The sequence below is a fragment of the Nocardia brasiliensis ATCC 700358 genome (genome assembly GCF_000250675.2).
Taxonomy (GTDB): Bacteria; Actinomycetota; Actinomycetes; order Mycobacteriales; family Mycobacteriaceae; genus Nocardia; species Nocardia brasiliensis_B.
The window spans coordinates 3,098,707-3,212,312 of sequence record NC_018681.1 but is presented as its reverse complement, the minus strand read 5'-3'; the positions used below and the strand labels follow the sequence as shown (position 1 = coordinate 3,212,312).

106 protein-coding genes and 1 pseudogene (2 of these 107 only partly in view) are annotated in these 113,606 nt (G+C 69.4%); 49 read left to right on the top strand and 58 right to left on the bottom strand.

Annotated features, from left to right (window positions below):
- Nucleotides 1-92, top strand: the final stretch of a protein-coding gene (locus O3I_RS14555; RefSeq protein ID WP_014983691.1) for a GntR family transcriptional regulator. It extends 586 nt beyond the left edge of the window; 92 of the gene's 678 nt are visible here — the last part of the coding sequence; its start codon lies off the left edge, out of view; its stop codon occupies nucleotides 90-92.
- 28 nt (nucleotides 93-120) lie between these two features.
- Here the strand turns inward: O3I_RS14555 and O3I_RS14550 are convergent, their stop codons facing one another.
- Complete coding sequence (locus O3I_RS14550; protein ID WP_041562613.1) at nucleotides 121-1,998, bottom strand: cutinase family protein; 1,878 nt, start codon at nucleotides 1,996-1,998, stop codon at nucleotides 121-123.
- Between the two features lie 116 nt (nucleotides 1,999-2,114).
- On the bottom strand, nucleotides 2,115-2,300 hold the full coding sequence (locus O3I_RS14545; protein ID WP_014983689.1) for a hypothetical protein: 186 nt from the start codon (nucleotides 2,298-2,300) through the stop codon (nucleotides 2,115-2,117).
- Nucleotides 2,301-2,661: 361 nt separating this feature from the next.
- Here O3I_RS14545 and O3I_RS14540 point away from each other — a divergent pair, with 361 nt between their 5' ends.
- The gene (locus O3I_RS14540) at nucleotides 2,662-3,810 is read left to right on the top strand and encodes a lactonase family protein (protein WP_014983688.1); all 1,149 of its coding nucleotides are present in this window, start codon (nucleotides 2,662-2,664) and stop codon (nucleotides 3,808-3,810) included.
- A 71-nt stretch (nucleotides 3,811-3,881) separates the two neighbouring features.
- Complete coding sequence (argS, locus tag O3I_RS14535; protein ID WP_014983687.1) at nucleotides 3,882-5,648, top strand: arginine--tRNA ligase; 1,767 nt, start codon at nucleotides 3,882-3,884, stop codon at nucleotides 5,646-5,648.
- 83 nt (nucleotides 5,649-5,731) lie between these two features.
- On the opposite strand, the gene O3I_RS14530 is transcribed toward argS, so the two are convergent.
- Complete coding sequence (locus O3I_RS14530; protein ID WP_041563792.1) at nucleotides 5,732-7,240, bottom strand: M1 family metallopeptidase; 1,509 nt, start codon at nucleotides 7,238-7,240, stop codon at nucleotides 5,732-5,734.
- Between the two features lie 352 nt (nucleotides 7,241-7,592).
- On the opposite strand from O3I_RS14530, the gene O3I_RS14525 reads away from it, so the two are divergent.
- On the top strand, nucleotides 7,593-8,627 hold the full coding sequence (locus O3I_RS14525; RefSeq protein WP_014983685.1) for a fused (3R)-hydroxyacyl-ACP dehydratase subunits HadA/HadB: 1,035 nt from the start codon (nucleotides 7,593-7,595) through the stop codon (nucleotides 8,625-8,627).
- A gap of 3 nt (nucleotides 8,628-8,630) precedes the next feature.
- On the opposite strand, the gene O3I_RS14520 is transcribed toward O3I_RS14525, so the two are convergent.
- Nucleotides 8,631-9,401: an AraC family transcriptional regulator gene (locus tag O3I_RS14520; RefSeq protein ID WP_041562612.1), complete on the bottom strand. Its 771-nt coding sequence runs from the start codon at nucleotides 9,399-9,401 to the stop codon at nucleotides 8,631-8,633.
- 41 nt (nucleotides 9,402-9,442) lie between these two features.
- Between O3I_RS14520 and O3I_RS14515 the strand changes: the two genes are divergently transcribed.
- Nucleotides 9,443-9,835, top strand: a complete 393-nt coding sequence (locus O3I_RS14515) for a hypothetical protein (protein ID WP_014983683.1) — start codon at nucleotides 9,443-9,445, stop codon at nucleotides 9,833-9,835.
- Here the strand turns inward: O3I_RS14515 and O3I_RS14510 are convergent.
- The 7 genes from O3I_RS14510 to O3I_RS14480 all read right to left on the bottom strand — a co-directional run bounded on the left by O3I_RS14510 (nucleotide 9,832) and on the right by O3I_RS14480 (nucleotide 15,713).
- Entirely contained in the window at nucleotides 9,832-11,220 is a 1,389-nt protein-coding gene (locus O3I_RS14510) for an AMP-binding protein (RefSeq protein WP_014983682.1), read from the bottom strand. The genes O3I_RS14515 and O3I_RS14510 overlap by 4 nt on opposite strands.
- Entirely contained in the window at nucleotides 11,213-11,815 is a 603-nt protein-coding gene (locus O3I_RS14505; RefSeq protein ID WP_014983681.1) for an energy-coupling factor transporter transmembrane component T family protein, read from the bottom strand. The genes O3I_RS14510 and O3I_RS14505 overlap by 8 nt, the downstream gene beginning before the upstream one ends.
- Nucleotides 11,812-12,492 (bottom strand): energy-coupling factor ABC transporter ATP-binding protein, encoded by a 681-nt coding sequence (locus tag O3I_RS14500; protein ID WP_014983680.1) that lies wholly within the window; start codon nucleotides 12,490-12,492, stop codon nucleotides 11,812-11,814. Before O3I_RS14500 ends, O3I_RS14505 begins: the two co-directional genes overlap by 4 nt.
- Nucleotides 12,489-13,616 carry a thiolase family protein gene (locus tag O3I_RS14495; protein ID WP_014983679.1) on the bottom strand — a complete coding sequence of 376 codons (1,128 nt, stop codon included), beginning with the start codon at nucleotides 13,614-13,616 and terminating at the stop codon, nucleotides 12,489-12,491. The genes O3I_RS14500 and O3I_RS14495 overlap by 4 nt, the downstream gene beginning before the upstream one ends.
- The gene (locus tag O3I_RS14490; RefSeq protein WP_014983678.1) at nucleotides 13,613-14,734 is read right to left on the bottom strand and encodes a class I adenylate-forming enzyme family protein; all 1,122 of its coding nucleotides are present in this window, start codon (nucleotides 14,732-14,734) and stop codon (nucleotides 13,613-13,615) included. Before O3I_RS14490 ends, O3I_RS14495 begins: the two co-directional genes overlap by 4 nt.
- Entirely contained in the window at nucleotides 14,727-15,311 is a 585-nt protein-coding gene (locus O3I_RS14485; protein ID WP_171904520.1) for a biotin transporter BioY, read from the bottom strand. Before O3I_RS14485 ends, O3I_RS14490 begins: the two co-directional genes overlap by 8 nt.
- A gap of 132 nt (nucleotides 15,312-15,443) precedes the next feature.
- Nucleotides 15,444-15,713 carry a DUF2277 domain-containing protein gene (locus tag O3I_RS14480; protein WP_014983676.1) on the bottom strand — a complete coding sequence of 90 codons (270 nt, stop codon included), beginning with the start codon at nucleotides 15,711-15,713 and terminating at the stop codon, nucleotides 15,444-15,446.
- An 89-nt stretch (nucleotides 15,714-15,802) separates the two neighbouring features.
- Between O3I_RS14480 and O3I_RS14475 the strand changes: the two genes are divergently transcribed.
- The gene (locus O3I_RS14475) at nucleotides 15,803-17,686 is read left to right on the top strand and encodes an ABC transporter ATP-binding protein/permease (RefSeq protein ID WP_014983675.1); all 1,884 of its coding nucleotides are present in this window, start codon (nucleotides 15,803-15,805) and stop codon (nucleotides 17,684-17,686) included.
- Nucleotides 17,687-17,707: 21 nt separating this feature from the next.
- Here O3I_RS14475 and O3I_RS14470 read toward each other — a convergent pair whose 3' ends face one another.
- Nucleotides 17,708-18,901: an MFS transporter gene (locus tag O3I_RS14470; RefSeq protein WP_014983674.1), complete on the bottom strand. Its 1,194-nt coding sequence runs from the start codon at nucleotides 18,899-18,901 to the stop codon at nucleotides 17,708-17,710.
- A 157-nt stretch (nucleotides 18,902-19,058) separates the two neighbouring features.
- Between O3I_RS14470 and O3I_RS14465 the strand changes: the two genes are divergently transcribed.
- The gene (locus O3I_RS14465; protein ID WP_014983673.1) at nucleotides 19,059-19,646 is read left to right on the top strand and encodes a helix-turn-helix domain-containing protein; all 588 of its coding nucleotides are present in this window, start codon (nucleotides 19,059-19,061) and stop codon (nucleotides 19,644-19,646) included.
- On the opposite strand, the gene O3I_RS44820 is transcribed toward O3I_RS14465, so the two are convergent.
- Nucleotides 19,643-20,527 (bottom strand): LysR family transcriptional regulator, encoded by an 885-nt coding sequence (locus O3I_RS44820; RefSeq protein ID WP_014983672.1) that lies wholly within the window; start codon nucleotides 20,525-20,527, stop codon nucleotides 19,643-19,645. The two genes, O3I_RS14465 and O3I_RS44820, sit on opposite strands and share 4 nt — an antisense overlap.
- A gap of 130 nt (nucleotides 20,528-20,657) precedes the next feature.
- Between O3I_RS44820 and O3I_RS14455 the strand changes: the two genes are divergently transcribed.
- The 15 genes and pseudogenes from O3I_RS14455 to O3I_RS14385 all read left to right on the top strand — a co-directional run bounded on the left by O3I_RS14455 (nucleotide 20,658) and on the right by O3I_RS14385 (nucleotide 40,048).
- Nucleotides 20,658-22,385, top strand: a complete 1,728-nt coding sequence (locus tag O3I_RS14455) for an acetolactate synthase catalytic subunit (RefSeq protein ID WP_014983671.1) — start codon at nucleotides 20,658-20,660, stop codon at nucleotides 22,383-22,385.
- A gap of 36 nt (nucleotides 22,386-22,421) precedes the next feature.
- A complete protein-coding gene (gene hemA / locus O3I_RS14450; protein WP_014983670.1) occupies nucleotides 22,422-23,684 on the top strand; it encodes a 5-aminolevulinate synthase in 1,263 nt (420 codons plus the stop codon).
- Nucleotides 23,681-24,916 (top strand): MFS transporter, encoded by a 1,236-nt coding sequence (locus tag O3I_RS14445; protein WP_014983669.1) that lies wholly within the window; start codon nucleotides 23,681-23,683, stop codon nucleotides 24,914-24,916. The genes hemA and O3I_RS14445 overlap by 4 nt, the downstream gene beginning before the upstream one ends.
- On the top strand, nucleotides 24,913-26,202 hold the full coding sequence (locus O3I_RS14440; RefSeq protein ID WP_014983668.1) for an aspartate aminotransferase family protein: 1,290 nt from the start codon (nucleotides 24,913-24,915) through the stop codon (nucleotides 26,200-26,202). The genes O3I_RS14445 and O3I_RS14440 overlap by 4 nt, the downstream gene beginning before the upstream one ends.
- A gap of 359 nt (nucleotides 26,203-26,561) precedes the next feature.
- Nucleotides 26,562-26,837 (top strand): annotated as a pseudogene (locus O3I_RS14435) (aldehyde dehydrogenase family protein); the annotation flags it as partial.
- 326 nt (nucleotides 26,838-27,163) lie between these two features.
- Nucleotides 27,164-28,570, top strand: a complete 1,407-nt coding sequence (locus O3I_RS14430) for a family 2B encapsulin nanocompartment shell protein (protein WP_041562611.1) — start codon at nucleotides 27,164-27,166, stop codon at nucleotides 28,568-28,570.
- Nucleotides 28,571-28,648: 78 nt separating this feature from the next.
- On the top strand, nucleotides 28,649-29,674 hold the full coding sequence (locus O3I_RS14425; protein WP_014983665.1) for a polyprenyl synthetase family protein: 1,026 nt from the start codon (nucleotides 28,649-28,651) through the stop codon (nucleotides 29,672-29,674).
- A gap of 11 nt (nucleotides 29,675-29,685) precedes the next feature.
- Entirely contained in the window at nucleotides 29,686-31,953 is a 2,268-nt protein-coding gene (locus tag O3I_RS14420; protein WP_014983664.1) for a terpene synthase family protein, read from the top strand.
- Nucleotides 31,950-32,921, top strand: coding sequence for a 4-hydroxy-3-methylbut-2-enyl diphosphate reductase (gene ispH / locus O3I_RS14415; RefSeq protein ID WP_014983663.1), 972 nt, complete (start codon nucleotides 31,950-31,952; stop codon nucleotides 32,919-32,921). The genes O3I_RS14420 and ispH overlap by 4 nt, the downstream gene beginning before the upstream one ends.
- Before the next feature lie 5 nt (nucleotides 32,922-32,926).
- Nucleotides 32,927-34,051 (top strand): flavodoxin-dependent (E)-4-hydroxy-3-methylbut-2-enyl-diphosphate synthase, encoded by a 1,125-nt coding sequence (gene ispG, locus O3I_RS14410; protein WP_014983662.1) that lies wholly within the window; start codon nucleotides 32,927-32,929, stop codon nucleotides 34,049-34,051.
- Nucleotides 34,048-35,118, top strand: a complete 1,071-nt coding sequence (locus tag O3I_RS14405) for a polyprenyl synthetase family protein (RefSeq protein WP_014983661.1) — start codon at nucleotides 34,048-34,050, stop codon at nucleotides 35,116-35,118. Before ispG ends, O3I_RS14405 begins: the two co-directional genes overlap by 4 nt.
- 62 nt (nucleotides 35,119-35,180) lie before the next feature.
- Nucleotides 35,181-35,942 carry a DUF4239 domain-containing protein gene (locus O3I_RS14400; protein WP_014983660.1) on the top strand — a complete coding sequence of 254 codons (762 nt, stop codon included), beginning with the start codon at nucleotides 35,181-35,183 and terminating at the stop codon, nucleotides 35,940-35,942.
- A 36-nt stretch (nucleotides 35,943-35,978) separates the two neighbouring features.
- Entirely contained in the window at nucleotides 35,979-36,869 is an 891-nt protein-coding gene (locus tag O3I_RS14395; RefSeq protein ID WP_141692309.1) for a hypothetical protein, read from the top strand.
- A 922-nt stretch (nucleotides 36,870-37,791) separates the two neighbouring features.
- Nucleotides 37,792-38,439 carry a hypothetical protein gene (locus O3I_RS14390; protein ID WP_141692308.1) on the top strand — a complete coding sequence of 216 codons (648 nt, stop codon included), beginning with the start codon at nucleotides 37,792-37,794 and terminating at the stop codon, nucleotides 38,437-38,439.
- Nucleotides 38,440-38,674: 235 nt separating this feature from the next.
- A complete protein-coding gene (locus O3I_RS14385; protein WP_014983657.1) occupies nucleotides 38,675-40,048 on the top strand; it encodes a serine hydrolase domain-containing protein in 1,374 nt (457 codons plus the stop codon).
- Nucleotides 40,049-40,802: 754 nt separating this feature from the next.
- On the opposite strand, the gene O3I_RS14380 is transcribed toward O3I_RS14385, so the two are convergent.
- On the bottom strand, nucleotides 40,803-41,924 hold the full coding sequence (locus O3I_RS14380) for an alpha/beta hydrolase family protein (protein ID WP_141692307.1): 1,122 nt from the start codon (nucleotides 41,922-41,924) through the stop codon (nucleotides 40,803-40,805).
- 72 nt (nucleotides 41,925-41,996) lie between these two features.
- Complete coding sequence (locus tag O3I_RS42625; RefSeq protein ID WP_014983655.1) at nucleotides 41,997-43,325, bottom strand: glycosyltransferase 87 family protein; 1,329 nt, start codon at nucleotides 43,323-43,325, stop codon at nucleotides 41,997-41,999.
- A 247-nt stretch (nucleotides 43,326-43,572) separates the two neighbouring features.
- Between O3I_RS42625 and O3I_RS14370 the strand changes: the two genes are divergently transcribed.
- From O3I_RS14370 to O3I_RS14360, 3 genes are read left to right on the top strand one after another with little or no spacing between them, the layout of a single operon-like run.
- On the top strand, nucleotides 43,573-44,973 hold the full coding sequence (locus tag O3I_RS14370; RefSeq protein WP_141692306.1) for a cytochrome P450: 1,401 nt from the start codon (nucleotides 43,573-43,575) through the stop codon (nucleotides 44,971-44,973).
- Nucleotides 44,970-46,217, top strand: coding sequence for an ATP-binding protein (locus O3I_RS14365; protein ID WP_014983653.1), 1,248 nt, complete (start codon nucleotides 44,970-44,972; stop codon nucleotides 46,215-46,217). Before O3I_RS14370 ends, O3I_RS14365 begins: the two co-directional genes overlap by 4 nt.
- A complete protein-coding gene (locus O3I_RS14360; protein ID WP_014983652.1) occupies nucleotides 46,207-47,280 on the top strand; it encodes a hypothetical protein in 1,074 nt (357 codons plus the stop codon). The genes O3I_RS14365 and O3I_RS14360 overlap by 11 nt, the downstream gene beginning before the upstream one ends.
- 3 nt (nucleotides 47,281-47,283) lie before the next feature.
- Here the strand turns inward: O3I_RS14360 and O3I_RS14355 are convergent, their stop codons facing one another.
- From O3I_RS14355 to O3I_RS14325, 7 genes are all read right to left on the bottom strand, one after another.
- Complete coding sequence (locus O3I_RS14355) at nucleotides 47,284-47,826, bottom strand: hypothetical protein (protein ID WP_014983651.1); 543 nt, start codon at nucleotides 47,824-47,826, stop codon at nucleotides 47,284-47,286.
- On the bottom strand, nucleotides 47,823-48,992 hold the full coding sequence (locus O3I_RS14350) for a hypothetical protein (protein ID WP_014983650.1): 1,170 nt from the start codon (nucleotides 48,990-48,992) through the stop codon (nucleotides 47,823-47,825). Before O3I_RS14350 ends, O3I_RS14355 begins: the two co-directional genes overlap by 4 nt.
- 50 nt (nucleotides 48,993-49,042) lie before the next feature.
- Nucleotides 49,043-49,477: a FixH family protein gene (locus O3I_RS14345; protein WP_014983649.1), complete on the bottom strand. Its 435-nt coding sequence runs from the start codon at nucleotides 49,475-49,477 to the stop codon at nucleotides 49,043-49,045.
- The gene (locus tag O3I_RS14340; RefSeq protein ID WP_141692305.1) at nucleotides 49,474-51,120 is read right to left on the bottom strand and encodes a hypothetical protein; all 1,647 of its coding nucleotides are present in this window, start codon (nucleotides 51,118-51,120) and stop codon (nucleotides 49,474-49,476) included. The genes O3I_RS14345 and O3I_RS14340 overlap by 4 nt, the downstream gene beginning before the upstream one ends.
- Before the next feature lie 171 nt (nucleotides 51,121-51,291).
- Nucleotides 51,292-51,819 (bottom strand): DUF779 domain-containing protein, encoded by a 528-nt coding sequence (locus O3I_RS14335; RefSeq protein ID WP_014983647.1) that lies wholly within the window; start codon nucleotides 51,817-51,819, stop codon nucleotides 51,292-51,294.
- Entirely contained in the window at nucleotides 51,819-53,342 is a 1,524-nt protein-coding gene (adh, locus tag O3I_RS14330) for an aldehyde dehydrogenase (protein ID WP_014983646.1), read from the bottom strand. The genes O3I_RS14335 and adh overlap by 1 nt, the downstream gene beginning before the upstream one ends.
- Nucleotides 53,343-53,436: 94 nt before the next feature.
- Complete coding sequence (locus O3I_RS14325; protein ID WP_237748303.1) at nucleotides 53,437-54,690, bottom strand: helix-turn-helix domain-containing protein; 1,254 nt, start codon at nucleotides 54,688-54,690, stop codon at nucleotides 53,437-53,439.
- Nucleotides 54,691-54,801: 111 nt separating this feature from the next.
- On the opposite strand from O3I_RS14325, the gene O3I_RS14320 reads away from it, so the two are divergent.
- A complete protein-coding gene (locus O3I_RS14320; protein WP_014983644.1) occupies nucleotides 54,802-55,554 on the top strand; it encodes an SDR family NAD(P)-dependent oxidoreductase in 753 nt (250 codons plus the stop codon).
- 12 nt (nucleotides 55,555-55,566) lie between these two features.
- On the opposite strand, the gene O3I_RS14315 is transcribed toward O3I_RS14320, so the two are convergent.
- The 7 genes from O3I_RS14315 to O3I_RS14285 all read right to left on the bottom strand — a co-directional run bounded on the left by O3I_RS14315 (nucleotide 55,567) and on the right by O3I_RS14285 (nucleotide 62,795).
- Nucleotides 55,567-56,511, bottom strand: coding sequence for a hypothetical protein (locus O3I_RS14315; RefSeq protein ID WP_014983643.1), 945 nt, complete (start codon nucleotides 56,509-56,511; stop codon nucleotides 55,567-55,569).
- Nucleotides 56,511-57,731, bottom strand: a complete 1,221-nt coding sequence (locus tag O3I_RS14310) for a hypothetical protein (protein WP_014983642.1) — start codon at nucleotides 57,729-57,731, stop codon at nucleotides 56,511-56,513. Before O3I_RS14310 ends, O3I_RS14315 begins: the two co-directional genes overlap by 1 nt.
- Nucleotides 57,731-58,396 carry a hypothetical protein gene (locus O3I_RS14305; RefSeq protein ID WP_014983641.1) on the bottom strand — a complete coding sequence of 222 codons (666 nt, stop codon included), beginning with the start codon at nucleotides 58,394-58,396 and terminating at the stop codon, nucleotides 57,731-57,733. Before O3I_RS14305 ends, O3I_RS14310 begins: the two co-directional genes overlap by 1 nt.
- Nucleotides 58,393-59,598 (bottom strand): ATP-grasp domain-containing protein, encoded by a 1,206-nt coding sequence (locus tag O3I_RS44485; protein WP_014983640.1) that lies wholly within the window; start codon nucleotides 59,596-59,598, stop codon nucleotides 58,393-58,395. Before O3I_RS44485 ends, O3I_RS14305 begins: the two co-directional genes overlap by 4 nt.
- Entirely contained in the window at nucleotides 59,595-60,557 is a 963-nt protein-coding gene (locus tag O3I_RS44480; protein ID WP_014983639.1) for a glycosyltransferase, read from the bottom strand. Before O3I_RS44480 ends, O3I_RS44485 begins: the two co-directional genes overlap by 4 nt.
- Complete coding sequence (locus tag O3I_RS14290; RefSeq protein ID WP_014983638.1) at nucleotides 60,557-61,510, bottom strand: NAD-dependent epimerase/dehydratase family protein; 954 nt, start codon at nucleotides 61,508-61,510, stop codon at nucleotides 60,557-60,559. The genes O3I_RS44480 and O3I_RS14290 overlap by 1 nt, the downstream gene beginning before the upstream one ends.
- A gap of 205 nt (nucleotides 61,511-61,715) precedes the next feature.
- Nucleotides 61,716-62,795 carry an alpha/beta hydrolase gene (locus O3I_RS14285; RefSeq protein WP_014983637.1) on the bottom strand — a complete coding sequence of 360 codons (1,080 nt, stop codon included), beginning with the start codon at nucleotides 62,793-62,795 and terminating at the stop codon, nucleotides 61,716-61,718.
- A 91-nt stretch (nucleotides 62,796-62,886) separates the two neighbouring features.
- Here O3I_RS14285 and O3I_RS14280 point away from each other — a divergent pair, with 91 nt between their 5' ends.
- From O3I_RS14280 to O3I_RS14270, 3 genes are read left to right on the top strand one after another with little or no spacing between them, the layout of a single operon-like run.
- Nucleotides 62,887-63,741 (top strand): tryptophan 2,3-dioxygenase, encoded by an 855-nt coding sequence (locus tag O3I_RS14280; protein WP_014983636.1) that lies wholly within the window; start codon nucleotides 62,887-62,889, stop codon nucleotides 63,739-63,741.
- A 3-nt stretch (nucleotides 63,742-63,744) separates the two neighbouring features.
- The gene (locus O3I_RS14275) at nucleotides 63,745-64,974 is read left to right on the top strand and encodes a kynureninase (RefSeq protein ID WP_014983635.1); all 1,230 of its coding nucleotides are present in this window, start codon (nucleotides 63,745-63,747) and stop codon (nucleotides 64,972-64,974) included.
- Nucleotides 64,955-65,812 (top strand): PaaX family transcriptional regulator, encoded by an 858-nt coding sequence (locus O3I_RS14270; protein WP_014983634.1) that lies wholly within the window; start codon nucleotides 64,955-64,957, stop codon nucleotides 65,810-65,812. Before O3I_RS14275 ends, O3I_RS14270 begins: the two co-directional genes overlap by 20 nt.
- A gap of 96 nt (nucleotides 65,813-65,908) precedes the next feature.
- Here O3I_RS14270 and O3I_RS14265 read toward each other — a convergent pair whose 3' ends face one another.
- Nucleotides 65,909-67,285: an FAD-binding oxidoreductase gene (locus tag O3I_RS14265; protein ID WP_014983633.1), complete on the bottom strand. Its 1,377-nt coding sequence runs from the start codon at nucleotides 67,283-67,285 to the stop codon at nucleotides 65,909-65,911.
- Between the two features lie 88 nt (nucleotides 67,286-67,373).
- Between O3I_RS14265 and O3I_RS14260 the strand changes: the two genes are divergently transcribed.
- Nucleotides 67,374-68,471 carry a helix-turn-helix domain-containing protein gene (locus tag O3I_RS14260; RefSeq protein ID WP_014983632.1) on the top strand — a complete coding sequence of 366 codons (1,098 nt, stop codon included), beginning with the start codon at nucleotides 67,374-67,376 and terminating at the stop codon, nucleotides 68,469-68,471.
- Nucleotides 68,472-68,475: 4 nt separating this feature from the next.
- Here the strand turns inward: O3I_RS14260 and O3I_RS14255 are convergent, their stop codons facing one another.
- Nucleotides 68,476-69,183 (bottom strand): GntR family transcriptional regulator, encoded by a 708-nt coding sequence (locus O3I_RS14255; protein ID WP_014983631.1) that lies wholly within the window; start codon nucleotides 69,181-69,183, stop codon nucleotides 68,476-68,478.
- Between the two features lie 151 nt (nucleotides 69,184-69,334).
- Between O3I_RS14255 and O3I_RS14250 the strand changes: the two genes are divergently transcribed.
- From O3I_RS14250 to O3I_RS14230, 5 genes are all read left to right on the top strand, one after another.
- Nucleotides 69,335-70,612, top strand: coding sequence for an MFS transporter (locus O3I_RS14250; RefSeq protein ID WP_014983630.1), 1,278 nt, complete (start codon nucleotides 69,335-69,337; stop codon nucleotides 70,610-70,612).
- Nucleotides 70,613-70,622: 10 nt separating this feature from the next.
- Nucleotides 70,623-71,279, top strand: coding sequence for a 5-oxoprolinase subunit B family protein (locus O3I_RS14245; RefSeq protein ID WP_014983629.1), 657 nt, complete (start codon nucleotides 70,623-70,625; stop codon nucleotides 71,277-71,279).
- On the top strand, nucleotides 71,276-72,160 hold the full coding sequence (locus O3I_RS14240; protein ID WP_014983628.1) for a biotin-dependent carboxyltransferase family protein: 885 nt from the start codon (nucleotides 71,276-71,278) through the stop codon (nucleotides 72,158-72,160). Before O3I_RS14245 ends, O3I_RS14240 begins: the two co-directional genes overlap by 4 nt.
- A 235-nt stretch (nucleotides 72,161-72,395) precedes the next feature.
- Entirely contained in the window at nucleotides 72,396-73,712 is a 1,317-nt protein-coding gene (locus tag O3I_RS14235; protein WP_014983627.1) for a lipase family protein, read from the top strand.
- Between the two features lie 181 nt (nucleotides 73,713-73,893).
- On the top strand, nucleotides 73,894-74,787 hold the full coding sequence (locus tag O3I_RS14230; protein WP_041563781.1) for an SAM-dependent methyltransferase: 894 nt from the start codon (nucleotides 73,894-73,896) through the stop codon (nucleotides 74,785-74,787).
- 30 nt (nucleotides 74,788-74,817) lie between these two features.
- Here the strand turns inward: O3I_RS14230 and O3I_RS14225 are convergent, their stop codons facing one another.
- Complete coding sequence (locus O3I_RS14225; protein WP_014983625.1) at nucleotides 74,818-75,465, bottom strand: maleylpyruvate isomerase family mycothiol-dependent enzyme; 648 nt, start codon at nucleotides 75,463-75,465, stop codon at nucleotides 74,818-74,820.
- Nucleotides 75,466-75,533: 68 nt separating this feature from the next.
- On the opposite strand from O3I_RS14225, the gene O3I_RS14220 reads away from it, so the two are divergent.
- On the top strand, nucleotides 75,534-76,454 hold the full coding sequence (locus tag O3I_RS14220) for a MerR family transcriptional regulator (RefSeq protein ID WP_014983624.1): 921 nt from the start codon (nucleotides 75,534-75,536) through the stop codon (nucleotides 76,452-76,454).
- Nucleotides 76,455-76,492: 38 nt separating this feature from the next.
- On the opposite strand, the gene O3I_RS14215 is transcribed toward O3I_RS14220, so the two are convergent.
- From O3I_RS14215 to O3I_RS14180, 8 genes are all read right to left on the bottom strand, one after another.
- Nucleotides 76,493-78,094, bottom strand: coding sequence for a hypothetical protein (locus O3I_RS14215; RefSeq protein ID WP_014983623.1), 1,602 nt, complete (start codon nucleotides 78,092-78,094; stop codon nucleotides 76,493-76,495).
- A 256-nt stretch (nucleotides 78,095-78,350) separates the two neighbouring features.
- Nucleotides 78,351-79,592: an acetyl-CoA acetyltransferase gene (locus O3I_RS14210; RefSeq protein WP_014983622.1), complete on the bottom strand. Its 1,242-nt coding sequence runs from the start codon at nucleotides 79,590-79,592 to the stop codon at nucleotides 78,351-78,353.
- Between the two features lie 44 nt (nucleotides 79,593-79,636).
- Nucleotides 79,637-81,376, bottom strand: a complete 1,740-nt coding sequence (locus O3I_RS14205; protein ID WP_014983621.1) for a class I adenylate-forming enzyme family protein — start codon at nucleotides 81,374-81,376, stop codon at nucleotides 79,637-79,639.
- Between the two features lie 10 nt (nucleotides 81,377-81,386).
- Nucleotides 81,387-82,583, bottom strand: a complete 1,197-nt coding sequence (locus tag O3I_RS14200) for a thiolase family protein (protein WP_014983620.1) — start codon at nucleotides 82,581-82,583, stop codon at nucleotides 81,387-81,389.
- Nucleotides 82,576-83,568 (bottom strand): LLM class F420-dependent oxidoreductase, encoded by a 993-nt coding sequence (locus tag O3I_RS14195; protein ID WP_014983619.1) that lies wholly within the window; start codon nucleotides 83,566-83,568, stop codon nucleotides 82,576-82,578. Before O3I_RS14195 ends, O3I_RS14200 begins: the two co-directional genes overlap by 8 nt.
- Before the next feature lie 20 nt (nucleotides 83,569-83,588).
- Nucleotides 83,589-85,049, bottom strand: coding sequence for a carotenoid oxygenase family protein (locus O3I_RS14190; RefSeq protein WP_014983618.1), 1,461 nt, complete (start codon nucleotides 85,047-85,049; stop codon nucleotides 83,589-83,591).
- Between the two features lie 78 nt (nucleotides 85,050-85,127).
- Complete coding sequence (locus O3I_RS14185; RefSeq protein ID WP_051066603.1) at nucleotides 85,128-86,075, bottom strand: winged helix-turn-helix transcriptional regulator; 948 nt, start codon at nucleotides 86,073-86,075, stop codon at nucleotides 85,128-85,130.
- Between the two features lie 61 nt (nucleotides 86,076-86,136).
- The gene (locus tag O3I_RS14180; RefSeq protein ID WP_014983616.1) at nucleotides 86,137-86,925 is read right to left on the bottom strand and encodes a glutamate racemase; all 789 of its coding nucleotides are present in this window, start codon (nucleotides 86,923-86,925) and stop codon (nucleotides 86,137-86,139) included.
- A 96-nt stretch (nucleotides 86,926-87,021) separates the two neighbouring features.
- On the opposite strand from O3I_RS14180, the gene O3I_RS14175 reads away from it, so the two are divergent.
- The 7 genes from O3I_RS14175 (at nucleotide 87,022) to O3I_RS14145 (ending at nucleotide 95,357) form a co-directional block, all read left to right on the top strand.
- The gene (locus O3I_RS14175; protein WP_041562608.1) at nucleotides 87,022-87,687 is read left to right on the top strand and encodes a class I SAM-dependent methyltransferase; all 666 of its coding nucleotides are present in this window, start codon (nucleotides 87,022-87,024) and stop codon (nucleotides 87,685-87,687) included.
- 305 nt (nucleotides 87,688-87,992) lie between these two features.
- Entirely contained in the window at nucleotides 87,993-88,634 is a 642-nt protein-coding gene (locus tag O3I_RS14170; RefSeq protein ID WP_014983614.1) for a hypothetical protein, read from the top strand.
- Between the two features lie 237 nt (nucleotides 88,635-88,871).
- Nucleotides 88,872-90,266 (top strand): hypothetical protein, encoded by a 1,395-nt coding sequence (locus O3I_RS14165; protein WP_063632322.1) that lies wholly within the window; start codon nucleotides 88,872-88,874, stop codon nucleotides 90,264-90,266.
- Nucleotides 90,267-90,306: 40 nt separating this feature from the next.
- Nucleotides 90,307-93,162: an ATP-binding protein gene (locus tag O3I_RS14160; RefSeq protein ID WP_141692303.1), complete on the top strand. Its 2,856-nt coding sequence runs from the start codon at nucleotides 90,307-90,309 to the stop codon at nucleotides 93,160-93,162.
- Between the two features lie 75 nt (nucleotides 93,163-93,237).
- Nucleotides 93,238-93,633: a nuclear transport factor 2 family protein gene (locus O3I_RS14155; RefSeq protein ID WP_014983611.1), complete on the top strand. Its 396-nt coding sequence runs from the start codon at nucleotides 93,238-93,240 to the stop codon at nucleotides 93,631-93,633.
- Complete coding sequence (locus O3I_RS14150; RefSeq protein WP_014983610.1) at nucleotides 93,630-94,076, top strand: SRPBCC family protein; 447 nt, start codon at nucleotides 93,630-93,632, stop codon at nucleotides 94,074-94,076. The genes O3I_RS14155 and O3I_RS14150 overlap by 4 nt, the downstream gene beginning before the upstream one ends.
- Nucleotides 94,077-94,181: 105 nt before the next feature.
- The gene (locus O3I_RS14145) at nucleotides 94,182-95,357 is read left to right on the top strand and encodes a cytochrome P450 (protein WP_167829139.1); all 1,176 of its coding nucleotides are present in this window, start codon (nucleotides 94,182-94,184) and stop codon (nucleotides 95,355-95,357) included.
- 51 nt (nucleotides 95,358-95,408) lie between these two features.
- On the opposite strand, the gene O3I_RS14140 is transcribed toward O3I_RS14145, so the two are convergent.
- Genes O3I_RS14140 through O3I_RS14130 form a run of 3 tightly spaced genes read right to left on the bottom strand, consistent with a single transcriptional unit; the run spans nucleotide 95,409 to nucleotide 99,311 of the window.
- Nucleotides 95,409-96,230, bottom strand: a complete 822-nt coding sequence (locus tag O3I_RS14140) for a YceI family protein (RefSeq protein WP_014983608.1) — start codon at nucleotides 96,228-96,230, stop codon at nucleotides 95,409-95,411.
- On the bottom strand, nucleotides 96,227-98,806 hold the full coding sequence (locus O3I_RS14135) for an MFS transporter (protein WP_014983607.1): 2,580 nt from the start codon (nucleotides 98,804-98,806) through the stop codon (nucleotides 96,227-96,229). The genes O3I_RS14140 and O3I_RS14135 overlap by 4 nt, the downstream gene beginning before the upstream one ends.
- A gap of 7 nt (nucleotides 98,807-98,813) precedes the next feature.
- Entirely contained in the window at nucleotides 98,814-99,311 is a 498-nt protein-coding gene (locus O3I_RS14130; protein ID WP_014983606.1) for a MarR family winged helix-turn-helix transcriptional regulator, read from the bottom strand.
- A 262-nt stretch (nucleotides 99,312-99,573) separates the two neighbouring features.
- On the opposite strand from O3I_RS14130, the gene O3I_RS14125 reads away from it, so the two are divergent.
- From O3I_RS14125 to O3I_RS14115, 3 genes are read left to right on the top strand one after another with little or no spacing between them, the layout of a single operon-like run.
- Nucleotides 99,574-100,863 (top strand): fused response regulator/phosphatase, encoded by a 1,290-nt coding sequence (locus O3I_RS14125; protein WP_081593983.1) that lies wholly within the window; start codon nucleotides 99,574-99,576, stop codon nucleotides 100,861-100,863.
- Nucleotides 100,860-102,452 carry a sensor histidine kinase gene (locus O3I_RS14120; RefSeq protein WP_041562607.1) on the top strand — a complete coding sequence of 531 codons (1,593 nt, stop codon included), beginning with the start codon at nucleotides 100,860-100,862 and terminating at the stop codon, nucleotides 102,450-102,452. The genes O3I_RS14125 and O3I_RS14120 overlap by 4 nt, the downstream gene beginning before the upstream one ends.
- Nucleotides 102,449-102,892, top strand: a complete 444-nt coding sequence (locus O3I_RS14115; RefSeq protein WP_014983603.1) for a response regulator — start codon at nucleotides 102,449-102,451, stop codon at nucleotides 102,890-102,892. The genes O3I_RS14120 and O3I_RS14115 overlap by 4 nt, the downstream gene beginning before the upstream one ends.
- Before the next feature lie 66 nt (nucleotides 102,893-102,958).
- Here the strand turns inward: O3I_RS14115 and O3I_RS14110 are convergent, their stop codons facing one another.
- From O3I_RS14110 to O3I_RS14065, 10 genes are all read right to left on the bottom strand, one after another.
- Nucleotides 102,959-103,306 (bottom strand): STAS domain-containing protein, encoded by a 348-nt coding sequence (locus O3I_RS14110; protein ID WP_014983602.1) that lies wholly within the window; start codon nucleotides 103,304-103,306, stop codon nucleotides 102,959-102,961.
- A 228-nt stretch (nucleotides 103,307-103,534) separates the two neighbouring features.
- Nucleotides 103,535-104,110 (bottom strand): hypothetical protein, encoded by a 576-nt coding sequence (locus O3I_RS14105; RefSeq protein ID WP_014983601.1) that lies wholly within the window; start codon nucleotides 104,108-104,110, stop codon nucleotides 103,535-103,537.
- Nucleotides 104,110-104,646: a DUF6286 domain-containing protein gene (locus O3I_RS14100; protein WP_041562606.1), complete on the bottom strand. Its 537-nt coding sequence runs from the start codon at nucleotides 104,644-104,646 to the stop codon at nucleotides 104,110-104,112. The genes O3I_RS14105 and O3I_RS14100 overlap by 1 nt, the downstream gene beginning before the upstream one ends.
- Entirely contained in the window at nucleotides 104,643-104,975 is a 333-nt protein-coding gene (locus O3I_RS14095; RefSeq protein ID WP_014983599.1) for an Asp23/Gls24 family envelope stress response protein, read from the bottom strand. Before O3I_RS14095 ends, O3I_RS14100 begins: the two co-directional genes overlap by 4 nt.
- A complete protein-coding gene (locus O3I_RS14090) occupies nucleotides 104,972-105,160 on the bottom strand; it encodes a hypothetical protein (protein WP_014983598.1) in 189 nt (62 codons plus the stop codon). The genes O3I_RS14095 and O3I_RS14090 overlap by 4 nt, the downstream gene beginning before the upstream one ends.
- Nucleotides 105,161-105,658, bottom strand: coding sequence for an Asp23/Gls24 family envelope stress response protein (locus tag O3I_RS14085; protein ID WP_014983597.1), 498 nt, complete (start codon nucleotides 105,656-105,658; stop codon nucleotides 105,161-105,163). It abuts the gene before it with no gap.
- A 95-nt stretch (nucleotides 105,659-105,753) separates the two neighbouring features.
- Entirely contained in the window at nucleotides 105,754-106,074 is a 321-nt protein-coding gene (locus tag O3I_RS14080; protein ID WP_014983596.1) for a hypothetical protein, read from the bottom strand.
- Entirely contained in the window at nucleotides 106,071-106,445 is a 375-nt protein-coding gene (locus O3I_RS14075; protein WP_014983595.1) for an Asp23/Gls24 family envelope stress response protein, read from the bottom strand. Before O3I_RS14075 ends, O3I_RS14080 begins: the two co-directional genes overlap by 4 nt.
- A complete protein-coding gene (locus O3I_RS14070) occupies nucleotides 106,442-107,038 on the bottom strand; it encodes a hypothetical protein (protein WP_014983594.1) in 597 nt (198 codons plus the stop codon). Before O3I_RS14070 ends, O3I_RS14075 begins: the two co-directional genes overlap by 4 nt.
- Entirely contained in the window at nucleotides 107,029-107,595 is a 567-nt protein-coding gene (locus tag O3I_RS14065) for an RNA polymerase sigma factor (RefSeq protein WP_014983593.1), read from the bottom strand. Before O3I_RS14065 ends, O3I_RS14070 begins: the two co-directional genes overlap by 10 nt.
- Before the next feature lie 171 nt (nucleotides 107,596-107,766).
- On the opposite strand from O3I_RS14065, the gene O3I_RS14060 reads away from it, so the two are divergent.
- Both O3I_RS14060 and O3I_RS14055 read left to right on the top strand, forming a co-directional pair.
- Nucleotides 107,767-107,973, top strand: coding sequence for a CsbD family protein (locus tag O3I_RS14060; RefSeq protein ID WP_014983592.1), 207 nt, complete (start codon nucleotides 107,767-107,769; stop codon nucleotides 107,971-107,973).
- Between the two features lie 68 nt (nucleotides 107,974-108,041).
- Complete coding sequence (locus O3I_RS14055; protein WP_014983591.1) at nucleotides 108,042-108,233, top strand: hypothetical protein; 192 nt, start codon at nucleotides 108,042-108,044, stop codon at nucleotides 108,231-108,233.
- A gap of 19 nt (nucleotides 108,234-108,252) precedes the next feature.
- On the opposite strand, the gene O3I_RS14050 is transcribed toward O3I_RS14055, so the two are convergent.
- Nucleotides 108,253-109,074, bottom strand: a complete 822-nt coding sequence (locus O3I_RS14050; RefSeq protein WP_014983590.1) for a hypothetical protein — start codon at nucleotides 109,072-109,074, stop codon at nucleotides 108,253-108,255.
- 302 nt (nucleotides 109,075-109,376) lie between these two features.
- Here O3I_RS14050 and O3I_RS14045 point away from each other — a divergent pair, with 302 nt between their 5' ends.
- A complete protein-coding gene (locus O3I_RS14045; RefSeq protein WP_014983589.1) occupies nucleotides 109,377-110,126 on the top strand; it encodes a helix-turn-helix domain-containing protein in 750 nt (249 codons plus the stop codon).
- Between the two features lie 45 nt (nucleotides 110,127-110,171).
- Here the strand turns inward: O3I_RS14045 and O3I_RS14040 are convergent, their stop codons facing one another.
- From O3I_RS14040 to O3I_RS14025, 4 genes are all read right to left on the bottom strand, one after another.
- On the bottom strand, nucleotides 110,172-111,251 hold the full coding sequence (locus O3I_RS14040) for an amidohydrolase family protein (protein ID WP_014983588.1): 1,080 nt from the start codon (nucleotides 111,249-111,251) through the stop codon (nucleotides 110,172-110,174).
- Nucleotides 111,252-111,374: 123 nt separating this feature from the next.
- Nucleotides 111,375-112,487, bottom strand: a complete 1,113-nt coding sequence (locus tag O3I_RS14035; protein ID WP_014983587.1) for an ABC transporter ATP-binding protein — start codon at nucleotides 112,485-112,487, stop codon at nucleotides 111,375-111,377.
- Between the two features lie 14 nt (nucleotides 112,488-112,501).
- On the bottom strand, nucleotides 112,502-113,344 hold the full coding sequence (locus O3I_RS14030; protein ID WP_014983586.1) for a carbohydrate ABC transporter permease: 843 nt from the start codon (nucleotides 113,342-113,344) through the stop codon (nucleotides 112,502-112,504).
- A protein-coding gene (locus O3I_RS14025) for a carbohydrate ABC transporter permease (protein ID WP_014983585.1) crosses the window boundary here: on the bottom strand, nucleotides 113,341-113,606 show its end. It continues 703 nt past the right edge of the window; the window shows 266 of its 969 coding nt (coding positions 704-969); the start codon falls outside the window, past its right edge; it ends in the stop codon at nucleotides 113,341-113,343. Before O3I_RS14025 ends, O3I_RS14030 begins: the two co-directional genes overlap by 4 nt.

Here is a 113,606-nt window from a genome sequence, read left to right as displayed (position 1 = left end):
GCGCGCAGGTGGAGTCCTTCCTGCGCAATCACATCGGGCACGTGCGCGGACTCTGGGCTCCCGGAAACGCCCCCGACAAGGACGCCTCCTGAGCCCGAGTCCGCCGCGGGCCCGGCCGCGTCACCGTGGTCCGATGCGCGAGTTCAACCAGTCGCCGAGCCAGCCGATGGCGTTGCGGCCGGTCTCGTCGACGATCAGCGCGCCGTAGTTGACGTGCGCGTTGGACGCGAAAAACATTGCCGCGCTGATGCCGTCGCCGATGAGGTCGAACAGGTTGATCCCGGGCGACGGTTTCGAGGTGGCGAGCGCGGCGGTCAGGTCGTCGAGCCCGGTGTCCTTGCGTTCGGCCGTCAGCATGCCCATCGCGACCCCGGCCAGGTCCTGCCCGATCGGCAGCAGCGCCGAGAGCGCGACCGCTGCCCCGGCCGGGTCGGGCTGCTGGCCGGGCGGCGGCGCCAGCTTCTCCAGCACCGACCACGCGACTTCCTGGATCCGGCCCGCGATCTCGGCGAGTTTGGGGATGTCGATGGTCGAGAGCACCGAGGCGGCGATCGTCGCGATCTGCAGGAAGCCTTGCGAATTGGGCACCATCGAGAGCACCTGCGACACCCATTTCACGTCGACCGCGGCGAGCAGGTCGACCAGCGGCCGCAACTGATTGTTCAAGGTGCCCGCGATGGCGTGCGCGCCCGCGGCGTCGCGCGCCAGCACCTTCTGCGGGAGCAGCGCCAGGTTGTCCAGGATGCCGCGGAAGTCGAGGGTGGTGACCTTGGCGACGACATCCAGTGCCTGGTTGACCATCTCGCTCGGTTTGAGCAGCGCCAGGATGCCCGCCGCGGATTCCAGGACGCCCACGGGCAAGGTGATCAGCACTTCGATCTGCCCGTTGAGCGAATCGGACAGGCCACTCAGCGCCGCTACTTCGGGTGAGCCGGCCGGTAGCGTCTCGACACCGTTGTTCAACAGGTCGGTGGCGTTTCCGGCGATCGTGTTGGCCGCCGACACGGCGCCGGACAGGTCCGACTGGGCGGCGCCGTTGAGCACCTTGCCCGCGCTGTGCTCGGCCGAACCCGCTGGGGCGGCGGCCAATTGCTTCGCGGCCGCACCGGAGCCGACCAGTTCGGCGAGCGGGCGGATGGTGTGCTCGACCGTATCCGCCTGCTCGCGCACCCGGGTCAGATCGACACCGCGCGGGTCGACCAGGCTCGCGGCCAAGTCGCGCACGGCCGCGGCCAGGCCCGGCAGATCCGCCTTGGAGAAGTCCGAGGTCAGGGCGCCGGCCAGCCGGGAGTCGCTGGGCAGCTTGCTCAGCAGCGAACCCAGCTGTCCGAGTAGCGGATTGGCGTTCTTCTGGATCGAGCAGTACAGGTCGTTGGGGTCGCAGATCGAGGTGACCCGGCCGGAGAGCGCGCCCATCCCGCGCGGCCGCGGGTCGGCGATCCCCTTGCCCGGGGTGCGGGGGCCGACCGCGGTTTCGCCGGTGGTGCCCGCGGCCGGATCGGACAGCAGCCCGACGCCGAGCACCCGGTCGGCCGAGATCGGGCCGCGCCCGTTGCCGATATCGGAGGCGATGTCCCCGGCGGCGTCCGCGCCCTGGCTGTAGCCGGTGATGGTGAACTTCGTCCCGGCGCAGCGGGTTCCGTAGTCGCGCAGCGCCTTACGCGCGTTGGTGAGCGCGGTGTTCTTGCTGTCGGCGTAGGTGTGGCCGTTGTCGAAGGCCCGTGCCATGTAGGGCGTGAAATAGATGGCCGATGTCGCGCCGTGCTCGCGCTGGATCGCCTCGGCGATCGGTCTGAGCATGCCGATCGGCTGGGCCGGATCGGCCGCCTCGTTGGTCTCCCAGGTGCCGGGGATGAAGAGATTGAAAGTGTCCGCACAGCCGGATGTTCTGGTGTGCACGCTGGCCGGGGAGGCGACTCCGGTGGCACCGAGGGTGACACCGACGGCCACCATCGTGGCCACCACCACACAGCGCTTGGACGAGGGCAGGACAGGCATCAGAACCTCACCGATATCGATCGGGCACCCGCCGCCACCCGGGCGGACGGGCAAGAGGGCGTACGACTTTCAGCGCGACAACCGTGGTCGCCGCGCTGACTGTCGCGAATTCCAGGTCAGGACAAATGACCGACAATGGAGGAAAGCAGTTTCAGGCTCAATTTGAGCAAATCGATGCTGTCCCCGATCGACCCGCCGCCGGACGAACCGGTGCTGCTGCTGAGCGAACTCGAATCGTCACTCGAACCCGAGCCAGCGGCAATGATATTGACCGAATCCATGATGCTGATGAAAGCCGACATGTCTAGAACCGCCTGTCTTTTACCGGTGTTTGCAGCAACCAGACTCCCCCGCAACCATGTTCACGTCCAGACCGGTTCAACTGGGGAAGTTGCGCCTACCCCGCAGGTCCAGGCAAGAGCCGGTGCCGAGCCGAAAACTGTTCTCCCCACTCCACACCGGGCGGCCGCCGAACCGGGGCCCGGGCCGCCACGCGCTATTTCCCCGCGATTGAGAACACCTGCGGCGCAATACGAAATACGCAACGGGCCGCGATTTCCATTGCGCCGCTTGCAATTTTGATTGCACCCCTTGCGGCAGGCCGGCAATTGGGACATTCTTTCCCGAACGCGGGGAATTCCCGCACGAGGAAAGGACAGTCCCGTGCGCGATGACGAAATCGATCGGCGGCAGTTACTCGGCATACTGGGCGCGGCAGCAGGTGTCGGCGCGGCATTCGCGACCGGAGCGCTGTGGCCGGCGCCGGCGGCTGCGGCGAACACTCGTCGCGCCTTCCTCGGTTGCTATACCTCGGGCGACGCGGGCGGCGCCGGGATCGGGGTCGCCGCCGTGGACGGGCGCTCCGGCAGGCTGACCGTCGAGCGCACCGTCGCGGTCGCGGACCCGTCGTTCCTGGCGCTGTCCCCGGACGGGCGCTACCTGTACGCGGTGAACGAGGGATCGGGCGCGGGCACCGCCACCGCCGTGGACCTGCGCGCCGCGGTGCCGAAGGTGCTGAATACCGTTGCGGTACAGGGCGAAGGCCCTACTCACCTGTGCGTCTCGCCGGACGGGCGCACAGTCTTGACCGCGAACTACACCTCGGGCAGTGTCAGCGCGCTGGCGGTCGCCGCGGACGGTCGTCTCGGCGCGGTGACCGACGTGGCCCGGCACCGTGGCACCGGCCCCGATCCCGATCGGCAGACCGGTCCGCACGCACACCAGGTGGTGTTCGACCCGTCCGGGCGCTGGGTGCTCGCGGTCGACCTCGGTGTCGACTCCGTCTACGTCTACCGACTCGCCGGCGGCGAGTTGACCGAGCACGCACGGGTCACGCTGGCACCGGGTAGCGGGCCGCGGCACCTGACCTTTCATCCCAACGGCCGCACCGTCTTTCTCGCCAACGAGCTCGATTCCACTGTGACCGTGTGCGATTGGCGCGCCGAGCGGGGCGAGCTGCGGCCCGGGCAGTCCGTGCCCGCGGACACCGCCACCGGCGGCGACCGCAACTACCCGTCGGCGCCGGTCGTCTCCCGGGACGGGCGCTTCCTCTATCTGGCCAACCGCGGCCACGACAGCATCGCCACCTTCGCGATCATCGGTGACGGACTGCTGATCCCGGTGACCACCACCCCCTGCGGCGGCAAGTTCCCGCGCGCGCTCACCCTCGGCCCCGACGGCCGGCGGCTCTACGCCGCGAACCAGAAGTCCCACACGATCACCACGCTGCCACTCGACCCCGTCACCGGCCTACCCGGCGCCGCCACGGTCGCCGCCGAGTTCCCGACCGCCACCTGCGCCTTGTTCCGCTAGCGAAACTCGCTGTCGGCGGCGGCCGTCGGACTGGGATACTGCACGTCCCGACAAGCACGAAGGGACGTCTCGTGACCCATCCAGGGGTTGTACCGCTGCTCGACCGTGTTGCCGACGCCGTCTCCGATGCGATCGGCCGCACCCGCCCGGAACTGGCGGGAGCGGACCCGGTGCTCCGACGTTCCGAACGCGCCGACTTCCAGTCCAACGCCGCACTGGCCCTGGCCGAACGCCTCGGGGTCAGGCCCGCCGAGTACGCGACCGAACTCGTCGCGGCGTTGGCACCCGGCACGGATCGGCCGGTGGCGACCGCGGCGGTGTCCGGTCCGGGATTCGTGAACATCACCGTGCCGGATCGGGTGCTGTGGGCGCAGGTCGCCGCCCGACTGGCGGATGTCCGACTCGGGGTGCCCGCGACCGAGCACGGGCGGCGCACGGTGCTCGACTACTCCGCGCCCAATATCGCCAAGGAGATGCACGTCGGGCACCTGCGGACGACGATCATCGGCGACAGCCTGGCTCGGGTACTCGGCTTCCTCGGCGCCGTCGTGATCCGGCAGAACCACCTGGGCGACTGGGGAACTCAGTTCGGCATGCTCATCCAATATCTCGACGAGCACCCCGACGTGCGGTGGCGGCACGACGATGTCGCCGCCGAGGGCACCGCGGTTTCCGCGCTCGACCGGTTGTATCGGGCGGCGCGGGCCGCCTTCGACGCCGATCCGGACTTCGCGGTCCGCTCGCGCGCGCGGGTGGTCGCGTTGCAGGCGGGCGATTCGCGGACCCTGGATCGCTGGCGCGATATCGTCGCCGAATCGGAGCGGGCCTTCGCCGCTATCTACGCGAAGTTGGGCGTACTGCTCACGCCGGACGACTCGGTGGGCGAATCGTTCTACAACCCTCTGCTTTCCGGCGTCGTCGCGGAATTGCTCGAGCAGGGCGTCGCGGTCGACAGCAACGGCGCGACGGTGGTGTTCTCCACCGAGGTCACCGGCCCCGACGATGCGCCGGTGCCGTTGATGGTCCGCAAGAGCGACGGCGGATACGGTTACGACACCACGGATCTGGCGACGATCCGCTACCGCATCGACGCCCTGCACGCGCAGCGGCTGTTGTACGTGACCGATTCCCGGCAGGCGCTGCATTTCCGGCTGATCTTCGAAACGGCCAGGCGCGCAGGGTGGTTGCGCGACGGCATCGAGGCCGAGCACGTCCCCTTCGGCACGGTGCTCGGCCCGGACGGCACACCGTTCAAGACCCGGGCGGGCGGCACCGTGCGGCTGGGCGATCTGCTCGACGACGCCGTCGCGCGGGCCCGCGCGGTGGTCGCGGCGAAGAATCCCGGGCTGACCGACGCCGAATTGGACGCGATCGCAACGCAATCCGGCATCGGCGCGGTCAAGTACGCGGACCTGTCGACCGCACGGGTCAAGGACTACACCTTCGACCTCGACCGGATGGTCGCCTTCACCGGCAACACCGCCGTCTATCTGCAATACGCGCACGCGCGCATCCGATCCCTCCTCGGCAAGGCCGGTGCCCCGGAGCCGGTGGTCGCGATCGACAGCCCACTCGCAGCGGCCGAACGCGCCCTCGTCCTGACGTTGGACGCGTACGGAGCCACCGTCGCCGAGGTCGGCAGCACGCTCGAACCCCATCGCCTGTGTGGCTACCTCTACCAGCTGGCCCGTGCTTTCACGGCGTTCTACGACGCCTGTCCGGTGCTCAAAGCCGATGCGCTGCAACGTGGTAACCGGTTGGCCCTGTGCGACCTCACGGCCCGAACCCTCGCCCACGGTCTGGACCTGCTCGGTATCGCCGCCCCGGAACGGATGTGAAACCAACGCGCGCAACGTTGCCGGGCCCGCGCACGGCGGAGCCGGACCGCGTGGCACGCGGCCCGGCTCTGGTGTTGTGCCGGCTACTGCTTGGCGGTCACGACCGCGTACAGGTCGTCCCACGCCTTCGGCTTCGGCGGCGCCGGGACGGCCGAGCGCGGCGCGCCGCCCCGCTTGCCGCTGTCGAACGTCGCGTCGGAGGGCTTGTACGCGGGCTTGCCCTTATCGGTCAGCCAGGTCTTGAACAAGGCGTTGGTGCTGCGCCCGGTGACCGCGTTGGCCATCTCGATGAAGTCCGCGACCTTGGCATTGCCGAACTGGTACTTGGTCAGCCATTCCCGCAGCATCCGGTAGAAGACGTCGTCGTCACCGATCGCGCTGCGGAAGGCCTGGATCGCCAGCGCGCCGCGGCTGTACAACTCGGCGGGCAGCACATTGGCCGGCCCTGGATCGGTCAGCACGACATCCCAATTGATCCGGGTCGAGGTGGCATAGGCGTAATCGGCGATTTCCGCCGCGGTGCCGGTGCCGTTCTTCTCCGACCACAGGTACTCCATGTAGCTGGCGAAACCTTCGTTCAGCCAGCCGTCTTTCCAGGTCGCCACCGAGGTCGAATCGCCGAACCACTGGTGCGCGTTCTCGTGCACCACCACCGAATCGTTCTTACCGCGCTTGAAGAAGCCGTCGGTGTAGGTGGGCATGGTCTGGGTTTCCAGCGCGAAGCCACCCATCTTCGCGTCCACCACACCACCGGTGGATTCGAACGGGTACGGCGTGAGCTGGCTCGCCAGCCAATCGACGATCTCGGGCGTCCGCTCGATGCTGGCCTTGGCGTTGGCCCGCACGGTCGGATCCAGATCCGTCGCGTAGGCGGTCAGGTTGGGCCGGGCGGGCGTGCCCGCGCCCTGTCCGCCGCGCTCGTACTTGCCGATCGCCAGGTAGGTCGCATAGGTCATCTGCGGGTTCTTGCTGAGCCAGTTGTGCCGCTTCCACCCCGGAATGTTCTGCGTCACAATGGTTTCCACGCCGTTGGACAGGACGTCCATATTCTCCGGCGCGAGCACCGACACCGCATAGGTCGCCTTGTCGGTCGGGTGATCGTTGCTCGGGTACCACCATTCGGCGGAGAAGGGCTCGTTGGAGATCAGCGCGCCGTTGGGGTTCTCCACCCAGTTGCGCGCGCCCGCCGCGTTCGCCACCCGCGACGGGATGTCGTTGTAGGCGACCACCGTGGTGAACTCGGCACCGACGGCCAGGTTGGCGGGCAGCGTCACCGCCAGCTTGTCCTTGCCCAGGGTGTATTTGGCGGCCTTGTTGTTGATCAGCACGGACTGGGTCTGCAAAAGGAAGTCGAACCCGATCGCGGACCCGGCCTTCAAATCCTGCTTGGCTTTCGCCGTGATCGTCGTCGACCCGGACAGCCTGCCCGAGGACGGATCGAACTTCAGGTCGATGCTGTAATTGGAAACGTCGTATGCGGCGCTGCCGATATTCGGGAAATTGGGATCACCGATACCGGTCAGCGGTGCTGCGGCGGCCGTGCCTGTACTCGAGATCAAAGCCGCCGCCACCAGCAGCGGAACAGCTCGCACCGAAACAGAGTGCAACACGGGAAAACGCCTTGTCATAAAAGAACTCCAATGTGTCGTGCACACGCGGATTCGCGTCTCGCCCAAGATCTTTCGATACCAGAGAAACACATCGTTTCGGTCCGCTCGACTGGAGATCAACTGGGGAATTCCGACCGGCCCGAACGAATTACCGGACGCCGTAACCAGTGGCACAACGGTCCGGTTCGATCCGACCGGTGGAGCTGGGTCGGACGCATCGCGACCGGTCGGATACGCTCCCCCGACACATGTTCAGGCGACGGAGCCGACCGCATCGGCCCGCGATGCGGTGCGCCGATCGGGATGCCTGAGAAGGTCTGAGACGAGGAGCGGCGTGACAGAAGCAGCGTTCGACGTGGCCGGGTTGGTCGGGCACCACTACCGGGCCGACGACTACTACGAGGTCGGCCGGGAGAAGATCCGCGAATACGCGCGGGCGGTACAGGATTTCCATCCCGCGCACTGGAGCGAGGACGCGGCCGACGAGCTCGGCTACTCCGGTCTCGTCGCACCGACCACGTTCATCTCGATCGCGGCCATGTTGGCCAATCGCCGGCTCTTCGAGACCGTCATCACCGGATACGACGGGTTCGTGCAGACCGATCAGGTCTTCGAGATGTACCAGCCGGTGGTCACCGGCGACCGCCTGATCGGCGACGTCGAACTCGAGGCGGTGCGCCGGGTGGCGGGCAAGGATCTGCTCACCGTCAAGAACATTTTCTCCGATCAGTCGGGGCGGGTCATGCAGGTCATGCACACCACCGTGGTCGGGCTCACCGCCGAGGACGTCGCCGAGGGCATCGGCGCGGCGATCGAGCGGGTGATCATGCACGGCATCGAGGTGTTCACCCGGATCAGCCCCGCCGACGCCGCACCGCAGGTCGATCCGGCCGGTGTCCCGGTCGCTTCGATCCCCTCCGAGGTGAGCCGAACCCGGGTGCCGCACACCGCGCTTCGGTTCGAGGACCTCACCGTCGGCACCGAACTCCCGGCCCGGACCACCCGGCTCACCCGCGGCGATCTGGTGAACTACGCGGGGGTCGCCGGTGACGCCAACCCGATCCACTGGCACGACGACGTCGCCGCGCTCACCGGGCTCCCTGACGTGATCGCGCACGGCATGCTGACCATGGGACTGGGCGCCGGGTTCATCACCGGCTGGCTCGGCGACCCGGGCGCGCTCACCCGCTACGGCGTTCGTCTCTCGAACTACACCGTCGTCGAGGCTCGCAATGTCGGCACCATCGAGTTCACCGGCCGGGTCAAGTCGCTCGACCCCGAGACGCGCAGCGCGGTCATCGCCATCACCGCGAAGTCCGCGGGCCGCAAGATCTTCGGCCTCGCCACCGCGGACGTCCGCTTCCGCTGACGCTCAGTCGAGCACGACCAGTCGCGTCCCGGGCAGCAGACGCGACGGCGGGAGACCGAACATGGTGTGGAACGTGTCGGTGAGGTGCGACGGGCTGGCGAAGCCCGCTTCGATGGCGGCGGTGGTCAGGTCCGCGCCCTTGGCCACGGCGCGCCCGACCGAGAGGATGCGCGCCCAGAGCCGGTAGCGGCGAAAGCTGGTACCGGACTGGGCGGCGAACAGGTGCAGGAAGCGGGAGGTCGAAAGGTGGGCCGCCGCGGCCAGTTCGCCCGCCGAATTCGCTCCGGCCGGGTGCGCCAGCAGCGCCGCGGCGGCCTCGGCGATCCTGGGGTCCACCGCGGATCTACGGGAACCACAGGCCAGTTCGATCGCGGCGACCGGGTCGAACTCCGCTTGCGCGGCCAGGGTGAGCAGGTCGTGTTCGTTGCTGTGCGCCAGGCCGATCGCGGCCGCGCTCGCGGTCATCCGGTCCCGGCACGACTTCGCGTGCGGCGACGTCGGATCGATGTAGCAGAACAGCATCCGCGCGCCGCGCGCGACCAGCCGATGTGCTCGGCGCGGCGGAATCAGCGCGGTGCGAACGACTTTCGAGATTCCGTCGACGTACAGGGTGAACGGTGCGTCGAGGCCGACCGCGAGGCAGTGCACCGAGCCGCTGTGCGCGTCGAGTTGTAACGAGGGGCCGCGGTAGACCGCGTGGCCCGGCCACAACCATACGGTCGCGGGCGCAAGACAGCTCGTTTCTGGAAGTGGCGCACCGTCCATGATCGCCATGCTTGCACGACAGCGAAATCGTCGGGAAAGGCGGGCCGGAAATGGGATTCGAGTATGTCGCGCGGGCGGCGCTGGTGGTGATCGGGGTGATTCACCTGCTGCCCGGCACCGTGGCGTTCGCCCCGCGCCGGGCGGCCGCGATGTACGGGACGCGCGCCGGTTCCCGCGACCTGGAGTTGCTGCTGCGGCATCGCGCGCTGCTGCTCGCGATGATCGGTGCGGGCACCATCGCCGCGGCGTTCCTGGCGTCGATCCAGGTCGCCGCCATGATCGCGGTCGGCATCAGCATGACCAGCTTTCTCGCACTGGCCATGAGCATCGGCCTGCGCGAACTGACCGCCGCGACCAAGCGCGTCTTCCGGATAGACGTGTTCGCGGTCGCTCTGCTCGCCGTGGCGGTACTGGTGCTGACGCTTACCGAATGGTCGGACTAGTCGGCATCGCCTTGCGGTACAAAGATTTTCGCGAGAACCTGACGGTCGAGCTTGCCGCGCGGTGTGCGCGGCAAGCTGTCGAGCACCCGGACCTGCACCGGAATACTGGGGCTGGGCAACGTCGTGCGCAGATGCCGCCAGATCTCGTCCAGGCTCGGGGCGGACGCGCCGACGACGATCGCGGCGGCGGGCGCCTCCCCCATCCGGGCATCGGGGATACCGATACAGGCGGCCTCGGCCACCCCGGGCAGCGCGGTGAGCGCCGCCTCGATGGCGGCGGGCTCCACATTGAGTCCCGCCCGGATCAGCATCTCACTGTCGCGACCGAAGAGCCGCAGGCGATTTCCCCGCACCGCGCCGCGGTCGCCCACCGTCATCCAGCCGCCCACCGGGCCACCGGCGATACCGTCCGCGGTGAGATAGCCGTCGAAGAGCATGTCGCTGCGCACGAACACCAGGCCGTCCCTGATCTCCGCGTCGACGCCGTCGAACAGCTCACCGGCCGAATTCTCGTCGGTGTCACCGAGTCCGCGATCGAACGACACGAAGCTCAGCTCGGACGCGCCGTAGAAGTGCACGAGTTCCGCGTTCGGCAGCACCGCTTGCAGCGCCTGCCTGCCCGGCCGCGGCCAGCGGGCCGCGGAGGACAGCACCTCCCGGACGCCGGGCAGCGGGCCGGTACCGGAGCGCACTACGTCCCAGGCGATGGTCGGCACCGAATACAGATGGGTCGCACCGTCGTTCAGCGCGGTCATGACCGGCCGCAGGTCCACCGTCGCGCCCCGGGTGAGCGCGTGCAGCGCCCCGTACAGGAAGTGCGTGTGGTCGAGCACGCCGGGCGCGGCGACCCGGTCACCGGTGCCGATGTCGAAGGTGGCGTCGGAGCGGTCGAGGGTGGTGGCCCACGAGTTCTGGTCGCGGACGAACAGTTTCGGCGCGCCGGTGGTGCCGGAGGTGATACCGACCAGCAATTCCGCGTCCGGGCGCGCCCGGCCCGACGGGCCCGTCCCCGCCAGTTCGGCGGCCGTCCGCACGGGACCGTCGAAGCCCATCTTCCGCAATCGCCGGTGCTGCCCGGCCGCGGCGACCACCGCGCCGGGCCGCGCGAGTTCGAGCACCGTCGCCAGCTGGCCGGGCATCAGGTGCCGGTGCAGCAGCACCACACTCACGCCGCAGTGACAGGCGGCCGTCACGACCACCAGCGATTCGACATCCGACGTCGGCAGGACGGCAACCCGGTCCATGCCGTGCAGTCCGGCCGCGGTGCGGGTGACCCGCTCCCAGAACTCGCCGTAACCGACGCGCTCCTGGCCGGATTCGACGGCGATGGTCGCCGGGGCCGCGGCGGCGCGGCGTTCGATCCGCGCGGCGAGCAGCTCACTCATCGTCCACTCCTCTCGCCGCCAGTGCCTCGCCCATGGCGTCGGCGGTGCGCAATGCCCGCACCAGCACCGGCGTGGCCAGGGCCGTCATCGACCATTGCAGACCTCTCGCCCGGCGCGCCTCGGACACCTCGGACACGATCCCGGCCAGCAACGGCACGCAGCGGATGGCCAGCGCCAGCAGCAGTCCGATCCGTTCCGGGTCGACGCCGATCCGGCGCAGCGGGCCGAGCGCCCGGGTCACGGTGTCGAGCAGATCGGTCACGCGGGTGGTGAGGGTGACCAACGCCGCCAGCGCCACCGAGATCAACAGGACGCCGCACACCACCACCGCCCGCGCCGGTGAGGTGATCAGCACCTGGAAGACGGCGATGATCAACAGCATCCACACCACCGGTCGCAGCTGCGCCACCGCGACGCGCCACGGAATGCGCGCCAGCGCGAACAATCCGGCCACCGCCAGCGCGCCGAGACCGACCTGAATCGGACTGCGCAGCAACACCGTTGCCGCGACGATCGCCGCGATGAGCAACAGCAGTTTCGCGCCCGCGGGCAACCGGTGCAGCAGTGAGTCCCCGGGCCGGTACAGACCGATCATTCGACCAGCGCCCGGTAAGCGGGCACCGCGGCCGAGGGGGTTCCGTCGAACGCCACCAGACCGTCGTCGATCACGATGACCCGCTCGAAACCCTCCAGCAGCGCGAGCTGATGGGTCACCACGATCACCTGCTGGTCCATCGCGTCCAGCGCGGCGGCGACCACCCGCGCGTTGCGCAGGTCGAGCAGCGTGGTCGGTTCGTCGGCGATGATCACCTCCGGCCTGCGGATCAGCACCGCGCCCAGCGCGAGCAGTTGTTTCTGCCCGCCGGACAACAGGTGCGAGGGATGATCGGCATGCTGATCGAGCCGGAAGCGCACCAGCATCTCCTGGACGCGCGCCGCCACCTCCGCCTTGTTCAGGCCGGATCGGCGCAGCGAGAACGCGAGATCCTCGGCCACCGTGGGCATCACGATCTGGGTGTCCGGATCGGTGAACACGAAACCGACCTTGCGCCGCACCTGCGCGCCCTTGCGCGCGACGTCGACGCCGTCCACCGTCACCGTGCCCGAGGTCGGTGTGAGCAGGCCGTTGATCATGCGGGCCAGCGTCGATTTGCCGGACCCGTTCGCCCCGATGATGCCGACCCGGCGCTCGGTGATGCACAGGTCGATGCCGCGCAACACCTTTCGCTCACCGAACGCGTGCCCGACCTTCTCGAACCGAATCTGACTCATGCCACCCGCTCCACCAGCATCGCGATCCCCTGCCCGCCGCCGATCGCGCAAGCGGCCAGGCCGAGCGCCGGACCGTCCGGGCGCAGCATCTGAGTCGCCAATCGCACCAGCAGGATCGCGCCGGACGCGCCCCAGGGATGACCCATCGCGATCGCCCCGCCCTGCGGGCAGATCGTCGCTTCGTCGAGGCCGAGCTCGTCCGATACCGCCAGCACCACCGACGCGAATGCCTCGGTGATCTCGACGATCCCGAGATCAGCGACACCGACACCGGTGCGCCGCAACAGCTTCCGGATCGCGGGCGCCGGACCGAGCCCGGGATGGGCCGGATCGGACCCGGCCACCGCGGACCCGAGGACCCGCAGCGCGGGCAACCCCGCCGCCACCGCCTCGGTGGTGACCGCGACCACCGCGGCCCCGTCGGAGATCCCGCACGAGTTGCCCGCGGTGGCCGTGCCATCGGCGCCGAAACTCGGGCGCAGCCGCGCGAGTCGCGCTACGGTCAGGCCCGCCCGGATTCGCTCGTCGCGCCGGACGTCGCCGATCGGCACGAGTTCGGCCGAGAAGTCCGCGGCCGCGGCCGCGCTGTGCGACCGCGCCGCGTAGGCGTCCTGCCGCTCGCGGCTGATCCCGCGCACGCGGGCGAGATCGTCGGCCGCAGACCCCATGTCAGGGTCGGGAAAGCCTTGCGGCGCAAAGGGCGCACGGGTGTAGCGCACCGGTTCGGCGTCCCCGGCCGGCGGCCAGAACCGCCACGGCGCGGTGCTCGCCGACTCGACACCGCCGGCCAGGATCAGCTCCTCGCCCCCGCTCTGCACCCGCAGCGCCGCCTGCATCACCGCGTCCAGCCCGGACCCGCACTGCCGGTCGACGGTGACGCCGGGGACCTCGGTGCCGAGTCCGGCGGCCAGCGCGGCGATCCGCGCCGGATCGCCGCCCGGCCCTAGGCAATTACCGAGCACGACGTCGTCGATCTCCGCGTCGACTCCGGCCGCGCGCAAGGTCGAGCGCACCTCCCGCAGGACGGGCGCGGCGAGATCGGTCGTGGTCAGGCTGGCGAACCCGTGCCCGGCGTTGCCGATCGGTGTGCGCCGCGGCGCGACGAGGACGGGTCGACGGTTCATGCCAGCAAGTCTTTCAGCTCACCCCGAGCCACCTTGCCACTAGCCGTGCGCGGCAACGCGGGCAGCGGCACCCAGCGCCGCGGCATCGCCTCTTTCAGCAGCACCCGGCGGGCGTGCGCGCGCACCGCACCGATGCCCACATCACCGTCGAGTTGTACTGCGGCCGTGACGATCTCGCCGAGAACGGCATGCGGTGCACCGATCACCGCGACGGCGGCCACCCCGTCGATCGCGCCGAGCACCCGCTCGACATCCTCCGCGAGCACGGTGGTGCCGCCCACGTTGATCGCGGACTCGCCCCGGCCCCGCACCGTGAGCTCGCGCTCGGGTCCGAGTTCCGCGAGATCGCCGACGCCGAACCATTCCGGCGCGCCGAGCACCCGATACGGCGTGCGCACGTACAGCAGTCCGGCACGGATCTCGGCCTCGACGCCGTCGAGCAGGCGCAGCGGCTCGGGCACCCGGCGGGCCGCGACGAGCGACACCTCGGCGGAGCCGTAGTACTCGATCAGCTCGAGCCCCGCCGCCGCGGCACGGGCACCGTCGTCCAGGGCGATCCCCGCGACGATCGCCGTCCGCAGCGCGGGCGCGCGGCCCACCACCTCGCGCAGCACCGCGGGCACCGCGTGCACCACCGTGGCCCGCGCCGGATCGTCGGTGACACAGGCGCCCAGCCACAGCGCGTGCAACGCGCCGAACAGGTGCATGGTCGCGTACAGCGGGCCGGTGAGCAGCACCCGATCCGCGGCGGTGACGCCGGTGATCGCGGTGAACGCCGGAAAGCTGTCGTACCAGGACGCGGCGGTCCTGGCGAGCGGCCGCGGCCGGCCGGTCGAGCCGGAGGTCGTCACCAGCAGAAAGGCCGAGGCGGGAAGATCGGTTCGCGCCGGGCGAGCCGCGGGGTTCTCTACGAACACCGGCACGCCACGCCGTGCGGCCGCGCAGACGCAGATCAGCGCGTCCGGCACGTCGAGCGCCGACGCGTCGTAGCTCGTCGCGCCGGGGTGCTGCTCGATCCACTGCTCGATCGCCCGGTCCAGTTCGGCGTAAGTGTAAGTGCGGCCGACGAATTCGATGGCGGGCCGGGCGCCGGAGCCACCGAGCCCCGGATCACGCACGAATCAGCCCGGGGTACGCGCGATGCACGCCCTTCGCGACGATCGAGGCGACGACGACCTTGGCCAGGTCGCCGGGAATGAACGCGAAGTTGGTCGTGATCGCGTGCCGGACGTCGAGGTCGGTCCGCAGCAGCAGGCCGAGGGTGCCGAACAGGTAGATCACCACGATGCCACCGAGCGCGTTGATCAGCAGCCCGAGCACGAGCGGGTACTTCGGCAGAATGCGCGCGGTCAGCAGCCCGATGACCAGCGCGGCGGGAATCCAGCCGACCAGGTATCCGGCGCTCGGCCCGGCCATCGCCGTCAATCCGGTGCGCCCACCGGACAGCAGCGGCAGTCCGATCATGGTCAGCGCGAGGAATACCACCACCGCGGCCGTACCCTTGCGCGCCCCGAGCACCGCACCCGCCAGGATCACGCCCAGCGTCTGCACCGTGATCGGCACACCGCTGAAGCCGACCGTGATGGCGCCGGGCAGGCCCATCGCCGCGATCAGCGCCGCGAAGACCGCGATCTGCGCCATGTCCCGCGCGGAAATACCGACCCTCGACCTCCGAGGGTCCTCGACACCGTCCACGATTTCCTCCGCTAGCGACTTGAACGACGTTCAAGATAGCAGGCGCCACATCGCTTCCGGACCCCACTCCGCCCGCGGTCGCAGGCCCAGCCGCCCGCGGTTCGCGGACTCGACCGCCCGCGGTTCGCGGACTCAGCCGCGCGCGCGGATCCGCGCCTGCACCTCGGGCCTGCGCAGCGGCGGCACCGACTTCGGCGGGACCTTGCGATCGGGCAGCTGATCCAGCAGCCGGGTGGTGATCGCCGCGATCTCGGCCACGGCCGCGTCGACCGCCGGTTTCGTCGTGGCGGAGATGCTGGACAGTCCGCCGACCTTACGCACGTACTGCAATGCCGCGGCCTGGATCTCCTCCGGTGTCGCGGCGGGTTCCAGCCCCCGGAGGGCGGTGATGTTTCGACACATACCCCGAGGCTAATCCGCCCCACCGACACCGCGCGGGCCGAACGCGTCGATCGCCGGGATCCCCGGAATAAGCGCAGGTGGGCAGTAGTGTGACCGACGCACGCACCCGACCTCGCGGGACCCGATCGGAGGCCGAGCTGAACGCGTCACGAGACTGGAGCGACGAACTGGTCGCGTCCACGCAGTGGGTGCTCCTCGCCTCCGCGCTCACCGGCGTGATCTTCCTGATCGTCGTCACCGTGCTGCTGCGGATCACCACCTGGGGCCGGCACTTCCGGCGGACCACCGGCGCGTTCTTCCGCGGGCGCGAAGCTCGGCGCACGATCCCGCTCGCCGGCGTGCTGTTGATCATCGCCGTGCTCTCGGTCCGGGTGAAGGTCCTGCTCTCCTACCAGGGCAATGACATGTTCTCGGCCCTGCAGCACGCCGCCGAGGCGCTCGGCCGCGGCGACAACGCCGCACTGGCCGACGCGGAGCACGCGTTCTGGCACTCGCTGCTCGTCTTCGCCGTGCTCGGCATCCTCGACGTGGCCCGCACCCAGCTGGACTTCTATCTCGGGCAACGATTCGAAATCCGTTGGCGCCGTTGGCTCACCGAACGGATGACCAGCGAGTGGATCGACGGCCGGGCCTATTACCGCACCCGGTTCATCGATGCGCCGATCGACAACCCGGATCAGCGTATCCAGCACGACGTGACCGAGATGACCGGCCGCGCGCGATCGTTGTCGCTCGGGGCGGTCACCTCGGTGGTGTCGGTGGTGTCGTTCACCAGAATCCTGTGGGATCTGTCGGGGACGCTGACCCTCTTCGGCGTCGAGATTCCCAAGGCGATGGTGTTTCTGGTCTACCTGTACGTGCTGGTGGTCACCGCCGTCGCGTTCTGGATCGGCCGCCCGCTGATCGGCCTCGGCTTCCGCTACCAGGCGGTGACCGCGAACTTCCGCTACGCCCTGGTCCGGCTGCGCGACAACGCCGAACGGGTGGCGTTCTATCGCGGCGAGCAGACCGAACAGCGGGGTCTGCGGGCGCTTTTCGCCGAAGTGCTGCTGGTCTATCGCCGCCTGGTCCGGTTGACCACCCAGTTCATCGGCTGGAACCAGGCCGCCAGCGAGGTGGCCGTGGTGTTCCCCTGGTTGCTGCAGGCACCGCATTTCTTCAGCGGGACACTGACACTCGGCGACGTCCAGCAGACCGGGACGGCGTTCGGCCAGATCCAAGGCGCGCTGTCGTATTTCCGCAACAGCTACAGCGAGTTCGCGGTGCTGCGTGCCACGCTGCTACGGCTCGACGGTCTCGTGACGGCGAGCGAACAGGCCCGGAAGCTGCCGACGCTGCCGGTCCAGATCACCGACGACACAGTGGAACTCACCGATATCGAGGTGCGTAAACCGGACGGTACGATCCTGATCGAGGGCCTGAACCTGCGCCTGCGCGCCGGTGACGCGGTGGTCGTCAAGGGACTGTCCGGCAGCGGCAAGACCACTCTGATGCGCGCACTCGCCGAAATGTGGCCCTACACAGGCGGTCTCGTCGGCAAGCCGGAAACCCCCGGCACGCTGTTTATCGCCCAGCTGCCGTACCTGCCGCTGGGCCCGTTGCGCGCGGCCGTCACCTATCCCGCGACGCCGGACAGTGCGCCGGACAAGACTGTCGCCGACGCCCTGCACAAGGTCCAACTCGGCCATCTGGCAACAAGATTGGACGAGGACGCCGACTGGTCGAACATCCTGTCCCCCGGTGAGCAGCAGCGGCTCGCCTTCGCGCGACTGCTGCTGATCCGCCCGCGAGCCGCGTTCCTGGACGAGGCGACCTCGGCCATGGACGAGGGCCTGGAGTTCGCGCTCTACACCCTGATCCGCGCCGAGCTGCCCGAGCTGATCCTGGTGAGCACCGCGCATCGCAGCACCGTCGATCAGCATCACGACACCCGGCTGGAACTGGCCGGCGGCGGTCACTGGTCCTACGGGTAGGGTCGCCGCCGGCCAAGCGGGTCAGGGTCGGGAACCCATGCGCGCTCGATCGAACCGGATCAGCGGCAGCGCGAGCACCGCCAGTACCGCGCCGATCACACACACCGAGGTGAGGGCAGCGCCGCGCCCCAGGGTGAGCGCGGCCAGCACCGGAGTGCCGCTGATGCCCAACTGGAACGCCGAGACTGTGGTGGCGCCCGCGAGGGTGGGCGCGTCCCCCGCGATCGCGAACACCCGGCCGTACAGCGCCGGGTTGAGCACGAACGCCGCGACGCCGAGCAGGAACACCACCGGCACCACGATCCATACCTGGGTCATCGTGAGCGCGAGGACCACCGACAGCAGCACGATCGCCGCCGCGCCGGCGCCGAGGGCCAGGTGCGGGCGCCGATCGGAGATCCGGCCGCCGATTGATAGGCCGAGGAAAGCCCCGACGCCGAACAGCGCGAGCACCGCGGGAATCCAGACGGGCGCGACGCCGGTGTCCTCGGCGAGCATGGCCGCCAGGTAGTTGAACGTGATCATGTACGCCGCCGTGGTGAGGATGGTGATCGCGTAGACGAGCCACAGGCGCGGCCTGCGCATCGTGGCGAGCTCCCGTCGCACACTCGGCACGGATTCGGCTTTCGCTGTGGCACTGGGTATTCCGAGCAGGCAGCCGACGATGCCGGCGACCGTCAGCAGCACGACGGCCCAGAATCCGCCGCGCCATTCGGTGAAATGACTCAGCAGCGTGCCCGCGGGACCGCCCGCCACCATCGCGACGCTGAGCCCGCTCACCACCACCCCGGACGCCCGGGCATTGCGGTCCGGGGTGACCAGCCCGATCGCGGTCACCGACGCGACCGCGAAGTAGCCCGCGTACGCGATGCCCGCCACCACGCGGGAGACGAGCAGCACCTCGTACCCGCCCAGCAGGCCCACCGCGATGCTCGCCGCGAACACGCCCTGGGTCACCACCAGCGCGGTGCGCCGCGGCCACCGCAGACTCAGCACCGCGAACGGCGGGCCGCCGCACACTACGCCCAGCGCGAACGCGGTGATGAGCAGTCCCGCCGCGGACAGCGACACGTCGAGGTCGACGGCCGCCTCCGGCAGGACCCCGGCCAGCAGGAACTCCGCGGTTCCCATCGCGAAAAGGCTGAAGCCCAGTAGATAGACGCCCAGGGGCAGCCGGTCGGTCCGGCGCTCGGTGAGCTGTGCGGTGGCGCTCATCGCCGGACTCCCTCGATGCGCGCGTCCTGCGCGAATTGCGTTGCTGTATCCGTTGTTCGGTTCATGTCGGATCACCTCCGAGCCGAGCATCGGCCCAGCTGCCCGATATCGGCAAAGGATGTTGCCGATACCGGGACGGATTGGTTTACTCGACGCCATGGATGATCAACCGAGCGTCGGCGCCGTGATCGAGCAGATCGCGCCGCGCCTGCGCCGGGCCCGGGAACGGCAAGGCTTCAGCCTGGCCGAGCTCGCCCGCGCCACCGGCCTGTCCACCAGCACGCTCTCGCGCCTGGAATCCGGCCAGCGCAAACCCAGCCTCGAACTGATCGTCCCGGTGACCGTCGCGCTGGGCGTGCCGCTCGACGAGATCGTCGTGACGCCACGCGTCGTCGATCCCCGCGTCCCGCAGCAACCCACCCAGCGCGACGGCCGGGTCTTGGTCCCGCTGTCCCGGCACCAAGCCGAACCGCGCGCCTACAAGATGATCATCCCCGCCGACGATCATGACCCCTACCTGCGCACCCACGACGGATACGAGTGGCTCTACGTGCTGCACGGCCGGCTCCGCGTCCGGCTCGCCGAACACGACTTCCTCATGGGCCCGGGCGAAGCCGCCGAATTCGACTGCCAGATCCCGCACTGGTTCGGCTCGACCGGTACCGCCGCCGTCGAAATCCTCAGCCTCTTCGGCAAACACGGCGAACGTATCCACACGCGCGCCCGAACCCCCGGCCGCAGTTAGTCGCTCGGGCGCCGCCACCATGCCAGGAACTGCGCGAGCGCCGGGGTGTCGGCGTCCCCCATCCACGCCAGCCGGATCGAGATCTGCGGCGGATTCGCGCCGAACGGGATGACACAGATGTTCTCGTGCGCGATCCGAGTGGCCCGTTTCCGATCGAGCACGCTGATTCCGGTGCCGGTGGACACCGAATCGAGGACCTGTTCGGCGTCGGATTCCTCCGCGACCAGATTCGGTGCGCGATCGCCCCAGATGTGCGTGACGAGTTCGTCATAGAATTCCGGCCCGGTATGCCGGGACCAGAGCACGATCGGCTCATCGATGATGTCCGAGCTTTCCACGGTGGCCCGCCCGGCCAGCGGATGGTCACGCGAGACGACGACCGCGGCCTCCTGCATCCCGATCAGATGCGTGTGGATTCGCGGATGCGCGATATTTCCGCGCACGAACGCGACGTCGATCTCCCCCGACTCGAGCAGGTCCAGATTCCAGGAGGTCCAGCCGGTAATCGTGGACACCGTGATATCGGGGAATTCCTTGCGGAATGCCCTGATGCGCTGGGAAATATCGCTGTCGGAGCCCGATCGGGTGAACGCGACCTTCAACTCGCCGGTGGTGCCGGAGGCCCGTGCCCGCACGCCACGCTCCAACTCGGCGGCCGCGTCGAGCAGTTGCTGCGCGCCTGCCTGCAAAGCCACACCGGCCGGGGTCAGCACGAAGGAGCGACCGTCGCGCGTCAAAAGCTCCACCCCCAACTCCCGTTCCAGCGCCTTGACCTGCTGTGACAGCGCAGGCTGGGTGATGTGCAACGCGTCGGCCGCCCGCCCGAAATGCCGATGCTCGGCGACTGCCAGAAAGTAACGAACCCGGCGCAGATCGTCCACGCGGGTCAGCCTAGCCAGATAAGTAGACCTTATCAATCGGAAGTAAAAACGTATTGGACCGGCCGGTCTCCGTGGCCCAAGACTGTAGCTACCGATCAGTCCACGCCCGCTACCGCGAAAAGGTGTTCCGATGCCTACGACAGTCGCCACCGCCATAGCCGAGAGTCTGCGCGCCAGGGGAATAGCCGAATTCTTCGGGCAGAGCCTGCCCTCGCTGCTGGTTTTGGCCGCCGAGGATCTCGGCATCCGTCAGATCGTCTATCGCACCGAGAACGCGGGGGGCACGATGGCCGACGGATTCGCTCGGATATCGCGACATTGCTCGGTCGTCGTAGCGCAGAACGGTCCCGCCGCAACGCTTCTCGTCCCGCCGCTGACCGAGGCCGCCAAGGTGTCCATTCCGGTGGTCGCGTTCATCCAGGATGTGCCGAGTCCGATTCGCAACAAAAATGCGTTTCAGGAAATTGATCACCAAAGTCTGTTCTCCGGCTGCGCCAAGTGGTTCGACCGCCTCGACGATCCGGATCGGGTGCACGAGTACCTCGACGCCGCCTTCCGCGCGGCGACCAGCGGCCGACCCGGGCCCGCCGTCCTGATGCTGCCGAAGGACATCCTCGATCAGCCCGCTCCCCCGATGCCGACGAGCCACTACCCGGGACCGCCCGAGTTCCCGCTCGACCGGATCCGCCCGCCCGCGGACGCCGTCCGCGCCGCGGCCGAACTGCTGGCTCGGGCCCGGCGCCCGCTCGTGGTCGCCGGTGGCGGCACGATCGCCTCCGACGCGGGTGCGGCGCTGGCCCGGTTGAGCGAACTGGCCGCGCTGCCCGTCGCGACCACGCCGATGGGCAAGGGCGCGCTCCCGGACACCGCCGATCTCAGTGTCGGCGTGATCGGCAATTACATGGGCCCACACGGGGTTTCGCACGGGATGCGGGATTGGATCGCCGGTGTCGACGTGGTGCTGTTCGCGGGGTCGCGCACCAACGAGAACGGCACCGACGGCTGGACCCTGTTCCCGGACGACGCCACGTTCATCCACCTCGATATCGATCCGGCCGAGATCGGGCGCAACTACCCGTCGCTGCGCCTGGTCGGTGACGTGCGCGCGGGCCTCGATGATCTCACCGCGGCTCTGCGCGAGCTCGACCTGAGCGAACGGAGCGCGAGCCGCACCGCGGTCACCACGCAGATCGCCCGGTCACGGGCCGCGTTCGAGACCGCGACCGCCGCCGTGCGCACCGCGACCAGCGAGCCGCTGCGCCCGGAACGCATCGCGGACGAGATCAGCGCCCTGCTGCCGGACGACGCCATCGTGGTCGCCGACGCCAGCTACTCCTCCATCTGGGTGGCGAACTACATCCGCGCCACCACGCACAGCCAGCGCTTCCTGCTGCCGCGCGGCATGGCCGGGCTCGGCTGGGGGCTGCCGCTGGCACTCGGCGCCAAGGCCGCGCGGCCGTCCGCGCCCGTGCTGTGCGTGGTCGGCGACGGTGGATTCGCGCACTGCTGGTCCGAGCTCGAGACCGCGGTGCGGGAGAACCTCGACGTCGTGGTCGTGGTGCTGAACAACGCCATCCTCGGCTTCCAGAAGCACGCCGAGATCGTCCAGTTCGGCAGGCCGACCTCGGCCGTCGAACTGGGTCACGTCGATCACGCCCAAATCGCGACCGCGTGCGGCGCACGCGGTCAAACCATCCACAACGACGTGGAACTGCGTGAGGCCCTGTCCAAGGCGATCGTCGACCCGACGACCACCGTGCTGGACGTCTTCACCGATCCCGACGCCTACCCACCCATCACGGGCTGGGATACCGCCCAGGCGTTGACGACTCACCTCGCGCATCAACAGTCCCACTGAAGAAAACGCAACACCTTCGAGACAACGGAGATTCCCATGGCTTTCGACTACACAGCCCATTTCGAGAGAAAGATCGACGACATCCGGTCCTCGGGCCAGTACCGGACCTTTGTGGAAATCGAACGCCTGGCCGGGCGGTTTCCCCAAGCGGTGCACCATCATCGGGACGGCCTGCGCGAGATCACGGTGTGGTGCAGCAACGATCACCTCGGCATGGGTCAGTTCCCGAAAGTCGTCGAGGCCATGCACCGCTCGATCAATCGCTCCGGTGTCGCGGCCGGCGGGTCGCGCAACATCTCCGGCAACAACCACACCCACATCCTGCTGGAACGGGAAGTGGCACAACTACATCGGAAAGAAGCCGGCCTGACGTTCATCACCGGGTACGCGGTCAACGACGCCGTGCTCGGGGTGCTCGGCAAGCACCTGCCCGGGGTGATCTTCTTCTCCGACGAGCAGAACCACGCGTCGATGATTCTCGGCATGCGCGCCTCGCGGGCCGAGCGGCAGATCTTCCGGCACAACGATCCCGCTCATCTCGACGAGCTGCTCGCCGCCGCCGAGCCGGACCGGCCCAAGGTGGTCGCGTTCGAATCCATCTACTCGATGGACGGCGATATCGCGCCGATGCCCGAATTATGTGCCGTGGCAAAGAAACACGGCGCACTGGTGTACGTCGACGAGGCGCATTCGGTCGGCATGTACGGTCCCGAGGGCTCGGGCATGGCGGCACAGATGGGCTGTGCGGACCAGGTCGACCTGCTGATGGGCACCTTCGCCAAGGGCTACGGCACGCTCGGCGGCTACCTGACCGGTCCGGCGGCGATCCTCGACGCGGTGCGCAGTTTCGCGCCCGCGTTCATCTTCACCCTCGCCATGCCGCCCGCCCTCGCGGCCGCCGCGCTGGCCAGCGTGCGGCACCTGCGCGAGTCCGACAACGAGCGCATCCTGCTGTACCACCGTGCCCAGCTGCTGCAGGGCTTGCTGATGGACGCCCAGATTCCGTTGGTGTCCACCGAAAGTCACATCGTTCCCGTTCTCGTAGGCGATCCGCACAAATGCAAACAACTGGCCGACATCTTGCTCGAAGAACACCACCAATACGCGCAACCGATCAACTTCCCTTCGGTCGCGCGCGGCACCGAACGCCTGCGGATCAACCCCTCACCGGTGCACAGCCCCGCCGCGGTACACAAGTTCGCCGAGATCATCGATTCCGTCTGGTCGCAGCTGAACCTGCCCCGCCGCCCGGCCCGGCCGATCGCCGCCCTCGACACGCTGGAGAAGGTCTCGGTATGACCGTCGAGACGCGGCCCACCCGACTCCGGAACCTGCATCCGGAGGCGGACGCTGAGCCCACAACGCCGTGGGCTCAGCACGTCCTCCTGTATGCGGCGTTCTTCCTGATGGGCGCGGAGATGTATCTGGTCGCACCGATGCTGCCGGATATCGCCGAGTCGCTGCACGCCTCGGTGGCCGCTACGGCCACCATCGTCACCGCCTACGTCCTCGTCTACGCCGTCGCCGGGCCGCCGTTCGGCATCCTCGCCGACCGCTACCCGCGGCGCTGGTCGATCCTGCTCGGCTCGCTGGTGTTCATGCTCGGCAATCTCGCCTGCGCCGTGGCGGGTTCGCTGACCATGCTGGTCGCGGGCCGCGGCATCACCGGCCTCGGCGCCGCGATCGCCGCGCCCGCGATCTGGGCCTACCTCGCCGAGCGCACGCCGCAGCACCAGCGCGGGCGGGTGATCTCCCTGGGCGCGAGCGTGTATTCGCTCGGGCAGGTCCTCGGCGTCCCGCTCGGCGCGGCGCTCGCCGCGCTCACCAGCTGGCGGTGGCCGTTCCTGGCCGTCGGCCTGCTGATGATCGTGACGTCCGCGGTGCTGTACGTCCGGCTCGAGCACGTGCCGGTCACCGGGCAGTCGCGCGGCTTCCGCGCGCTGCTCGCGCCCTGGCGCCGGCCCCGAATCAGCTTGGGGCTCATCGCCACTCTGTTCCTGCAGGCCGCCCGGCTCGGCGCCTACACCTTCGTCGGGGTGATCTACTCTCAACGCTTCGGCTTCAGCCTAGGTGAGCTGGGCTTGGTCGGCCTGCTCGTCGGCGCCGGGTCGCTGATCGGATCACTCAGTGCCGGAACGATTCTCGATCGGCTGCACCGGCGCGGGGTCAGCGGTGTATGGGTTTCCGTACTCGCCGCGGTGGCGTTCATCCCCTGTGCCGTGGTCGCGTTGACCAGTCACCAGGTGGTCGTCGCGCTGGTCGCCTTGACCCTGTGGTGCGTCTTCGGCGGGGCCTTCTACTCCAGTCAGCAGGCCTACCTGTCCTCCGCCGACCCGACCCAGCGCGCCTCCGTCGTCGCGTGGAACAACTCGATGATGAACGCGGGCATCGCCATCGGCACCACCCTGCTGGGCGCCCTCACGGTCGGCGGCGCGATCTTCGCCGGATGCACCGCGGTGCTCGGCCTCATCGCGGCCGTGGTGTCGGCCGCCCTGCTCGCACTCCTTCGAAAGGAACGTCAGCCAGCATGATTCCCGCCTCCGCAGCGGTGGCCCCGAACCGGGCCGCCCTCCCCGTTGCCGCGTGGGCCCTGGGCCCCTACATCTACGATGCCGACGGAAAAGACTATCTCGACGGCTCCTCCGGGGTGCTCAACGTCAATGTCGGGCACGCCCATCCCACCGTGCTGCGCGCCGTTGAAAACCAGCTCCAGCAACTGACTTTCGTGCATCGCACGCAGTTCCGCAACGAACCCGCCCGCCAGCTCACCGAGCGGCTGCTCGCCATCGCGCCCGCGGGCACCGCCGCCATCGAGTACAGCAACTCCGGTTCCGAGGCCAACGAGTGCGCACTGCGGCTGGCCTTCGCCTGCCAGCATCGGCGCGGCGATACCCAGCGCACCGTGATCCTGTCCGAAGAGCCGAGCTATCACGGGATGACGGCGGCCGCGCTGTCCATCACCGGTAGCCCGAACAAGCGCGACGCCTCGGTCGAGGCCTTGCTCGGCACCACCGGCACGAACCGAGTGCTGGTGCGCCCCAAGCCCGGACGGCGCCGGGCGACCCACGAGGAGTGGGCGCAGGCCATTCTCGGCGTCGGGCCGTCGAAGGTCGCGGCGATCGTCATCGAACCGCTCGGCGGCGCTTCGTCCGGCGCGGCCCCGATCGACGTGGAGACGATGCACTGGCTGCGCCGGGAGACGCAGAACAACGGCATCGTGCTCATCGCGGACGAGGTCATGTCCGGCTTCGGGCGCACCGGAAAATGGTGGGCCTGCGACCATGCCAATATCGCCCCCGACATCCTCACCTCGGGCAAGGGTGTCACCGGCGGCTACACGAGCCTGGCGGTGACCATGGTCTCCAGCACGGTGACCACCGCGATCGCCGAACCGCTCGGCCCGATCGCGCTGGGCCACACCATGTCCGCGAATCCCCTCGCCTGCGCGGCGGCCAACGCGGTGCTCAGCGTGCTCGAAGACGAGTCACTGCTGGACAATGCCGCTGCGGCCGGCGCACTGCTCGGCGCCGAGCTGACCAAGCTGTGCGGGCACTATCCGGAGTTGCTCTCCGACCAATCGGGCATCGGCCTGATGCGCGCGCTGCATGTCCGGCCCGGGCAGTCGGTGGACACGAACAAGCGAATCGTGGCCGCCGCCAAGGAAAATGGGCTCGTGCTCTGCTCGGCGGGCATCGGCGAGACGACCGACTCGGTGCTCGTCGCACCACCGTTGAACAGCTCCCCGGGGATCATCGAAGAACTGGTGGAGCGCCTGGACAAGACGCTGGCGGCGGTGGCGGAGGAGCGTCGCCCCTGATATCCGGCGCCCGAAACCGGCTGTCGATCAGCCGGTTTCGGGCAACGCACCGCTGAGAACCGGGAGTACCCGACCATGCGCGGTGTACCCGACCCGCTCGCCGAGCTGCCGACGGCCCCTGAATCGGCGGCGTCGAGGAGCAGGCGAGCGACGGCCGCACCTTTCCCGTCGACAACCCGGCCACCGGCGCGACCCTGCTCGAGGCCGCCGACGCCACAGCCGCCGACGGGGCTCGAGGCGGCCGCCGCAGCCTAAGTCGGATAGGCCCGGACACCATCGCGCGAGCAGGCCGAGATCCTGCGCCACGCTTGGGAACTCGCGATCGCACAACGTAACGCCTGCGCGTTGGTGATGACCAGGTCGCCGCGATCACCGGATTCGCCGACGAGGACGCCGCGATCGCCGACGCCGATGACACCGAATATGTTTTGGCCGCATACCTTTACACCGCCGACGTGGATCGTGCGCTGCGCATCGCCGAGCGTCTCGACGCCGACATGGCCGGTGTCAATCGCGGCGTCGTCTCCGATGTGGCCGCGCCGTTCAGCGGCGTCGAGGCATCCGGCCTCGGCCGGGAAGCGGGTACCGAAGGCATCGAGGAGTACCTCGAAACCGCCTACCTCGCGCTGCCGTAACCGCGGGGAATATAACCCACGCGCGAGCCATTCGCCGCACTTTCACCGACTGGGCAACATACCGTTATTCCTTGTTGCCCAATTGAATTCGTGTCGTTACCATCCTAATTAAAAGGTAAATATTGATAATTCTGCTGCGCGCGGGGAGTTAGCGGGCATACGATCTGAGCTGTTCGAAACACGCTGTCGGGTAACCACATTCACCTGTGTTCAAACCCAGTTCGTGACCGGCTCGCACGCCGGTCGCCGGTCCGTTGTGAATAATCCGAGGACACGAACGCTCCACAATCGAACGTCCCGGGAAAATTTCTAGGTGAGGATCAGCCATGACAATGGAAATGTCCGCACATACCGAGACTACTGTGCGCAGGAGCCTCAGTACCACTGCCGCACACCAGTTGTCGACCACCACAAAGTCCGAACCCCAGATGCAGGGGATCACCTCCCGCTGGCTCACCCGCATGCTGCCATGGACGCAGGTCAACGGCGGTGTATACCGGGTCAACCGGCGCCTCACGCACACCGTGGGCAACGGCGAGGTCGAGTTCGCCGTGGATGGCTCCACCGCGAAGGTGATCCCGCTGGAACTGTGTGAACTGCCCGCACTGCACGATTTCACCGATGAGGACGTGCTGCGCGCACTGGCCCGCCGGTTCGAACAGCGCGAATTCGAACCCGGCAGCGTGGTAGCCGAATTCGGCAATCCGATGAATCAGGTCATGCTGATCGTGCACGGAAAATTGAGCAAGCTCGGCTCCGGCGAATACGGTGAAAACACACTCCTCGGTATGCTGGCCGGTGGAAATTTCTTCGGCGATCAGAGCCTCACCGACTCGTCCGCCATTTGGCCGGTCACCGTCAAGACGCAAACCAAAACCACGATGCTCGTGCTGAGCCGGCCGGCGTTGGAGGAAATACTCGACAACGCGCCCGCGCTGCGCGAGCACCTCACCCGGGTCGCCGACGCCTCGTCGCGGCCGCAGAACAAGCAGGGCGAGGCCGCGATCGAGATCTCGTCCGGGCACAGCGGTGAGCCCGAATTGCTCGGCACCTTCGTCGATTACGACGCAAGCCCCCGTGAATACGAGCTGAGCCTGGCGCAGAGCGTGCTGCGGGTGCACACCAGGGTCGCCGACCTGTTCAACGACCCGATGAACCAGACCCAGCAGCAGTTGCGGCTCACCATCGAGGCGCTCTACGAACGCCGCGAATACGATCTGCTCAACAATGCCGACTTCGGCCTGCTGCACAACTGCGATCTCAAACAGCGCATCTACACCGAGTCCGGTCCGCCCACCCCGGACGACATGGACGAACTGCTCAGCATGCGCCGCAGCACCAAACTCTTTCTCGCCCACCCGAAAGCCATCGCCGCGTTCGGGCGCGAATGCAGCAAACGCGGCCTGTACCCCGACCCCGTCGACGTGGACGGCCACCGCGTCCCGGCCTGGCGCGGCGTCCCTATCTTCCCGTGCAGCAAGATTCCGGTCAGCGATACCGCGACCACCTCGATCCTGGCCATGCGCACCGGCGAAAAGGACCAAGGTGTCATCGGCCTGCACCAGACCGGGCTGCCGGACGAATACGAACCCAGCCTGAACGTCCGGTTCAAGGGCATCGACGACCAGTCGATCATCTCCTACCTGGTCAGCTGCTACTACTCCGCCGCCGTGCTGGTGCCCGACGCACTCGGCGCGCTGGACAACGTCCTGGTCGCCCGGCCCACCGACTGACCGCCGCGCAACACCGTTCCCGGCGGGTGGACCAGCCGTCCCCCGCGTCACGACCCGATAGGGGAGGTGGGTGGACCGATGGTCGAGAGCACGTCGGCGGCGGGTCGCACGGCCACGGAGATTCTGACGAATGTCCGCGGGCTGTGTGAACCACTGCTGCGCGAAGCGGTGGGCACCCTGCCCGAACCGCTGGATCACATGGGCGGCTATCACTTCGGCTGGTGGGACGCCGACGGCAACCCGACGCCGCAGCCCGTCGGAAAGGCCCTGCGGCCCGCGCTCACGGTCTGCACGGCGGTCGCGTGCGGCAGCACCGCGCACGCCGCGCTGGCCGCGGCCGCCGCGGTGGAACTCGTGCACAACTTCACGCTCCTGCACGACGACGTCATGGATGCCGACGAAGTCAGGCGTGGGCGGCCGGCCGTCTGGAAGATGTGGGGCAGTGCCGATGCGATCCTGCTCGGCGACGCACTACACGCCCTCGCGGCACGGGTTCTGGTGGCCGGACTACCCGGGGCCACGGCAACGGCGGCGCTCGCCGCACTCGAAATGGCGATTATCGAGATGTGCCGTGGCCAGCACGAGGACTGTCGTTTGGGGGCGGGTGAACGCGCGGGGTTGGACGAATACACCCGCATGGTCATGGGCAAGACCGGCGCCCTCATGGGGTGCGCCTGCGTGCTCGGCGCGCTGTGCGCGCAGGCCGATCGGACGACGGTGGCGGCGATGGAGACGTTCGGCCGCGAACTGGGGATGGCCTTCCAGTTCGTCGACGATCTGATCGGCATCTGGGGTGACCCGGCGATCACCGGGAAACCGGCGAGCGACCTTGCCCGCCACAGCATGTCGCTCCCGGTGGTCTCGGCACTCGGTTCGGGCACCGCGGCGGCCGCCGAGCTGGCGCGCATGTACCGCCCCTCCCCGGCCACCGCGGCGATGGACACCGCCAAGGCCGCGGCGCTGGTCGAATCGGCCGGCGGCAGGCGCTGGACCCAGCAGCTGGCCGAGCGCCGGATGCGGGCCGCGATCGCGGCCCTGGCCGACCCGGCCGCCGCCGCGGACCTGATGGCGTTGGCGCACCTGGTTTCCCATCGAGACCGCTGAAAGGAAGCGACGTGCAGCCCTTCGAACTCCCCGATTTCTACATGCCGTATCCGGCCCGGCTCAACCCGCACGTCGACTCCGCCCGCGCGCACACCCGAGTGTGGGCCGAGTCGATGGGCTTCTTCGAAGATGCGGCGGGACACCATATCTGGAGCGAGTCCGATCTCGAACGGCACGACTACGGTCTGCTGTGCGCGTACACCCACCCCGACTGCGACAGCCGGGAACTGGATCTCATCACCGACTGGTACGTGTGGGTGTTCTATTTCGACGACCACTTCCTCGAATTGTTCAAACGTACCCGAGACACCAAGGGCGCCAAGGAATACCTGGATCGGCTGCGGGATTTCATGCCGCTGGCCGGCGGCCCCCTGCCGGAGCCGACCAACCCGGTCGAGCGCGGCCTGGCCGACCTGTGGGTGCGCACAGTACCCGCGATGTCGATGGATTGGCGGACTCGGTTCGCCGCGACCACCACCGCGCTGCTGGAGGAATCGCGGTGGGAACTGGCCAACATCGCCGAGGGCCGGATCGCGAACCCGATCGAATACATCGAGATGCGCCGCAAAGTCGGCGGCGCGCCGTGGTCGGCGAACCTGGTCGAGCACGCCGTCGGCGCACAGATCCCGGCCGAGCTGGCCACCACCCGGCCGCTGGAAGTGTTGCGAGACACCTTCGCCGACGCCGTGCATCTGCGCAACGACATCTTCTCCTATGAGCGGGAGGTACGGCAGGAAGGCGAGAACGCCAACGGAATCCTGGTGGTGGAACAGTTCTTCGGCTACGAGACCCAGCAGAGCGCCGAGGTCGTGAACAACCTGCTGACCTCCCGCCTGCAACAGTTCGAGCACACCGCGGTCACCGAGCTGCCCGTGCTGTTCGCCGAGCGGGCCGTCGGCCCGGAGGATCAGGCCGCCGTGCTGGCGTACTCGAAAGGCTTGCAGGACTGGCAATCCGGCGGCCACGAATGGCACATGCGGTCGAGCCGGTACATGAACAAGGGCCCGGCCGCGGACGGTGATCCGCTGCGCAGGCTGTTCAAACCCGCCGGCCTCGGCAGTGCCGCGGTGTATCTGTTCTCCCCCACCGTGGTGCTGGAGCCGGGCCGCCTGCGCAGCTTCCTGCACCCGCGGCAGGAATTGGCCGAACCGATCGAGTTTCCCGAGATCCCGATGCCGTATCAGCTCCAGCTGAGTCCGCATCTGGCGGGCGCACGCGCGAGTCTGCTCGCCTGGGGCGCGCGGATCGGCTTCCACGACCCGCTGCCCGAGTTCGGCGGGCGCCCGCTCTGGCGCCCGGAAGATTTGGCGGAGTTCGACTTCGCACTGTGCTCAGCGGGCATCGACCCCGATGCGACCCTCGCGGAAGTGGAGATGTCGGCCTCGTGGCTGGCCTGGGGCACCTTCGTGGACGACTACTACCCACAGGTTTTCGCGCAGCGCAAAGACCTCGCCGGAGCAAAGGCCCAAAGCGCCCGGCTGCGTGCGTGCATGCCCGCCGACGAAGCCGCGCCGACACCCGCGAGCAACGCGATGGAGCGCGGACTCGCGGCGCTGTGGGCCCGCACCACGGCGAACCTGCCCGACGACCAGAGAGCTGAATTGCGCCGAGCGGTCGAGGTTTTCCTCGATGCGTCGGAATGGGAAGTAGTCAACGACATCACCAACCGGATGCCCGATCCGGTCGATTACGTGGAGATGCGCAGGCGCACTTTCGGCGCTGATCTCACGATCGCGCTGGCTCGGATCTCGCGCGCGGAACTCATCGCGCCCGAGGTCTATCGCACGCAGACCCTCGCGGATCTGGAGCACACCGCGACCGACGTCTGCACGCTGCTGAACGATCTGTACTCGTATCACAAGGAAACCCGGTACGAGGGCGACTTCCACAACGCCGTACGGGTGCTGCGGAACTTCCTCGACTGCGAGACGGAGGCCGCCGTCACAGCGGTGCACGAGCTCTTGACCGCGCGACTGCACCAGTTCGAGCGGATCGTCGACAGCGAATTGCCGGCCCTGTACGAGGAATACGACCTCGCCCCCGAGGTGCGCGCCGCCATCGACCGGCGCGCGGTGGAACTCCAGGACTGGATGGCCGGAATCCTGAACTGGCATGCCGCATCGCTCCGCTATCAGGAGCAGCACCTCGAACAGCGTTACGGGGCAGCGGCTCTGACCGAGGCAGCCGAGGAGGCCCGGCCCGACCCGGGCTATCTACGACCGAGCGGCCTCGGCACCAGTGCCGCCCGATTCGATCGAGCATTGCAGGTGACGCCATGACAACCGCGAGTTGCTGGCGGCCCAGGACGATACTGCTTGCCGCGCCACGGTCGTTCTGCGCCGGCGTCGATCGGGCCATCGACACTGTCGAACGGCTGCTCGCCGCGCCCGATCGGCAGGGGCCGGTCTATGTGCGCAAGCAGATCGTGCACAACACCCACGTTGTCGCCGAATTGACCACGCGTGGCGCAGTTTTCGTGGATGACCTGGACGAAGTGCCGCTCGGCGCGACCGTCGTGTTCTCCGCGCACGGCGTCTCGCCCGCCGTGCGCGCCCAGGCCGCGCGGCGTGATCTCCGGGTAGTCGACGCGACCTGTCCGCTGGTCACCAAGGTGCACGCCGAGGCAAGGCGTTTCGCGGCACGCGGGTACACCATCGTGCTGATCGGGCACGCGGACCACGAGGAGGTCGAGGGCACCGCGGGTGAGTCCCCCGGCTCCACGGTGGTGATCGAGAGCCCCGAACAGGCTGCGGCGCTGCAGGTGCCGGACGAGAGCAAGGTCGCCTATCTGACCCAGACCACGCTGTCGGTCGAGGAGACGCAAAAGACGATCGACGCACTGCGCCAACGGTTCCCGCAGCTGCACGGCCCGGCCGCAGCCGATATCTGCTACGCGAGCACCAATCGCCAGCACGCGGTGGAGGCGGTCGCCGAACGCAGCGACCTGGTGCTCGTCGTCGGCTCGGCCAACTCGTCCAATTCGCAGCGCATGGTCGACGTGGCCCGCCGCCGGGGCGTCCCCGCCTATCTCATCGAGGACGCTTCGGAGATCTCGTCCGAATGGCTCACCACCGCGACGACGATCGGCCTGTCCGCCGGTGCGTCCGCCCCGGCCGCACTGGTCACCGCGGTGATCGCGGCGCTGTGCGCGTGGGGGCCGGTCACGGTGCAGGAAAACGTCACCGCGACCGAGGATCTCGTCTTCGCCGTGCCCGCCACCGTCCGCCATCTCACCGTGCCGGAGTGACAGCCATGACCATCGAGGAACTCGGCCTGCCCACCGTGCGCACGCGTGCGCGCAGCCGCCGGCTGAACATCGGCAGCGTCCCGGTCGGCGGCGGCGCGCCCGTCTCCGTGCAGACCATGACCACTACGCGCACCGCGGATGTCGACGCCACCCTGCAGCAGATCGCGGCCGTGACGGCGGCGGGCTGCGATATCGTCCGGGTCGCCGTGCCCACCCCCGACGACGCGGCCGCGCTGCCCGCCATCGTCGCCCGCTCGCCGCTGCCGGTGATCGCCGACATCCATTTCCAGCCGCGCTACGTCTTCGCCGCGATCGATGCGGGTTGTGCCGCGGTGCGGGTGAATCCCGGCAATATCAAGCAATTCGACGATCGGGTCGGTGAGATCGCCGCCGCCGCGAGCGCGGCGGGCATTCCGATCCGGGTCGGCGTGAACGCGGGCTCGCTGGACCCGCGAGTGCTCGCCAAACACGGCTCAGCGACCGCCGCCGCGCTCGCGGAATCCGCGCTGCACGAGGCGGCGCTGTTCGAGGAGCACGGGTTCACCGATCTCAAGATCGCGGTCAAACACCACGATCCGCGCACCATGATCGCGGCGAATCGGCTACTCGCACAACGCTGCGACTATCCGCTGCACCTCGGGGTCACCGAAGCGGGGCCGCTGTTCCAGGGCACCATCAAATCGGCGGTCGCCTTCGCGATCCTGCTCGGCGAAGGGATCGGCGACACCATCCGCGTCTCGATCTCCGCGCCGCCGGTCGAGCAGGTGAAGGCGGGCTGTCACATCCTGCAATCGCTCGGGCTGCGGCCGCGCAAGCTAGAGATCGTCTCCTGCCCGGGCTGCGGCCGATTGCAGGTCGATATCCATCGGCTGGCCGCCGAGGTGGAGGCGGCGTTCGACGGCTTCCCGCACCCGCTGCGCGTCGCGGTGATGGGTTGCGTCGTGAACGGGCCGGGCGAGGCGCGCGAGGCCGACCTCGGCGTCTCCTCCGGCAACGGGAAAGGGCAGATCTTCGTGCGGGGCAAGGTCATTCGCACGGTTCCGGAGAGTCAGATCGTCGAAACGCTGGTGGCCGAGGCGGTCGCGCTCACCCAGCACCTCGCACACACACCGGCGGAAGGGATCTCATGACGACCACCCGGGTCGAGCAGGCACCCGTCGATCTGGCCGCGACCCGGATCAGAGTCGACGGCGTGCTGGACCGATTCCTGCGCGGCAAGGCGAGCGCCGATCCGACGCTGCCCGGGGAGATCACCGACACGCTGCGCGCGTTCCTGTTCGCGGGCGGCAAGCGGATTCGCCCGCTGCTCTGCGTACTCGGCTGGCATGCCGCGCACGGCACGACACCGGTGCCGCAGCCGGTGATCCAGGTCGCGGCCGCGCTCGAACTGTTCCACGCGGCGGTGCTGATCCACGACGACATCATCGACAACAGCGACACCCGCCGCGATCACCCCACGGTGCACCGCGCGCTCACCGCGCGGCATCCCGAGCGCCGCGATCCGGAACGATTCGGCAGGCACGCCGCGATCGTCCTCGGCGATCTCGCCATGGTGTGGTCCGCGGAGTTGCTGCACACCGCGCGACTGACCGCGCGGCAACTACGCACCGCGCTCGAGGTGCTCGACGGGATGCGCGCCGACGTGATGTACGGACAGTATCTCGATCTGCTCACCACCGCGTGCCCGTCCGGCGACCTCGACCGCGCGCTCGACATCATCCGGTACAAGACGGCGTCCTACACCTGCGAACGTCCGCTGGTCCTGGGCGCGCTGCTCGCCGACCCCGCGCCCGGTATCCCCGCAGCGCTCGCCGCGTACGCCCGGCCGCTCGGGGAGGCGTTCCAGCTCCGGGACGATCTGCTCGGCGTCTACGGCGATCCGGCGCGGACCGGCAAATCCAATATCGAGGATCTGCGCGAGGGCAAGCACACCGCGCTGGTCGCGCTGGCGTTCACGCACGCGGACGCCGAACAGTCCGAACGGTTGTCCGCGATGCTCGGCGATCCGTTGCTGGACGAGCAACGGGCTGCCGAATGTCGCGAAATCCTCGGCGCGACAGCGCTGGCGCGCGTCGAGGGCATGATCCGCACCAGGTCCGAGCAGGCGCATCAGGCGCTCGAGCAGGCACCGATCCCGCTCGCGGTGATCCGGACCTTGCAGCACCTCGCGGACGACGCCATCGCCCGCACCGGATAGGGACGGGTCACGCCCAGAAGACGCCGTGCACCGTTGGTGCACAGGACAATCGGAGCCGAATCATGATCGAAGAGATTGGCGTGCCGCTCGCCGTCGGAGTGATCGCGGTACTCGTGTTCGTCGTCGGCGCGCGATTGCGCGCGCTGGTGTGGCGCAAGCCGGAGAACGGGGACTCCGGGTCGGTGACGCTGGAGCTGATCAGCACGCTGTTCATGGCGGTCGCCGCGTTCGTGGTGGTGATCTGCTGGCAGCAGTTCGACAACGCACACAATCACACCGTCGCCGAATCGAAATCGCTGGTCGACGTGTACTCGGCGGCGCACGCCATGCCCGAGCCGGCGCACAGCGAAATCCAAAGACTGGTGCGCGAATACACCGAACAGGTGGTCACCACCGAATGGGCGGTGATGGACCGGGACCGTCGTCTCGATCAAGGCACCCAGGACATCCTCGACACTCTGCGCGATACCGTGCTCGCGGTCGAGTCCGAGGATTCCGCGGTCACCGATCAGCGCGAGATCGCGTTGGCGTCGCTGGATGCGGTGGGCCAGGCACGGCACGACCGCGCGCTGGACGCGCAGCTGGGCATGCCCGGATTCCTCTACGGCGCTTTGTGGTTCGGCACGATCCTGCTGCTGTGCAGTTCGGTGCTGGCGGGCGTCGAGGTGAGCGCGCGCAGCGTGGCGATGACGGCGCTGCTGGGGGTGGTGATCGGCGCCGCGATCCTGGCGATCTACCGGCTCGACCGGCCATTCGCGGGCGGAAACGTCGTCTCCAAGGACGCTTTCGAGTTGGCGCTGGCCCGCTTCCAGCACATCACCTAGCGGCCCCGGACCGCCACGAAAGATGGATGTCTGCCCATGTCGCTGGATCCCGATGGAATTCGAACCCGCAGGACCGCAAGGGGACTCGCGGTAGTCCCGGTGGTCTTCGTCCTGCTGACCGGACACCCCGTGGTGTCCGCTGACCCCAACACCGACACCTGGCCGCCGCTCGGCGAGATCGTCACGGGCAGTGCGTCGTCCGGGACCGGCTCGGACAATGCGGGCCCCGACGGCATCGTGACCGGAAGTGCTTCCGTCGGTGGTGAATTGAGCCTCGAGCCGGCACCGGTCGGGGGTTCGGTGCATAGCGGCAGTGCTGGACAGGGCGGTGCCGGCACGGAAGCTGCGGGTAGCGGCATCGAACCCGCCGCCGGCGTGGAACTCGCACTTCCGGAACCTGCTACGGCACCTCCGGTCGCCGAGAATCCGCTCGCCCCACCGGATCTGGATTCCGACACGGTGCGAACCGCGTGCGCGGGCAGCGCCGTGGTGGGCCTGTCGTTGATCGTGGCCGGCATTCTCACCGGCAGCGGTCACGCCCTCGGCTCCAGCTTGTCCGGGCCCGGCAGCGCTGTGGGCAGCGCGGCGGTAGGTAGCGCCATGACCGGCAGCGGGCTGGCCTGCCTGCTCTGGCCACCGGAGTTGCCGCCGTTTCCCGGCCTCCCCCTGGAACTCACCCCACCGGCCGTCGCGGGCCCGATTCTGCCGACCGAGTTTCCCGACATCCTCGAAGCCCCACCGATATCCCCGCCCGTCCCCCGCCAGCAGCCGGTCACCATCCCGCCTTTAACCCAACGTCAAGCGGTCCCACCCACCAGCGACCCCGTCGCATGGAACATGCTGCAACTCGTCACGGTGATGCTGGTCGTCGTCATCGGCACCGTCCGCACCGGTGCCACCTACATTCGCAGACACAAGCACGAGTAGATGCCGGGTTTTGTTGGGGTTTCTTGCGTTTGGGCTTGTCGGCTGGCTGCCGAAGTGTGACTTGCCCAGTGTGGTGTGCCTGCCGCGGGCGTTACATGGATGGTGCTGGGCGCGTCGTGTGCCGTACCCGGCTGTAGGTGCAGGTCAGGTGCGCGGTGTCGGGTTCCGGCGTGGTCGTCTGACTGTGGTTGCGTCGAGGGCGGCTTGGGAGAAGAGGGTGGGTGGGAAGCGGGCGGGTGGGAGCGGACCTGGCGGCGTGGCGGTGGTGGGAAGCGGGCCGAGTGAGTGCGGACCAAGCGGCGGGGCGGTGGTGCGGATCTGTTGTAGTGGTGCGGTTGCGCCGGAAGTGCGTGGTTGGTCGCGGCGGAAGCCAGGGCAGGTGTGGACCAAGCGTCAGATAGGTTGGAGCTCACAGAGTTTTCATACGGTTCACAGGGGTTGTAGCTGCTGTGAACCGTATGGAAAGTCTGTGAGTCCCAGATTCACAGCGATTGGCACCGGCGAAACACGCCGAGGAGCAACGACACCCGCTCGATACCGCTGATACCTCGTCAAGGAAACGCTCGAGAACAGCACCACCGCCAGATGACCACGCCGGAACCCGACACCGCGCACCTGACCTGCACCTACAGCCGGGAACCCCACCTAACGCGCTCAGCATCATCCACGTAACTCCCGCGGCAGGTACACAAACCAGGCCGGTCACACTTCGGCAGCCAGCCAACAAGCCCAAACGCAAGAAACCCCAACCGAACCCGACCACACCACTGATGCGGGAGTGGGGCCGGAGCGGCACCCCGCGGCTGTGGCCTTGGCCGGTACTGGCGCGTGGTCAGCAGCTTCGCGCTGCGCCGGTGTCGACTAGACTGGCGCTCTGTTCGAGCCGACCGAGTCGGACGTTCGTCGCGTGAGGGGGAACCGGTTGACCGACACGGCGAATCCGACGATGGCCGCACCAGATTCGGGGCGCGGCGGCGCCGACCGGAGACCTCGCAGCTGGCGGATCGCGTGGATATGCACCGTTGCAGCACTTTTCGTGGTCGGCGTGGCCGCAGTGCCCGCATGGCTGCAATCCTCCCGGTTCTATCGCTTCGACTGGATCCCGGTGTGGGGGCCAGCGGCGTGCTGGACGATCGCTGTGCTGCTCCTCGCCCTACCGGGCCTGGCCGGACGGCGCGAGCCAGGGCGGATCAAACCACCATCGTTGGTCGTCGCCATCGTGTTGGGGGTCGCGATGGTTCCGGTGTGGTCCGTTTCGATGTTCGCAACTTCATTCGCCGCCGAGGACAGCGAGGTCGTAGCGGTCGCGGTGAATTCGGACGGGCGCCACGAACTCGTCACCGAGTTGCACAAGATCTACAACCACCCTCCCGGTTGCCGCGTCCTGCTTCGCGAACGCGGTTGGCTGTTCAGCAGACAGGACACAGTGTGGAACGAAGATGTCTGCCCACAGCACGTCTCGTTCACCGGCGACACAATGATCGAGGCCGTGACGGAGTCCGGGGAAACTGAGCGGTGGAAGTTCGATGCCGACCAGATGCAGGTGGACAGGATTTACCGGTTCCGTTGAGCAACCGGCGATTGCGTTTGGGCTTGTTGCGGCGCTGTCCCTAGGGTGCTTACCGGGGCGGGGATCACGCCGACCTCGTGCGTTGGTTGCGCGCGCACGAACCCCGCTGCGTGACTGGGCTGCGATGGCACCTCCGGCGTTACCCTGAGGTCGGCCGACCAGGGTACGGATCACGCGGAGTGTCCGCGCCCGGTCGGTCGGTCCGATTTACCGAGCGTGTGAAGGGAAGTCGCAGATGCTGTTGCCATCGACCGAGCGGGCGTTGCTGCATCGGGTTGCCGTCGAGCAGGCCGAGTACCGGGTGCCCTCGCTGATCGCCGCCGTGGTGCGAGACGGGCAACTGGTGTGGTCGGGGGCTAGAGGGCGGGTCGGTGCGAGCGCGCCGACCACCGACACCCAGTATCGCATCGGCTCGATCACGAAGTCGATGGTGGCGACCATGGTGCTGCGGTTGCGCGACGAGGGCAAGCTCGACCTGGCCGATCCGGTGGCGAAGCATGTGCCCGGCGCGCCGGTCGGGGATCGTACTGTGGCGCAACTGCTTTCGCACACTGCGGGGCTGCGCGCCGAATCGCCCGGCGACTGGTGGGAGCGCACCGCGGGGCCGCAATGGGTCGAACTCGCGGACAGCTTGGACGTCGACGCGGGCAGCAAGGCGCTGCTGCATCGCGCCGGCCGGCGGTTCCACTACTCGAACGTCGGCTTCGCCGCGCTGGGTGAACTGGTCGCCCGGTTGCGCGGGCAGAGCTGGTTCGAGGCGTTGCGCGCCGAAGTGCTGGCCCCGCTGGGCATGGACCGCACCACCGCCGCGCCCGTGGCCCCGCACGGCACCGGCGCGGCCGTGCACCCGTGGGCCGACGTGGTGCTGGCCGAGCCGTCCCACGACAACGGTGCGATGGGCGCGGCCGGCCAACTGTGGTCCACGGTGCGCGATCTGGCGCGCTGGGCGGCATTTGTCGGCGGCGACACCGGCGACGTGCTCGCCGCCGACACGCTCGAGGAGATGCGCGCCCCCGCCACGGTCGAGGACGGCGACGAGTGGAACTCCGGCTACGGACTCGGCTTCCAGTTGCAGCGCCACCACGGTCGCAGGCTCGCCGGGCACACCGGAGCCATGCCCGGTTTCATCTCCACCGTCTGGGCCGACCCCAAAGACCGCACAGGCGTGCTGTTCCTGTGCAACACCACCTACGGCGGCATCCGCGGCAATCTGGCCACCGGGCTGCTCGACATCTTGGCCGAGCACGAGCCCACGCTGCCCGAAGAATGGCTCCCCGCCACCGCAGTCGATCCGAACCTGTTGGCGCTCACCGGAACCTGGTACTGGGGCACCGCCTCCCTTGCCCTGCGCCTGCGCGCCGACGGCCACCTCGAACTCACCGCCCTCGCTCACGGCGGCCGCGAATCCCGCTTCCGCCCCGAACCCGACGGCTCCTGGACCGGTCTCGACGGCTACTACGCGGGCGAACGCCTCGACATCATCCGCGACCCCGACGGCACCCCCCAACGCCTCGAACTCGTCAGCTACATCCTCACCCGCGCCCCCTACGAACCTGCCGACCCCATCCCCGGCGGCGTCGACCCAGCAGGTTGGCGGGTCCGAGACTAGCGCCGCAGAGCCGTTGGGGCCGGACTCCAGCACGGCTCCCTGCTCGTGGTGGCAGTGGACGGCGAGTCCGGCGCCGCGGAGCGTCGGGGCCGGACTCCGGACGCGCGGCTCCCCGGTCGCAGTGACAGTGGATGCCAAGTATCAGCGGTATCGAGCGGGTGTTGTTTCCCCTCGGCGTGTTTCGCTGGTGCCAACCGCTGCGAATCTGGGGCTCACAGACTTTCCATACGGTTCACAGCAGCTACAACCCCTGTGAACCGTATGAGACCTCTGTGAGCTCCAACCTATCTGTCGCTTGGTCCACACCCGGCCCGCCCGCTTACCACCCACCCTCTACTCCCAAACCGCTCGAGCCGCAACCACGGCCAGACGACCACGCCGAAACCCCACTCCGCGTACCTGACGTGCGCCTAAAGCCGGGTACGGCACGCGACGCGCTCAGCACTGCCCATGTAACTCCCGCGGCAGGTTCACCACACTGGGGCCGTCCCCTTCGGCAGCCAGCCAAGTGCCAACCCGCTCACACAACCGGTCGTGCGCCCCAGCCAACTCGCGTTCGCGTGATCCGTGCCGCGGCGGGCAGGCCTGAGGGTAGTAGCGCCGATTCGTGTGCGCACAGCGCACAAGCGAGGTTCGCGAGGGGCCCCTGCTGGATCGAGCGATCGGATTGCACGCGAGATCCGTTGTGCGACCGCATGCTCGCGCGGCACGGCAGCCACCTCAGGGCGGGTCCAAGGGCGCCGGCCCAGCTCGCTTACGCAGCGGGTTCGTGCGTGTGCAGCCAATGGGCGAGGTCGGCGAGGGGCTGGGGGCGGATAGGGCCGATCGGGTCGTGGGCGAGATTCTTTGCGGCGCCGAGGGAGTGGCCTGCATCGGGGTAGGTGAGAAGTGTGTGGTCGCGGCTGCCGTGCGCGGCCAGCGCTGCATCGACCTGCCGAGCCGCGGCTACCGCGACGTTGCTGTCGTGCTCGCCGTGCATGGTGAGCACTGAGATATCGCGCAGCGCACCGGCCTGTGCGGCGACATCGGGCAGCGTGGACGCGGAGCCGTACATCCGGAACGCGCGGCCGTCGAGTTGGGTGTCGATGAAAGCCACTGCGGCGTTGGATAGTTCGGTGTCGAGGTCGATCCTGCCGTTGCCGTCGGGGTCGAAGGCCGGTTCGATGGCCGGTGTGCCCGCACCGAGCAGGCCGAGCAGCTCGTGCACGACGACTCCGGGGTCGGCGCGCCAGGCGCGGTCGAGTTCCGCGACGCCTACCGAGCCGTCGACCGCGTAGTCGCGCAGGTAGGGGATCACCACGCGCTCCCACTGCGCGATCAGCCCGTCCCGCCACGGAATGCCTACTACCCCAAGCAGTATCACCCCGCGTACATTCGGCAGCTCGGGGGCGGCCGCGGCCACCACGGTGGTGCCTTCGCTCCAGCCGAGAAGGTAGATCCGTTCCGGGTCGATCCGCGGATCGCGTACCCCGGCCTCGACCGCGCTGCGCACATCTGCCACCAGCTGCGGCATCGTGAGCTCGGTGCCGAAGCGCGGGTCGATGTCGCCGATGCCGTGCACGTAGTGCTTGTTGTAGCGCAGCGTCGCGAAACCTTGATCGGCCAGGGAGCGCGCGATATCCGCGAACAGGTGTCCGCGCGAGGTGCCGCCTTCGCTCGCATCGTCGCCGTTCATGTCCTCCGGCCCGGAACCGCCGACGAGCACCACCAACGGCGCCGGCTCCTTGCCGGGGATCATCAGCTCCGCCTCGGCGACGAAATCGCCGAATGAGATCGATAGCGCCGAACTCCGCACTCCCCCAGCTGATTCGGTCGCCGCGGTACAGCCGGACGCGGTGACGACGACACCGAACAGAAGCACGAGCAGTGAACGCATATCCGCGACGCTATCCAGCACCGCGCCGATGGTCCTCACGCCACGGTGCGAACCCCGCGCAGTACCGCCGTACTACGCACTGCCCTGGTCCGCCACCCGCGATCGGGCGCCACGCGGCCGGTACAGCCAGACGATCGCCGCGAGCAGGGCGGCGACGGCAAGGAGGGTGTACGAGTCGCCGAGCAGGAATTGTGTGAGCGTCCAATGGAATTCGCGCCCGTTGGTCTGCGGGACGTACCAGACCAGTCCCTGCGGGAGCAGCGGCAGATCCGGATCCCACCAGCCGACCCGGTCGACGCGCATCGGCCAGGCGAAGGCGAACAGATAGATCAGCGCGGGCACCGCGATCCGCACGGCACGGCGACGATGCCGCAGCGCGTGCGCGATCCACAGCAGCGCGGGCACGATCCAGACCCAGTAGTGCGTCCACGAGATCGGCGAGGCCAGCAGCATCACGGTGGCCGCGAGCAGCGCGCCGAGCAGTTCGTCACCGCGCAGGTAGGCGAGGCGGGCGGCGGCGATGCCCGCCAGCCCCAGCAGTCCCGCGCAGACCAGCGAGCCGGTGCTGTTGTCCCAGGTGGACCACTGCAATCGGCCGAACAGTCCGTTGATCGATTGGTTCTGCACATAGGCGAACCCGATGCGGTTCTGCGAGGTCATCGTCGTCGTCCAGAACTCCCAGGCCTGGGCGGGCCGGTACCAGAACCCGATGGCGACCGTCGCGGCGAAGGCCGCGCACGCGGTGACCGCCGCCCGGTACTGCCGGGTGATGAGCAGGTAGACGACGAAGACGGCGGGGGTCAGCTTCAGCCCCGTCGCCAGGCCGATGAGAATGCCGCGATACCAACGATTCTTGGGAATCGCCAGGTCGGCGAGCACGAACGCCATGAGCAGCACGCTGAGCTGCCCGAACTGCAGAGTCTGCTGGACCGGTTCCAACCAGAGCGCCGCGGCGGCCGCCGCGGTCGCCAGCGCGACCAAACGGACACCGGGTCGCCGTTGCTGCAGCAGACCGGCGCTCCACATGCTTACCCAGAGCGAACCCAGCGTCAGCAGCGTAATGCCGGTCCCGACATAGTTGATCGGGAAGCGTGCCAGCTCCGCGCAGATCCACGCGGCGAAGACGGGATAGAGGAAGGGCAGGCCGAGCGGGCCACGCCCGTCGTACAGCAGTTCGGGATGCAGCGCGGCCATCGAGCCGCCCCACATGTAGACCTGGAGATCGACCTGGTGCCAGTACATATCCCAGTTCGGCCGCACGAAGGCCAGCCAGGCGCCGACGGAGCAGCAGGCGAAAACGAGCGCAGCGGCGAGTACCGTGAATGCGTGTGGCGCACGAGGTTTCACCACCTCGACCACACCGGTACCGCGCTGTTCTTCCGTGTGCAGGACGACAGCCATGGAGTTGTTTTTCCTTCATCAGATGAGGCAACACACGCAGACCAGCAAATGCTTAGCTAAACTAAGTGAAGTCATCCTAGCATCGGCCCCGGCTATGGCAGACCCCAATTCTGCGGGCGCGACGGCGCGCCGTGATCCCGATAACATGCGGCAGAGAAGACTGCGCAGAGGCAGCCACAACTGAACAACGAACGATCGACTGACCATCGAGTCAGACTTCGGTGACGAGCCAGGGAGGAATCGTCAGTTGAATGACGATCGGGCGGGGGAAACAGGGGAAACTGCAAGACTGCACCACGGACGTGGCGGGGTACTCGGGCTGGGCACCACGATCCGGTGGTTCCGCGATCCGCTGGGCGTGATGCGGCGGCTCGCGGACGAGCACGGCCCGGTCGCGGGCTTCCAGATCGGCATGTGGCCCGCGGCGCTGGTGACCGGGCCCGCCGAGATCCACGAGGTGCTGGTCTCGCGCGCCGCGGATTACCGCCGGGCCCGCGCGGTGACCGGCACGCTGTGGCCCGCACTGCGTGAGGGCTTGATCATCTCCGAGGGCGACGTGCACCGCAGCCAGCGCGCGCTGGTCGGGCCGCTGTTCACCGCGCGGCGCGTGCCGAAATACGTCGACGTGATCGCCGAGCGCATGCAGCCGCACCTGCGCCGCTGGCAAGCCGCGGGCGAGGTGGATCTGCTCGCCGCTGTGCAGGAGATGATGCACGACGTCATCGCCGGCCTGCTGGTGGACGAGCCGATCGACGCCTACCGGGAGGTGCTCGACGCCGCCAACCGCATCTTCGACTGGGAGATGCGCGCGATGTCGCGCCCGATCGTGGCCCCGCTCAACATCCCGACGAAACGCAACCGCGAGTTCATTCGCGACCTCGGCGTGGTTCGCGGCTGGGCCACCGCCATGGTCGACGCGCGCCGCCGCGAGCCGCGCGACGACATCGTGTCCGCGCTGCTCGCCCAGCGGGACCGCGACGGCGCGCCGATGCCCACCGAGCGATTGATCGACGAGGTGATCAACCTCTGGGCCGCGGCGCACGAGACCAGCGCCGACGCCATGTTCTGGACCGCGTACGCGCTGGCGCGCCATCCGGTCGCCGCCGACCGCGCCCGCGGCGAGGTGGACCGGGTCCTCGGCGGCGCGTTGCCGACGGCGGAAGATCTTGCGCTGCTGCCGTATTGTCTGCAGGTGTTCAAGGAGTCGATGCGGTTGTATCCGCCCTCCCCCGCGTTCCTGCGCGAAGCCGCGTGCGACACGGGCCTCGGCAAGCACGAGATCGCCGCGGGCACCATCGTTTTCGTCGCACCGTACGTCATGCACCGATCCGCCGAACGCTACCCCGATCCGGAAGCGTTCCGGCCGGACCGCTTCGCCGCCGAGGCCGACCGCAGCTGGGAACGCCTGTCCTACTTGCCCTTCGGCGCGGGTGAACACGTCTGCGTCGGTTCCGCGCTCGCCCTGCTGGAGGGACAGATCTTCACCGCACTGCTGCTCAGCGGTGGCACGGTGCGAGTAGCGGGCGACCCAGGCATGAAACTGACCATCAACCTGCGTCCCAAGCGCCGGGTCCGCACCACGTACCTGCGTCGTGCCCCGGCACCGCACCGGGAACTCTCCGGGGCCGAAGCCAGAGACTCCAGATGACTTCGCTGCGGCAGGCCCTGCGGTACCGCGCGACCGCCGTGTTGCCGAATCTCCGGCGGCAGCGAACCGTGCCCGCACGGGCCGCGGGGGAACGGGTGGATCGCATCATCGCTTTCGCCTTGGGCGCGGGCACGTGGATTTTCGGCATCGGGGACGCCGCGGAGATCGCCGAGCAGTCACGGCATTACGCGCCGTGGTGGACCGTGGTGGCCATGTGCGGGGTGTTCGGCACCGCGCTGGTGCTGACGGCCACCACGCTGTTCGTGCCGTTCCCCGCGGTCCGGGTGCTAGCGGCAACGCACGCAACGGTTTTCGCCGTGGTGATCGGGCTGTCCGGTTTCGCGGTGACCTCCGGGCAGATCACCAACGACGTGGAATGGATCTATCGGCTGGTACCGCTCGGCGGGGTCGCGGCCACGGTCGTGTGGCGCACACCGGTGACGGCGCTCTATCTGCTCGTGGTGGCGGTGCTGGCGGCGTGGTCCAACGGTCAGGTCAAGAACGATCTCGGCTCGATCGAGTTCTTCCTCACCTGGCTGCGCATCTTCGGCATATCGGTCGGTTTCGTCTACATCACCAGAATGACGCGGCGTGCCGCCTACCTGCTGGACATGGAGCGGACCCGGGCCCAGCAGCAGGCCACGCTCGCGGCGGCCGCGGAGGCACGGGCCGGCGAGCGCGCGCTGTTCGCGGGCGTGATCCATGACAAGGTGCTCGCCACACTGCTCGACACCTCGCGCGGCGGCTGCCCGACGATGCTGGCCCGGCAGGCCGAACAGGCACTCGGTCAGTTCGCCGCGATCGGGCGGATCAACGAATTGTGCACCGGCGCCGAGGCGATCGAGACGATCACCACCGAGGTCACGACGGCCACCGAAACCTCACTGCGCGTACAGGTCCGCCACGATCGGCGCGCGAGCGACCTGCGCATCGACTCGGCGGCGGTGAGCGCCCTCGCGCAGGCCGCCGCGGAAGCCGTGCGCAACAGTGTGCGGCACGCGGACGTGCCGGAGCGCACGGTCACCCGCGACGTCACCATCGCCGCGCGGGAATGCGGCCTGACCGTGGTCGTCGCCGACGACGGCGCCGGATTCGATCCGGCCGCGGTCGCGCCGAACCGCCTCGGCCTCACGGTCAGCATCGTGCAGCGGATGCGCGAGGTCGGCGGCCGGGCCGTCATCGACGCCGCGCCCGGCGCCGGAACCCGGATCATATTGGAATGGGACGCACCCGATGACGCCTGACCACGGCGACCTGAGCCGACTACTCAGCGGGCAGCGCTCCACCATGGTGACGATCATCGTGGTGGCGCTGGCCACCGACGCCGCGGTGATGATCCGTTCGGTGCGGCTGGCCGGAATACCGCTGTCCCCCACGCTTTTCCTGGCCGCGGCACTGCTCGCCGCCAGCACCGTCCTCGTCGTGCTCGACCCCGGGGTGCCGATCCGCAGATCCTCGGCCCTGCTGGTCGCCGCCGCCGGGCCGGTCGCCACCCTGATCGTCCGAGATCAGGTGACCGCGCAACTGGATGCGCGCACCAGCATGTGGACCGCGTATACCGCGGGCATCACGCTCGCCCTGCTGGTGCTGCGCGGCCGGAACCTGTTGGCCTGGGCCGGAACCGTGGCCACCTGGCTCGCCGTCGTCGCCGCCGCGGGTGGTGCGGCGACCGCGTTCGTGCAGGGGGTGGTGCCGCTGGTCAATGTCGTCATCGCCGCGGCCTTCGCCGCGATCATGCGCCCCACCCTGCGCTCGCTGCACGAACTCGAGGCCGAATCGACCACGCGCGCCGCGAATCGGGCCCGGCTCGACGCGCAGAAGGCCGAGCGCAAACGCCAGCTCGACCGGCTCGACCTGCGCGCGCGTCCGATGCTCGAACGCATCGCCACCGCGGTCCCGTTCCAGCCCGAGGAACGGGAGGAATGCCGGCTGCTCGAGGCCGAACTCCGGGACGAGTTGCGCGCACCGCAGCTGTCGACGAGCGAGGTGCTCGCTGCCGCCCGCGCCGCGCGCCGACGGGGCGTCGAGGTGATGCTGCTCGATGACGGCGGTTTGGAAACCGCGTCCCTCGCACTGCGTGATCTGGTGCGCGACATCGCCGTTCAGGAACTGGACAACACTGACCGCGGCCATGTCACGGTGCGGGTGCTGCCGCCGGGACGCCGCAATCTGGCCACCGTGCTGGTGGACGCGGAGGACCGCAACCGCAGGACCGAAATCGACTGCGCCGGAACGGTTACCGCCACCTTGGACCGCTCGGCAGGGGCGCAGGCGGCAGAGGTGCCGCTGCCCAGCCACATCTACTGAGGCTCACACCGGCAACGGCTTGCTGCCCGGCCGGGTGCGTCGCCAGGCGAGCGTGAGGAAGCCGAGCAGCCCGAGCAGCGGCAGGGCGGCGATCGACCAGCTCAGTGGCAGCGGCGGTCCGGGCTGGTCCAGCACCTGCAGCCCATCCAGTGTGCCCTCGCCGTGCCCGAGCGGGCCATCGATGGTGAAGGCGAAGCGATAGGTGCCGGGATCGTCGACCGCGAAGATGTCCAGGCCCCACGAATCGCGCTTGCGCGGGTGCCGGACGAACTTCGCGGGCCGCCGCCAATTCAGCCCGGGCCCGGTGAGTTTCAGCGTCCCGGACTTGTCGGCGATGCCGCCGTCGGGCATGAAGGTGAAGTCCAGCGACTGCATCGCGCGGATCGGCCAGGTGGAGAAGCCGACGGTCAGGCCGTACGGCCCGGCCTGCACGCGCTCGGTGTGCACGATGTCGACCGGTGCGTACGCGGACGCGGGGCTGATCGCGACCAGCGACAGCGTGAGCGCCGCCAGCACGGTGAGCGCGAACCTGCGCAGGGTGGTCATCGGAGACCTCCCGGTGTGGGCAGCATGCGGACGAATCGACCGGCGAGGAAGCCGGCCAGCAGACCCAGTGGCAGGCCCAGCGCGGTCGAGATCAGGACGTCGCCGGGCCCGATCCCCGAGAAGAAGTGGGTGAGCTGAAGTTGCAGCGGGAACGTCACGCCGACCACGATTCCGGCGAAGCCACCGGCCAGCACGACGACCTTGCTCGCGTCGAAGCCGCGGGTGCGCACCGACCAGAACAGGGCCTCGATCCCGGCGGCCGCGAGCAGCAGGAACATCGGCATGATCGCGGGCAGCGAGGGCGGGCGCGAGCCGAGCCCGTCGCGCAACGGCAGGCCGATCGAATCGGCGTAGGCTTCGGCGGCCCAGGGCGAGAACCACCACAGGATCCCCTGCAGCACACCGAGAGTCACCGCGATGGCCAGCGCGGCGCCGGGCCGCGCCAGCACGGCCGCACCGAGGACGAGCAGCAGCGGACCGAAGAACAGCACGCCGAGGATGGTCGAATCCACCGGCAGGTCCAGGTTGTCCAAGGCCTGCGCGAGAATCGGCGCGAAGGTGATCAGGATCGGGACCGCCGCGACGATGCCGAGCCGGCCCCACCGGTGGTCGCGATGTGCCGCGAACACGATGATGCTGCCGATCATGGTCAACGTGATCGACAGGAACAGCGCCACATGCGACGGCGTGTTCAGCACCGCGTCGAAGCCGTAGATCGAATGCCATTCCAGATCGAGCAGGCCGTAGAGGAGGAACAGGGCCGCGCCCGCCCCGGCGATCAGATAGCCGAGCGGCGCGGTGAGGGTGCTGCCGAACACGCGAATGGGCGTGCCGCCCAGCCGTGGCACGGGCCGCCCGGCCCGTTGCGCGGCGGTGGCCAGGAACACCATCGCGAGACTGACGAAACCGGAGATGGCGCTGCCGGAGTACAGGAACAGGTGCGGCAGCGTGAAGAACGTGTCCGGCCCGACATCGTTGTGCCACTGGATGTCCCAGCTCAACCCGACCAGTGTGACGGCCGTGCCCGCCAGGACGCCCCATGCGCCCGCCCGCGCGGCGGCGCTGTTGTCCGATGCCGTGTGGTCCGGCGCGGGCCGGGCCGCGACGGTGTCCACCGCCGGTCCGGCTCGCCCTTCGCTCGCGTCGAACGCTGCCGAGCTGTCCATCCGCTGCCCTCCTCGGTGCTTCGTTGAATCTTGTTTGCCGCGTGCCTGTTTCAGTTGCCCACCCACAGCGGCACCGTGAGCTGGTCGACGCCGCCGTGCGCGTCGATCGTCAGGCGCAGTTCCCACGGACCGGTCATCATCAGCGACACCGAGTCGGCGTGGAAGCGACCGTCGCCCACGGCGGTCAGCGCGACAGGTGGTCCGGCGTGGCCCATCAGCAACTGGGTCGCCTGCACCGTGACGGTGGCATCCGCTGTAGGCGCTCCGGCCCGATCGGTGACCGCGACGTCGACGGCGGTGTCGCCCAGTCGGACTCGCTCGACGGTGACCGTCACCAGGTGGCGTTCGGTACCCGAGCGCAAGGTGACCGCTTCCGCCGAACTCGGCCACAGCAACCAGCCGAGCAGCGCGAGCACCACCACCAGCACGGCGGCGATGATCAGCGGGCGGCGCGAACGAGTCGTGCGCGTGGTTGTTTCGCTCATCGCCGCGCCTCCGCGACCTCGAGCACCACGGGAATGGTCAGGACGGTGAAGCGTCGTTCGACCTGAATCCAGAGCCGGTATCGGCCCGCGGCCGGAAAGGTGTAGGTGAAGGGCACGTCCGGTCCATAAGCGGCCACGGTTTCGTCGGGCGGGCTCTGGCCGTTCGCGGGTGGCATGAGCATCACGCCGCGACTTCCGGCGGGCTCGACTCCCGGCATACTGTGCGGCCCTGCGTGATCCATGCCCGGCAGGTGGTGTGCGCCCGACGCGTGGTCCATCTCGGGCAGGTCCGCCATGCCCTGCATCGACGTCGGCCCCATCGAGTGGCCGTGCCCCCAGATCGCCGAATCGTGCACGGCCGCCGCGATATCGGTGCTGCCGTCCGGTATCGGCCCCGCCATGATCAGGTGACCGACCATGCCGAGCCACGGTTGCAGTTCGGCGGCGTCGCCGACCTCGGCGGTGATCGTGGTCGGCTGCCCGGCCACGGCGGCGGTCGTCTCGACCTCGATCGGCGTGCCGTCGATCTCGAGCGACGCGGACGTCACCGGACCGCCGAGCGACACCGGGGCGGGACGCGGCGGGGCGGTGCCGGGCGCGCCCGGCAGGACGGTGACACCGGTTGCGGCGCGGGCCATCTGCACACCGCCGCCGCGGCGCGCGAGTTCCGCGGACAGCGCGTAGCGCCCGGGTTCGGTTGCCGTCGAATGCACCTGGTAGCGCCCGGGGCCGGTGCGGATCGGATGCAGATGGGACAGGCCGCCCGACGGCCCGACCATGAGCAGATGCACCAGCGCGCTGTCGTGCACCACGAGGTCGTCGACGGGCGCACCGGTGGCGGCGTCGAGCAGGGCCAGGTCGATATCGCCCGGCCGGCCCGCGACCAACGGTCCGCTCGCCACGGTCAGCAGCACCGGCGGTCGCGAGAAGTCCGCGATCGCGGGCTGATTCACCGCGTAGGGATCGGTGACGTTGTCCAGGGTGGGATCGAGCTGGCCACCCGGTTGCGGCGGCAGCGGGAGCGAGGCCGAGAGCAGCGCCGCGGTCACCGATACCGTGATACCCGCGACCATTCCGCCCGCCGGGAGCAGCGCCCACGCGGGCCGTTTGGCGCGCACGGCGATCAGCACGGCGACGGGCAGCAGCACGCCCGCCACCAGAAAGCCGCGATAGACCAGGCGTTCCGGCGGCGAGGTGACCTGTGCGGGGACGACGAACGGAATCCGGGCGACCCGGGTGCCGTCACCGATGGTCAGTTCCCACGGCCCGGGCCGGTCCATGTCGAGGGTCGCCGAGTACATCCCCGGCGTCGCGCCGAGTTCGATGCTGTTCTCCGCCACGGGAACACCGGGCGCGGGCAGCGTGGAATCGACGCCGACCGCACCCGTGGGGACGGCGGCGAGTTCGAGTTTCCCCGCGGCGGTACCGGTGTGGGTGACCACGTCGACCCGCAGCGGCCCCGGCACGCTGGTCACCCGGCGCAGGACCACGGTCAGCTCCCGGTCGCCGAGGGATTGTGCGATCGAGAGATCCGCGCCCGCGGCGGCGGAATCGGCGAACGCGGGCGCCGCCCCGGCACCCAGCAGCAGGAGCAATCCCGCGAACAACAGGACGCGATATCGAGCAGCACGGGCGACGGGCACTTTCGCAACCCTAGGGACACCGCACCGCGAGATCATCACCTGCTGAGGGGATCCGGTCTACCCCGCTGGGTTGATGTCCGAATAGGGGAAGTTCCGGAGAATGCCCGCCGGCCGCCTCGTATCCCGCCGGTCAGCTCGCCCGCGATACCTACCGCGGTGTCCTCGGCCGAGTCAGCGCGGCACCGGGCACGCGTCCACCGCCGCGGCGACCACCTGGGGAGTGTCGGGAACCGGTGGGCGGGCGCCGGATTCGTACTCGGCGCCGACCACCGGCGCGACGGCCGCCAGCGCCTCGTTCTCCGCGGTCGTGAAAGCCCTTGCCCGGCTGAGGAATCGATAACCCTCCGGCGCTTCCAGGCTGAAGCCGGACCCGCGGCCGGGCACCACGTCGATGACGAGTTGCGTATGCTTCCACGCCTGGAACTGGGAGCCGGAGATCCACACCGGCACCGCGTCCAGTTCGTCGTCGGGCAGCGTCGTGGGCACCTCGCCCACCGCGAGACGCAGATCGATGATGCCGACCAGCACGTCGCGGTCGCCGATGATGAACTCCCCCAGCGGATAACACATCGGCGAGGACCCGTCGCAGCAGCCGCCGGACTGGTGCATCATCAGCGCGCCGTGCGCGGTACGGAGGCGGCGCAACAGCTGCGCCGCCCCCGTGGTCGCCACCAGCCGGGGCGGGGCGGGCTGTCCCATCAGAAGAATCCCATGGCCTTCGGCGCGTAACTGACCAGCAGGTTCTTGGTCTGCTGGTAGTGGTCGAGCATCATCTTGTGATTCTCCCGGCCGACCCCGGACTGCTTGTAGCCGCCGAACGCCGCGTGCGCCGGATACTGGTGATAGGTGTTGGTCCACACCCGGCCCGCCTGGATATCACGGCCCGCCCGGTACGCGGTGCCGCCGTCGCGCGACCACACCCCCGCGCCGAGACCGTACAGGGTGTCGTTGGCGATCGAGATGGCGTCGTCGTAGTCGGTGAACGAGGTCACCGACACCACCGGTCCGAAGATCTCCTCCTGGAAGATCCGCATCGCGTTGCGGCCGGTGAAGATCGTCGGCTGCACGTAGTAGCCGCCGTTCAGATCACCGCCCAGCAGCGCGCGTTCGCCACCGGTGACCAGCTGCGCGCCCTCGCCCTTGCCGATCTCGATGTAGGACAACACCTTTTCCAGCTGGTCGTTGGACGCCTGCGCGCCGATCATGGTCTCCGAGTCGAGCGGATCGCCCTGGCGCACCGCCTTGGTCCGCAGCGCGGCCAGCTCGAGGAAGCGATCGAAGATATCGGCCTGGATCAGCGAGCGCGACGGGCAGGTGCACACCTCGCCCTGGTTCAGCGCGAACATCGTGAAGCCTTCCAGGGCCTTGTCCAGGAAGTCGTCGTCGGCGCCCATGACATCGGAGAAGAAGATGTTCGGGCTCTTGCCGCCGAGTTCGAGCGTCACGGGGATCAGGTTCTGCGACGCGTACTGCATGATGAGCCGGCCGGTGGTGGTCTCGCCGGTGAACGCGATCTTCGCGATCCGGTTGCTGGAGGCCAGCGGCTTGCCCGCCTCGACACCGAAGCCGTTGACGATATTGATCACGCCGGGCGGCAGCAGATCGCCGATGATGCTCCACAGGAACATGATCGAGGCCGGGGTCTGCTCGGCCGGCTTGAGCACCACCGCATTGCCCGCGGCCAGCGCGGGGGCCAGCTTCCAGGTCGCCATCAGGATCGGGAAGTTCCACGGGATGATCTGACCGACCACGCCGAGCGGCTCGTGGAAGTGGTAGGCGACGGTCTCGGCATCGATCTCCGACAGCGAACCCTCTTGCGCGCGAATGGCTCCCGCGAAGTAGCGGAAGTGGTCGACCGCCAGCGGGATGTCGGCGGCCAGCGTCTCGCGGATCGGCTTGCCGTTGTCCCACGCCTCGGCCAGGGCGATCGCGTCCAGGTTCTCCTCGATCCGGTCGGCGATCTTGTTCAGGATCGCCGCGCGCTCGGCCGCCGAGGTCTTGCCCCACGCCGGGGCGGCGGCGTGCGCCGCGTCGAGCGCGAGTTCGATGTCCTCTGCGGTGGAACGCGCCACCTCACAGAAGTTCTCACCGGTGACCGGGGTCGGATTCTCGAAATACTGCCCCTTGACCGGTGCCACCCACTGGCCGCCGATCCAATTGTCGTAGCGGGATTGGTAACTCATCAGGGCATCCGGTGCGCCGGGCCGGGCGTAGACGGTCATCGAAGCTCCTCGCGGTCGAGACGGCACTGCCGTTGGGCACGGCATGTGATCCACGACACTAGAGCGCCAACGTTGCATCACCGTTGGGAACCGTTCAGCAGCCGCCCAACTCGCGATCGAGCATTCGTAACTGTGCTGCCACCTGCGCGTACAACGACGAATCCCGGTCCAGCGAGGCGAGATAGGCGGCCCACGCGCCACGATCCTCGCGGCCGTCGACGGAGCCGATCCACCAGCCGAGGATCGCCGGATCGCGCGACTTGAGCACCGCGGCACGCATTCGGGCCCGCAGCGCCTCACGTATCCGACCGACGCCCGGCGCGCGCGAGGTGGGCAGCAGTTGCCCGCGGTATCCCGCGACGGCGGCGGCGATATCACCGCGACGCAGCGTGCGACGCAACTCGCCGATATCCGAATCGAGTTCCGTCAGCAGCCGATACGGCCGCGACCCCAAGGTGGTGCCGCCGAGAATGCGGCGCAGGCGCGAGATTTCGGCGCGCACGGTCACCGCGTCGAGGTCGCGTTCGTCCAGCAGTACCGCGATGTGCTCGGTCGACAAACCCTCGGGATGTTCCAGCAGCAGGAGCAGGATCTCCGAATGCCTGCGCGACAGCGCGATTCGCTCGTGGCCGAACAGCAGCGCGGGACCGGCGCCGAGCAGTTCGACCCGCGGCGCGGCCGGGTCCGGCGCCGGGTGGGCGCGCAGCTCGGATTCGGCGACGGCGACGGTGGCCTTGATCAGCGAGAGCACCTCGGGGGCGGCGACCCGCGGGCCGCCGGTGATGTCGATCGCGCCCAGCACCCGTCCCGTCGCGGGATCGTGCACCGGGCCCGCCGCGCAGCTCCACGGATGCACCACCCGGCTGTAGTGCTCGGCACCGAAGATCTGCACGCAATGATCAAGTGCCAGTGCGGTTCCCGGGGCGTTGGTGCCGACCGCGGCCTCGCTCCAGTCCGCGCCGTCGGCGAAGTTCATCTGCGCGGCACGATCCTTGGCCGCCGCATCGCCCTCCACCCACAGCAGCCGGCCCCGCGCATCGCTGAGCGCGACCAGTAGTCCGGTGTCCCGCGCGTCCTCGACCAACAGCTTCTGCACCACCGGGCGTACCGCCGCCATCGGATGCGCTCGCCGATAGCGCTCCAATTCGAGGCCGGTGAGCGAGGTCCGGCCGATCTGGCGGTCCGGGTCGATGCCGTTGCCGCGACTGCGCAACCAGGACGCCTCGATCACCCGGCGCACACTGCGGGGCGCCTCGCCGCGCGCGACGAACAGTTCGTGTGCGGCCGAAACGTGGTGGCCCACCCGCTCCGCGTCGTCCTCCGGGCCCAGCGCCACCCAAGGATTCACCCGAGCACTGGATCCGACGGCCACCTCTCCATCCTCCCTTGCGCGGCGGACCCGGGCAATGCGCCCGGGGCGGAGTGATGAATTCCGGAGACTCGGACCGTCTGTAAAGACATGCGACTGAACAACAAGAACGCGGTGGTCTACGGGGCGGCGGGGAGTATGGGCGGGGCCGTCGCCAAAGCCTTCGCCGCGGCGGGGGCACACGTGCATCTCGTGGGCCGGACCGAGCAGACCTTGGCCGCGGTGGCCGCGGAGATCATCGGACGCGGCGGCCGGGCCACCGTCGCGCCGGTCGATGTCTTCGATCAGGCGGCCGTCGAGGCGCATGCCGACCGCGTGGTCGCGCAGGACGGCACGCTCGACATCTCGTTCAACGCGGTGGGCATGAACGCGGTCCAGGACGTGGCGCTCATCGATATGACCTTGGACGACTTCATGACTCCGATCGTCGAGGCCGCGCGCTCGCACTTCGTCACCACGACCGCCGCCGCCCGGCGGATGACCGCGCAGGGCAGCGGCGTCATCCTGCTGCTGTCCGCCACCGCCGCCGCCGAATCCCGGCATCGGATGGGCGGATTCAACCTCGCCTGCGCCGGCATCGAGGCGCTCAACCGCAGTCTGGCCGGTGAGGTCGGCAGGCACGGTGTCCGGGTGCTGTGCCTGCGCGCCAATTTCTCTCCCGACACGGTGCCGGGCCTCGCCGCCGACGACGAATCCCTCGCCGCCCTGCTCGACGACACCAAGCTCGCCCGGCTCCCCCGCCTGGACGAGGTCGCCGAGACAGCCGTTTACGCCGTCTCCGACGCGGCCGGCGCGATGACCGGCGCGATCCTCAACCTCTCGTGCGGCGCCCTCGTGGACTGATCGGCCCGGGTGTCAACGACCGGCCAGGGCCACGGCGTAGCGCGGGATCAGTTGACAGCCGAGGCGGGCTTTGACGTCGGGAAGGCCTTTGCCCCAGACGAGGCCGTGCTTTTCGACGGACGCCGCCCAGGCGACGGTGCGGCGGAAGGCGTCGAAGTAGAGATGTTTGCGGCCGCCCTCGTCGACCGGGAGCGCGCCCCAGCGATGCACCAGGGGCCAGCTGGGGTGGTCGAGAATGGTGAACGCGGCCAACAGGTTCCGGTCGGTGTCGTGATAGTGCACCGCGTAGACGTCGGGGTGCACCAGCACGCGGTAGAGCCATTCGTCGGGCATCCGCGGTGCGCGGCCGAGTCCGTCGTACTTCTCCTCGGTCCGCCGGAACAGTCCGACCAGCTGATCGACGTCCAGCTCACTCGCGGGCCCGAAACCGGCGATCAGATCGTGATCGCGGGCCAGCCACCGGGCTTCGGCGCGCAGGCTGCGCCGGCGATTCGAGGACAGCGTGCCCAGCCAGCCGTCTTCGTCGGGCCATGTCACGGGCAGGATCGCGCTCGGGTTGACCTCCCTGGTGATGCGCAAGCCCCCGAAGGTCGCCACCTGCTCGCGGGACAGCTCCCGCCACAGCGTGCCGAGCACGGCGTACCGGAAGCGCGCCCGCAGGCCCGCGGCGAGCACGCCGAACAGCTCGTGCGCCCGCGCCGCGTCGGCCACCCACCATCCCGGCTGACCGGTACTGCCCGGCGCGGCGACGTTCAGCACGCCTGCCGTCCAGCGCGCGGCGGCCAGCGCGACGACGTCCACGCCGTCGAACACCACCGCGATACCGAGCCGGGGTCCGGCCGCGGCGAGCACCTCCCAGGACCAGGTCGCGCGCAGTCCCGTGGTGCGCCGCACCGTGTCCCACCACGGCGGCTCGACGTCGCGGAAGGGATCGAAGACATCGACGCGCACACCCATCACCGCTTTCCGGGACCGCGGCGTCGCGCTACCGCACGGGACGCTCGGCTGAGCCTTGGCAGAGTCGATGCCGCGAGCACAGCATAGGAAGCGACCAGTGCGGCGAGCGCGCCGGGCGGACCGTACGCGGGCACCAGCACCGCCGCACCCAGCGTGACCGCGGCGAATTGCGTTGCGGCACCGACGGCGGCGACCATCAGTTCACGACGGCCGGTGTTCTCCACCAGGAACAGCGCCAGACTCACCAGCGCGTGCACCGGGATCTCGAATCCCAGCAGCACCGCGACAAGCACTGTGGCCGTGACCTTCCCGGCCAGCGCGACCGCGAGCACGCTACCCAGCAGGCCGGCACCGAGGGCGGTGCCGAGCAGCCGGCGGGCCAGTCCGATCCCGGCCCGTGCGCCCGATCCGCGCAGCCGCAGTGACGACACGGGCTGATAGATCCGCAGCAGGTACAGCGTGCCCGAGCCGACCACGCTCGACACCAACAGCGCCACATAGAGTGTCGTGCTGCTGTCCCGCTGACCACTCAGCGCCAAGGCCGCGTACAGCACGCCGACGGCCGCGCTGCCCAGCGGCTCGTACAGCCCGAGCAGCAGTTCCGCCCGCACGATCGCCGCGGCGGTCCCCCGGCGCGGCCGCACCGTCAGCGGCGGCAGGCCGCGGGCCGACCAGGCGGCCACAGCCAGCGTCACCGCGAGGAGCACGGTGAGCTGACCGGCAGGTGGAAGCTCTACTGCCGCACCGACTCCCACCGCAGCAACCATGGCCGCGGCGAGCAGCAGAAAACCATGGCTGTCGCGGTCCGGACGCCCGGCCCCGCGATGCACCGCCACCACGACCGTCAGCAGCCCGAGACCTGCGCTCCAGGCGGCCGCCAGCGGGTAGACCACGAAGGCCGAGCCCGCGGTCACCGCGCTCGCGAGCAGGGCGAGCACCAGCGGCACGGCGGAGGTCAGCACGGCGGTCCGCACCACGGTCGCGCCCGTGCGCCGCAGCCGCGGCACCAGTTTCAGCACGGACTTCTCCGGACCGGAGCTGAGCAGCGCGATCCAGGCCGTGGCGCCGACCGCGCTCGCGTACACCGCGAACTGGTCCGCACCCCAGAGCGCCAGCAGCACAAGCGCTATGCCGTGATAGGCGAGCCGGAACCCGCCTCGCCCGGCCAGCAACGACAGCACGGTGGCCGGTGCGGGCAGCGTGGCAGGCGGGGACACCATCAGCGGTGACGCGTGCCCGCTCGTTGCCGGACCCCGGCGGCGCGCCGCCGCACGCCGTCGCCGATCCCCTGCCAGTACCGGTCCGGCAGCATCAACACCACCGCGGCCACGACCAGATGCACCACGATGAAGGCCAGCGCCTCGTTCCGGCTCGCCACATGGCCGAGCCGAACCGTCATGTGATCGGCCCAATCCCACTGTGCGGCCAGTGGTTTCCCGCGCAGCAGCTGGAACGCGAGGTCCTCGATGCCGGAGAGCATGACGAGGATGCCTGCGTAGCCGACCCGGCGGGCCACGGCCGGGTCCGCGCCGCCCAGCCGCAGCATGAGCGCCAGACACAGGATCAGCAGCGGCACCAATATCCGCATCCACGAATACAACCGGCTGAAATCGTCGTCGAGCGCGGCGGCGAAGATCTTCGGGACCAGAAAGCAGAACACGACGAGAAACGCGGCGAGCGCACAGATCTCGACCAGCCGGCCGCGCCGGAACCAGTCGGGCCGCAGGCTCGCGATCGTCTCGGTCGCCAAGACGAACGGGATCAGCGAGGCCAGCAGCGCCCACACGCTCTGTAAACCGTGCGCCCGGCCGGTGGTCCCCCAGACCAGCCCGGCCGCGACCACGGCCGCGCCGCCGAGCAGCGCGCTGCGCACCGCGGGACTCATGCCGCCCCGCTCAGGTCGAACCGCAACCTGGCCCGCACCGCGTCCGCCGCCTCGGCCGCCCGGTCCGGCAGATCGGCGACGACGATGAAGTGGCCCAGCTTGTTCGCGGCGTTGTGGTACGGCCGCACCTCTTCGCCGGGCCGGACGAAGAGCATCAGTTCCGCCAGCTCGGGGATCGCCGCGGCCGCGTCGTCCGCACCGCGCACCTCGGCGATCACGCCGGCGTCGTCGGTGTAGAGGACCCCGGACACGGTGGCGCGGGACCGGGTCGGCATGACATCCACCGCGGCGCCCGTCGCGGCGGCGATCGAGGCCTCGACGGTGTCCACTCCGTAAGCGTGCCGGAACAATTCGCCCAGCCCGTTGCCACCGACCCGGGCGCCCATCTCGATCAGATGCAGGGTGCCGAACGGGTCGACGATCACATCGACGGTCAACGGGCCGCGCCGATAGCCGAGTTCGGTGATCAGCTCGTTCAGCATGTCGGTGAGTTCCCACCGCTGTTCGACGGCGAGGTCGGCGGGCACCCGGTGCTCGATGGTCACGAAATGCGGGGCGGGCGTGAGCGTGCGGGCGCTGACCCCGATGAACACGATCCGCCCGCGATCGACGAACACCTCTGCGCTGTAATGCTTTCCGGCGATCTGCTCCTCCACGATCACGCCGCCGTCACTGGCGAACCGGGCCGCCTCCCGCGCCGCCGCCGCGACCTCGGATACCTCCGCGCATACCTGGATCCCGCGACTGCTCTGCGCGTCCAGCGGTTTCACCAGCACCGGGAACCGCAGTGTCGCCGCGCGCAATGCGAGTTCCGCGTCGGCCCGGCCCGCGACGTACCCGTAACTGTCGAAGCCGAGCCGATGGCACACCGCCCGGAAGTAGGACTTGTCCTGCGAGGCGTGCACGACCTGTGCGGCAAGCGGATCCGGCAGCTCCCAGTGCCGTGCCAGCCAGCGCTGCGCGGACAGCCCGGTATCGCTGGCCGGCGACAGCACGCCGACGATATCGGCGCGCCCGTCCAGCGCGGCGGCGATCGCCGTGGGGTCCCGGATACTGACGTGCACGAATTCGTCGGCCAGCGACCGCGCAACGGCGTCGGCGCACCTATCGACGCAGACGGTGCGATAGCCGAGTTCGCGGGCCCGGCGATAGGTGGACGTCGACCCGTCCGCTCCGCCGAGGATGACCACCGTGCCCGTCACAACGCACCTCCACCCACCACGGACCGCCCCAGGTGCAGCCGGTCGGCCGCGTCGATGGGCAGGTCGGACTCTCGTATGTAATACAGCGCGCGCACGCCGCGACCGGCCGTGAGCACCGAATAACGCAGCAGCAGAGCCAAAGCCGGCATGGTGGCGAGCACGGCGCACAGCAGCGCGGCGAGTACCACACCGCCGCCCACCGCGCCCGCGCCGAACAGGACGAGCACCGTGCACGCGGCGAGCGCGACCACCACCAGCAGCAGTGCCGCGCCGGCCGCCGGTGCGCCGGAGTGCCCGATGTACAGGTCCAGCGCGTGCCGGGCCAGTCCCGCGACGGTGAACTTGGACGCTCCCGCCGCCCGGGCCCGGTGCGCCGTCCGCACGGTGGTGTAGCGGTTCGTGACGGCGGGCAGCGACGCCATGAAGTACGGTGCGGGACGGCGTAGTTCGACGATCCGGCGCGCGACGCCGGCGCGCACCAGACGGAATGTCGTGGCGCCCCGGGGCATTTCGATCCCGAGCAGGCGCCGCGCGATCAGCTCCGACAGCGCGGAGCCCCACCGCCGCAACGGCGGATCGGCGCGCTCGTCGCGCACCCCGAACACCGCGTCCACCCGGTCCGACGCGGCCGCGATCAGCTTGTGGGCCTGACTCGGATGACTCTGCAGATCGGCGTCCAGGTGCAGGATCCACGGTTTGCTCGCGTACTTGTACCCCGCGGCGAAGGCCGCCTCGAAACCGAAGTTGCGCGCGAACGAGATGTAGTGCACCCGTTCGTCTTCCGCGGCCAGCCCGGTCATCAGCGCCAGTGTGGCATCGGTGCTGCCGTCGTCGACGAACAGCAGCTCGACATCGTGGTCGCCGAGCTCGGCGACGACGGCCGCGTGCGCCGCGATGACATTGACCTCTTCGTCGCGGCACGGCACCACGACGGTGAGGCCGAACCCGGCGGGGGCCATCACGCCGTGGCCGTCTCGCAGGGCTCCGGCACACCCCAATGCGTGCCGCGGGTCTCGATGAACCATTCGATGGTGCGCCGCATGCCGTCGTCGAGCGGCAGCAGCGATTCGGGGTCGACGCCGATGACGGACAGCGTCGCCGGATCGGCCCGCACGACGGCGCCGGGCTCCTCGCCCGGCCGCATGGGCAGGCCGACGATCGGCACCCGCGGGTACCCGAATTCGGCGCACTGGTCGATGATCAGTTCGGCGACGGACCGGATCGACTGGGAGCGGGCCGGACCGACTTCCAGCACGACGTCCGGCACGAGGCCGCGCTCGGCCGACTCCAACGCCGAAACCAGCACCCGCGCAACATCACCCACCCAGACCATGTCGGACAGCTGCACCCCGCCGCCGTAGAGTTCGACGGGTTGGCCGGTCAGCGCCCGGCAGATCACCGCGGGCGTGAACTTGCGTACCTTGCCCGCCCCGAACGGCGCGGCCGCCAGCTGGCGCGGGCCGTAGGCGTTGACCACCCGCACGTTCGTCACCCGGGTACCGCGATACGCGTTGAACATGTGCACGAACCGCTCGACCGCGGTCTTGGAGATCGAGTAGCTGTTGTTCATCCAGTGGTTGCCGACGCAGATGTAGACGCCCGGCAGGTCGTACTGCGCCACGGACTCCAGGAAGTTCAGTCCGCCAACCAGATTCGTCTCCGCGGCGGGCCGGGGCCGGCTGATCGTCTCCTGCGTGCCGAGCACCGCGGCGAGGTGGATGACGCCCTCGCAGTGTGCGGCGAGTTCGGCCATCGCGGTGGCGTCGCGGATATCGCCGAGCATCACCTCGTACGGCTGCGCGCCCGCCCGTCGTCGATGGTCGAAGATCACCGGCTCGTGGTCGCGCCGCACCAGTTCTTCGCAGACATAGGAGCCGATGAATCCCGACCCGCCCGTGACCCCGACCTTCATTCTGTTGTCCCACCTTGCGCTATCTATTCGGTGACCCGCCGGTGGTGCCGACAGGATAACCGTGGGTGTCCGCATCGTCCGGATTTTGTCCGGATCCACGCACCCGCGAAAGAGGACGCGTGGATGATGTGCGGCACAGCCTAGGCAGCTTCGGAAGGTCGCCGATAGCCATAGTTTTCGGGGCCGAGGATTTCACCCCGAGGTTTCAGAGAGTGTGCATCAACCATTGCGCCGTGCGTCGCCAGATCGCGCTGCCCGGATCGATCACGGCGAAATGATCGGCGGGCAGTTCGAGCAGATCCACCGAATCCTGTTTCGTACGAGCGAGATCCGTATAGTTCCTGCCGAACTCCAGCAGATCGGGCTCGTCGTCGAGGCCGCATACGATCAGTTGCGGTATACCGAGCGGCAATCGTTCGATCGGTGCGGCCGAGCGGTAAACGGCCGAGTCCGGCGCGTAGCGCTGGCCGAGCGCGAGCGCCACCGCCCCGTCGCCCAGCTCGCGACGATCCGCCGTCCGCAGGTCGAGCACGCCCGCGAGACTCACCGCGGCAGCGACCCGCACGTCGGTGTCCCGTGCGTCGGCGGCCAGGCGCAACGCCAGCTGCGCGCCTGCCGAATGGCCGAGCACGGCGATCCGATCGAGATCGAGCCGGTGCGCCGCGGCCGCCGGTGCGAGCGCCGCGAAAGCGTCGGCGACATCGGCGACGGTTGCGGGCCAGCCCGATTCGGCCGGTCGCCGATATTCGATGTTCCATGTCGCGCAGCCGCGGGCGGTGAGATCGGCCGCCAAGGCGTGCATGAGGTCGCTGTCCCACCACGGCTTCCAGTACCCGCCATGGAGCAGCACGGCCACCGGGAACGGGCCGGGGCCCGCCGGCGTCCGCAGGGACACCCGTTGATACGGATGCTTGCCGTAGGTCAGCATCGTCGCGGGATGGAACCGGTGGAAATACCAGTCCGCTACGGCGTACCGGAGACCGGCCAGGCCCCGACCGCGGATATGCGTGCGTACACCGGCGGACCGGTCGGCGGCGCATCGCTCGAAGTCCACCCGGATCATCCGCCGCGGGACATCCCCCGGCAGCGCGGCCGCACCCGGCACCACCACGAATTCCTCGTCCGGGGCGGCGGCACGGCAGGCCGCGGCGAAGTCGGCCGGGTCGGCGGTGTGCATCGGTACCGCCGTGACGTCGTAGGCGGCGCAGGCCGCGGCGAGCAGTTCGGCGGCGGTCGCCCAGTGCGTGACCGCGTCCGGCCCGAAGACGATCCGCAGGTCGCTCATCGCGCGCCTCCCATGACATCGATCTAGCGAACGTCACGATAATGTCATAACCTGGCGGCACCAGGTAGTACCCGACCAGTGGGGAATTCGCATGACCGTCGAGCACAACACCCGGGCACTCGAACACGACATCGTCACCGACTTCAGCTCCCGCATGAGCTACGGCGGATACCTCGATCTGCCCACCCTGCTCAGCGCGCAGCATCCGGTGAGCAGGCCCGAACATCACGACGAGTTGCTGTTCATCATCCAGCACCAGACCACCGAGCTGTGGCTCAAACTCGTGCTGCACGAGACCAGGGCGGCGCGGGCCGCGTTCGACGCCGACGACACCGGCGTCGCGCTGAAATGCATTGCGCGGGTGAAACATATCCAGAAGACGCTGACCGAGCAGTGGTCCGTGCTGGCCACCCTGACGCCCACCGAATACGCCCAGTTCCGCGGCGTGCTCGGCAACTCGTCGGGCTTCCAGTCCTATCAGTACCGGGCGATCGAGTTCATTCTCGGCAACAAGAACGCGTCCATGCTGCGCGTCTTCGAGGCAGATCCGGTGGCGCACAAAGAGTTGGACACCCTGCTGCACGAACCGAGCCTCTACGATTCGTTCTGGCGGCACGTCGCGCGCAGCGGACTGGACGTGCCGCGCTCGACGCTGGACCGGGACGTGACACAGGCCTACGTGCTCGACCCCGGACTCGTTCCGCTGGTGAAGTCCATTTATCAAGCCCCACAGCAACACTGGTCGATCTATGAGACCTTCGAGGAACTGGTCGATCTCGAGGAGAACTTCCAGCTCTGGCGGTTCCGGCACATGCGCACCGTGCTGCGCACCATCGGCACCAAGCGCGGCACCGGCGGCTCCAGCGGCGTCGGCTTCCTGCAGCGCGCGCTCGACCTCACCTTCTTCCCGGAACTGTTCGCCGTTCGCACCGAGCTCGGAGGCTGAGCCATGACCACCGACGACTTCGCCACGCGCGCCAAGGCTCTCGACGAGGCCGACCCGCTGCGCGACTACCCGGGCCGCTTCCTCGGCAGCGACGACCCCGCGATCGTCGCTTATCTCGACGGCAACTCGCTGGGCAGGCCGACCAGGGCGAGCGCCGACCGCCTCGCCGAGTTCGTCACCGAGGCGTGGGGCGGCAGGCTCATCCGGGGCTGGGACGAACAGTGGTACGAGCTGCCGTTGACGATCGGCGACCGGATCGGCGCCACGGTACTCGGCGCGGCCGCCGGGCAGACCACCATCGGCGATTCCACCACCGTGCTGCTCTACAAGCTGGCCCGGGGCGCGCTCGCACAGCGACCCGGCCGCACCGAGATCGTGCTCGACCGCGACAACTTCCCCACCGATCGGTACCTGCTCGAATCGATCGCGGCCGACCTCGGGCTGCGATTGCGCTGGATAGAGCCGGAATTCACCGGTGGCGTCACGGCCGGCGAACTGGCACAGGTCGTTTCCGAACGCACCGCGCTGGTCGTGCTCAGTCACGTCGCCTATCGGTCGGGGTATCTGCTGGACGCGCCCGCGATCGCGACCGTCACCCACGACGCGGGCGCCCTGCTGCTGCTCGACCTGTGCCACTCGGTGGGCGCGGTGCCGCTCGAACTCGACTCGTGGGGCATCGATTTCGCCGTCGGCTGCACCTACAAGTACCTCAACGGCGGCCCCGGCGCACCGGCGTTCGGCTATATCCACAGCACCCATCTCGCCGATTTCACCCAGCCCATCTGGGGGTGGATGGGCCGCGAAGATCCTTTCGCGATGGCGCAGGGCTACCGGCCCGCACCCGGTATCCGGCGGTTGATCAGCGGGACGCCCGCGATCGTCGGCATGCTGCCGATCCAGGACATGCTCGACCTGATCGACGCGGCCGGCATGCCTGCGGTGCGCGCGAAATCGCTGGCATTAACCGATTTCGCCCTCGATCTTGCGCACGCGTGGCTGGTGCCGTTGGGTGTAACGGTGTCCTCGCCAGTAGATCCGGCCCGCCGCGGCAGCCACGTGACGATCGATCATCCCCGTTTTCAGGAGGTCACGGCGCGACTCTGGGAGCGCGGCGTCATTCCCGACTTCCGTCCGCCGCACGGTATCCGGATCGGATTGAGCCCGCTCAGCACCACCTTCGCCGAAGTACGCGCCGGAGTGTCGGCCATTCGCGATGAACTCACCGCACCCTGATCCCGCGACCGCCGGTGCCGTCCTCGACGACATCGACTCGCGGCCGGGCAGCGCCACCTCGCTCGCCCGGACGGTGATCGGCGCCTACGTACGTGACCTGGGCGGCTGGATCGCGATCGCCGATTTCGGCGCGATGCTCGCCCGGCTCGGCGTGCCGGAGCCGAGCACCAGGACGGCGGTCGCCCGCCTCAAGAGCAAGGGCGTGCTGGCGGCCGAATCCCGCGGCGGGCGCAGCGGTTACCGCGTCACCGCGGCCGCCGAGGCGATGTACCTGCGCGGCGATCCGCGCATCTTCGGCTTCCGGCAGATGACCGATACCGATGCGTGGCATCTGATCTCGTTCGGTATCCCGGAAACCGAGCGCGCCGCCCGGCACCAGCTGCGGCGGCGGCTGACATCGATCGGTTGCGGCACCGTCTCGCCGGGCCTGTGGATCTGTCCGGAGTATCTGGCCGACGAGGTCACCGCCATCGTGCGCGCGCTCGGCCTCGACGAGTACGTGACCACCTTTCGCGCGGTGGACCTTTCGGTGCCCGGCTCGCTGACAGCGGTCGCGGCGCAGTGGTGGGACCTGCCCAACCTCGCCGCGCGGTACCGCGCCTTCCTCGCCCGGCATCACGCTCTGCTCGATCCGGCCGAGCTCAGCGACCGGGACGCCTTCGAACGGTTCGTCCCCGCGCTCGACGAATGGCGCGTGATCCCCTATCTCGATCCCGGTCTGCCGCAGCGGATGCTGCCCGCGCAGTGGCCGGGCCCGGCGGCGGTCCGGCTCTTCGCCGACGCGCAGCACCGGTGCCTGGCACCGAGCCGGCGCTGGGTCAAAACGATGGTGTCCTGAGGCTGCGCGCCGCGGCGGGCCGACCAGCTTGTCAGGATCACCCCGCCGGTCGAGACCACCCAGCGCCTTGGCACCCCACGCGGTGACCATTGCGCCTCAACGGCTCTCGGGCGGAATGTTCTGGTTGAGATGGAATACGTTGTCCGGGTCGACCGCGCGCTTGAGCCGCACGAGCCGCTGCCACGCGGGTTCGCCGTAGGCCTCCCGGACGCGGTGCTCGCCTTCGTTGCCCAGGTGGTTGACGTAGCCGCCGCCCGCCGACCACGGGCGCATCGCCTCCCACGTCGCCCGCGTCCAATTGCGATGGGCCGCACTGTCCTCGGTCGCCCCCGGCCAGACGGCGGCGACGGTCAGCAGGGCGGTGGCGGTGCGGAAGCGGAAGGCGGCGGACTCGGCGGGCGCGTCCGCGATCGCGCCGCCCGCGATCCGCACGAGCAGTTGCGACATCGGCGAGGTGCTCTGTTCGGCCGCCGCGATCAAACGGGCGACCGCCGTATCATCCAGCGGGCCCAGCCATTCCGAGCGACCGTAGGCACAGAGTCCCGGTGCGGCGGCGTCGTCCACCATGGTCTGCAACGCGGTGTAGGGCATCGGCCCGAACAGGTCGGCGAGCGGTGCGCCCGCTGTGCGCAGCGGCCGGACCAGCGCCTGCGCGGCCGCGAAATCGCCGGTGTGACAGGCCGCCAGCGCCACTACCGGCTTACCGTGGAACTGCGGCGGCACGAACGGCGCGGGCGGCGCGGTGATCAGCGCGGCGTTCAATCCGAGTTCGGGCGGGGCGCTCCGGGCCACGTCCAGGAACACCGAAAGCGGCTCCGCTGCCAGCGGATACAGCGCCGCCCCGGCGAACATCGGCACCGGAATCGGATGCAGCCGCATCGTGAAACGAGTGACGACCCCGAAGTTGCCGCCGCCGCCACGCAGGCCCCACAGCAGTTCCGGGTGGGTGTCCGCGGTGACCTCCACGATCTCGCCGTCCGCGGTGACGAGCTGAGCGGCGATCAGGTTGTCGCAGCTGAGACCGTGACGGCGGGACAGCCAGCCGATGCCGCCGCCGAGGGTCAGCCCGGCGACGCCGGTATGCGAGACCTCGCCGCCGGGCACCGCCAGACCGACCGCCTCGGCCGCCGCGTCCAGCTGTTGCCACCGCACCCCGGGCCCGACCCGGGCGACCCGGGCGCGCGGATCGATCTCGACCGCGCGCATCGCACCCAGGTCGATGACCAAGCCGCCCTCGCACATGGACAGGCCGGAAAAGCTGTGCCCGCCGCCGCGCACCGCGATGGCCAATTCGTGCCTGCGGCCGAACCGCACCGCCAGCGCGACATCGGCCGCGGTCCGGCAACGCGCGATGACGGCCGGGTAGCGATCGATGGCACCGTTCCAGAGCCGGCGCGCGGCGTGATAGTCCGGATCATCGGGCCGGACGAGGGTGCCCGTGAAGCCGGACAGCCCGGCGGCGTAACTGGTCATGCGAAAAAGCCTCGCCAGCCGAGTCGGGCACGACCATCCCCGATTCCGGGGGTTCGGCACGGCCGCGCGACGGACGATACTGAGACCCATGCCGGAGAAATCCCTGGACTGGGTGACCGCGGGCGTCGACCGCGTCTGCCGGACCGTGTCCGGCGCGGTCGAACTGGAGCGCGCCGTGACGGCGGTGCTGCGCGAGGCCGTGCCCTTCGATGCGTGGTGCGTGCTGACCGTCGACCCCGGTTCGGTGCTGCCGACCGGCGGCTGCCATCGCAACGGACTGCCGCTCGAGTACATGGATGCGATGCTCGAGATCGAGGCGGGCGGCCAGGACGCGCTCGCGTTGCCGACCCTGGCCCGCGGCCCCCACCGGGCGATGACCTTGACTACGGCCACCGACGGGCACCCCGAGCGCAGCAGGCACTACCGGGAGATCCTGGTGCCGAGCGGGATGACCCGCGAGATGCGCATCCTCTTCGGCGACAAGGGCAACGTGTGGGGCGCGCTGGTCCTGTTCCGCGGTGCGGACGTCCCGGACTTCGCCGCGGCCGACGCCGAACTCGCGGGCGCGGCCACCACCTCGGTGGCCGACGCGATCCGCCGCGAGATGGTGCTCACCGAGATCGCCACCGAGGACGCGGTCACCGGGCCGGGGCTGTTGCTGCTGACGCCCGACCTGCACCCGGTCACCATGACCGCGGCGGCCGGGCACTGGCTGGCGCAGATCGACGACGGGGTCGACGCGGACCGCGAAATCCCGTTCTGCGTCATGACATTGGCACATCAAGCCTGGTCTCGCCCCGGCCCGGCGCGGGCCAGGACCCGGACCAGGAGCGGGCGCTGGATGACCTTGCACGCGGAGCGGCTACCGGGCGCCACCGATCAGCTCTCGGTGCTCATCGAGGCCACCCGCCCGGTGGAGATCGCGGCACTGGTCGCCGACACCTACCGGCTCACTCCGCGCGAGCGGGACGTGGTCGGGCTGCTCGCGCGCGGCTATGCGCGGACCGAGATCGCCAAGCTGCTCACGTTGTCCGCGCACACCGTCGACGATCACGTCAAACGGATCTTCGGCAAGCTCGAGGTGCGCAGCCGGGCCGAGCTGACCGCCAAACTGTTTTTCGACCAGCATGTTCCGCGCATGCAACAGGAGATACCGGTCGGCAGCACCGGATGGTATCTGCGCTGACCGCTCAGGCGACCACGCGCGTGTAGGCGGACCGGATATGCGTTTCGGCGTCGGTGAGGTAGTCGGCCAGCATCTGTTCGGCCTCCGCGCCGCGACCGTCGAGCAGCGCGCGGTGGATCTCGTGATTACGGGCCAGGTAGGGCTCGTGGAAGGTGAGCGGATCGGCCATCACGTGGAAGACCAGGCGGAGTTCGTTCCACACGCTCGACATCATCTGGTCGAGGCGCTTGCTGCGATTGAGCGCGGCGATCGCCTTGTGGAAATCGATGTCGGCGGTGCCGACCCCGGTCCAATCCTGTTCCGCGGCGCAGGCGTCGGCGCGCGCGAGCGCGGCCGCGAGCTCGTCGGATTCGGTTGCCGCGCGGTCGAATCCGCGGATCGCCGCGCACTCGACGATGCGCCGGCACTGGTACAGCTCGGCGACATCGTCGGAGGTGGGCACCCGGACGAAGGCGCCGCGGTTGAGTTCGTGGGTCACCAGCCGCTCTTCGATCAGCGAGCGGAAGGCCTCGCGCAGGGTATTGCGCGAAACACCGAGCGCCGCACAGATATCGGGCTCGGAAAGGCGGGAACCGGGCCGCAGCGAGCCGTCCAGGATGCTCGCGCGGACGATATCGGCGGTCTGTGAGCTGCGGCTGGACCGGGTCAGCAGACCTTTGTGTTCGGAAAGGGCCGTGTAGACGGGATCGGGCCGATCTACCGGTGTCGTCATCCAAACCTCCGCGGACCTGTGGCTTTGCCGTTCGAGCATAGCCCAGATCGCACTGCCAGCCGACGATCCGACTTTAGGATTGCAGAATCGTTCAACGATCCGTACTCTGCTGTGACGTAGGTCGCTCTGAGCTAGAGATTTGTGAGGCATCATGACCCTTTCCACGGACATTCCGGCGGACTCCGCCGGGACCTCGCAGCCGTTCGACTGGTTCCGAACCATGAGCGCCAAAGGCAAACGCGCCTTCCTCGGCGCGTTCGGCGGATATGGCTTGGACGCCTACGACTTCCAGGTGCTGCCGCTGGCGCTCGGCGCGATCACGTCCTACTTCGCCATCAGCTCCGGCAAGGCCGGGCTGCTCACCACCGTGACGCTGCTGGTGTCCGCGCTCGGCGGCGCGCTGGCGGGTGTGCTGGCCGACAAGATCGGACGGGTACGGACGCTGCAGCTGACCGTCGCGACCTACACCCTGTTCACCGTATTGTGCGGTTTCGCACCGAATTTCGAGACGTTGCTGGTGTTCCGGGCGTTCCAGGGGCTGGGCTTCGGCGGCGAATGGGCGGCGGGCGCGATCCTGGTCGCCGAGTACGCGCAGTCCAAATACCGGGGCCGGGCGGTGGCCTACGTGCAGAGCGCGTGGGCCGCGGGCTGGGGTCTGGCGGTGCTCGTCTACACCTTGGTCTTCCACTTCGTCGACGAGGATCTGGCCTGGCGGGTGCTGTTCTGGACCGGCGCACTGCCCGCGCTGCTGATCGTCTGGGTGCGGCGCAATCTGACCGATTCCGAAGCCGTGACCCAGCGCCGCGAATCGGCGGGTAAGCAGGCCGGGTCGTTCTTCGCCATCTTCCGGCGCGACCTGCTGCGGACCACCCTGTTCGCCTCGCTGCTGGCCACCGGCGTGCAGGGCGGCTACTACACCCTCGCGACCTGGCTGCCGACCTATCTGAAGAAGAGCAGGCACCTGAATGTCGTTGGCACCGGCGGTTATCTGTTCCTGCTGATCGGCGGCGCGTTCCTCGGCTACGTCACCGGCGGCATTCTCGCCGACCGGCTCGGGCGCAAGCGCACGATCCAGTTGTTCGCCGTACTGTCCCTGGCCTTCATGATCGCCTACATCCAGGTCCCCGAGGGGGCGAACACCCTGGTACTGATCCTGGGCTTCCCGCTCGGCTTCTGTACCGCGGCCATCTTCTCCAGTTTCGGCTCGTTCCTGTCCGAGCTGTACCCGACCGCTTCGCGCGGCACCGGACAGGGTTTCACCTACAACTTCGGGCGCGGCGTCGGCGCGATCTTCCCCACGGCCGTCGGGTTTCTGGCGTCCACCGCGTTCGGCCTGACCGGCGCGATGATGTTCGGCGCGCTCGGCTACCTGATCGCCGTGCTGGCACTGTTCGGCCTGCCGGAGACCCGTGGCCGCGAACTGGCTTGAGCGAGAAGGGATGCCGGTGACCACCGTGCCGCTGCGGATACTGCCCGCGGGTGACCGTTCGCTGCTGGTCGCCCCCGCGGACCACGCCGACCTCGTCGCCTTCGTCGACCTGTTGCGGTGCGAATTGCCCGACGGGGTGCACGATGTGCTGCCCGCGGCGCAGACGGTGCTGGTCACCCTGACCGACAGCGCGGACGGCCGGGCCGTGGAAAACGGGCTGCGCCAACTGTTCCGGCGCGCGCAGTCACCCGAGCGGGCGACATCCGAAGCGCCGGTGCCCGCCGCGATCATCATCCCGGTCCGCTACGACGGACCAGACCTGGCCGCCGTCGCGGCACTGCTCGGCACCGACACCCGCGCGGTCGTCGAGGCCCACACGAAGGCGCAATGGCGTTGCGCCTTCGTGGGATTCGCACCGGGTTTCGGCTACCTGGAAAGCACGGACACCGGGCTCGCGGTGCCGCGGCGGGCCGAGGCCCGCACCTCGGTGCCCGCGGGCTCGGTAGCATTGGCCGACGGGTACAGCGCCGTCTATCCGCGGCGCTCACCCGGCGGCTGGCAGATCATCGGCACCACCGACTTTCGCCTGTGGGACCTCACCCGGACCGAACCGTCCCTGTTACGTCCAGGTACCCGAGTCCGTTTCACCGAGGAGGCCGCCGCATGAGTGCGGGACATGCCGCGTTACGGGTCGACGCCGCCGGGGCATTGAGCACCATCCAGGATCTGGGCCGGCCCGGCTGGTTCGCCATCGGCGTCGGTGTGTCCGGTGCGGCCGACCGCGGTGCGCTGAAGCTGGCCAATCGGCTGGTCGGCAATCCCGAGCAGGCGGCGGGCATCGAAACACTGCTCGGCGGACTGGAATTGACGGCCCTCGCGCCGGTCCTGCTGGCGGTCACCGGCGCCGACGCGCCGATCACGGTGGACGGCGTCCCGCAGGCGCGCGCCGCCGTGCTCGCCCTGACTGCCGGTCAGCGGATGAAGCTCGGTATGGCCACGGCGGGCCTGCGCGTCTATGTCGGCGTGCGCGGCGGCATCGCGGCCGAACCGGTGCTCGGCTCGTGCAGCACGGACACGCTGGCCGGGCTCGGGCCGGCGGCACTGGCGGGCGGGGCCGAGCTCGCGGTGGGGTCGGCACGGACCTACCCGTGGCCGAATGTCGCTGTGGCACCGGTACCTTCGCCCGACACCGGGACCGTCGAGGTCCGCGTGCTGCTCGGTCCGCGCGACGACTGGTTCACCGATCCGCGGGCGCTGGGCACCGGCACCTGGGCGATGACCGACCGCGCCGATCGCGTCGGGGTGCGCCTGACCCGAGTGGGCGACCATCCCCCGCTGACCCGGATCAACGACAAGGAACTGCCCACCGAGGGCATGGCGCTCGGCGCCATCCAGGTACAGCCGAGCGGCGAACCCGTCGTCTTCCTCGCCGACCACCCGATCACCGGCGGCTATCCGGTCGTCGGCACCGTCGTCAGCGCCGATGTGGACCTGCTGGCCCAGTTGCGTCCGGGCCAGCAGCTGCGGTTCCGGCTCGTCGAGCTCTGAGACTCGCCCGCAGGTCGGAACACTCGGGCAATGCCTGTGCATTGACGGTTACATATATGCACAGTGCACAGTGCGAAGTGGGCAAATACTGAGCGAGTGCGTAGTGACACCCGGGCGACAGGTCGGGTGGAATGAGTGCTCGTTCGGTCGGTCGGGCACTCCCTGAGTCCCGGTTGGCGGCCGCCACGCGCGGCCCCTGACTCAGGTGCCCATCAATGCCCGTGAGGAAGACGCAATGCTGCTCTGCTTTCGTTCCGCGACCTTCGCCGTCGGTCTCACCCTCGCCGCCGCGCTCGCGGTGACCGGGACGGCGACCGCCGCACCGGATGTGCCCGGAAATCCGGCGCCCACCTGGCCGAACCGGCCGGACGAGAACCAATTCCCGCCGCTGCCCAGCGAAACCGATATCTACCGGTTCATTCCGGTGCCCATGCCGGGCGAGGACCGGTGGTACGACGATCCCGCCGACCTCGGCGCCTACGCGAACGGCGATGTCGTCCGCAAACGCGTGGTGACGAGCTATCTGCTCGGCGTGCCGTGGCCGCCGGTGCACACCGAACAGATCCTCTACCGCAGCACCGACAGCCACGATCGCCCGATCACCACGGCGACCACCGTGCTGATCCCGGGCATCCCCTGGCTCGGGCCGACGCCGCGACCGGTCATCTCCTACCAGGAGGCGATCGACGGCCTGGATCCGGCGTGCAACCCCTCGCACACCCTGCGCGCGGGCACGATGAAGGAAACCCAGCTGCTGCTGCAATTCCTCGCCGAAGGCATGGCGGTCTCGGTGCCCGACTTCAACGGCAAGACCAGCACCACGCTCGCGCCGAGCGAGGGCCGGATGGTGCTCGACGGCGCCCGGGCGGTCCGCCGGGCCGGACTCGGGTTGGCCGACGCGCCGGTGGGACTGTGGGGCTACTCCGGCGGTGGCAGCGCCACGGCCTGGGCGGCTGAGCTGCATCGCAGCTACGCCCCGGAACTGCCGGTCAAGGGCAGCGCCCAGGGTGGTGTGCCGGGCGACAAGCACGCGATGACGCAGTTCGCCATGGACGCGGGCCCCGGCATCGCGGGACAGTCCGATTTCGTCGGCTGGATCTGGCTCATCGGCTTGTCCAGGGAGTTCCCGGACGAGCTGCCACTGGAGAAGTTCCTCACCCCCGACGGCATGACCGTCGCCAACGACATCTCGCACCGCTGCCTCTACACCGCGGCGGCCACCGGCGCGTGGCGACCGCTGAAGAACTATCTGAAGGATCCACAGGCCTTCCTCGACCCGGATGTCCAGTCGGTGCTGCATCGCGACAGCCTCGGCTACGGGGACACCCCGGATGTGCCGATCGCGATGTGGCACTCCACCACCGATCCGATCATCCCGATTCCGTCGATCGAACCGGTCGTGCAGCACTACTGCGCCGCGGGCGCCAACCTGCGCTTCTTCAGAGTCCCCGCCTCGGAACACATCTCGGCCGAACTCATCGGCTACGAACCCTCGCTGCTCTGGCTCACCGCGGTCGTCGCGGGCGCCGATCCCGGCCCCACCACCTGCTGATCCGCCGGTGCCCGCAGCACAGCTCTAGCACGACCGTCCCAGTCAGTCGTATGATCGAACTCGTTTCCCGCTCGGCTCTGTAGACAGCAATGTAATTGCCACGCCGACAAGCGGATTCGCGGCTGGAGACGTCCGAAGTAGCTTGTCGCACCGGTCATTCGAGGACTTCGAGGAGAGCATCATGCGTACCGAAGGTGATACCTGGGACATCGTCAGCAGCGTGGGGATGACCGCGCTGCAGGTCGCGGCCGCCCGCGCGATCGAGACCGGACGGCCCGACGCCCTGATCCGCGACGAATACGCCGCCCTGTTCGTCGAGGCGGCCGGCGACCCGGCCACGACAGCGCTGGTCCGGGACCCGCAGCGCTGGCAGGGCACGCCGCTGATGGACGGCTACCTCGGCTTACGCAGCAAGTTCTTCGACGATCTGTTCCTGTCCGCGGGACAGTCGGGAGTCCGGCAGGCGGTGATCCTGGCCGCGGGGTTGGACGCGCGCGCCTACCGGCTGGACTGGTCGCCGGGTTCGACCGTTTTCGAGATCGACCAGCCGCAGGTGCTCGACTTCAAACGCCAGGTGCTCACCGCGGCCGGTGCCGTCCCCCGCGCGAATCGCCGGGAAGTCGCCGTCGATCTCCGCGACGATTGGCCCGCCGCACTGCTGGCGGCCGGGTTCGATCCGGCCGTCCCCACCGTCTGGTCGGCCGAGGGGCTGCTCCCCTATTTGCCGGGCGCGGCCCAGGACGCCCTGTTCCACCGCATCGATGACCTGTCCGCACCGGGCAGCAGTCTGGCCACCGACACCTTCGACAGCACGGTCGATCTCCAGCAGGTCACCGCCTATCAAGCCGAACACCTGCGCGACACCATCTACGACAAGGTCGACTTCGGCGCCCTCTTCTACACCGACGACCGCGCCGACGCCGAAAGCTGGCTCACCGCACAGGGTTGGACCACCAGCGCCCTCCGGCCCGAGCGGCTGGCCGCGGTCTACCACCGAGCCGCTCCGGTGCTCCCGGAACCGTTCAGTCAGATGATGGACGGCATCCGATACCTGAGCGCCCGCAAACCCGCCTGAGCAGCCACCGGCTGCTCGCGGGCGGCCCGTTCATCGCCGGTCGGCCAGCACCGCGGTCCCCGGCCCGCTGAGCAGCCCGTCCGCGGGGCGGCCGGTGGCGAGCAGCAGCAGCGCTCCCGCGGTGCCGTGCACCTGCGCTCCTTCGCCCGCCGACCACTCGGCGTCGGTGGCGGCCAACTGCACACCCGCCAACCGCTCGGCGATCCCGAACCGGCCCGCCGTCGCCCAGACCCGTTGCAGCGCAACCTTTGCCGCCGCGGCGGGCATCGGGTGCTCGATACCCAGCGGTACCGCGACGTCCTGAGCGTGCACCAGCACGTCCAGCAGCCGGTCGGCGGGCACGGTGCCGACCGGGACGAACCGCGCGGGCACGCTCGCGCGTAGTTCCGCGAGCAATTCCCGCGTCCCGACCCGGTCCGCGTGCCGGATCGCGACCTCACACAACGCCCGGTCGACATTGCCACGGGCCCGGGCCAGATTCACCAGGATCCAGCCGAGATGTGCGCGGGTGGTCTGCACGGTATGCGCGACCACGTCGCGGACCCGCCACCGCGAGCACAGGGACTGGTGATCCCATTGCTCCTCGGTGAGCCCCGCCAGCAGGTCCGCGAGTGCGACCCGTTCGGCGGCGGTCGCCCGCCAAATGTCCTCGGTGGTCATGGATCCGGTGTGCCGCATCGGTAAGTCCCTCTCGCTCGTGGTTGCACTACCTTAGGAACTCCAGCCGAGTGGAGGTGCAAGCTGCTGTGACCGAGGACACATCCACCCCGGTGGCCGGCATCGGCGAATTGGCCGAGCGGACCGGCGTTTCCGTGCGCACCATCCGGTTCTATTGCGACAGCGGCGTTCTCGATTACCGCCGGACCGGGGCCGGCCACCGGATCTTCGACCTGCCGGCCGCGATCGACCAATTGCTGCTGGTGCGCCGACTGCGGGCGCTCGACGTGCCGCTGCCCACGATCGTGCGGGTGCTCGGCGGCGCCGAGTCCCTCGGCACGGCGGTCGCGGTGGAGCGGGCCGCCGTCGAGGCCGAGCTCGACGCGTTGCGCTGGCGCCGGGCGGCATTGCTCGCCATCGAGCACGCGTCCCCCGGCGAACGCACCGAGCGCGTGGCTCTGCTTGCGGCAGCACATGATCGGGACACCGTGCTGGATACGCTGGTCGCGCTGTGGCGTCCCATCCTCGGTCCGCTGCCCGGCGGACTGTTCGATTCGTTCATCGATATGCACGCGCCGCTACCGGGGGAACCGGCGCCGGAACACGTGCTCGCGTACGCCGAACTCAGCGTTCTCGCGACCGATACGGACGTCAAAACGGCCATGGCACACCAGATCTGGCGATCCAACCGAGCGGACGTCGGTGATCAGCGACAGCTGGTGACGGCGGTGGCGCAGGCCTGCGAAGCGGCGGCGCCGCTCGTCGCCGCGGCGGAAAAGCCGCGTGCCGGAACCGTGCTGGACCAATACGTGGCCGCGCACGCGGCAGCCCGCGGGCGCCGAGACACGCCGCGATTCCGCCGGGAACTGCTCGTCGGCGCGACGGACCCGGATCCCCGGCTACAACGCTACTGGCGGCTCACCGCGCAGGTCACAGGCGTCACCGCCACGATCGGCGCGATCCACCACTGGATGTTCGACGCGCTGCACTGCTCGGTACGCACCGAGTAACGAAGCGGGCCGGACGATCCGGGTTCGGTGTCACGCGCTCAGCGATCGCGTCCCGCGGCGGGCGAGGTCTTGCGGTTGGTGCGGGCCCGGCGACGTGCCGCCTGCAGTTCGGCGAGCTCCTGCTCCAAGATCTCGGCGATGCGGAACTGGCCGGTGTCGTGGATCTCCGGGGTCGGCAGCGCATCCTTGGTATCGGCTGCCCCGCCGGGCTTTTCGGTGTCCTGACGCTTGATCGCCGCCGTCGTCGCGCCGGCCGACTGTGCCGCGGAAACGGGCTTCGCCGCCGGGGTGGCGGGCTTAGCCGGAGTCACCTCGGGTGCGGCAGGCTTGACGGCGCCGTTCTTGGCCGCCGGGCTCGCCGCGGCCGGCTTGGTCTCGGCCGCACGCTTCTCGGTGCTCGCCGCGGCGGGCTTGCTCTTCGCGGCGGGCAACTCGGCGGACTTACCGTTCCTGGCCGGCGCCGTGGCCGCGACCTCCGCGCCGTTCGGCACCGTGCGGACCTCGGAATCGACTGCGGTGCGACCGTTCTCGGAGGTGGCCGAGAACGCGGTGGCGCTGTCGGCCTCGACGAGCTTGTCCAGCGCGGCGAGCTTCTCGTAGGTCGAGGTCGCCTCGAACGCGGTCGCGCCGCGGAACGCCGAGCCCGACACCGCGGGCTTCTTCTCGGTGACGGCGTCGTCGTCCTGCACCACGACATCGATCTCCGGATCGACGACGGCGGTGCTCGGGCCGGCGCCCAACTCCGCCAGCGGATCCGGCTCCGGCTCCACGGTGAGTTCGGCGATCGCGCTCGCCGCCATCACGTCCGAGGTCCGCCGGTCCATCCGGTAGCTGGCGATCGGCGGCAGCGTGCGCCGGATCTGCTCGGCCGGATCCGGCAGGTCGCGGACCTGCTCGGTGGCCCGGTGGATCGCAAGTCCGTAGCGGGCGCTGGCCGCGTCGTGAATCAGCAGTGCCACACCGATCATCACCGGCGCGACGGCGTGCACGGCGGCGTCGTACCACTGCTCCGCGCGCACGTACGGGTAGGTGTTCAGGGTGACGGTCAGCGACAGCAGCGCGACCTCGGCGGCGACGACCTGCTTGCGGTTGTCGACGATGCCCCATTCGGCCACCTTGTTGGTGCCGATCATGATGATGATCAAGCAGACGCTGATCATCGCCTCCAGCAGATAGCTGAACCAGAACAGCGGATCGTCGACCCCGCCGGGCGCGATGTTCTGCTGCACGTTCACTGCCGACCACAGCATGCCCGCGCCGACGACACCCGCCAGTGCGCGCAGCGACCAGGACCGATGCCGATACAGCGAGGCCAGTTTGGCATGCGGGCTCGACTCACGGCGCTGTGACGCAATGGCCTTGCGGGCCATCAGGAGATCTCGCATGTCGGCCTTTTCGATGGCTTCGGTGGTCTGCCTGGCGCGGTCGGCCGCCGACGCGGCGGCCTGAGCCTCTTTCCAGCGCTGACCACGATCCTGGCCACGAATTCGCTCGGCCAGCTCGCGTTCCGCCTGCAGCTCGTCCTCGGACAGCGCTTCGGTCAACGCGGGATCGAATTGGTATGCCAGCCGGCCACGAGCCTTTTCGACCCGCTTCGCCAGCTGCGTGACCTCGTCCTCGATGGGATGCTGGATGGTCATTTAGGCTCCAGGAGGAGATTCGATGGCAGACAAGTGATCACGCGGGAGAAGGCTACATCGCATTTCCGGACGACGCACCGTTGCCAGCGAAAAGTGTCGATTTGCCGGGTGAATGCGGCGTGCCGCGACACGGTTTTCACCGGTGCGCGTACCAGACTGAACGGTTCACGATGACCGTGTCGCGGGCACGACGCGCCGAAACGCCCGATGTTCGCTACGGGGTTTCTGGGCCGCACGGAGGCGGCCGGGCAAAGCCTCACTCGTTCGGGCGCGTCGCGGCCTCGACCACGAAACTCGCTGCGGTCGTGGCGCTCCCGCCGATGTTGAGGGTCGCGAATCGACGTGCGTCCGGCACTTGATAATCTCCTGCCTGCCCGGTCACCTGCTTGTACGCGTCGAGCACCATACGCACCCCGGTCGCCCCCACCGGATGGCCACCCCCGATCAATCCGCCACCCGGGTTGACAGCAATCCGGCCGTTTCGCCCGATTTCGCCCGTTTCCACCGCTTTCCAGCTCTCCCCGGGCCCCGTGATACCGAGATGATCGATCGCCATGTACTCCGACATGGCGAAGCAGTCGTGCACCTCGACGCCGTCCACGGCGTCGATGGCAGGCAATCCGGCGCGCGCCAGCGCGTCCAGGACGGTCGTGCGCACATGCGGGAAGACATACGGGTCGTCCGCCGCGACCCGCAGTTTTTCCGCCAGCGGTAGCCCTGCCGTGCGGTGTCCCCAGCCGCTGATCACCGCGCGTCGTCCGGGCCGTAAATCGGTGCGCCGCGCCAGGAATCGGTCCGACACCACGACGACGGCCGCGGCCCCGTCGGTCATCTGGCTGCAATCCTGGCGGCGCAACCTGCCCGCCACCCGCGGGTTCGCGGTGTCGTCGGCGGCGAAGCTGTCCGGGGAGTAGGTCCAGTTCCTGGTCTGCGCGGCCGGGTTGGCGCGGGCATTGGTGATGTTGAGTTCGCTGATCGCGCGCAGATGCGCCTCGTCGAGGCCGTAGCGGCGGTCGTATTCGTCGGCGAGGGCGGCAAACATGGTCGGCCACACGAACTTCGCGCCCGGTGCCTCGTGGCCCACCCAGGCCGCGGCCCCCAGATAGCCCGCCGCCTGCTCCCCCGGCACGGTCTTCTCCAGCTCGGCGCCGAGCACCAGCGCGCAGTCGTAGCGTCCCGCCGCCAGGTCTGCCATCGCGGCCAGCAGCGCCATACTGCCCGAGGCACAGGCGGCTTCGTGCCTGCTCGCCGGCACACCCCACAGCTCGGGACAGACGGTGGCGGGCATGGCGCCGAGCTGCCCCTGCCCGGTGAACAGCTGTCCGAAGGCATTACCGACGTGGATCACCTCGATCTCGTCCGGCCCGACGCCGGTGGCCTCGAAGGCCGGGGCGAGCACCGCCGCGACGAGCGCGTCGAAGCCGTGGCCGGACCGATGCCAGTTGACCGCGAAATCGGTCTGGCTGCCGCCCAGTAGGTGAATGGTGCTGGTGGACATGAGTACTCCGGTCTCTCGTGCGTGGCGGGTCGGGACGGGCCCGGTCAGGTCTCGACGCCGTTGTCCCGCAGTGTCTCCCGCAGCTCGCGCCGCAGTAGCTTGCCGACCGGGTTGCGCGGCAGCGCCTCGACCAGCTCCAGTCGCTCGGGCAGCTTGAACGAGGCCACCTCGCGCTCGCGCAGATGCTCGACCAGCTCGGCCAGCGTGACCGTGGTGCCGGGCGCCGGAACCACGAAGACGCAGCACTTCTCGCCGAGGACCGCGTCGGGGTAGCCGACGACCGCGATATCGGCGACGGCCGGGTGATCGGCCAGCAGGCCCTCGATCTCGGCGGGCGCGATGTTCATCCCGCCGCGGATGATGATCTCCTTGATCCGGTCCACGAACCGCAGATACCGGCCGTCGACGCCGCACAGCTCGAAGACGTCTCCGCTGCACAGGAATCCGTCCGCGTCGAACGGCTCGCTCGTCGCGGTGCCGGGCAGATAGCCGCCGAACACGGCGGGCCCGGCCAGCCGCAGTTCACCGGTGCCACCGATGGCGGTCACCGCCGCGCCGGTACCGACATCGACGAGTTTCACCGTCGTGCTCCGGGCGAGCCGGGTGGCCCAGCGCACCCCGGGCGCGCCGTAGCGCGGCAGATGCTGTGCGCGAGTGAGCGGATCGGGGATGTCCTCGGGCGCGCTCATCAGGCAGACGCCCTCGTTGGAGCCGAAGAAATTCAGCACCGCGATGCCGAGTTCGTCCTGCCAGCCGCGCACCACGCTCGGCGGCAACGGCGCGCCGCCCGAGCCGACCCGCTGCAACGAGGTGAGATCCGCGGACGCGCGCAAGGTCTCGTTGTGCAGCAGCATCGTCAGCAGCGCGGGCGGCATGCTGGTGTGCGTCACCCGATGCCGCGCGATCTGGCCGAGGAACACGGGCAGGTCCAGCGGCTGGTGCTGCACCAGGTGCCCGCCGACGAGCAGCCACGGCAGCAACGCCGCCGCGAAACCCGCCATGTTGACCATCGGAAAAGGGTTGAGCAGCACCGATTCCGGGGTGAGACGCAGCCCGTCCTGCACGCCCCACGCCATGGCGAGCCAGTCGCCGTGACACCGCGGCACCCCCTTCGGCGCGGCCTCGGTGCCACTGGTCCAGCAGACGGTGACCCGATCGTTCACCGAGACCGTCAGGCCGCGCACATAGAACCGCAGCCGCTCGCGGTCCGCGGCGGCCACCGGGCCGTCCAGCGGGATCGCCCCGTCCGGCACGCCCGGGCCGAAGACGAACACGGTGTCCGCCACTTCCAGTGCGTCCCCGGCCAGTTCGCGGCCGGACAACGTCCCCGCCGTGATCACCGCGGTGGCGCCGGCGGCGGTGACGATGCCGGACAGCTCGCGGCGGCGGAACGAGGCGGGCATCGGTGTGGCGATCGCGCCGAGCCGCCACAGCGCGAAATAGGCGGCGGTCAACGCGATCGAGTTCGGGAGCTGCACCGCCACGGTATCGCCCTGCCGAATCCCGTTGCGGTACAGCACCGCCGCCAGATCGGCGCTGTGCTCGTCCAGTTCCCGCCACGTGAGGCTGCGCGGCGACGCGCCGGTCAGCGCAGCGAGGTTGGCCGGATCGGAGATCGCCGACGCCTCCGGTGCGGCCTCGACCCGTTGCCGGAGCAGGTCGGGCAGTGTTTCCGGCTGCCACCAGCCCCGGGCCAGATACTCGCGGACCCGGTCCGCGGGGTGACACGTGGGCACGTCCGTGCGGGCGCCGGTATCGGTTGCGGTGGTGGACGACTCGGGCATGGGCGATCCTTCAGCGGAGAAGCCGCAGCACCAGCGCGGAGCCGAGCCCCAGTGCGGCGGGAATGGCGACGAGTGCGTGTTCGCCACCCGTACGAGTGAGCGCGTCGAGCGCCTGGACGATCAGGTTGCCGCCCGTCGCGCCGAGCGGATGCCCGACCGCGAGGGCGCCACCGACCGGATTCACCCGCGCCGGATCCACGCCGAGTTCGCGGGTGAGCAGAATCGGTGTGACGGCGAAGGATTCGTTGAGCTCGAGCACGTCGAGATCGGCGACGGTGAGCCCGGCCCGGTCGAGCGCCAGCCGGGCGGCGGTGCTCGGCGCGGTGAGCAGCGGGGAACGCACGGCCGTCTGCGCGCTGCCGACGATCTGGGCCAGTGGCGGTCCGCCGAGCCGTTGCTCCGCCCGCCTGCTGCCGATGACCAGCGCGGACGCTCCGTCGGCCAGCTGCGGCGCGGTCGCGATCGTGTGCAGGCCGTCGGCCGGATGTGGCGCGCCGGGCAGGCGGCGCGCCACCCGCTGCCATGCCGGATCGGCGCCGAACAGGGCGGGTAGCGCCGCGAAGGTCGCGGTGCTCGCGTCGGCCCGGGCGCCCTCGTCGGCGGCGAGCAGTATCGTGCCGCCCTTGCGCACCGGTACCACCGAGCCGGAAACCGTTGCGGCCGTGGCTCGCTGATGCGATGACACCGCGTACTCGTCGAGTTCGGCGCGGGTGATGCCCGCGGCGGCCGCGGTGAGATCGGCCGAGACGCCGATCGTCACGAAGCCCGTGCGCTCCCCGAGGTCGGCGTCGGTGGCGATGGCGGGCCGATCCGCGAGCATCGGCACCCGGGACATCGATTCGACGCCACCCGCGACGATGAGATCCGCGTACCCGGCGGCCACCCGGGCGGCGGCGGTCTCGACCGCGTCCAGCCCCGAGCAGCACAGCCGCGACACCACCCCGCCGGGCACCCCGTCCGGCCAGCCTGCCCACAGCGCCGCCGCCCGCGCGAGGTCACCGCCCTGCTCCCCCACCACGGTGCTGACGCCGACCACGATGTCGTCAACGGAATCCGGTGGCAGCGAGCGGCTTTCGAGCGCGGTCAGGAGTTGACCGAACAGCTCGTAGGGCGGCACCTCCGCGAGCGTGCCCCCGTCTTTGCGCACACGGCCCCGCGGCAGCCGAACGGCGTCGTAAATGTAAGCGCCGGACTGTGTGTCAGGCATGGCAGATCCTCGCAAGGGTTGTCAGCGTGTGCCGGGCAGCGGGGTCCGCTGCCGAGGTGGCGGGGACGATGACGATTTCGTCCGCGCCCGCGGCGCGGTAGGCGGCGACCCGGTGGTGCAGTGCGGTATCGTCGCCGAAAAGGCCTACAGCGGCTGGTAATTCGTCCGGGACGGCCGCCAGCACGTCACGCGGGTGCGCGCCGGTCTGCGCGAGCCGGACCAGATCGCCGAAACCCGCCTCGGTGAACATCGCGTCGTAGCCGGGTGCGCGCAGGTAGCCCACCACACCGCGGCGAACGGTCGCGAGGATGTCCGCGGACGGGTCCGCGGCGGCGGTGACCCACACCGAGATCGCCGGATCGGGCAGGCTCGCCCGGCGCGCCGCGGCGCGCACGGCTGCGGCACAGCGCGAGACCTGTTCCGGTGTCACGAGATTCAGCACCACACGGTCGGCGGTGCGGGCCGCCGCGGCCAGCGCGCGGGGCCCGAAGGCGGCGACGGTGATCGACGCGGACGGTGCGGCCAGGCGCAGCCGGTATCCCGACGTGCGCTCGATCGTGCCGGTGAAATCGACCTTCTTCCCTGCGAGCAGGCCGCGCAGGATCTGCGCCGACTCCGCCAGATGCGCTGCGGTGCCGCGTCTTTCCCGGCCGTGCCAGCCGCGCACCACGACGGTGCTGGAACTGCCGATGGCGACATCGACGGCACGGCCGGTGAGCGCGGCCACGCTCGCGACACCCATGGCGATGGTCGCGGGGGTGCGCACGTCGACGGCGAGCGGCCCGATGCACAGCGGCATCCGCCCCGGCGCGAGGCCGATCGCGGTGGCCAGCGCGAACGCGTCGAACGTCGCCATCTCCCCGACCCACAAGCGATCGAAGCCGAGCTGTTCGGCGGCCGCGGCGACGGCGAGCGCGTCCAGCGGGTCCCGATCCTGCCAATACGGCAGGCTCACACTCGACGCCGGACGATCGGACGCGCTCATCGTCCCGGCACGCTCCACGCTCACCCGACCGGCTGGGCGGCCGCACGCATGCGCTCGCCACTGACCCACGTGGCATGAAATCCCAACGGCACCCGGACCGGCAGGCCCAGGCGGCACACCGGACCGGCCGCGAGATCGGCGGCGTGGTAGATCCACACCTCCGACAACTGGGTATGGCTGTTGAACGCGAACATCGTCAGCCACGCGTCGTCCTCGTCGACGGCGCCCGCCCGCGGCACCACGGTGAGTTCGCTGCCGAAGAACCCGTCGCCGAACGGCTGGGTCTGCTTGGCGCCGGTGCGCACGTCGTACTTGATGACGGCGTCGAACAGCATGGTGCGGTCCACCGAGAGCCGCATCTGATACGACCATCGGCCGCGCTGACCGGTGCGACTCTGATCGATGGCCGGGAACTCGGTGTTGACGTCGTCCATCGGCTCTTCGACGGTGGCGCCGGTGCGCAGATCGAACCGGTAGCGATGCAGTTTCGCCTCGGGACGCAAGTACGCGAGCAATTGGGCCAGCGGGTTCGTCCGATCGGAGACCGGACTCGGCTTCGACACCCGGCAGACCACCAGGACGATCTGCTCGCCCTCCTCCCACGCGTTGACCGTGTGATAGATGTAGCCCGGCGCGGCCTCGAACCACTGCGCCCGTGCCCCGTCGCCGCGCCGGGGCAGCACCGCGAAGCGGCTCGGCAGCGTGCGATCGAAGAAGAGCTTGAACCGCCCCGCCGCGGCGGCCCGGGGATCGTTGTAGAGCGGCAAATCCATGAGGATCGAATAATTTTCGGTGATCGCCATGTCATGCGGCAGCCGCGGGCCCGGCAGCTCCAGTCCGGTGTAATGGGTGACCAGACCCGAGGGATCGGCGACGCCGTAGCGCAGGTACGGCGCGTGGATGCCGTAGTCGAAGAAGACGAATTCCTCGGTGCGCTCATCGACTTTCGCGTGTGCGGAGACCTCACCGGGCAGCGTGCCGCCGAAGGTGTCGACGCCGCGGGTCTCGAGGCTGATCGGATCCAGCGCATAGGGTTTGCCCGCGCGGTACCAGAGCGAGAGCAGGTTGCCGTGATGGAAGACCACATCGGTGTTGGCGGAGTTGCGTTCCCGGCGATCGCCGGGCGGGTTGTCGTCCCACGGCTCGATCACGCCGCGCCACAACGCCGTTCCCGCCGCCCGCTCGGCCTCGAACTCGTCGGTGCGGATGTAGCGGTTGCGGTAGGTGGCGCTGCCGTGCTCGAAATGCACCGCGTGCAGCATGCCGTCGCCGTCGAACCAGTGGTAGCGGCCGAGCGGCGCGAATTGCGGGTTGGGCCCGTTGCGCACGTAAACGCCGTCGAGGTCGGCCGGGAGTTCGCCGTGCAGGACCGTGAGCTGGGTCGCGGTGATCTCGTCCGCGGTGGGCGCGTATGGCCCTTCCAGGTACGGATTGGTCAGCGCCTGCGCCGCCGGTGCGATGAGTTCTTCGTTCAGCGTCATGAGTCGCCAACCCTTCACTACAGTTATTGAAGTGATACGCGTCTCACGAGCAGGTGTCAAGAGTGGCTGGTGCCGACGTCACGCGAACGGGTCGAGCACCGGCCGCGGCACCGGCTCGAAGCGCACGTCGGTGCGCGCGAGCGTGGCGTCGCAGCCGCGGCAGCGCAGCGCAGGCCGCAGCCGCGCACCGCACCCGCGATGCCGGATCCGCAGGCCCGGTTCGGCCGCGCCGGGATGCGCCGATTCCGACCAGGCGAGCAGGAAGGCGAAGACTGGGAACAACGCCCGGCCACGCGGTGTCAGCCGGTACTCGCGACCGGCCCCGTCCCCGGACCGGCGCAGGATCTCGGCCGCACACAGCCGCGACAAACGCTCGGTCAAGGTGGTCGGCGACATGTTCATGGCCGCACGGAAATCGCCGAACCGTCGCACACCGGCGAGCGCGAGACCGGTCACCGTGGCACTCCACCGGTCCCCGATGGCGACCATCACCTCGTCGAACCGCATATCCGGCCGGTCCGGCAGCGGCGTTCGCCCACGGCGCCGGCCGCTGGAAGTGAAGCGCCACAGCGCATCGTCACCGAGTGTCACCTCGGTGTCGCGCGCAGTCACCGTGTGCCCGCAGCCGCGGCACAGCAATACCGGCGGCCCGCGATGCCCGCACTCGTCGTGCACCAGCTCAGGATGCAGCGCCCCCGCGGCGGTCCATTCGCGCTGCCAGCCCCACACCGCGACCAGGATCTCCCAGGTCGCCAGGCCGAGGTCGGTCAGCAGGTAGTCGAACCGGTCCGGCGCGCCCGGCTGCGGCTCGCGCACGAACACACCGGCGTCGACGAGCGCGCTGAGCCGCGCGGTGAGTACCGCGGGCGCCGCACCGGTGCGTTCGATCCACTGGTTGAAACGGCGGGTGTGGTCGACGAAGGCGTGCCGCAGGACGGTCAGCGTCAAACGGTCGCCGAGCAGGTCGAAGGTGGCCGCCACGGGATGCACGTCGGGGGGTGCCGCGTCGCTCGGGTCCACAGCCATCCGCATTCACCCTTCCCGGTCGCTAGTGCACTTCGTTAACTGTAGTTGATACGCTCCGGGCTCAGGGAATGACGACCGACTCCAGCTCGAGTTCGATCGCCAAGCGCGCGAGCATGGCCCGGAACTCCTCGGCCGGATACTGCGCGCTCTCGGTGACCAGACCGCGCACGCTGCCGGTACCCGCGGTGGTGAGCGGGCGGATGCGATCCACCACGCCCTCGATCGGGTCGAACAGGCGCAGTTCGGGCCGTGCACGCTCGAAATAGTCGCGCAACCACGGCAGGTGCGTGCTGGACAGAGTGATCGCCTCGATCCCGGGATGCGCGGCGAGCAACTCGTCCATGAATGCGCCGATCACCGCGGCGGTGTGCGCACGCCGGAACAGGAAATCGCCGCTCTCCACCAACTCGACCAGCGCCGACGCGTTCACCGCATGCACCCGGGACAATGCCGAACCCGCTTCCGCGCGAAGGAATTCCGCCAGCTCGATGCTCTGCACCAGCGAACGCACGCCCAGCACCGCGACCTCATCGCCCACCGCCAACGCCTCGCGCACCGGCGGGCGCACACCGAAGATCGGCACCGGGCTGCGCAGCTCGTCGAGGATGGTCACCGAGGGCGCGTTGGAGGCCAGCAGGATGGCGCTCGGGTCGTAGGTGCCGAGGAAGCGCACCGCCCGGTCGACCACCGCGAGCAGCTCCGCCCGGTCCTTCGCGCCGTAGGGGAAGCTGGCCCGGTCGGCGAGGTAGACGATGTCGCGGTCGGGCAGCCGCTGATGCAGCAGAGCCACCGCCGAATAGCTGCCGAGCCCGGCGTCGAAGACGGCGATCGGCCTGTGCAGTGCGGTCATGCGCCGATCATGCCCGGTGCCGGGTCGTGCGCCGCGCCCGGCCGATGCGGCGAGACTCACCGTGCGGCGCGCGGGGGCGGCTGAGAGACTCGCCGAGTGACCGATTCTCGTGATGTGGATACGAAACGGCTGGCCGCGGCCTCGCTCGCGCAGGACGACCCGACGGGCTGGTTCGAGCAGCTGTACGTCGCGGCTGCGGACGGCGCCGCGATCGTGCCGTGGGACGCGGCGGACCCGAACGCGCTGCTGGTCGACTGGCTGGAGCGGCACGAGCGGGCCGACGGCGGGATGCGGGCACTGGTGGTCGGCTGCGGATTGGGCCGCGACGCCGAGCACCTGGCCGGGCTCGGTTTCCGGACCACCGCCTTCGATATCTCCGCCACCGCGATAAAGACCGCGCGCGAACGATTTCCGGCCTCACAGGTGGAGTACACGGTGGCCGACCTGCTGGCGCCGCCCGCCGCGTGGACGGGCGCGTTCGACCTGGTCGTCGAATCGATCACCGTGCAGTCGATGCCGCCGTCGGTGCGCGCCACGGCGACCGCGAACGTCGCCGCCCTCGTGGCGCCCGGCGGTGATCTGCTGGTGATCGCCGGAATCCGAGCCGACGACGAAGAGGTGGACGGACCGCCGTGGCCGCTCACCCGAGCCGAGATCGACGCCTTCGCCGGTGATGACCTGCACTCGGTGAAGGTCGAGCAGGTGGCGCCCGCCGGGCGGCCCGATTTCATCCGCTGGCGCGCCGTGTTCCGGCGCGACTGACGCAGTCCCGCAACGCCAGGCGGGGCGGGCGACCCCGCGGCAGCGACTGACAGAGCGGCCCGCCGCGCCAGGCGGGAGCGGGCGGGCCTCGGCGGCAGGCGGGAGCCGGGCGCCCCTCGGGGACAGGCGGCGACTGACGGAGGAGCCCGCAGCGACAAGCGGCAGGCGGGGTGGCCCGCGGCGACAACCGGCAGGCGGGGTGGCCCGCAGCGACGACAACCGGCAGGCGGGGTGGCCCGCAGCGACGGCAGGCGGCAGGCGGCAGGCGGCAAGGCGGCAAGGCGGCAAGGCGGCACAATGGTGCGGTGACGGCGAACGGCGCGGCACCGGGGCGGGTCTGGTACGCGGCCTACGGGTCGAATATGCACCTGAGCAGGCTGCGTTGCTATCTGCGCGGCGGCACGCCGGCGGGTGGGCTGCGGGCCGTGCCGGGGTGCCGGGACGCTGCCGAGCCGGCGCGTTCGATGCCGATCATGCTGCCCGGGCTGCTGTACTTCGCCACCGAATCGCTGGTGTGGACGGGTGGGCGCGCCTTCTACGACCCGGACGGGCCGGGCGAGACCGCGGCCCGCGCCTATCTGCTCACCGCCGCCCAGTTCTCCGATATCGCCGCCCAGGAGATGTACCGGCCGCCCGGCACCGACCTGGATCTGACCACCGCGATCCGCTGCGGCCGGGATCCACTGGGCCCGGGTCGGTATGAAACCCTTTCGTACGCAGGAGAATTCGATGGTCACCCGATCCTCACCTGCACCGCACCGTGGCGGCACGACACGCTCCCCGGCAACGCGCCCTCGCCGACCTACCTGCGCCACCTCGCCGCCGGTTTGATCGAGGCGCACGGGTGGTCGGTCGAAGCCGCCGCGACCTATCTCGCCACCCGCCCCGGCGCAGATCTGGCTTGGACGCCTCGATCACTCGCCGACCTGCTCGGTCAGGAGGTTTGAAACCACTGGCGCACAGCATGATTCAGCGCATGCCTTGCGGAGCACGCGACGAGATGCCATCCTCGTCCCCATGATCTTCGATGGAAAGGGCGTGCTGCGCCCGGGCCGATGAGCCCCCGCGAGGCCACCTTCGTGGCCCACGCGCTATCACTCGCCGCACTGCACGGACCCGGCCCCTGGCCGGACGACGGACATCCGCTACCAGACGAAAAACCCCGCGGTTCGCACGGATTCGCCATGCCGAGTGTGGTCTTCGACGGCGTGGTGACGCACCATCTCGTCGCCGAAGCGCCACCGGTCGCCGAGCTGGCCGATCGGATTCTCGGCCATCTGCACGATTCGACCCGGCTACTGGAATTGCTCGCCGAGGAACAGGCCGTCCGGGTGGCCGACGAACTGGTGCAGGAGCTGCGTTCCCGCGATATCTCCCGCGAAAAGCTGCGCACGGCAGCACGATTGGTCACCGAACAGGCCACCCGCCGCGAGGTGGCGAAACTGGGCATCGTGCTGCTCGGCGTCAGCGGCGACGAACGCGACGCCGAACTGCTCCAGCTCCTCGGCACGCTGGAGGAGTTCGCACTCTTCGCCGTCGTCGCCCTCATGAACACCCAGCCCGACCCGCACCGTGCGGTTTTCGCTCTCGCGCAACGACTTTCCGGCTGGGGCCGGATCCACGCGGTGGAACGCCTGGCCGGCTGCCGCGACCCCGAGGTACAGGCCTGGCTGCTGCGCGAGGGCTTCCGCAACGACGTGATGAACGAGTACCTCGCACACCTGGCCGCCACCACCGGCGGCCTCTACGAGGCGTTGCTCGAACCCGAGGTCGACGATGCCCTGCTCGACGGCGCGGCGGACATCCTGCGCGCCCTCGCGCTCGGCGGACCGGCCAAGGACATCCACGACTACGACGATGCCGTACCGGCCATGCACCGTTTCGCCGAACTCCTCGCCGACGCCGAACCCACCATCGACCGGCTGGATGCGGCCCTCATGCTCGACGACCTGGTGCGCCGTGGCGAATTCGATTGGCCCGCAGACGAACCCGGACGCCTCGCGGCGCGCTATGCGGCGTTGCTGGCGCAGCCGCGGTGGCGCGAGCTCGTCACGGATCTGCTGATCACGGCCCAGCCGCCGGGCACGTTCCGGACCGCGCTCTCCTGTGCGGGACGGCTCGGAATGGCGGCGCTGCCGTACGCCATCGCCCATCTGCGTGCCCACCGCGACAACGTCTTCGTCTGGCAGTGGGCCATGCGCCGGGCCGGGGACGACACCATCGACACGATGATCGAACTCGCCGAGGACGTCTTGCCTCTTGCCGAGCTGGCGTCTGGACCGACCGAAGCCGTAGGACTCACCGCGGAGTACGAAACGGATCTGGCGCTGGAGATCGTCGTCCGGGAGCTGCGCGACCGCCCCGGCAAGGGCCCGCACCTGGTCTCGACCGCCCTGGCCAACCGCGTGAGCCGCTGCCGCCGCGCCGCGCTGGTCACCCTGCGATCCTGGCCGCCGCACGCTCGCCCGGCCGACGCCGCGAGCTGGATAGCCGCGGCCGCCGCCCGCGAACCCGATGCCCGGCTCCGGCATGACCTGCTGGATTTCCGCGCGACCGCGGCGACGCCCGGGGTCGGATAACCGGCGTCCGGACGCCCTGCGCGGCGGTTACGCTCTGGACGTGCTGTTTGTTCGGGTGCTCGGCCCGATCGTGGTCGAGGTGGACGGCCGGGTCGTGGACGTGGGTGGCCGGGTGCCGCGGCGATTCTTCGCGGCGCTGGCGACCACCATCGGCACACCGGTCTCCGACGACGTGCTAGCCGAGCTGGTGTGGGGCGCCGACCAGCCGCAGCAGGCCGTCGCGACGATGCGGGTGCTCGCCTCCCGGCTGCGCACGGTGCTCGGCCCCGGGCATCGAGAGTGCCTACCGCGCACGGCATTCGGCTATCAACTCGCGATGCGACCGGAGTGGACCGACCTCAGCCGGTTCACCGAGCTGATCGCCAACGGCATGCGCCTGCTCGCCACCACGGACGCCGACGGCGCGGCGCGCTGCTTCGCCGCGGCGCTCGAGCTGTGGCGCGGCCTGCCCTGGCTCGAATTGGATGACGCGCCGGTACTTTCGGCCGAGCGGGCGCGGCTGACCGAGCTGCGCGACGGCGCGGTCGAGGAGCTACAAGCGGCGCGTCTGGCCGGCGGGCAGACGGCCGCGGCGGTGGCCGACCTCGTCGAGGCGGTCACCGCCGCCCCCTTCCGGGAGCGGCGCTGGGAATTGCTCGCGCTGGGCCTGTATCGCAGTGGCCGCCAAGCACAGGCACTGGCCGAATTGCGCCGGGTCCGGGAATTGCTGATCGAGGAACTCGGCGTCGAGCCGGGACCGGCGCTGCGCGCGTTGGAGCGCCGCATGCTCGACCAGGACCCGGGGCTGCTGCTCGCGACGCCACCGCAGCCGCCCGCGGTGCAGGCCAGCGCCCCGGAGCGGCCGGTGCGCCAGGTGATCGGGCGGCCGCTCTCGTCGTTCGTCGGACGGCAGGACGAGATGCGGCGAACCGGTGCGCTGGTCGCCGCCGGACGGCTGGTCAGCGTGGTCGGCGCGGCCGGGATCGGCAAGACGCGACTGGCCGTAGAGTATTGCGCCGCAACGGATTCCACCACGGATCGCTGGCTGGTGCGACTCGGCGACGTGCACGATCCGGACGCCGTGGTGCTCGCCGTCGCCACCGCGCTCGGCCTGGTCCATCTCGCCGGTGATCCCGCCGCGCTGGTGCGCCGGGCACTGACCTTGCAACCCGGCCTGCTCGTACTCGACAACTGCGAGCACCTGATCGAGCCGGTGGCCGCGCTGACCATCCAGTTGCTCGACAGCTGTCCCGGACTGCGGGGGCTGGCGACCAGCAGGCAGTCGCTCGGCATCGACGGCGAACAGGTGCTGACGCTCGAACCGCTGGCGATCCGGGCCGCGGACGGCACGGACGGTCCCGCGGTGCGCCTGCTGCTCGACCGGGTACGGGCCGCGCGACCCGATTGGTCGCCCGGCGACGCCGATCTGGCGGCCGCCCGCGAGATCTGCACGACGGTCGACGGTCTGCCCCTGGCGATCGAGCTGGCCGCCGCCCGGGAACGCACTCTGGGGTTGCACGGCATCGCCGCCCATATCCACGACCGGCTGGACGTGCTGGGTGCGACCCCGCGCGGATCGCTCTCGCGGCATACCGGCCTGGAGGCCGCGATCGGCTGGAGTGTCGACCATCTGTCGGCCGCCGATCGGGCAATGCTGTTGCGGCTGTGGCCTTTCGAGGGCGGGTTCACGTGGCAGGCCGCCGAGGCCGTACGTCCGGACCGCACCGAGGCGGGTGTGCTCGCCACCCTTGCCGCGCTGCTCGACCGCTCGGTCGTCACCGCCGATCTCGGCCCCGGCGGACCGCGCTACCGGCTGCTGGAGACCATGCGCCGCTACTGCCGGGATCACGATCCCGATCCGGCGGCCACCCGGGAGGCGCACGCCGCGTGGGTGCGCGAGTTCGTCGCCGCACAGACCGCGGTACTGACCGGGCACGGGGCGGGCCCGGCCTATCGCGCGCTGGCCGCGGAGTTGCCCAATATCCGAGCCGGTATCGAGCACGACCTCGCGCGAGATCCGGTGGCGGCCTTGCGGACCACGGCCGCGTTGCAGTTCGCCTGGAGCTCGCTCGGTCTGCTGGTGGACGGCCGCAACCTCATCCGGAAATCGCTCGCCGCCGCCACCGACGCGACCTCGGCGGACCGGGTGCGCGGCTTGCTCGCGCTGTCGATCGTGTCCTTCCACGCGGGCGATCCCCGCGACGCGCTGGCCAACGCCGACGCGGCCGCGGCCCTGCTCGACGCGGAGGGCGGCGAGCGGGAGTTGGTGCTGCACATGCTGATGTTCCGGGGACTCGCGCAGACCGCGCTCGACGACCTGGCGGCGACCAGGGCCACCATGGACCGGCTGACCGCCGAGGTGGACCGCCTGCCGACACCGGATTGGATCCGCGGGTGCGCGCAGTTCGGCGAAGGGATCGTGCTGCTGCTGGAAGGCAAGCACAGCGCGGGCATCGGCTGGTTGCGGGCCGCGCGGGAGCTCAGCGCCGAATGCGGTCACCTGTGGTGCCAGGGCATGGCCGATGTGGTGCTGGCCTGGACGGTGCTGGCCGCCGCCGACGATGCCGACGCGGCCGCGGAGGCGATCGCCGCCATCGACCGGGCGCTGGCCGCGTTCACCGAGCAATCGAATATCGCCGACGCCCTGGGCGCCGTCCATGCCGGGGCGCACGGCTTGCGGGTGCTGGCCTCACCCCAGGTCGCGGTGCAGCTGCGGGCCGCGGCGCTGCATCATTCGGCGCGGGTCGGCGCCGATCCGCGCCGCTATCTGCAATTCGCCGATCCCGGCTTGCTGGAGCGTATGGATCGCTCGCTGTCCGCGGCGGAGCTGCGCCGCGCCGAGGCGGCGGGCAGGCAGTTGACGTGGGCGCAGATGATGGCGCTGATCCACACCGCCGACACGGTGAAGCGGGGTTGAAACGCCTCGGCGTGACAGTGGCGGCAGCGGCCGGCACACAGGTCGCTCCAGCCATCGCGACCAAGGGACGCAACCATGCCATCGACCAACCTCGACCTCATCGCGCAGGTGTATCAGGCCTTCGAAACCCGGGATTTCGGCGTCATCGCGCGCCTGTTCGATCCCGACATCGAGATCAACCAGGCCGCGGAACTGCCCTGGGGCGGCTGCTACCGCGGGCACACCGGCGCGGTGCGGTTCTTCACCAGGCTGCTCTCGCACATCGACAGCACGGTGCTCTCCGAGCAGCTGTTCGCGGCCGGACCCGACGTCGTCCAGATCGGCCGCACCACCGGGACGACGATGCCGGGCGGCGCCCCCTTCGACATCCCGGAGGTACACATCTGGCATCTGCGCAACGGCCTGGTCGTCGGCTACGACGCCTACCTCGACACCCCGGCCATGCTGACGGCGCTGGAGGCGCGGCGATGAAAACCTATGACCTGACCGCGGAGACGACGATCGACCGGCCCGCCGCGCACGTCTGGGAGATCGTCGCCGACTATGCCAACGACAGCGCGTGGCGCACCGGCGTGGTGGCGATGAGCGCAGAGCCGCCCGGACTCGCCGTGCCGGGCACCCGCACCGCCGAGGAACTCCGGTTCGCGGGCCGGACCTGGCGCAATCTCGGCGAGGTCGGCACGGTCGAGCCGGGGGTCCGCTTGACCTGGCGGACCGTTTCCGGCGCCGACGCGGCAGGGGCGCGCACGGTGTGCGCGACGGCACCCGGCCGTTGCCTGGTTCGCCTCGAGCTGCGCCTCACCCCGCACGGGCTCGAGCGAGCCGTCGGCCCGCTGCTCGCGTATATGCTGCGGCGCAACCTGATTCGCGATCTCGCGGCGCTCCGTGCGTTGGCGGAGCCGGGTCACGTATGACCATGCCGGGTATCGGTTGGGGCGCGGAAACCCGCAGGTGCTTCCGTGCGGCGACGGCGGGGTTAGCCTGAGATCGGTCGGATCACGTCTAGGAGCATCATGGTCGTGCCGAGCGAGACAGGCGGGCGACGTGCGGTCGCCGATCGGGATTGGCTGTCGGCGCTCATCGCGCGGGCGCAGCGGCGGGGCGGGATCATCCGGGTCCGGCTGCCGATGCCGGGACGTGCCTGGCTGGTCGCCGACGGGGCACTCATCGATCGGGTATTGCGTACCGGCGCGGGCGAATTCGACAAGGGCGGGCCGATCTACCGGATCATCCGCAAGGCCACCGGGAACGAGGGTTTGTTCGCGGTGGACGATCCGCGGATCTGGCGGGAATTGCGGGAACAGACGAATCCCGCGTTCACGACCGCCAATCTGGTGCCGCTGGCGGACGAGAGCGTCCGGCGGCTGATCGAGCGGGCCGACGGCTGGCCGCCGGGACGAAGCGTCGCGGTGTTCGACGAGTTCAAGCTGTTCAACGTGGAATTGCTGGCGCTGCACCTGCTCGGGCAGACGGTCGACTGCGCCGAGGTGGTGCGGCTGGCCCAGCCGATCTTCGACAGCCAGCGCAAACAGTGGTTCCGGCTCGGCGGCGGCAGCTACCGGCGGGCCATCGCGGCGCTGGACGCGCAGGTGCACGCCATCATCGAGCGACGGCGAGCGCGCACCGAACCCGGCAACGATCTGCTCGGGCACCTGCTCCAGGCGCGGCCGGCGCTCTCCGATCAACGCATCCGCGATCAGGTGGTCAGTCATCTGATGGCCGGGTTCGACAGCACCGCGTGCGCGCAGGCGTGGGCCTGCGTGCGACTCGCCGACGAGCCCGTCCGACGGGCCGCACTGCGGGCCGAGCTCGCCGCGACGCTCGGCACGCGCCCACCCACCGCCGCCGATCTCCCCCGATTGCCTTTGCTCACCGCCTTTTTCGACGAGGTGGTGGCTCAGCGTCCGTCGTTCCCGCTCATCTTCCGCCACGTCGCCGTCGGCACCGTGCTGGGCGGCAGGCAGCTGCGTCCCGGTGACCAGTTGTTCCTCGCCCTCGGCCCCAGCGGCCACCCCTTCGGCGTCGGCAAACGAAAATGCGTCGGCGAGCCGCTGGCCCGGCTCACCGGCATCCTCGCCCTCGCCGTCCTCGTCCAGCGCTTCCCGCACTGGCGCCGCGTCCACCCGCACAGCAGCCGGGTCCGCTACGCCACCACCGGCCCGCCCCGAGACAGCGATATCCACTTCACGCGGTGAACACCGCACGACCACTTGCCGTTACGACGTTTCCGGGGTGGGCGTGGATTCCTAGTGAGTCGCCTCCTGGACGACCTCGATGTCGAGTGCCAGTTGGACGGTGGTGCCGACCGCGGCGATGCCCGCCCGCACCACCGCGTTGTAGTCGATCGCGAAATCGTTGCGGTGCAAGAGGGTTTCGGCGTGGAAGGCGGCGCGGACACCGCCCCACGGATCGGGGCCGAAACCACCGTAGGTGAGGTCGAGATCCACCGAGCGGCGCTGACCGTGCAGGGACAGTTCACCGGCCATGACCCAGGTGTCGGGACCGGTGCGGCGCAGTGCGCCGCTGGTGAAGGTGATCGTCGGATACGTTGCGGTATCGAGGAATTCGGCCGAGCGCAGGTGTTCGTCGCGCTGCGTGATACCGGTGTCGATGGACGCGGCCTCGATCTCGGCATGGCCGGTGGTCTGCTCGAACGGCTCCGCGACGACGAGCCGGCCGCGTACCCCGCCGAAACGCGCCTTGATGCTGGCGATGCCGAGGTGGCGGGCGGTGGCGATCACGGTGGAGTGCACCGGATCGATCGTCCACACCCCGGGCGGCGGCACCGCGACGTTGCCCACAGTCGGTTGCAGCGCGACATCACCGAGCCGCCCCGCACCCGCGGCGGAGATCTGCGCGGTGCGCGCGACCGGCTGGTAGCCGACAGCGGTCAGCACCGCGGTCAGCGTGCCCGGGGGCAGCGGCTCGGTCGCCACCGCCCCGGTCGCGTCGGCCACCGCGCGCGCGACCTGCCGCCCGCTCAGATCCGTCACGGTCAGGACGGCATCCGGCACCGGCCAGCCTTCAGTGGTGCGGATCCGCGCGGTCAAACCGGTCCCGGCGCTCATCGCTGTTCCGGCGAATCATCGAGCTGATAGCCGAGTTTCACGTCGTGGTTCACCTCGCCGCCCGCGACGGTGACCTGGCTGGTGACCGGCGGATAGCCGCGCGCGACGATGGTGTACCGGCCCTCCGGCAGATCGGTGACGACGTAGCGGCCGTTCTCGTCGGTGCGCGCCGTCGCGGTCAGGTCGCCGGTCGCGTCCAGCACGCTGATCTGCGCGTCCGGCACCACCCGGCCGTCCTCGGCCCACGCGGCCCCGGCCAGCACCGCCATCGGCGCCAATTCGATGTCGTGGCGCAGCAATCCGGTGTCGGGCACGGTGAGCGTGGTGGCGCTCGGCCGCATGTGCTCGGCGACCGCGACCAAGGTGTAGGTGCCCGAGACGATTCCGTGGCATACGTAGGCGCCGTCGGCCGCGGTCACCGCCGCACCGACCACCTCGCCGCCGAGGTCGGTCAGCGTGATGGTGGCGCCGGGCAGCGGCGTGCCGCGACCGGCCGAACGCACCACGCCGGACAGTTCACCGGAACCGAGCAGCGTGAGATCGATGTCCTGCGGCTGTTGCCCGACCGACACGGTGATGGCCGCCGGTTGATGGCCGGGCGCCGAGACGATCAGCACGAAGCTGCCGCCCTCCGGCGCACCGATCACGTAGCGGCCGTTGGCGTCTCCACCCGCCCGCGACACCTGATGCCCGCGCTGATCGATCAGCGTCAACGCCGCGCCGGGCACCGGGTGCCCGTCTTCGCGGCGGACGTATCCGGCGATCGACCGTTCCCCGGGCGCGCCGTAGCCGTCTGCGGCGGCCAGCACGGTGGTCGCCGAACCCGCTGTCGCCGAGGCGAACTGGTATGCGCCGTTGCCGTTGCGCTCCGGTGAGGCATGGCTGCCCACCGCACCGGCGAGCACCGGTTCGGGCTCGGACAGCGCCTGCGCGGCGCCTTCCCACACCTGGTCCTCGTCCCAGCTCGACGCCGCGTCCCGCGGGGTCTCCTTCGGCGCGACCGGCACCGGATCATCTTGCAGCGGAATCTCTTTCATGAACATCAGCACGAAGCAGGCGAGCAGTGCCACACCGGCGGCGACCAGGAACACCCCGTGCATGGCGTCGGTGAAGCCGGTCAGGATCGGCACCCGCAGGTCGTCGGGCAGTGCCGCGATACCGCTGGTGTTGCTCTGCATGGCGCTGAGTTGGTCGGGGCCGAACCCGGGCGGCAGCTGACCGCCGAACGCGTCGATGATCCGGTGCGGCAACAGGTTGAACAGGATGGTGAGGAACACCGCGACGCCGAGGGTGCCGCCCATCTGCCGGAAGAATGTCGCCGAGGCGGTGGACACGCCCATGTCCGATCGCGGTCCGGCGTTCTGCGCCGCGATGATCAGCGTCTGCATACAGCCGCCGAGACCGAGCCCGATCACCCCGCCGTACACCAGCGGCTGCCACAGTGGGCTGTCGAAGTGCACCTGCCCGTACAGCGCCGAACCGACCGCGATGATGAAACATCCTGCGACGGGCAGGATCTTGTAGCGCCCGGTGCGCTTGGTGATCCGGCCCGCGAGCTGCGAGCCGACCGTGATGCCGAGCACCAGCGGCAGCATGAGCAGACCCGCCTTGGTCGGTGAGAAGCCGCGCACCACCTGGAAGTACTGCGGCACCATGGTGATCGCGCCGAACATGGCGATGCCGACGATGAAGCCGCCCGCGATGGTCACACTGAAGGTGGAACTCCGGAACAGCCGCAGCGGAATCAACGCCGCGTCCTTCATCATCAGTTCGACGAGCAGGAACAGCAACAGCCCGACAGCGCCGATGCCGTAGCAGATCAACGCTTTCTGCGAGTCCCAGCCCCACTGCCTGCCCTGCTCGGCGACGATCAGCAGCGGCACCACACAGATCGCCAGGGCGATCGCGCCGAACCAGTCGATCCGGTGGTCCTGGCGCTGATGCGGCACGTTCAGCACCTTCGCCACCACCGCGAGCGCGAGCACGCCGACCGGCACGTTCACCAGGAACACCCAGCGCCAGCCGTCGATGCCGGCGAGCGTCTCGTAGTCGGAGAAGAAGCCGCCCAGGACCGGCCCCAGCACGGTGGCGGTACCGAACACCATCATGAAGTAGCCCTGGTAGCGCACCCGCTCCCGGGTGGGCACGATATCGCCGATGATGGTGAACGCCAACGACATCAGGCCGCCGGCACCGAGTCCTTGGAACGCGCGGAAGCCGGCCAGCTGATACATCGAGGTGGCGAAGGTGCACGCGATCGAGCCGATGATGAACAGGCCGATCGCGAAGAGATAGAACGGCTTACGGCCGTAGATATCGGCCAGCTTGCCGTACAGCGGCGTGGTGATCGTCGCGGTGATCAGGTATGCGGTTGTGGCCCATGCCTGTTCGTCGAAGCCGTGCAGATCGTTGGCGATCTTCACGATCGCGACGCTCACGATGTTCTGGTCGAGCGCGGACAGGAACATGCCGAGCATCAGCCCGGACAGGATGGTCAGGATCTGCCGGTGCGACAGTGTGGTCGCCGCGCCGGCTGCCAGGCCCGGCGGCGCTGCCTGGGTGGTGGAGTTCGTCATTTGCGCCCTAATTCTGGTCGGCTGTCTCTCGGGGGGTCGACTCGATGCCTTCGTTGAGCCGGGCGAGCAGATCGGTCAGGGTGGTCCGGTCCCCGGCAGGCCAGTCGGCCAAAATGCCTGCCAGCCAAAGGTTGCGCTGCTGACGGTTCACCTCGAACACCCGCACCCCCTCGTCGGTGGCCGCAAGCACACAGGCGCGGCCGTCGATCGGGTCGGCCCGGCGCTCGACCAAGCCATGTGCCACAAGCGATCTGCTCTGTCTACTGATGGTGGAGATCTCTGCGTGCAACAGTTCGGCGAGCTTACCGGTGCGCTGCGGCCCCTCGTGCACGAGGCAGAACAGCACCGAGTAGGCCAGCCGCTCGATCCCGTCCGGACCGGGTTGGGCCATCCGCGCTTTGGCACGGGTGATCGCTCGCATGAACCGAACCAGTTCGACCCCGACCTGATCGGCGATCTCGAGTTCGGCCGCGGTGACACGGTGGTGTCCGTCGGCAGCGGGCATGGGCTTCACCTTTGATCCCAGCAGACTTACTTGACTGTTGCAACTAGTTGCTATTGCAAACTATACAGCTGGACCGCAACCGGTTTTCCGCGGGGGGACACCCCGTGCTGGCCGTAGTGCAAAGGCATACGCGCCGGGACGGTAACGTTGACGCGTTGCGCGGTACAGGGCCGAAAGGCGTGCCGCCGACGCTGGGCTACGCCGCGTTCGTCGTTCGCGACAACCGTGCAGTAAACGCGGATTTGGAAGGAGACCGGTGTCGATGCTCTCGGGGCAGAGCGGGCAGATAGGCCTTCTCGGCAGTAGCGACGGCAAGGACCGCGATGCGACTCCTGTTTCACAGCGCCTACCCGATCGTGGCGTCTGGAATTGGCCGGAACTCTCGGTGTTGCTGATCGAGGACGATCAAGCCGACGCGCTGCTGGTCGAAGAACTGATCGCGGACGGCGCACCGGGGCTTCCGGTGCGCTGGGTGCGCTCGGCCGCCGAGGCGCGCACGCAACTGGCCGCCGAACTCCCCGACTGCGTACTGCTCGATCTGCACCTGCCGGACGCGCAGGGGCTCGAAGCACTTGCCGCGGTACGCGAGTACACCGATCAGGTCGCCGTGATCGTGCTCACCGGACTCGACCAGGAACAGATCGGCTTGGCCGCGGTCGCGGCGGGCGCCCAGGACTATCTGGTCAAGGGCCGGGTCGAACCCGAATTGTTCAGCCGGGCAGTGCGTTACGCGATTCAACGTAAGCAAGCCGAGCGCCAGGCGGCCGCGCTGCGCACCAGTCAGATGCGGGCACAGGAGAATTCGCGCCTCGAACGTGGGCTGCTGCCGACCCCGCTGCTGCGCGGCGACCGCGTGGTCGACGTCGTGGCGCGCTATCGGCCCGGCCGGGCCAACGCGCTGCTCGGCGGCGACTTCTACGACGTGGTGCAGCAGAGCGACGGCACCGTGCACGCCCTGATCGGCGATGTCGCGGGCCACGGCCCGGACGAGGCCGCGACCGGGGTGGCGCTGCGGCTGGCCTGGCGCACACTCGTGCTCAGCGACGTGTCCGGGGTCCGGCAGTTGCAGCTCCTGGAGGAACTGCTGCTGGCCGAGCGCACCGGTAACCACACGTTCGCGACGCTGACCAGCCTGATCCTGCGTCCGGCCGACCGCAGTGTGCTGGTCACCCGGGCCGGGCACCCCGGCATGTTGCTGCGCGCCGACACGCGCGTCGAGTGGGTCGAGGTGCCCGGCGGCCCCGCGCTCGGTTTCTTTCCCGGGCGCGCCGATTGGCGCACCCACGAACTCACCCTCCCGCTCGGCTGTGGTCTGATGCTGTTCACCGACGGCCTGTTCGAGGGGTACAACGGCGCGGGTTCGGATCGCCTCGGCGAGGAGGGCCTGCTCGAATTGGCGCGCACGGTGACCGCCCCGGAACCCGACGTGTTCGTCGACGAGTTGATCGGCCGCGCCGAGGCCCTGGCGGAGGCGCACGGCGGCCTCGAAGACGACGTGGCGGTCATGTATCTGCAATGGAATCACCGAGACACGAACCAGGACAATCGATGACGACAACCGCTCGATCTCTGGCCGGGCGACTGACGGTACAGGGTTGGTTCCTCGTGGTGCTGGCGCTGATGGTGCTGCTGGTCATCATCGGCACCGGGGTGGGCGCCACCCAGCTCTCCAAAACCAACCACTACTCCGATCGGCTGGTCGATCGGATACAGCCCGCCGCAGCGGAGACCTTCCGCCTGCAAGGGGCGCTGTTGAACCAGGAGACCGGCATCCGCGGCTACGCCATCGGCGCCGATCCGCAGTTCCTCACGCCGTACTTCGACGGCAAACAGGAGGAGGCGAAGGCCGCGACCCGCATCCGCGACCTGCTCGCCGATCGCCCGAACTTGCTGGCCGACCTCGACGCGGTCGAACAGGCTGCCGACGAGTGGCGCACCGACTACGCCGAGCCGCTGATCACCGGCGTCGCGGCGCGCGGCTCCACCGCGGTCGACGAGGTTCCGGCGCAGCGCGGCAAGGAGGCGTTCGACGAACTCCGCCAGCGCTTCGCCACCCAGTCCGCCGACCTCGACACCGAAATCGAGCGCAACGACGACGAGTTGGCAACCGCGCGGCGCGTGCGTGACACGGCGCTCGGCGGCATGGTGGCCGCCTTCCTGGTGGCGGCGGTGGTGCTGACGGTCCTGGTGCGCAGGCTGGTGGCCAAGCCGCTGGACGAACTGGAAGCCGCCTCGCAGCGGGTGGCCGACGGCGATTTCGACCATCACATCAGCGCACACGGTCCGGCCGACCTGACCACCGTGGCGGCGGCGGTAGAGGCCATGCGCCGCCGGGTCGTCGCCGAACTCGAATCCTCGCGCGACCAGGAGGCCGTACTGGAACGGCAGGCCGCCGAACTCGACGCACAGACCGCCGAACTACGCCGCTCGAACGCGGAGCTGGAGCAGTTCGCCTACGTCGCGTCGCACGATCTGCAGGAACCGCTGCGCAAGGTCGCCGCGTTCTGTCAACTGCTGGAGAAGCGCTACGGCGACCAACTCGACGAGCGCGCAGGGCAATACATCGCCTACGCGGTGGACGGCGCCAAGCGGATGCAGGTGCTGATCAACGATCTGCTCACCTTCTCCCGCGTCGGCCGGGTGATCGACAGCAACGTGCAGATCGATCTCGATCAGACGATGGACAAGGCGCTGGCCAATCTGTCGGCTGCCGCCGAGGACACCGACCTGAAGCTGGAACGCCCCGCCGAACTGCCCAAGATCACCGGCGATCCGACGCTGCTGACCATGCTGTGGCAGAACCTGATCGGCAACGCGATCAAGTTCCGCGACGCCGAGCGCGCACCCGTCGTCCGGATCGACTGCGAGCCGGACGAGGATGCCGGCGAATGGCGATTCTCGGTGTCCGACAACGGAATCGGCATCGCGCCGGAGTTCGCGGAGAAGGTCTTCGTGATCTTCCAGCGGTTGCACAGCCGGGAGGAGTACACCGGCACCGGCATCGGCCTCGCGCTGTGCAAGAAGATCGTCGAACATCACGGCGGCAAGATCTGGCTCGACACCGAGTACACCGGCGGCACCCGCTTCGTCTTCACCCTCAGCGCCCCCACGGCGCCGACCTCGCAAGGAGATCCCTCTTGACCATCCCAGGCCAGCCCATCGACATCCTGCTCATCGAGGATGATCCCGGCGACGAACTGATGACCAGGGAGGCGTTCGAGGACAACAAGATCGGCAACACCCTGCACGTCGCCCACGACGGGCAAGAGGCGCTCGACTTCCTCTACCGGCAGGGCGAATACGGGGACGCGCCGCTGCCGGACCTGATCCTGCTCGACCTGAATCTGCCCAAATACGATGGCCGCCAGGTGCTGGAGCGGATCAAGGCGGATCCGGATCTCGCGCACATCCCGGTGGTGGTGCTGACCACCTCCGCGGCCGAGGAAGACATTCTGCGCAGCTACAAGCTGCACGCCAACGCCTATGTGACCAAACCGGTCGATCTCGACCAGTTCGTGGCCGCGATCAAACACATCGACGATTTCTTCGTCCAGGTGGTCCGGCTGCCCCGGCAGTCCTGAGCCGAATTCGAGGTCGCGCCGACCGGGCGGTCGGCGCGACCTCGATGTTCCGGTGCCGCGCCGCGGCTAGGCGGCCAAGGCGTCGTCGACGGTGTTGAACACGCTGAGCAGCTTGTCCAGGCCGGTGACCTCGATCGGACGGCGCACCGGCGGCGAGGCCACCACCCGCAGCTTGCCCTGCGGCACCGACTCCGCAGCCACCAGCAGCACGCTAAGCCCGGCGGAGCCGAAGAACTCCACCTGGGACAGATCGATCACGAGCGCCGCGGGCTGTTCCCGCAGCGCCTCGTCCACCACCGCCTGGAATCGCGGCGCCGAGGCCATGTCGATCTCGCCGGTGATGGAGAGCACTCTGGTCGAATCCACCGACCGCGCTACCGCTTCCAGTTCCCTGGCTTTACCGTCCGCACTCATCGGGCACCCGCGCGCACGCGAAAACCGCCGAGCACTGTTTCCACCCGGCTCGAATCCGAGCTCGCTACACCAAACCGGTTGCCTGGCATCGCCACTTCGCTACCTCCGACGCGTCGACCCTCCGCCCGCCGAGCACGGTGCGGAGATGATCCATCGGGTAAAACTACCGTAGGACGGACCCGATCGCCGCGCCCGGCTCGAATGCGGCGAGGCAGCCGGGGCAATCGATCAGCGCACGCGGGCGGGACGGCGATCCTCGGCGAAGTCGATCTCCAATGTCACCGGGATGATCTCCACTTCGAGCGCCTCGCGCAGCCGGGTGACGGCGTGCCCGAGAATTCTGCGCCGCAGTTCGGCGATGTCGGCGCTGGGCTCCGCGGTCACCACCAGATGCAGCTCAGGCGCGGTGCGGTCACCGGAGAGCCAGGCCGAGGCGGAGCGCACGCCCGCGTAGCTCTCGACGTCGGCGGCCACCGGTGCGGCCGCGACGGAGGATTCGAGCACGGTGGTGCCGGGCCATTCGGTGCCGCCGGTGCGCCAGGTGACCGACTTGGGCAGCCGGAACACCTGCGCCAGCAGCCAGCGCAGGCACAGCAATCCGATCAGCACGGCGGCCGCGACGGCGGCCCACAGCACCCAGGTCGGCGGGGCCTCGGTGCCGGGCACCAGGGTTTCGTCCGCGCGGACCCAGCCCAACCGGCCGAAGTGCGCGGCGACGGCGAGCCCGCCCGCCGCCAGCAACAGCACCCCGACCAGCCCGAGCACGCTGCGATTCAGCGTGGCGGGACGATTGATCCGGCTCATCAGGCCGCTCCTGTCTTCGGTCCCCGCACTTTGGCCCGCACCCGGCGCACCGGTTGCGGCCCGATCTCCTGCACCCGGCGGGTGAGCGTGGCGCAGATCGCCGCGGGCAGCGCGTCGGTGCCGGTCCGATCGGTTCGGGCGGACACCTGTACGCCCTTGCGCCGCAACCGGATCCGGGCCGAGTCGACGCCGTCCACGGCGCCCGCGGCGCTGCGCAGCGCGGTGCGCAGGCCGCCGCGGGTCACGCCCGCGCTGAGCCCGTCCTCGTCGGCGAGCGGCAGCACCGCGGGCCGTCCCGGCCACAACGCCAGGCCGAGCAGCACGAAGCCGAGCACCGCCGCCGCGACACCGGCGACCAGCACCGGCAGTTCGTTCCAGGTCAGGCCGTGCAGATCGGTCGCGACGGTGTCGTAGGAAACGAATTCCCTTGCGCCGACCAGACGTTGGATCAGCGAGACGGCCACGGCCGCGCACCCGGCGATCAGCACCACCGCGACCACGATGGCCGGTCCCACCCGACGAGGCCTGCGAATCACCGAACCCTCCTTCCCGCACCGGTTTCGGTGGTCAGCTCGGCCACCTCGATATCGATCGCGGACACCGCGAGCCCGGTCAACTCGTGGGTCCGCCGGGCCAGATGGCCGCGACAGGCCTCGGTCACCTTGCCCACCGGCGCGGGATAGGCGATCGGCAGCCGGACGTCGAGCGCGGTCCGATCCGCGAACACTTCCGCCTCGACCCGCACGTCCTGCCCTACCCCGGCCACCTCACTGGCGGCCTGCGCGACGATCCGGCGCACCGCGCGAGGCGCGACGGTGGTGCGGCCGGGCAACTCCGCCTCCGCCGCACCGACCGCGAGGGTCATCGCCTGCCCTTGCGCTGTGCCGACTGCAACAGCCCCGGCAGGTCGAGTTCACCGTCGAGCCAGCGGCCGATCAGCAGGCCGAGCACGGCGAACAGCAGGACGATGGTGAACGCGCCGAATCCGCCGAAGGCGCCCGCGAATCCGAGCGCCAGACCGACCGCGAGGCAGATCGCTGTGGCATTCATCTACTGCACCCGGCTGCTCGGCGCGGGTTCCTCGTCGTCGCCCGGGATGAACACGTCGTTGACGTTGATGTTCACCTCGACCACGATCAGCCCGGTCATCTGTTCGATCGCGGTGATCACGTTGCGCCGCACCGCCCGCGCCAATTCCGCGATGGCCACCCCGTATTCGACGACGAGCTCCAGATCGACGGCCGCCTGCGTCTCGCCGACCTCCACCGAGACGCCCTGGCCGATACTGGCCGACGCGCCGGGGATCCGGTCGCGGATCGCGCCGAACGCGCGGGCGGCGCCACCGCCGAGATCGTGCACGCCGCGCACCTCACGCGCGGCCAGGCCCGCGACCTTCTGCACCACGATATCGGCGATGGTGGTGGTGCCCTGGTCGCTGGCGAGCTTGCTGTCCTTGTCTACTGCGGCGGAGGTCCGGCTCGGCTGGTTCTTGGTGTCCGCGGCCGTCTTGCTCTCGGTGTTCTTGTCGGTGGTCGTCGTCGCGGTCATGGCAATTCCTCCTGATTTCCCTTGGGGTACAGCGGATTCGCTTGCTATGGATGGACACCTGTGCGGTCCGATCGTCACGGGTGCGCTGCTGTGAGCTAGGTAACTCTCCCTTCCCCGCCGAAGGCTGCGGCATCGAGATCGGTGACCACCAGCCGCAATCGGGCATCCGACCACGGCGTCCCGGCCAGCGCCGCGCGCACAGCCTCGCTTGCCTTGTCCAGCAGCGGTGTCAGCGGCAGTTCGGCCGCGGTGACCCGTATCTCGACCCGGGTCTGGGTCAGGTCCACCGCGAATCCCCTTGCGTCCCATGGCCACCAGGCGGGCGGCTCGGTGCCGAGGGTGGTCGCGGGGCGCAGGCCGTCGATGGTGTCCAGCGCGGCGAGGATCGCCGCGATGACGTCGCCGGAAGAATTCACTGCCGCTCCGGTTCGATATCGAGAATGGACACCGACACCTCGTCGACCGCCTGACCGGTCTGCTCGAACACCACCCGCGAAACCTCCTGTTGCACTGCCTGACCGATCACCGCCGCGGCGCGTTCGGCCGAAATCACCAGATCCACTTGCACACTCAGCGCGCCCGACGCGCTCCGACGCACCCGCACACCCTCCGACGGCGCGGGATCGGCACTCGTGAGCCGCTGTTTGCTCACCCGGAGCAGGGACGAGACCAGGCCGCGCACACCGGGTTCCAGCCGGATCACGCCGGGTGTCGCGCGGGCCGCGTGCGCGGCCACCGCGGCGATGACCGGCGTCTCGATCACCACCTCGGAAACTACGTCGGTCATCGCGGCGCGTCCCCTGTGTCCTCGTAGATATCGGCGACCACCAGGTCCAGCGTTGCCAGCTCGAGCCCGACCTGCGCGGCCAGCGCCGCGTGCACCCGCTCGCGCACCACCGGCAGCGCGGCGCCGACGGTGGTGTGGCCGAAGCGGATCGCGACCGCGAGTTCGACCGCCAGCAGGTTCGCCCCGTCCGTGCCCGAACCGACGCGACGCACCCGGCAGTGCCTGGCCCGCACGCCCGGCACCGAGTCGGCGGCGTAGCGCAGCACGGCGGCGACGGCCTGTTCGCTCACCTCCACCACACCGGGCATGGCGGTCGGCAGGCTCAGCGTCCGGCCGCGCCGGGCCTCGGCGCGCACCGCGGACATGATGCGACCGGTGAGATCGGGCGGCGCCGGATCCGGCTCGTCGATCAGCTCCTTGGTCGCCGCGCGCAGGGCCAGCAGACTGTCCCTGGCCGACGCGCAGTGCGGGCAGGTGTCGTCGTGTTCGTCGCCGAGCCCCGCCTCGACCGTGTCCAGCCGGTCCCAGACCTGTTCGATCTCGCGGCCGCAAGGCAGCAGGTAGTCCTGTTCGGTCGTGCCGTTCACCGCCATGGTTTCATCACCTCGGACAAGTGGGCTCGCGCCCTGGCTATCCGGCCACGCACCGCCGTCGTGTTCACCTCGACGATGTCGCCTATCTCCTCGTAGGAAAGCCCGTGTACCTCGCGCAGCAGCCAGCAGGCGCGTTGTTCGGGCGTGAGCAGTTGCAGCGCCGCGTTCAGCGCTTCCAGTTGGGTGCTCACCTGCACCGCGTGCTCGGGTTGGGTGTCCGAGCGCGGCGATTCGGTCGTCTCCGGGTCCACCTCGACCGTCGGCCTGCGGGCCCGGATCACGTTCAGACAGCGGTTGGTCGTCATGCGATAGAGCCAGCCGACGAACGCGGCGTCGTCGTTGAGTTGCGGGAGGCGGCGCCAAGCACCCAGAAACACCTCCTGCACCACATCTTCCGCGTCGGACCGGTCGGCGAGCATCTTGACCGCGAGCCGAAACATCTGCGCCTGATAGCGCACCACCAGCTGCTCATAGGACCGCATATCGCCGTCGCGCGCCCTGCTCACCAGGGTCGCATCGTCCGGCGTGGTCTCGGCAACCGTTTCGGTCGTGGTCACAGCACCTCCTCCACCGCTTGTCCATAAGGACACCGCGGATCGGAAACCGTCACGGCCCAGTATGACGTGATCGTTGTCTCAGTGGTTGCTGCGTGCGCTTTCCCCCGCGCGCCGTGTCTTCAGGACATGCGCATCCGACCCGGACGCGCGCGAACGCAGCAGGAGGTTTCGATGTCTCTGAGCGACAAGATCGGCAACAAGGTCGACGAATTCGGCGGCAAGGCCAAGGAGGCCGCGGGCAACGCGACCGGCGACGAGGACCTGGCTGCCGAGGGTAAGGCGGATCAGGTCGGGGCCGCCGTCAAGGGCGCGGTGGACAACGTCAAGGACGCCATCGGTGACGCGGTGGACAAGACCAAGAGCGCATTGGGCAAGTAGCCCGCGCCGCGGTGTGCGGCCGGTTTGCCCGGCCGCGCACCGTCTCCGGCTCGAACAGAGGTAAGACAGTGACCGAACAACGACCGGCCCGGATCGCGGGCATCGAACTGGGCACCGCGGTGCTCGCCGCGGCGACCTCGCTCGCGCTGACCGTCGCCGTCGCGGCGCTGACGCATTCGCTCGGCGCGACGGTCGCGGCCGGCGCCAGCATCGTGGGCGGGCTGGTGCTCGTGCTGAGCATCCTGCCGCACAAAGCCTGACCGGCCGCGCGCGTCCGCACTAGGTGCGCGGCTGCTGCAACGCCTCCTCGACCGCCGCGAGCGCGTCGACCGGTGTGCGGTTCTGGCCCTTCTCGTTCTTGCCGAGTTGCTCCCACCCCTGGCCGTCCGGCCCACGCAGCTGGGTCCAGATGTCGCGGGTCTTGTCCAGCAGCTCGCGCTGCTCGAACTCGTTCAATGCGGACATGAATTCCTCCTCTATTCCGACGCCGCAGGCCGCGGCGAAATCCTGGGGCGACATGCCGTAGGCGATGTTCATGTCGCAGTCGCCGAACGGCGGGCAGCCCTCGGGCAGGCCGCCGCCGTAGCCCTGGCCGTCGGTGTATTGATGCGCGATCTGACCGGGCAGGTTCGGATTGCGGCCGTAACCGGCGCCGACCATGCGCAGGCCCGCGGGCCGGTGCGACCACATGCCGAAGAAGTCACCGCTGTTCGCGTAGCCGATGACCCGGCGGGTGTCGCCGAGCCAGTCGGCGACGCTCCAATAGGTCCCATTGAGCGCATCGGAATGATCCCCGCCGGGATTGCCTCCGGATTCGACGTCGATCATGGTGATCATCCGCGGATGCGGACCGCCGGCCCTGGCCACCATGTCCTGGTGGACCTGCACCGTCTCGCCCCAGTTCGGGCGCCAGTAGAAGTAGACGACGAAACACGCCAACCGGCCGGAATCGACCGCGCGACAAGCCCAGTCGTAGTTCGCGGCGAAGTTGGGATCGCGAAAAGTACCGTCGTTGGAGCGGAAGCTCAGGATGCCGAACGGGTAGGAATCGTCCACCGGCGCCTGAAAATATGACACATCCGCGAAGAGGCTGTCGACCATTTGTTCTCCCTCGATTTCGTCTGCCGAAATTTCCCCCGAGTAGTGGCCGCCTCCGTCGAACACCCGTCGTGACGTCGTGAGACGCCGATGAAACGTGGGTGAAGGGCCTGCGCCGGAGACTGTTGTTCGTCAGTTGGAATGTCCCGGCGCCCATGCGGTGCGACGGACCAATGTTGTCGCTGGTCGGCCGCGGTTCGGAAGCGAACGGTCGGATGAGCGAACCGGGCGTTCCATTTGTTGGACCACGAGCGATAAGAACGACGTGCTCGGTTCGTTGCGTTATCTGCATGGGAGGACAGAGAGTGAACGAAGCGACGATCGAACGGGCGGCTATGGGGGGCCGCGGCGTATTGGAGGGCGCATTCGCCCTGTTGGAGGTCCTCGCGGAAGGGGACGAGGTCGGCTTGACACAGCTGGCCTCGGCCGCGGGACTGCCGAAGGCCACGGCCTACCGGCTGCTCAACCAGTTGGTCGTGGAGGGCGCGGTGCAACGGCGCAGCGGCCGCTATCAAATCGGCCCCCGGGTGTATCGGCTCGGGCAGACCTGGCAGCCCGCGCGGTTGCTCAGGGCGGCCTCGGCGCGGCCACTCGGGCAGTTGACCGCGGCCTCGGATCGCGGGGGTTTCAGTCTCGCGGTGACCGATCGGGGGCACACGATGTTGATCGGCGGTATCGGGCGCGAGATCGATGAGATCTTTCCGCTGCGCGCGGGCGTGCTGCTGCCGCCGGGTACGGCGGCCGAGCAGGCCCTCGCCATCGGGCGCACCGTCACCACCCCGCCGACCGGCTATTCCCAGCGGGAATGGAGCAGGCAACTGGCGGTGACCCGCGAGCGCGGACTCGCCTACGACACCGACATGACCCGGTTCGGGCTGGCGTGTGTGGCGGCGCCGGTCCGCGGACCGTCCGGGGAGGTGGTCGCCGCGCTGGCGGCGACGGTGGCAGACCTGCCCCGGGTGCCCGCGGTCGCGGAGGCGGTGCTGCGGGCGGCCGGCCTGGTGAGCGCGAACCTCACCAGACTGCTCAGGTCGACCGGGGCGATGTCACTCTGAAACCGGTTGGCGTCCGGCGCGGTCCGGACGCCACACCGGGGGCGGTCAGTCGTGCGCGATGCCCGCGCACCAGACCTTGGTGATGGTGCGGGTCGCGTGGATGTCGGCGAGGGGGTCGCCGTCGATCAGCACGAGATCGGCCCGCTTGCCCGGGACGACGGCGCCGCGATCGGTGAGCCCGAAATGCTCGGCGGGCAAGCTGGTCGCGGCCTGCAACGCCTCGGCCGTGGACAGTCCGGCGGTGACCAGCAGTTCCAGTTCGCGGTGCAGGGAGTCACCGTGCGGCGGCTGGTACGGCACACCCGGGGTGTCGTTCGCGTCGGTGCTCGCGAGCACCGCGACGCCCGCGGTGTGCAGCGCGGCGACGGTGGCGAGGCAGTCGGCAAAGCCGAGCACGCCCTGCGCCTTGGCGATGCCCTGCATCATCGTGAGGGTGGGCGTGGCCACCCGTCCCTCGGTCGCCATCCGGTGCACGTCCGCGGCGGGCACCTGTCCGTCCATCGGGACGTGCGTGATGATGTCGGCGCCGATATCCAGCGCCAGGGCGTAGGCGGCCAGCGACGTGGCGTGCACGACGGTGCGCAGATTCCGGGCGGTCGCGGCCGCCACCACCGCTTTCGCCGTCGCCGCGTCGGGACCGCCCGCGCCCGGGGCTTCCAGTATCAGCTTGATGTAGTCCGAACCCGCCGCGGCGCGCTCGGCGACGAAGGTCTCGGCGTCCTCGACGCCGTGGATGACGGACTGCTCGGCCAAACCCGGTAGGTGCGCGTGCACCCCGCCCGGACCGATGATCGGCACGCCCGCGCTGCGAATGTCGGTGGTCCCCGGTCGATTTCGGAGGGGGTCCAAGCGCTCGGCCGGCCAGGTGGCCATGTCGAGCGCGGTGGTCACGCCGTGCGCGGCCAGCTGGTCCAGCGAGTGCGCGCCGGACAGGTGTACGTGCGCGTCGATCAGTCCGGGCAGCAGGATTGCCCCGTGCCCGTCGAGTTCCTCGGCCCCGGCCGGGTCGGTGCCGATCACCGCCCCGTCGATCACCACCGTCGTCGGCTCGGTGAGTCCGTGCCCGTCGAAGACCCGAACGTTGCGCAGGGCGGTTTTCCCGTTCGCTGGGGCTTCGACAGTCACGCGGACCTCCGGTGCGGTAGTCGTCAGCGGCGGGGCCACAACCGCTCAGCATGGAACGTTAGTAGCCGTCAACCCATTTGTCCGCACACGAAGTGGTAACACCTTGCGCATGGTCGGATCGCGCTAGTCGGCGAGCCGGGCACCGGTCTCCGGATGGAAGAGATGCACTGCGGCAGCATCGGTTACCGCGAGCCGCACCGATTCGGCGAGCCGCGCGGGCGCCCGCATCGCCGAGCGCGCGACGAACAGGAACGACTCCCCGTCCAGGCCGGTCACCGCGGCGCCGGACGGGCGGGCGTAGACGTAGGACTCGCTGCCGAGTTCCTCGATCAACTCCACGGTGACCTCGAAACCTTCTGCATCCCTGCGCAATTCGAGCTGTTCGGGGCGGATGCCCACGGTCACCCGGGACAAGCCCAGTTCGGCCAGGCGGGTCAGCCGTGCACGCGGCAGTTCCAGTGTGCTGCCCGCGATCTCGACCCCGCCGGGCACCAGTGCCACCGTGCACAGATTCATCGACGGCGAGCCGATGAAACCCGCCACGAACGCGGTGGCCGGCCGGTCGTACAGCTCGGCCGGGGTGCTGAACTGCTGCAACCGGCCGTCGCGCAGGACCGCGACCCGGTCGCCCATGGTCATCGCCTCGACCTGATCGTGCGTGACATAGACGGTGGTGGTGCCCAGCCGTCGTTGCAGCGCGGCGATCTGGGTGCGGGTCTGCACCCGGAGCTTGGCGTCGAGGTTGCTCAGCGGCTCGTCCATGCAGAACACCCGCGGCTCCCGCACGATCGCCCGGCCCATCGCGACCCGCTGTCGTTGCCCGCCGGACAGTTTGGCCGGTTTGCGATCCAGGAACGGGGTGAGGCCGAGCAGCTCGGCGGCCTCGGCAACCCGTCGTTTCCGTTCGGCCAGCGGCACTTTCATCATCTTGAGCGCGAAACCCATGTTCTCGCCCACGGTCTTGTTCGGGTACAGCGCGTAGTTCTGGAAGACCATCGCGATATCGCGATCCTTGGACGGCACGCCGACCATGTCCGCACCGTCGATGCGGATGGAACCGGCGTCGATCTCCTCCAGCCCGGCGAGCATGCGCAGCGCGGTGGACTTGCCCGAGCCCGAAGGTCCGACCAGGACGATGAATTCGCCGTCGGCGATATCGAGATCCAGCGAGTCGACCGCGAGACTGTCGGCGCCGGCGTAGACACAGGACGCCGAGTCGTAACGAATGGTGGCCATGAGTGGTGTGTTCCTTACTTGATGGCGCCGAAGGACAGGCCGCGCACGAGCTTGTTCTGCGCGATCCAACCGGCAAGGACGACAGGGAGCGCGGAGAGCACCGCGGCGGCCGACAACCGGGCCCAGTACAACCCCTCGCCGGTGATGAAACCGACGAGGAAGACCGGAATCGTCTGCGCCTGAACGGCGGTCAGGTTCACCGCGAAGAAGAATTCGTTCCACGAGAAGATGACGCAGATCAACGCGGTCGCGGCGATACCGGGTGAGACGAGCGGCAGGATCACCTCGCGCACCGCGGTCCACAGACTCGCGCCGTCCATGCTCGCGGCCTCGAGCAGCTCGCTCGGCACCTCGAGGAAGAACGAGCGCATCATCCAGACCGCGATCGGCAGGTTCATCGCGGTGTACAGCACGACCAGCGCCCAAATATTGTCCAGCAGACCGATATCGCCGACGATCACGTACAGCGGCACGATCGCCGCGACCACCGGCAGCATCTTGGTGCCGATGAAGAAGAACAGCGCGTCCTGGGTGCGCCGCACCGGCCGCAGCGACAGCGCGAAGGCGGCGGGCAGGCCGAGCAGCAGCACCAGGATCGTCGACATCGCGGTCGCGAAGGCGGAATTCAGCAACGTGGTGCCGATACCGCTGTCCAGCACCGCCGCGAATTGGTCGAGCGTCGGGGTGAAGAACAGCTTCGGCGGATCCGTGTAGGCGTCGGCCTCCTGTTTGAACGCGGTGAGCACCATCCACAGCACCGGGAAGAAGAACCCGATGCCGACCACCCAGGCGAGCACCGTCCAGAGCAGGCCGCTGCGGCTTCGCCTGCGGCGGACCGGAACCTGTTGCGCGGTCATGCCGCCTCCTCTTTTCCGGTGAAGGACTTGAACAGCAGGCGCAGGGCCAAGGTGGCGACCACGGTGGTCGCGATGACGGTGATGACACCCATCGCGGCCGCCTGACCGATGTCGAAACCGAGGAACGCGCGCTGATAGATGTAGAACGGCAGGTTGGAGCTGGCGATGCCGGGACCGCCGGAGGTCATCATGTACACCGCGTCGAAGGTGTTGACCAGGTAGATGGCCCCGAGTACCGCGCCGAGTTCGATGAACCGGCGCA

Excerpts from the sequence above, each read along its gene's own strand:
- O3I_RS14550 (WP_041562613.1), bottom strand. The coding sequence starts at position 1,998 with ATGCCTGTCCTGCCCTCGTCCAAGCGCTGTGTGGTGGTGGCCACGATG.
- O3I_RS14545 (WP_014983689.1), bottom strand. The coding sequence starts at position 2,300 with ATGTCGGCTTTCATCAGCATCATGGATTCGGTCAATATCATTGCCGCT.
- O3I_RS14520 (WP_041562612.1), bottom strand. The coding sequence starts at position 9,401 with ATGGCGATCATGGACGGTGCGCCACTTCCAGAAACGAGCTGTCTTGCG.
- O3I_RS14515 (WP_014983683.1), top strand. The coding sequence starts at position 9,443 with ATGGGATTCGAGTATGTCGCGCGGGCGGCGCTGGTGGTGATCGGGGTG.
- O3I_RS14510 (WP_014983682.1), bottom strand. The coding sequence starts at position 11,220 with ATGAGTGAGCTGCTCGCCGCGCGGATCGAACGCCGCGCCGCCGCGGCC.
- O3I_RS14505 (WP_014983681.1), bottom strand. The coding sequence starts at position 11,815 with ATGATCGGTCTGTACCGGCCCGGGGACTCACTGCTGCACCGGTTGCCC.
- O3I_RS14500 (WP_014983680.1), bottom strand. The coding sequence starts at position 12,492 with ATGAGTCAGATTCGGTTCGAGAAGGTCGGGCACGCGTTCGGTGAGCGA.
- O3I_RS14495 (WP_014983679.1), bottom strand. The coding sequence starts at position 13,616 with ATGAACCGTCGACCCGTCCTCGTCGCGCCGCGGCGCACACCGATCGGC.
- O3I_RS14480 (WP_014983676.1), bottom strand. The coding sequence starts at position 15,713 with ATGTGTCGAAACATCACCGCCCTCCGGGGGCTGGAACCCGCCGCGACA.
- O3I_RS14470 (WP_014983674.1), bottom strand. The coding sequence starts at position 18,901 with ATGAGCGCCACCGCACAGCTCACCGAGCGCCGGACCGACCGGCTGCCC.
- O3I_RS14465 (WP_014983673.1), top strand. The coding sequence starts at position 19,059 with ATGGATGATCAACCGAGCGTCGGCGCCGTGATCGAGCAGATCGCGCCG.
- O3I_RS14455 (WP_014983671.1), top strand. The coding sequence starts at position 20,658 with ATGCCTACGACAGTCGCCACCGCCATAGCCGAGAGTCTGCGCGCCAGG.
- hemA (WP_014983670.1), top strand. The coding sequence starts at position 22,422 with ATGGCTTTCGACTACACAGCCCATTTCGAGAGAAAGATCGACGACATC.
- O3I_RS14445 (WP_014983669.1), top strand. The coding sequence starts at position 23,681 with ATGACCGTCGAGACGCGGCCCACCCGACTCCGGAACCTGCATCCGGAG.
- O3I_RS14440 (WP_014983668.1), top strand. The coding sequence starts at position 24,913 with ATGATTCCCGCCTCCGCAGCGGTGGCCCCGAACCGGGCCGCCCTCCCC.
- O3I_RS14430 (WP_041562611.1), top strand. The coding sequence starts at position 27,164 with ATGACAATGGAAATGTCCGCACATACCGAGACTACTGTGCGCAGGAGC.
- O3I_RS14425 (WP_014983665.1), top strand. The coding sequence starts at position 28,649 with ATGGTCGAGAGCACGTCGGCGGCGGGTCGCACGGCCACGGAGATTCTG.
- ispH (WP_014983663.1), top strand. The coding sequence starts at position 31,950 with ATGACAACCGCGAGTTGCTGGCGGCCCAGGACGATACTGCTTGCCGCG.
- ispG (WP_014983662.1), top strand. The coding sequence starts at position 32,927 with ATGACCATCGAGGAACTCGGCCTGCCCACCGTGCGCACGCGTGCGCGC.
- O3I_RS14405 (WP_014983661.1), top strand. The coding sequence starts at position 34,048 with ATGACGACCACCCGGGTCGAGCAGGCACCCGTCGATCTGGCCGCGACC.
- O3I_RS14400 (WP_014983660.1), top strand. The coding sequence starts at position 35,181 with ATGATCGAAGAGATTGGCGTGCCGCTCGCCGTCGGAGTGATCGCGGTA.
- O3I_RS14395 (WP_141692309.1), top strand. The coding sequence starts at position 35,979 with ATGTCGCTGGATCCCGATGGAATTCGAACCCGCAGGACCGCAAGGGGA.
- O3I_RS14385 (WP_014983657.1), top strand. The coding sequence starts at position 38,675 with ATGCTGTTGCCATCGACCGAGCGGGCGTTGCTGCATCGGGTTGCCGTC.
- O3I_RS14380 (WP_141692307.1), bottom strand. The coding sequence starts at position 41,924 with ATGCGTTCACTGCTCGTGCTTCTGTTCGGTGTCGTCGTCACCGCGTCC.
- O3I_RS42625 (WP_014983655.1), bottom strand. The coding sequence starts at position 43,325 with ATGGCTGTCGTCCTGCACACGGAAGAACAGCGCGGTACCGGTGTGGTC.
- O3I_RS14365 (WP_014983653.1), top strand. The coding sequence starts at position 44,970 with ATGACTTCGCTGCGGCAGGCCCTGCGGTACCGCGCGACCGCCGTGTTG.
- O3I_RS14360 (WP_014983652.1), top strand. The coding sequence starts at position 46,207 with ATGACGCCTGACCACGGCGACCTGAGCCGACTACTCAGCGGGCAGCGC.
- O3I_RS14355 (WP_014983651.1), bottom strand. The coding sequence starts at position 47,826 with ATGACCACCCTGCGCAGGTTCGCGCTCACCGTGCTGGCGGCGCTCACG.
- O3I_RS14350 (WP_014983650.1), bottom strand. The coding sequence starts at position 48,992 with ATGGACAGCTCGGCAGCGTTCGACGCGAGCGAAGGGCGAGCCGGACCG.
- O3I_RS14345 (WP_014983649.1), bottom strand. The coding sequence starts at position 49,477 with ATGAGCGAAACAACCACGCGCACGACTCGTTCGCGCCGCCCGCTGATC.
- O3I_RS14335 (WP_014983647.1), bottom strand. The coding sequence starts at position 51,819 with ATGGGACAGCCCGCCCCGCCCCGGCTGGTGGCGACCACGGGGGCGGCG.
- adh (WP_014983646.1), bottom strand. The coding sequence starts at position 53,342 with ATGACCGTCTACGCCCGGCCCGGCGCACCGGATGCCCTGATGAGTTAC.
- O3I_RS14320 (WP_014983644.1), top strand. The coding sequence starts at position 54,802 with ATGCGACTGAACAACAAGAACGCGGTGGTCTACGGGGCGGCGGGGAGT.
- O3I_RS14315 (WP_014983643.1), bottom strand. The coding sequence starts at position 56,511 with ATGGGTGTGCGCGTCGATGTCTTCGATCCCTTCCGCGACGTCGAGCCG.
- O3I_RS14310 (WP_014983642.1), bottom strand. The coding sequence starts at position 57,731 with ATGGTGTCCCCGCCTGCCACGCTGCCCGCACCGGCCACCGTGCTGTCG.
- O3I_RS14305 (WP_014983641.1), bottom strand. The coding sequence starts at position 58,396 with ATGAGTCCCGCGGTGCGCAGCGCGCTGCTCGGCGGCGCGGCCGTGGTC.
- O3I_RS44480 (WP_014983639.1), bottom strand. The coding sequence starts at position 60,557 with ATGGCCCCCGCCGGGTTCGGCCTCACCGTCGTGGTGCCGTGCCGCGAC.
- O3I_RS14290 (WP_014983638.1), bottom strand. The coding sequence starts at position 61,510 with ATGAAGGTCGGGGTCACGGGCGGGTCGGGATTCATCGGCTCCTATGTC.
- O3I_RS14285 (WP_014983637.1), bottom strand. The coding sequence starts at position 62,795 with ATGAGCGACCTGCGGATCGTCTTCGGGCCGGACGCGGTCACGCACTGG.
- O3I_RS14280 (WP_014983636.1), top strand. The coding sequence starts at position 62,887 with ATGACCGTCGAGCACAACACCCGGGCACTCGAACACGACATCGTCACC.
- O3I_RS14275 (WP_014983635.1), top strand. The coding sequence starts at position 63,745 with ATGACCACCGACGACTTCGCCACGCGCGCCAAGGCTCTCGACGAGGCC.
- O3I_RS14270 (WP_014983634.1), top strand. The coding sequence starts at position 64,955 with ATGAACTCACCGCACCCTGATCCCGCGACCGCCGGTGCCGTCCTCGAC.
- O3I_RS14265 (WP_014983633.1), bottom strand. The coding sequence starts at position 67,285 with ATGACCAGTTACGCCGCCGGGCTGTCCGGCTTCACGGGCACCCTCGTC.
- O3I_RS14260 (WP_014983632.1), top strand. The coding sequence starts at position 67,374 with ATGCCGGAGAAATCCCTGGACTGGGTGACCGCGGGCGTCGACCGCGTC.
- O3I_RS14255 (WP_014983631.1), bottom strand. The coding sequence starts at position 69,183 with ATGACGACACCGGTAGATCGGCCCGATCCCGTCTACACGGCCCTTTCC.
- O3I_RS14250 (WP_014983630.1), top strand. The coding sequence starts at position 69,335 with ATGACCCTTTCCACGGACATTCCGGCGGACTCCGCCGGGACCTCGCAG.
- O3I_RS14245 (WP_014983629.1), top strand. The coding sequence starts at position 70,623 with ATGCCGGTGACCACCGTGCCGCTGCGGATACTGCCCGCGGGTGACCGT.
- O3I_RS14240 (WP_014983628.1), top strand. The coding sequence starts at position 71,276 with ATGAGTGCGGGACATGCCGCGTTACGGGTCGACGCCGCCGGGGCATTG.
- O3I_RS14235 (WP_014983627.1), top strand. The coding sequence starts at position 72,396 with ATGCTGCTCTGCTTTCGTTCCGCGACCTTCGCCGTCGGTCTCACCCTC.
- O3I_RS14230 (WP_041563781.1), top strand. The coding sequence starts at position 73,894 with ATGCGTACCGAAGGTGATACCTGGGACATCGTCAGCAGCGTGGGGATG.
- O3I_RS14225 (WP_014983625.1), bottom strand. The coding sequence starts at position 75,465 with ATGCGGCACACCGGATCCATGACCACCGAGGACATTTGGCGGGCGACC.
- O3I_RS14215 (WP_014983623.1), bottom strand. The coding sequence starts at position 78,094 with ATGACCATCCAGCATCCCATCGAGGACGAGGTCACGCAGCTGGCGAAG.
- O3I_RS14210 (WP_014983622.1), bottom strand. The coding sequence starts at position 79,592 with ATGTCCACCAGCACCATTCACCTACTGGGCGGCAGCCAGACCGATTTC.
- O3I_RS14205 (WP_014983621.1), bottom strand. The coding sequence starts at position 81,376 with ATGCCCGAGTCGTCCACCACCGCAACCGATACCGGCGCCCGCACGGAC.
- O3I_RS14200 (WP_014983620.1), bottom strand. The coding sequence starts at position 82,583 with ATGCCTGACACACAGTCCGGCGCTTACATTTACGACGCCGTTCGGCTG.
- O3I_RS14195 (WP_014983619.1), bottom strand. The coding sequence starts at position 83,568 with ATGAGCGCGTCCGATCGTCCGGCGTCGAGTGTGAGCCTGCCGTATTGG.
- O3I_RS14190 (WP_014983618.1), bottom strand. The coding sequence starts at position 85,049 with ATGACGCTGAACGAAGAACTCATCGCACCGGCGGCGCAGGCGCTGACC.
- O3I_RS14185 (WP_051066603.1), bottom strand. The coding sequence starts at position 86,075 with ATGGCTGTGGACCCGAGCGACGCGGCACCCCCCGACGTGCATCCCGTG.
- O3I_RS14180 (WP_014983616.1), bottom strand. The coding sequence starts at position 86,925 with ATGACCGCACTGCACAGGCCGATCGCCGTCTTCGACGCCGGGCTCGGC.
- O3I_RS14165 (WP_063632322.1), top strand. The coding sequence starts at position 88,872 with ATGCCGAGTGTGGTCTTCGACGGCGTGGTGACGCACCATCTCGTCGCC.
- O3I_RS14155 (WP_014983611.1), top strand. The coding sequence starts at position 93,238 with ATGCCATCGACCAACCTCGACCTCATCGCGCAGGTGTATCAGGCCTTC.
- O3I_RS14150 (WP_014983610.1), top strand. The coding sequence starts at position 93,630 with ATGAAAACCTATGACCTGACCGCGGAGACGACGATCGACCGGCCCGCC.
- O3I_RS14140 (WP_014983608.1), bottom strand. The coding sequence starts at position 96,230 with ATGAGCGCCGGGACCGGTTTGACCGCGCGGATCCGCACCACTGAAGGC.
- O3I_RS14135 (WP_014983607.1), bottom strand. The coding sequence starts at position 98,806 with ATGACGAACTCCACCACCCAGGCAGCGCCGCCGGGCCTGGCAGCCGGC.
- O3I_RS14130 (WP_014983606.1), bottom strand. The coding sequence starts at position 99,311 with ATGCCCGCTGCCGACGGACACCACCGTGTCACCGCGGCCGAACTCGAG.
- O3I_RS14125 (WP_081593983.1), top strand. The coding sequence starts at position 99,574 with ATGCTCTCGGGGCAGAGCGGGCAGATAGGCCTTCTCGGCAGTAGCGAC.
- O3I_RS14120 (WP_041562607.1), top strand. The coding sequence starts at position 100,860 with ATGACGACAACCGCTCGATCTCTGGCCGGGCGACTGACGGTACAGGGT.
- O3I_RS14110 (WP_014983602.1), bottom strand. The coding sequence starts at position 103,306 with ATGAGTGCGGACGGTAAAGCCAGGGAACTGGAAGCGGTAGCGCGGTCG.
- O3I_RS14105 (WP_014983601.1), bottom strand. The coding sequence starts at position 104,110 with ATGAGCCGGATCAATCGTCCCGCCACGCTGAATCGCAGCGTGCTCGGG.
- O3I_RS14095 (WP_014983599.1), bottom strand. The coding sequence starts at position 104,975 with ATGACCCTCGCGGTCGGTGCGGCGGAGGCGGAGTTGCCCGGCCGCACC.
- O3I_RS14090 (WP_014983598.1), bottom strand. The coding sequence starts at position 105,160 with ATGAATGCCACAGCGATCTGCCTCGCGGTCGGTCTGGCGCTCGGATTC.
- O3I_RS14085 (WP_014983597.1), bottom strand. The coding sequence starts at position 105,658 with ATGACCGCGACGACGACCACCGACAAGAACACCGAGAGCAAGACGGCC.
- O3I_RS14075 (WP_014983595.1), bottom strand. The coding sequence starts at position 106,445 with ATGACCGACGTAGTTTCCGAGGTGGTGATCGAGACGCCGGTCATCGCC.
- O3I_RS14070 (WP_014983594.1), bottom strand. The coding sequence starts at position 107,038 with ATGGCGGTGAACGGCACGACCGAACAGGACTACCTGCTGCCTTGCGGC.
- O3I_RS14060 (WP_014983592.1), top strand. The coding sequence starts at position 107,767 with ATGTCTCTGAGCGACAAGATCGGCAACAAGGTCGACGAATTCGGCGGC.
- O3I_RS14050 (WP_014983590.1), bottom strand. The coding sequence starts at position 109,074 with ATGGTCGACAGCCTCTTCGCGGATGTGTCATATTTTCAGGCGCCGGTG.
- O3I_RS14035 (WP_014983587.1), bottom strand. The coding sequence starts at position 112,487 with ATGGCCACCATTCGTTACGACTCGGCGTCCTGTGTCTACGCCGGCGCC.
- O3I_RS14030 (WP_014983586.1), bottom strand. The coding sequence starts at position 113,344 with ATGACCGCGCAACAGGTTCCGGTCCGCCGCAGGCGAAGCCGCAGCGGC.